79 protein-coding genes and 1 pseudogene (1 of these 80 cut by a window edge) are annotated in these 89,314 nt (G+C 74.9%); 58 read left to right on the forward strand and 22 right to left on the reverse strand.

What is annotated here, in order from left to right:
- The 7 genes from K353_RS19970 to K353_RS20010 all read left to right on the forward strand — a co-directional run.
- Nucleotides 1-794 carry the end of an ABC-F family ATP-binding cassette domain-containing protein gene (locus K353_RS19970; protein ID WP_111554927.1) on the forward strand. 865 nt of this gene lie to the left of the window's left edge, so the window shows 794 of its 1,659 coding nt (coding positions 866-1,659); the start codon falls outside the window, past its left edge; it ends in the stop codon at nucleotides 792-794.
- Nucleotides 795-1,031: 237 nt separating this feature from the next.
- A complete protein-coding gene (gene rplM / locus K353_RS19975) occupies nucleotides 1,032-1,475 on the forward strand; it encodes a 50S ribosomal protein L13 (RefSeq protein ID WP_014136251.1) in 444 nt (147 codons plus the stop codon).
- Between the two features lie 47 nt (nucleotides 1,476-1,522).
- Nucleotides 1,523-2,029, forward strand: a complete 507-nt coding sequence (gene rpsI / locus K353_RS19980) for a 30S ribosomal protein S9 (RefSeq protein WP_033213973.1) — start codon at nucleotides 1,523-1,525, stop codon at nucleotides 2,027-2,029.
- Nucleotides 2,030-2,165: 136 nt separating this feature from the next.
- Nucleotides 2,166-3,530: a phosphoglucosamine mutase gene (gene glmM / locus K353_RS19985; RefSeq protein ID WP_111554928.1), complete on the forward strand. Its 1,365-nt coding sequence runs from the start codon at nucleotides 2,166-2,168 to the stop codon at nucleotides 3,528-3,530.
- A gap of 126 nt (nucleotides 3,531-3,656) precedes the next feature.
- Nucleotides 3,657-4,736 carry a hypothetical protein gene (locus K353_RS34430; RefSeq protein WP_158585437.1) on the forward strand — a complete coding sequence of 360 codons (1,080 nt, stop codon included), beginning with the start codon at nucleotides 3,657-3,659 and terminating at the stop codon, nucleotides 4,734-4,736.
- Entirely contained in the window at nucleotides 4,726-5,928 is a 1,203-nt protein-coding gene (locus K353_RS20005) for a glycoside hydrolase family 26 protein (RefSeq protein WP_111554931.1), read from the forward strand. Before K353_RS34430 ends, K353_RS20005 begins: the two co-directional genes overlap by 11 nt.
- A 124-nt stretch (nucleotides 5,929-6,052) precedes the next feature.
- Nucleotides 6,053-8,212, forward strand: coding sequence for an acyltransferase family protein (locus K353_RS20010; protein ID WP_158585438.1), 2,160 nt, complete (start codon nucleotides 6,053-6,055; stop codon nucleotides 8,210-8,212).
- Between the two features lie 63 nt (nucleotides 8,213-8,275).
- On the opposite strand, the gene K353_RS20015 is transcribed toward K353_RS20010, so the two are convergent.
- The 3 genes from K353_RS20015 to coaA all read right to left on the reverse strand — a co-directional run bounded on the left by K353_RS20015 (nucleotide 8,276) and on the right by coaA (nucleotide 11,898).
- Nucleotides 8,276-9,439 (reverse strand): glycoside hydrolase family 26 protein, encoded by a 1,164-nt coding sequence (locus K353_RS20015; RefSeq protein ID WP_146616518.1) that lies wholly within the window; start codon nucleotides 9,437-9,439, stop codon nucleotides 8,276-8,278.
- A complete protein-coding gene (locus K353_RS20020) occupies nucleotides 9,432-10,751 on the reverse strand; it encodes a glycosyltransferase family 2 protein (protein WP_111554934.1) in 1,320 nt (439 codons plus the stop codon). The genes K353_RS20015 and K353_RS20020 overlap by 8 nt, the downstream gene beginning before the upstream one ends.
- Before the next feature lie 154 nt (nucleotides 10,752-10,905).
- Nucleotides 10,906-11,898 carry a type I pantothenate kinase gene (gene coaA, locus K353_RS20025; protein ID WP_111554935.1) on the reverse strand — a complete coding sequence of 331 codons (993 nt, stop codon included), beginning with the start codon at nucleotides 11,896-11,898 and terminating at the stop codon, nucleotides 10,906-10,908.
- 177 nt (nucleotides 11,899-12,075) lie between these two features.
- On the opposite strand from coaA, the gene glmS reads away from it, so the two are divergent.
- The 7 genes from glmS to K353_RS34890 all read left to right on the forward strand — a co-directional run bounded on the left by glmS (nucleotide 12,076) and on the right by K353_RS34890 (nucleotide 19,303).
- On the forward strand, nucleotides 12,076-13,932 hold the full coding sequence (gene glmS, locus K353_RS20030; protein WP_111554996.1) for a glutamine--fructose-6-phosphate transaminase (isomerizing): 1,857 nt from the start codon (nucleotides 12,076-12,078) through the stop codon (nucleotides 13,930-13,932).
- A 61-nt stretch (nucleotides 13,933-13,993) separates the two neighbouring features.
- Complete coding sequence (locus K353_RS20035) at nucleotides 13,994-14,362, forward strand: holo-ACP synthase (protein ID WP_111554936.1); 369 nt, start codon at nucleotides 13,994-13,996, stop codon at nucleotides 14,360-14,362.
- Between the two features lie 167 nt (nucleotides 14,363-14,529).
- A complete protein-coding gene (locus K353_RS20040; protein ID WP_111554937.1) occupies nucleotides 14,530-16,035 on the forward strand; it encodes an NAD(P)H-hydrate dehydratase in 1,506 nt (501 codons plus the stop codon).
- Nucleotides 16,036-16,072: 37 nt separating this feature from the next.
- Complete coding sequence (gene alr, locus K353_RS20045) at nucleotides 16,073-17,257, forward strand: alanine racemase (RefSeq protein WP_111554938.1); 1,185 nt, start codon at nucleotides 16,073-16,075, stop codon at nucleotides 17,255-17,257.
- Between the two features lie 3 nt (nucleotides 17,258-17,260).
- Nucleotides 17,261-18,421 carry an alpha/beta fold hydrolase gene (locus tag K353_RS20050; protein WP_111554939.1) on the forward strand — a complete coding sequence of 387 codons (1,161 nt, stop codon included), beginning with the start codon at nucleotides 17,261-17,263 and terminating at the stop codon, nucleotides 18,419-18,421.
- Nucleotides 18,422-18,482: 61 nt separating this feature from the next.
- The gene (gene tsaE / locus K353_RS20055) at nucleotides 18,483-18,992 is read left to right on the forward strand and encodes a tRNA (adenosine(37)-N6)-threonylcarbamoyltransferase complex ATPase subunit type 1 TsaE (RefSeq protein ID WP_111554940.1); all 510 of its coding nucleotides are present in this window, start codon (nucleotides 18,483-18,485) and stop codon (nucleotides 18,990-18,992) included.
- A gap of 104 nt (nucleotides 18,993-19,096) precedes the next feature.
- A complete protein-coding gene (locus tag K353_RS34890) occupies nucleotides 19,097-19,303 on the forward strand; it encodes a hypothetical protein (protein WP_199528176.1) in 207 nt (68 codons plus the stop codon).
- 15 nt (nucleotides 19,304-19,318) lie between these two features.
- On the opposite strand, the gene K353_RS20065 is transcribed toward K353_RS34890, so the two are convergent.
- Complete coding sequence (locus K353_RS20065) at nucleotides 19,319-19,885, reverse strand: L,D-transpeptidase (RefSeq protein ID WP_111554941.1); 567 nt, start codon at nucleotides 19,883-19,885, stop codon at nucleotides 19,319-19,321.
- Between the two features lie 147 nt (nucleotides 19,886-20,032).
- Here K353_RS20065 and tsaB point away from each other — a divergent pair, with 147 nt between their 5' ends.
- The 5 genes from tsaB to K353_RS20090 all read left to right on the forward strand — a co-directional run bounded on the left by tsaB (nucleotide 20,033) and on the right by K353_RS20090 (nucleotide 23,523).
- Nucleotides 20,033-20,680 (forward strand): tRNA (adenosine(37)-N6)-threonylcarbamoyltransferase complex dimerization subunit type 1 TsaB, encoded by a 648-nt coding sequence (tsaB, locus tag K353_RS20070; protein ID WP_111554942.1) that lies wholly within the window; start codon nucleotides 20,033-20,035, stop codon nucleotides 20,678-20,680.
- Between the two features lie 54 nt (nucleotides 20,681-20,734).
- Entirely contained in the window at nucleotides 20,735-21,223 is a 489-nt protein-coding gene (rimI, locus tag K353_RS20075) for a ribosomal protein S18-alanine N-acetyltransferase (protein ID WP_111554943.1), read from the forward strand.
- Nucleotides 21,216-22,301: a tRNA (adenosine(37)-N6)-threonylcarbamoyltransferase complex transferase subunit TsaD gene (gene tsaD / locus K353_RS20080; protein WP_111554944.1), complete on the forward strand. Its 1,086-nt coding sequence runs from the start codon at nucleotides 21,216-21,218 to the stop codon at nucleotides 22,299-22,301. The genes rimI and tsaD overlap by 8 nt, the downstream gene beginning before the upstream one ends.
- 11 nt (nucleotides 22,302-22,312) lie before the next feature.
- Entirely contained in the window at nucleotides 22,313-22,558 is a 246-nt protein-coding gene (locus K353_RS20085; protein WP_370447626.1) for a hypothetical protein, read from the forward strand.
- Nucleotides 22,559-22,626: 68 nt separating this feature from the next.
- The gene (locus K353_RS20090; protein WP_111554946.1) at nucleotides 22,627-23,523 is read left to right on the forward strand and encodes a polysaccharide deacetylase family protein; all 897 of its coding nucleotides are present in this window, start codon (nucleotides 22,627-22,629) and stop codon (nucleotides 23,521-23,523) included.
- Here the strand turns inward: K353_RS20090 and K353_RS20095 are convergent.
- Both K353_RS20095 and K353_RS20100 read right to left on the reverse strand, forming a co-directional pair.
- Nucleotides 23,499-24,677, reverse strand: a complete 1,179-nt coding sequence (locus tag K353_RS20095; protein ID WP_111554947.1) for a methyltransferase domain-containing protein — start codon at nucleotides 24,675-24,677, stop codon at nucleotides 23,499-23,501. The two genes, K353_RS20090 and K353_RS20095, sit on opposite strands and share 25 nt — an antisense overlap.
- Before the next feature lie 22 nt (nucleotides 24,678-24,699).
- Nucleotides 24,700-25,014 carry a hypothetical protein gene (locus tag K353_RS20100; protein WP_111554948.1) on the reverse strand — a complete coding sequence of 105 codons (315 nt, stop codon included), beginning with the start codon at nucleotides 25,012-25,014 and terminating at the stop codon, nucleotides 24,700-24,702.
- 258 nt (nucleotides 25,015-25,272) lie between these two features.
- Here K353_RS20100 and groES point away from each other — a divergent pair, with 258 nt between their 5' ends.
- The 3 genes from groES to K353_RS20115 all read left to right on the forward strand — a co-directional run bounded on the left by groES (nucleotide 25,273) and on the right by K353_RS20115 (nucleotide 28,491).
- Nucleotides 25,273-25,578, forward strand: a complete 306-nt coding sequence (groES, locus tag K353_RS20105) for a co-chaperone GroES (protein WP_014136232.1) — start codon at nucleotides 25,273-25,275, stop codon at nucleotides 25,576-25,578.
- A 114-nt stretch (nucleotides 25,579-25,692) separates the two neighbouring features.
- Nucleotides 25,693-27,327, forward strand: a complete 1,635-nt coding sequence (gene groL / locus K353_RS20110) for a chaperonin GroEL (protein ID WP_111554949.1) — start codon at nucleotides 25,693-25,695, stop codon at nucleotides 27,325-27,327.
- 162 nt (nucleotides 27,328-27,489) lie between these two features.
- Nucleotides 27,490-28,491: a LysR family transcriptional regulator gene (locus K353_RS20115; RefSeq protein ID WP_111554950.1), complete on the forward strand. Its 1,002-nt coding sequence runs from the start codon at nucleotides 27,490-27,492 to the stop codon at nucleotides 28,489-28,491.
- A gap of 155 nt (nucleotides 28,492-28,646) precedes the next feature.
- Here the strand turns inward: K353_RS20115 and K353_RS20120 are convergent, their stop codons facing one another.
- The gene (locus K353_RS20120) at nucleotides 28,647-28,973 is read right to left on the reverse strand and encodes a WhiB family transcriptional regulator (protein WP_111554951.1); all 327 of its coding nucleotides are present in this window, start codon (nucleotides 28,971-28,973) and stop codon (nucleotides 28,647-28,649) included.
- A gap of 535 nt (nucleotides 28,974-29,508) precedes the next feature.
- On the opposite strand from K353_RS20120, the gene K353_RS20125 reads away from it, so the two are divergent.
- From K353_RS20125 to K353_RS37235, 12 genes are all read left to right on the forward strand, one after another.
- Nucleotides 29,509-30,120, forward strand: coding sequence for a response regulator transcription factor (locus tag K353_RS20125; protein WP_014136228.1), 612 nt, complete (start codon nucleotides 29,509-29,511; stop codon nucleotides 30,118-30,120).
- A 195-nt stretch (nucleotides 30,121-30,315) separates the two neighbouring features.
- Nucleotides 30,316-31,038: an RNA polymerase sigma factor ShbA gene (gene shbA, locus K353_RS20130; protein WP_111554952.1), complete on the forward strand. Its 723-nt coding sequence runs from the start codon at nucleotides 30,316-30,318 to the stop codon at nucleotides 31,036-31,038.
- Nucleotides 31,039-31,369: 331 nt separating this feature from the next.
- Complete coding sequence (gene guaB, locus K353_RS20135) at nucleotides 31,370-32,872, forward strand: IMP dehydrogenase (protein ID WP_111554953.1); 1,503 nt, start codon at nucleotides 31,370-31,372, stop codon at nucleotides 32,870-32,872.
- A 166-nt stretch (nucleotides 32,873-33,038) separates the two neighbouring features.
- Nucleotides 33,039-34,157, forward strand: a complete 1,119-nt coding sequence (locus K353_RS20140; RefSeq protein ID WP_111554954.1) for a GuaB3 family IMP dehydrogenase-related protein — start codon at nucleotides 33,039-33,041, stop codon at nucleotides 34,155-34,157.
- A 253-nt stretch (nucleotides 34,158-34,410) separates the two neighbouring features.
- Nucleotides 34,411-36,129, forward strand: a complete 1,719-nt coding sequence (locus K353_RS20145) for a serine/threonine-protein kinase (RefSeq protein ID WP_111554955.1) — start codon at nucleotides 34,411-34,413, stop codon at nucleotides 36,127-36,129.
- 203 nt (nucleotides 36,130-36,332) lie between these two features.
- Nucleotides 36,333-37,412: a protein kinase gene (locus K353_RS20150; protein WP_111554956.1), complete on the forward strand. Its 1,080-nt coding sequence runs from the start codon at nucleotides 36,333-36,335 to the stop codon at nucleotides 37,410-37,412.
- A 157-nt stretch (nucleotides 37,413-37,569) separates the two neighbouring features.
- Nucleotides 37,570-39,204 carry a serine/threonine-protein kinase gene (locus tag K353_RS20155; protein WP_233533694.1) on the forward strand — a complete coding sequence of 545 codons (1,635 nt, stop codon included), beginning with the start codon at nucleotides 37,570-37,572 and terminating at the stop codon, nucleotides 39,202-39,204.
- Between the two features lie 74 nt (nucleotides 39,205-39,278).
- Entirely contained in the window at nucleotides 39,279-40,886 is a 1,608-nt protein-coding gene (locus K353_RS20160) for a succinic semialdehyde dehydrogenase (protein WP_111554957.1), read from the forward strand.
- A gap of 21 nt (nucleotides 40,887-40,907) precedes the next feature.
- On the forward strand, nucleotides 40,908-42,668 hold the full coding sequence (locus K353_RS20165) for a GMC oxidoreductase (RefSeq protein ID WP_111554958.1): 1,761 nt from the start codon (nucleotides 40,908-40,910) through the stop codon (nucleotides 42,666-42,668).
- 64 nt (nucleotides 42,669-42,732) lie between these two features.
- Complete coding sequence (locus tag K353_RS20170) at nucleotides 42,733-44,334, forward strand: hypothetical protein (RefSeq protein ID WP_111554959.1); 1,602 nt, start codon at nucleotides 42,733-42,735, stop codon at nucleotides 44,332-44,334.
- Nucleotides 44,335-45,128: 794 nt separating this feature from the next.
- Nucleotides 45,129-46,715 (forward strand): glutamine-hydrolyzing GMP synthase, encoded by a 1,587-nt coding sequence (guaA, locus tag K353_RS20175; protein ID WP_100837873.1) that lies wholly within the window; start codon nucleotides 45,129-45,131, stop codon nucleotides 46,713-46,715.
- Nucleotides 46,716-46,854: 139 nt separating this feature from the next.
- A complete protein-coding gene (locus K353_RS37235) occupies nucleotides 46,855-47,844 on the forward strand; it encodes a Rieske 2Fe-2S domain-containing protein (protein ID WP_158585439.1) in 990 nt (329 codons plus the stop codon).
- Between the two features lie 7 nt (nucleotides 47,845-47,851).
- Here the strand turns inward: K353_RS37235 and K353_RS20185 are convergent, their stop codons facing one another.
- Entirely contained in the window at nucleotides 47,852-48,079 is a 228-nt protein-coding gene (locus tag K353_RS20185) for a hypothetical protein (protein ID WP_100837874.1), read from the reverse strand.
- Nucleotides 48,079-49,626, reverse strand: coding sequence for a PspC domain-containing protein (locus K353_RS36900; RefSeq protein WP_111554960.1), 1,548 nt, complete (start codon nucleotides 49,624-49,626; stop codon nucleotides 48,079-48,081). The genes K353_RS20185 and K353_RS36900 overlap by 1 nt, the downstream gene beginning before the upstream one ends.
- Before the next feature lie 134 nt (nucleotides 49,627-49,760).
- Here K353_RS36900 and K353_RS20195 point away from each other — a divergent pair, with 134 nt between their 5' ends.
- The 6 genes from K353_RS20195 (at nucleotide 49,761) to K353_RS20220 (ending at nucleotide 58,361) form a co-directional block, all read left to right on the forward strand.
- A complete protein-coding gene (locus K353_RS20195) occupies nucleotides 49,761-51,158 on the forward strand; it encodes an ATP-binding protein (protein WP_111554961.1) in 1,398 nt (465 codons plus the stop codon).
- Nucleotides 51,151-51,828 (forward strand): response regulator transcription factor, encoded by a 678-nt coding sequence (locus K353_RS20200; RefSeq protein WP_111554962.1) that lies wholly within the window; start codon nucleotides 51,151-51,153, stop codon nucleotides 51,826-51,828. The genes K353_RS20195 and K353_RS20200 overlap by 8 nt, the downstream gene beginning before the upstream one ends.
- A gap of 190 nt (nucleotides 51,829-52,018) precedes the next feature.
- Nucleotides 52,019-53,602, forward strand: a complete 1,584-nt coding sequence (locus K353_RS20205) for a glycosyltransferase family 39 protein (protein WP_158585440.1) — start codon at nucleotides 52,019-52,021, stop codon at nucleotides 53,600-53,602.
- Nucleotides 53,603-53,767: 165 nt separating this feature from the next.
- A complete protein-coding gene (locus tag K353_RS20210; RefSeq protein WP_233533695.1) occupies nucleotides 53,768-54,985 on the forward strand; it encodes a hypothetical protein in 1,218 nt (405 codons plus the stop codon).
- A gap of 164 nt (nucleotides 54,986-55,149) precedes the next feature.
- Nucleotides 55,150-57,789, forward strand: coding sequence for a DNA helicase PcrA (gene pcrA / locus K353_RS20215; RefSeq protein WP_111554964.1), 2,640 nt, complete (start codon nucleotides 55,150-55,152; stop codon nucleotides 57,787-57,789).
- A 167-nt stretch (nucleotides 57,790-57,956) separates the two neighbouring features.
- Complete coding sequence (locus K353_RS20220) at nucleotides 57,957-58,361, forward strand: cobalamin B12-binding domain-containing protein (RefSeq protein WP_100837881.1); 405 nt, start codon at nucleotides 57,957-57,959, stop codon at nucleotides 58,359-58,361.
- 126 nt (nucleotides 58,362-58,487) lie between these two features.
- Here K353_RS20220 and K353_RS20225 read toward each other — a convergent pair whose 3' ends face one another.
- The 4 genes from K353_RS20225 to K353_RS20235 form a co-directional block, all read right to left on the reverse strand.
- On the reverse strand, nucleotides 58,488-60,050 hold the full coding sequence (locus tag K353_RS20225) for a DUF5691 domain-containing protein (RefSeq protein ID WP_111554965.1): 1,563 nt from the start codon (nucleotides 60,048-60,050) through the stop codon (nucleotides 58,488-58,490).
- The gene (locus K353_RS36580; RefSeq protein WP_255410744.1) at nucleotides 60,047-60,181 is read right to left on the reverse strand and encodes a hypothetical protein; all 135 of its coding nucleotides are present in this window, start codon (nucleotides 60,179-60,181) and stop codon (nucleotides 60,047-60,049) included. The genes K353_RS20225 and K353_RS36580 overlap by 4 nt, the downstream gene beginning before the upstream one ends.
- A gap of 236 nt (nucleotides 60,182-60,417) precedes the next feature.
- Nucleotides 60,418-61,740, reverse strand: a complete 1,323-nt coding sequence (locus tag K353_RS20230) for an SWIM zinc finger family protein (protein ID WP_111554966.1) — start codon at nucleotides 61,738-61,740, stop codon at nucleotides 60,418-60,420.
- Between the two features lie 41 nt (nucleotides 61,741-61,781).
- The gene (locus tag K353_RS20235) at nucleotides 61,782-62,135 is read right to left on the reverse strand and encodes a MerR family transcriptional regulator (protein WP_111554967.1); all 354 of its coding nucleotides are present in this window, start codon (nucleotides 62,133-62,135) and stop codon (nucleotides 61,782-61,784) included.
- Between the two features lie 51 nt (nucleotides 62,136-62,186).
- Between K353_RS20235 and K353_RS20240 the strand changes: the two are divergent.
- The 6 genes and pseudogenes from K353_RS20240 to sucD all read left to right on the forward strand — a co-directional run.
- Nucleotides 62,187-62,612, forward strand: a pseudogene (locus K353_RS20240) (hypothetical protein); the annotation flags it as partial.
- 152 nt (nucleotides 62,613-62,764) lie between these two features.
- Nucleotides 62,765-63,862 carry an AAA family ATPase gene (locus tag K353_RS20245; protein ID WP_111554968.1) on the forward strand — a complete coding sequence of 366 codons (1,098 nt, stop codon included), beginning with the start codon at nucleotides 62,765-62,767 and terminating at the stop codon, nucleotides 63,860-63,862.
- Nucleotides 63,859-66,282: a DUF5682 family protein gene (locus tag K353_RS20250; protein WP_111554969.1), complete on the forward strand. Its 2,424-nt coding sequence runs from the start codon at nucleotides 63,859-63,861 to the stop codon at nucleotides 66,280-66,282. Before K353_RS20245 ends, K353_RS20250 begins: the two co-directional genes overlap by 4 nt.
- 139 nt (nucleotides 66,283-66,421) lie before the next feature.
- Complete coding sequence (locus K353_RS20255) at nucleotides 66,422-67,555, forward strand: VWA domain-containing protein (RefSeq protein ID WP_111554970.1); 1,134 nt, start codon at nucleotides 66,422-66,424, stop codon at nucleotides 67,553-67,555.
- Nucleotides 67,556-67,899: 344 nt separating this feature from the next.
- Nucleotides 67,900-69,072 (forward strand): ADP-forming succinate--CoA ligase subunit beta, encoded by a 1,173-nt coding sequence (gene sucC, locus K353_RS20260; RefSeq protein WP_111554971.1) that lies wholly within the window; start codon nucleotides 67,900-67,902, stop codon nucleotides 69,070-69,072.
- A gap of 18 nt (nucleotides 69,073-69,090) precedes the next feature.
- Entirely contained in the window at nucleotides 69,091-69,981 is an 891-nt protein-coding gene (sucD, locus tag K353_RS20265; protein ID WP_100837890.1) for a succinate--CoA ligase subunit alpha, read from the forward strand.
- A 101-nt stretch (nucleotides 69,982-70,082) separates the two neighbouring features.
- On the opposite strand, the gene K353_RS36905 is transcribed toward sucD, so the two are convergent.
- The gene (locus K353_RS36905; protein WP_158585441.1) at nucleotides 70,083-71,657 is read right to left on the reverse strand and encodes a LuxR C-terminal-related transcriptional regulator; all 1,575 of its coding nucleotides are present in this window, start codon (nucleotides 71,655-71,657) and stop codon (nucleotides 70,083-70,085) included.
- Between the two features lie 126 nt (nucleotides 71,658-71,783).
- On the opposite strand from K353_RS36905, the gene K353_RS20275 reads away from it, so the two are divergent.
- Complete coding sequence (locus K353_RS20275) at nucleotides 71,784-73,064, forward strand: DUF6350 family protein (protein ID WP_111554973.1); 1,281 nt, start codon at nucleotides 71,784-71,786, stop codon at nucleotides 73,062-73,064.
- Nucleotides 73,065-73,139: 75 nt separating this feature from the next.
- On the opposite strand, the gene K353_RS20280 is transcribed toward K353_RS20275, so the two are convergent.
- Both K353_RS20280 and K353_RS20285 read right to left on the reverse strand, forming a co-directional pair.
- The gene (locus tag K353_RS20280; RefSeq protein ID WP_111554974.1) at nucleotides 73,140-73,880 is read right to left on the reverse strand and encodes an ABC transporter permease; all 741 of its coding nucleotides are present in this window, start codon (nucleotides 73,878-73,880) and stop codon (nucleotides 73,140-73,142) included.
- Complete coding sequence (locus tag K353_RS20285; RefSeq protein ID WP_111554975.1) at nucleotides 73,877-74,791, reverse strand: ATP-binding cassette domain-containing protein; 915 nt, start codon at nucleotides 74,789-74,791, stop codon at nucleotides 73,877-73,879. The genes K353_RS20280 and K353_RS20285 overlap by 4 nt, the downstream gene beginning before the upstream one ends.
- Before the next feature lie 71 nt (nucleotides 74,792-74,862).
- Here K353_RS20285 and K353_RS20290 point away from each other — a divergent pair, with 71 nt between their 5' ends.
- The 4 genes from K353_RS20290 to K353_RS20305 all read left to right on the forward strand — a co-directional run bounded on the left by K353_RS20290 (nucleotide 74,863) and on the right by K353_RS20305 (nucleotide 78,750).
- Nucleotides 74,863-76,020 carry a bifunctional 2-polyprenyl-6-hydroxyphenol methylase/3-demethylubiquinol 3-O-methyltransferase UbiG gene (locus K353_RS20290; protein ID WP_111554976.1) on the forward strand — a complete coding sequence of 386 codons (1,158 nt, stop codon included), beginning with the start codon at nucleotides 74,863-74,865 and terminating at the stop codon, nucleotides 76,018-76,020.
- A 249-nt stretch (nucleotides 76,021-76,269) separates the two neighbouring features.
- Nucleotides 76,270-76,800 (forward strand): EF-hand domain-containing protein, encoded by a 531-nt coding sequence (locus K353_RS20295; protein ID WP_111554977.1) that lies wholly within the window; start codon nucleotides 76,270-76,272, stop codon nucleotides 76,798-76,800.
- Between the two features lie 118 nt (nucleotides 76,801-76,918).
- Nucleotides 76,919-78,064, forward strand: a complete 1,146-nt coding sequence (locus K353_RS20300; protein ID WP_111554999.1) for a histidine kinase — start codon at nucleotides 76,919-76,921, stop codon at nucleotides 78,062-78,064.
- Nucleotides 78,061-78,750 carry a response regulator transcription factor gene (locus K353_RS20305; RefSeq protein ID WP_199528177.1) on the forward strand — a complete coding sequence of 230 codons (690 nt, stop codon included), beginning with the start codon at nucleotides 78,061-78,063 and terminating at the stop codon, nucleotides 78,748-78,750. Before K353_RS20300 ends, K353_RS20305 begins: the two co-directional genes overlap by 4 nt.
- On the opposite strand, the gene K353_RS20310 is transcribed toward K353_RS20305, so the two are convergent.
- The 3 genes from K353_RS20310 to K353_RS20320 are packed head-to-tail and all read right to left on the reverse strand — an operon-like array spanning nucleotide 78,707 to nucleotide 79,678.
- Nucleotides 78,707-79,036: a hypothetical protein gene (locus tag K353_RS20310; protein ID WP_146616520.1), complete on the reverse strand. Its 330-nt coding sequence runs from the start codon at nucleotides 79,034-79,036 to the stop codon at nucleotides 78,707-78,709. The genes K353_RS20305 and K353_RS20310 overlap by 44 nt on opposite strands.
- Nucleotides 79,033-79,374 carry a hypothetical protein gene (locus K353_RS20315; protein ID WP_233533697.1) on the reverse strand — a complete coding sequence of 114 codons (342 nt, stop codon included), beginning with the start codon at nucleotides 79,372-79,374 and terminating at the stop codon, nucleotides 79,033-79,035. The genes K353_RS20310 and K353_RS20315 overlap by 4 nt, the downstream gene beginning before the upstream one ends.
- Nucleotides 79,375-79,396: 22 nt before the next feature.
- On the reverse strand, nucleotides 79,397-79,678 hold the full coding sequence (locus K353_RS20320; protein WP_233533698.1) for a hypothetical protein: 282 nt from the start codon (nucleotides 79,676-79,678) through the stop codon (nucleotides 79,397-79,399).
- 106 nt (nucleotides 79,679-79,784) lie between these two features.
- Here K353_RS20320 and K353_RS20325 point away from each other — a divergent pair, with 106 nt between their 5' ends.
- A complete protein-coding gene (locus tag K353_RS20325) occupies nucleotides 79,785-80,831 on the forward strand; it encodes a Scr1 family TA system antitoxin-like transcriptional regulator (RefSeq protein WP_111554980.1) in 1,047 nt (348 codons plus the stop codon).
- Nucleotides 80,832-80,892: 61 nt separating this feature from the next.
- Here the strand turns inward: K353_RS20325 and K353_RS20330 are convergent, their stop codons facing one another.
- Entirely contained in the window at nucleotides 80,893-81,498 is a 606-nt protein-coding gene (locus K353_RS20330; RefSeq protein ID WP_111554981.1) for a hypothetical protein, read from the reverse strand.
- A gap of 353 nt (nucleotides 81,499-81,851) precedes the next feature.
- Between K353_RS20330 and purN the strand changes: the two genes are divergently transcribed.
- Together purN and purH are read left to right on the forward strand one after the other, a co-directional pair.
- Complete coding sequence (gene purN / locus K353_RS20335) at nucleotides 81,852-82,511, forward strand: phosphoribosylglycinamide formyltransferase (RefSeq protein WP_233533699.1); 660 nt, start codon at nucleotides 81,852-81,854, stop codon at nucleotides 82,509-82,511.
- On the forward strand, nucleotides 82,508-84,091 hold the full coding sequence (purH, locus tag K353_RS20340; RefSeq protein ID WP_111554982.1) for a bifunctional phosphoribosylaminoimidazolecarboxamide formyltransferase/IMP cyclohydrolase: 1,584 nt from the start codon (nucleotides 82,508-82,510) through the stop codon (nucleotides 84,089-84,091). The genes purN and purH overlap by 4 nt, the downstream gene beginning before the upstream one ends.
- 71 nt (nucleotides 84,092-84,162) lie before the next feature.
- Here purH and K353_RS20345 read toward each other — a convergent pair whose 3' ends face one another.
- A complete protein-coding gene (locus K353_RS20345; RefSeq protein WP_111554983.1) occupies nucleotides 84,163-84,921 on the reverse strand; it encodes an RDD family protein in 759 nt (252 codons plus the stop codon).
- 137 nt (nucleotides 84,922-85,058) lie between these two features.
- The gene (locus tag K353_RS20350; protein WP_199528178.1) at nucleotides 85,059-85,565 is read right to left on the reverse strand and encodes a DUF2752 domain-containing protein; all 507 of its coding nucleotides are present in this window, start codon (nucleotides 85,563-85,565) and stop codon (nucleotides 85,059-85,061) included.
- Between the two features lie 361 nt (nucleotides 85,566-85,926).
- On the opposite strand from K353_RS20350, the gene K353_RS20355 reads away from it, so the two are divergent.
- The 4 genes from K353_RS20355 to K353_RS20370 form a co-directional block, all read left to right on the forward strand.
- A complete protein-coding gene (locus K353_RS20355; protein WP_111554984.1) occupies nucleotides 85,927-86,781 on the forward strand; it encodes a bifunctional methylenetetrahydrofolate dehydrogenase/methenyltetrahydrofolate cyclohydrolase in 855 nt (284 codons plus the stop codon).
- A gap of 5 nt (nucleotides 86,782-86,786) precedes the next feature.
- On the forward strand, nucleotides 86,787-87,200 hold the full coding sequence (locus tag K353_RS20360) for a DUF3017 domain-containing protein (protein ID WP_199528179.1): 414 nt from the start codon (nucleotides 86,787-86,789) through the stop codon (nucleotides 87,198-87,200).
- A 199-nt stretch (nucleotides 87,201-87,399) separates the two neighbouring features.
- Nucleotides 87,400-88,392, forward strand: coding sequence for a malate dehydrogenase (locus K353_RS20365; protein ID WP_111554985.1), 993 nt, complete (start codon nucleotides 87,400-87,402; stop codon nucleotides 88,390-88,392).
- A 480-nt stretch (nucleotides 88,393-88,872) separates the two neighbouring features.
- Nucleotides 88,873-89,314 (forward strand): hypothetical protein (locus tag K353_RS20370; RefSeq protein ID WP_146616521.1); only part of this gene is annotated, 442 nt, incomplete at its 3' end.

Consider the following 89,314-nt stretch of genomic DNA (forward strand, 5'->3'; position numbering starts at 1 on the left):
AGAAGCTGGTGGTCAACCTGCGGCAGGCGGCCTCGGTCAGCCACGCCCTGGCGACCCGCTACGCCGCCGCGCAGACCCGGCTGAAGAAGTTCGAGGAGGCCGGCCGGCCGGAGGAGCCGCCGCGCGAGCAGTCGATCACCATGCGGCTCAAGGGCGGCCGCACCGGCGTGCGGGCGTTCACCATGGCGGGCCTGGAGCTGTCCGGCCTGATGAAGCCGTTCGACCTGGAGGTCTACTACGGCGAGCGGGTCGCGGTGCTGGGCTCCAACGGCTCCGGCAAGTCGCACTTCCTGCGGCTGCTGGCCGGTGACGCCACGGTGGAGCACGGCGGCAGCTGGAAGCTCGGCGCCCGGGTCGTCCCCGGCCACTTCCGGCAGACCCACGCGCACCCGGAGCTGCTCGGCCGGACGGTGCGCTCGATCGTCGAGGAGGAGCACGCGCTCTCCCGCGGGGCGGCGATGTCCGCGCTGCGCCGCTACGAGCTGGACCGGCAGGAGGAGCAGAAGTTCGAGTCGCTCTCCGGCGGCCAGCAGGCCCGGCTGATGATCCTCAAGCTGGAGCTGTCCGGCTCGACCGCGCTGCTGCTCGACGAGCCGACCGACAACCTGGACCTGGAGAGCGCCGAGGCGCTCCAGCAGGGCCTGGAGGCGTTCGAGGGCACCGTGCTCTGCGTCACCCACGACCGCTGGTTCGCCCGCAGCTTCGACCGCTTCCTGGTGTTCGGCTCGGACGGCCGGGTCTACGAGTCCCCGGAGCCGGTCTGGGACGAGGCCCGGGTGGTCCGGGACCGCTGATCCGCGGCTCCGGAACCCGCGCTGCCGGGCCGGTTTGGAATCCACCCCACCGGCCCGGTATCGTTGGCCGCTGTTGTGCGTATTGGCTCGCTCTATCTCACGTGAGAGGTCGGTACGCCGGAGACGACAGGCCGAACTCCAGCGGCTGCCCGAATTGCGTCCGGGCGGATCGGCTGGAGGCCCCGGGCCTCGGTGCTCCTGTCAGGACCCACTCACTGAAAAGCGAAGGCTACGACCGTGCGTACGTACAGCCCCAAGCCCGGCGACGTCCAGCGTCAGTGGCACGTCATCGACGCGACCGACGTCGTGCTCGGCCGCCTGGCCTCCCAGGCCGCCAACCTCCTGCGGGGCAAGCACAAGGCGATCTACGCGCCGCACGTTGACACCGGTGACTTCGTCATCATCATCAACGCCGACAAGGTGCACCTCTCGGGCAACAAGAAGACCCAGAAGCTGGCCTACCGCCACAGCGGCTTCCCGGGCGGCCTCCGCTCGGTCCGCTACGACGACCTGCTCGCGAACAACCCGGAGAAGGCCGTCGAGAAGGCCATCAAGGGCATGGTTCCGAAGAACAGCCTGGGCCGTCAGATGCTCTCGAAGCTGAAGGTCTACTCGGGCGACCAGCACCCGCACGCTGCGCAGCAGCCGGTGCCGTTCGAGATCACCCAGGTCGCGCAGTAATTCCGGCCACCCGCACCCCGACTGACGTAGAAGAGCTGAGGAACACCGTGGCCGAGACTGCCATCGAGAGCACCCTCGAGGTCGACTTCGACGACGAGAACGTCGACGAGTACACCACCGAGACCGAGTACACCACCGAGTCGCTGGCCGGCCGCTTCGGCGAGGCCGTCCCCGGCGCCGGCCTCGGCCGCCGCAAGGAGGCGATCGCCCGCGTGCGCATCGTCCCCGGCACCGGCCAGTGGAAGATCAACGGTCGCACCCTGGAGAACTACTTCCCCAACAAGGTGCACCAGCAGACCGTGAACGAGCCCTTCAAGCTCCTCGAGCTGGACGGCCGTTACGACGTCATCGCCCGCATCGCCGGCGGCGGCGTCTCCGGTCAGGCCTACGCGCTGCGCCTCGGCGTGGCCCGTGCGCTGAACGAGGCGGACGTGGACAACAACCGCGGCCCGCTCAAGAAGGCCGGCTTCCTGACCCGCGACTCGCGCGCCGTCGAGCGCAAGAAGGCCGGTCTGAAGAAGGCCCGCAAGGCGCCGCAGTACAGCAAGCGCTAATCGCACCCTTCATGCGATCCTCGCCCCGGAGCACTCCCGTGCTCCGGGGCGTTGTGCCTCCCGGACCGGTGCGGAGTCCGCGGGGGCGGCACCACCCGAGCCAAGCACAGGCGCGACAGGACGGACGAACGCGAACATGACACGACTCTTCGGTACCGACGGAGTGCGCGGGGTGGCCAACGAGGGCCTCACCGCGGAACTGGCCCTGGGCCTGTCGGTGGCCGCCGCCCACGTGCTCGGCGACGCCGGCGCGTTCGAGGGCCACCGGCCGGTGGCCGTGGTCGGCCGGGACCCGCGGGCGTCCGGAGAGTTCCTGGAGGCCGCCGTGATCGCCGGCCTGGCCAGCGCCGGCGTCGACGTGCTGCGGGTCGGCGTGCTGCCCACCCCCGCGGTCGCCTACCTGACCGGCGCGCTCGGCGCCGACTTCGGCGTGATGCTCTCCGCCAGCCACAACGCGATGCCCGACAACGGCATCAAGTTCCTCGCCCGCGGCGGCCACAAGCTGGACGACGCGATCGAGGACGCGATCGAGGAGCACTACCGCCGCTACGGCGTCGGCGACGAGACCTGGCACCGCCCGACCGGCGCCGCGGTGGGCCGGGTCCGCCAGTACAACGAGGGCTTCGACCGGTACGTGGCCCACCTGGTCGCGGTGCTGCCCAACCGGCTCGACGGCGTCAAGGTCGTCATCGACGGCGCGCACGGCGCGGCCGCCCGGGTCGCCCCCGAGGCGTTCGCCCGGGCCGGCGCCGAGGTGGTGCACACCCTGGGCACCGAGCCGACCGGCCTGAACATCAACGACGGCGTCGGCTCCACCCACCTGGACAAGCTGCGCGCCGCCATGAAGGAGCACAGGGCCGACCTGGGCATCGCCCTGGACGGCGACGCCGACCGCTGCCTGGCCGCCGACGCCGACGGCAACGAGGTCGACGGCGACCAGATCATCGCCGTCCTCGCGGTCGCCATGAAGGAGGCCGGCACGCTGCGCCGCAACACCGCGGTCGCCACCGTGATGTCCAACCTGGGCTTCAAGCTGGCGATGGAGCGCGAGGGCATCGAACTGGTGCAGACCGCGGTCGGCGACCGGTACGTGCTGGAGGAGATGAAGCAGCACGGCTACGCGCTCGGCGGCGAGCAGTCCGGGCACGTCATCCTGCTCGACCACGCCACCACCGGCGACGGCACCCTGACCGGCCTGATGCTGGGCGCCCGGCTGGCCGCCACCAAGCAGCCGATGGCCGACCTGGCCGCGGTGATGACCCGGCTGCCGCAGGTCCTGATCAACGTCAAGGGCGTGGACAAGAACCGGGTCGAGTCCTGCGCCGAGCTCCAGGCCGCGGTCGCCGCCGCCGAGGCCGAACTCGGCGCCACCGGCCGGGTGCTGCTGCGCAAGTCCGGCACCGAGCCGCTGGTGCGGGTGATGGTCGAGGCGGTCGGCCACGAGCAGGCCCAGGACGTCTGCCAGCGCCTCGCCGACGCGGTCCGGCTGCACCTGGGCTGAACGGCCGCCGGTCGCGGCTTTGGTGACGGAACGACAACGCTTTACCCGTGCTTCGGACAGGCTGTCGAGGCACGGAGCACTACCGATAGCATTCGGGACTGTGATCGAAGCGTGGAGGGGGCGTTGATGTCCGAGGACCAGCCGCAGCCGCCGGCGTCGGGACCGGGAGTCCCGCCGCAGCCGGGCCCGCCGCAGCCCGCGTACGGCTACCCGCAGCAGGGGCCGCCGCCGGCACCGGGGCAGGGAGCTCCGCCGCAGCCCGCGTACGGCTATCCGCAGCAGGGGCCGCCGGCCGCCGGCTACCAGCCGCCACAGCAGCAGCAGCCCTACGGCCCGGGGTACCCGCCGCCGCCCGGGCAGCAGCAGCCCTACCAGGGCCGGTACGGCGCCACCACGTTCCGGGGCGACGCGGAGTCGCCCGACTGGTCGGCGCTGGCGAGCCAGCACGAGGAGGAGCGGCGCCGGCGCAAGCGCAACCTGGTGGCGCTCAGCACGCTGGGCGCGCTGCTGCTGATCGGCGGCATCGTCACCGCGGCGATGCTGCTCACGCCGAAGGACAAGCCGGCGGACCCGGTGGCCGGCCCTTCGACGAGTGCGTCCGCGAAGGCCTCGGCGAGCGCGTCCGCGTCGCCCAAGGCCTCGGACTCGTCGTCCGCCGCGCCCGCGCCGAAGTCCGCGGAGGAGGCGCTGAGCCGGGCCTCCACCGACAAGGCGCCGGTGTCGCTCGACGCGCTGTTCCCGAACGCCACCCTGACCGTCGACGGGCAGACGCTGCAGAAGGTGGCGACCGAGCACGGCGACCAGTGCGGCGCGGGCACCGTCAACGGTCTGGGCGTGGTGCTGGAGAAGGAGAACTGCCGGGACATCTACCTGGCCACCTACCTCTCCGACAAGGCCGCGGTGACCGTCGGTGTCGTGGTGTTCGACTCCAAGACCCAGGCCGACCGGGCCCAGTCCAAGGTCGTCGGCAACATCAAGCCGCTGCGTTCCGCGCAGACCCCGCGGTTCTGCCCGGACCTGGCCCAGTGCGCGTTCTCCAACAAGGCGTTCGGCCGGTACATCGTGTTCACCACGGCGGGCAACGCCGACACGACCCCGGTGACCGACGGGAACCCGGCGACCAAGCAGGCCGCGGCGGGGGTGTCCAAGCAGGCGGTGGACGACCTGCAGGCCCGCGGTCAGGCCGCCCTGTCGAATGCGGGTTAAGCGGTTCCGGATCCCGCGTCCGCAGCCGCTCCGGCAGTGGCCGGAGCGGCTGCGGGCGCTCCCGGCCGCCCGGCTGTGGCCGCAGCGGCTGCGGGCGCTCCCGGCCGCCCGGCTGTGGCGGAGCTGCCCGCCGTTGGCGCTGGCGGGGCTGGCGATCGTCCTCGTCCTGGGGTGCACCGCGCTGCTGCTGGACGACGGCGCGCCGAACCAGGCGGCCGCGCAGACCGGACCGCCCACCGCCCCGGCGCCCACCGTGCCCGGGGGCACCGTTCCGGCCGAGCCGCCGGAGGAGCCCGGCACCGTCGCCCGGCGGGAGCAGCTGATGAGCCCCCCGGGCGTGCTGTTCGGCATCGCCACGCCGAGCGCGCCGTCCGCGGAGGAGGCCGCGGACATGGCGCAGGCGGCCGGGGTGCGGTCGACGGTCCAGGAGTACTTCCTGAAGTGGAACCAGGACTTCGACCGGAAGGCGTTCGACGCGTCGTACCGGCTCGGCGGGGTGCCGCTGCTCACCTGGGAGCCGTGGTCGGGCGGCGACAAGGCCGTCGACCAGCCGGAGTTCGCGCTGGCGAGGATCGCCGCGGGGGCGCACGACGACTACGTGCGGCGCTTCGCCCAGGACGTGAAGAAGGCCGGCCGGCCGGTGGTGCTGCGCTTCGCGCACGAGATGAACGAGCCCTGGTACACCTGGTCGGAGGAGCGCAACGGCAACCGGCGTGGTGACTACGTCGCGGCCTGGCGGCACATCCACGACGTGTTCGAGCAGCAGGGCGTGACCAACGCCGTCTGGTTCTGGTGCCCGGACCTGCAGAGCCCCGGGAAGTCCCCGCTGTCCCGCTACTACCCGGGCGACGACTACGTGGACTGGATCGGGACGGAGGCGTACAGCACGGAAGGGGAGACCACGGCCGAGCAACTGCTGGGCGCCACCTACCGGGAGTTGACCGCGCTGTCGGACAAGCCGCTGTTCATCGGCGAGGCCGGGGTGCGGCCCTCGGACGTCAAGGCCGCGCTGATCCGGGACCTCTTCTCCTGGCTCTCGGCGCACCCGCGGGTCATCGGGTTCGTCTGGTTCCAGTTCTCCGACGCGGACGGCTCCCGTTACGACTGGCGGTTCACCACCTCGCCGGCGGCGCAGCGCGCCTTCCGGGAGGGCCTGTCGTCACTGCTGCTGGTCCCGGCACCGATGCGTTGACGGCCCGCACACGCATCGTGCACGCCGCACCCATATGATCTGGACCCAGTCAGTGACAGGGGAGTGCTTTCGGCGGCTCGGCGAACTGCTTCGCGCGAGGACCGGGGGCAGAGGAAGAGAGCTCATGAGCAGTTACCAGCAGCCCGTCCACGGGGACCTCGCGACCGAGGTCCGGGTGGGACCGCGGGCCGGCGGGGGCGGGTCGGCGCTTCCGAGCGGCGGCCGGAGAGGGGCCCGGCGCAAGGAGCACGGCGGGAAGTCGTTCCGCCCGGACATCGAAGGCCTGCGGGCGGTGGCGGTCCTGCTGGTCCTCGCCTTCCACGCCGCGCCGAAGTACGTGTCCGGCGGCTTCGTCGGAGTCGACGTCTTCTTCGTCATCTCCGGATTCCTCATCACCTCGCTGCTGGTGCACGAGATAGCCAGGACCGGTCGGCTCTCGCTGGCCGGGTTCTACGCCCGCCGGGCGAAACGGCTCCTGCCCGCCGCCTGCCTCACCCTGCTCGCCGCAGCGGCGCTCACCTACCTCTGCCTGCCGGTCACCCAGCGCTCCACCTTCGGCGGCGACATCGTGGCCGCGGCGGCCTACTTCGTCAACTGGCGGCTGGCCGACCGCTCCGTCGACTACCTGGCCGCGGACATCCTGCCCTCGCCCGTCCAGCACTTCTGGTCGCTCGCGGTGGAGGAGCAGTTCTACCTGATCTGGCCGGTGCTCATCGTGCTGGCGCTCTGGCTCGCCCCGAAGGTCCGCTGGTCGCTGAGCCGGATGCTGGGCGTGGTCATCGCGCTGGTGGCCGGTGCCTCGCTGGCCTACTCGGTGGTCCACACCGCGCTGTCCCCGGAGGCGGCGTTCTTCGTTACCCCGACCCGGCTGTGGGAACTGGCCGTCGGCGCGATCATCGCCCTGGCCGCGCCGCACCTGGCGGTGTTCGGACGGGGCGCCGGCGCGGCGTTCGCCACGGTCGGCCTGCTGATGATCCTGGGCGGCGGGTACTTCCTCGACGGCACCTTCGCCTGGCCCGGGTCCTGGGCGCTGCTGCCCACCCTGGGGGCCGCCGCCGTGCTGGCCGGCGGGATCAACGGCCCGTCCGGTGCCGGGAGCCTGCTCGCCCTCCGGCCGCTGGTGTGGATCGGCGGCATCAGCTACTCGCTCTACCTGTGGCACTGGCCGCTGCTGGTCGCCGCCCAGGCCGAGTGGGGGGACGGGACGAAGGTCAGTGCCCTCGCCGTGCTGGTGTCCGTCGTCCCGGCCTGGCTGTCGCACAAGCTAGTCGAGAACCCGATCCGGTTCTCCGCCGCCCTGGCCAGGCCGTTCAAGGCGGTCTGGGCGGTGGGCCTGCCGTTCACCGCGCTCGCCGTCGCCTGCGGCCTGCTGCTCACCACCCTCTCCTCGGGCGCCGAGGACGGCGGCCCGGTGGCCGGCGCCGCCGCGCTGACCGGGATGAGCGCCCAGCAGCAGGCCGACCTGTGGAAGGTCAACAGCTCACCCACCGTCAAACCCGATCCGCTGAACGCGCTGGCGGACGTGCCGGAGGCCTACGGCAAGGGCTGCCAGGCCAACCAGGACACCACCAACGTGTCCAGCTGCGACTTCGGCGACACCACCGCCTCCACCGTGGTCGTGATGGCGGGCGACTCGAAGATGCTGCAGTGGCAGCCGGCCCTCGACACCATCGGCAAGGCGCACGGCATCCACGTCGTCACGGTGACCAAGTCGACCTGCGCCTTCGCGGACACCACCGCGGTGCTGAACGACAAGCCCTACAAGAGCTGCGTCGAGTGGAACCGCAAGGCGATGGCCAAGATCCTCGCACTGCACCCGGCCCTCGTGCTCACCTCGCAGAATGCCGCCGTGGCGCTGCCCGACGCCTCGGCGAGCGGGCCCGGCGACGTGCCGCCGATGCGCGGCGGCATGGAGCGCACCTGGACCCAGCTGCAGAAGGCGGGCATCCCGGTGACGGTCGTGCTGAACAACGTCAACGGCGTGCCCTCGCCGGTCTACGAGTGCGTCGCCAACCACCGGTCCAAGCTGTCCGCGTGCTCCTTCGACTCGCCGGACTACCGGACCGCGGACCTCCAGACCGACCTGGCCAAGGCGCTCGGCGCGGGCGTCATCGACCTCAACCCGATGATCTGCCCGGGCGGGCACTGCCCCGCGGTGATCGGCTCGGCGCTGATCTACCGCGACGGCTCGCACGTCACCGCGACCTACGTGAAGACCCTGGCGCCGGCCCTCCAGGAGCAGCTGGAGCGGGAGTTCGCCCGCAACAGGATCGCCTGGAAGTAGCGGGCGGAACGCGGACGGGCCCGGAGGCGATCCGCCTCCGGGCCCGTCCGCGTTCCCGGCGGGTCAGCCGGAGAGTCCTCTGGCCAGTTTGACCGAGGCGATGCCGTCCGCGAAGGCGCGCAGGGCCTCGGGGGTCTCGTCGAAGCGCCAGTCCGCCTTGGCGCCGTGGTCGGTGTCGCGTTCGAACCAGACGAAGCCGATCACGTCGGGCTGCTGGTTGAGCCAGTCGAAGAAGTCCGAGACCCACTGCGCCTTGAGGGCGGTGGACGGTTCGCGGCCGGTCTCGGTGATCAGGATCGGCTTCGCGGTGATGCCGCGCAGGACGGTCAGGGTCGGGCCGAAGGTTTCGTCGGCCGTCTGCTCCCCCTTGGTGCCGTAGCCGGTCACGCCGACCCAGTCCACGTAGGCGTCACCGGGGTACAGCGGTGGCAGGGCCACCTTCGGCAACGGGCGGGTGATGTTGGGGCTCCATATCCAGATCACGTTCGCCGCGCCGGCCTGCGCGAACACGTCGTGGACGTGCTGCCAGGCCTGCACGTACTGGCCCGCCTGGTTGCCGTTCTGGCTCTCCGACCACGGGTACCAGACGCCGTTCATCTCGTGCGCGAAGCGGATCGCCACCGGCCACTTCTGGGCGGCGACGGCCTGGGCGAAGCGCCGGATGTAGTCGTCGTGCTGCCCGCCGATGATGGTGGACAGCGCGTACTTCGGCTGGTCGGTGTGGCCGGCCTCCTCGCCCTCCCAGGGCTCCCAGGAGAGCACGGGCAGGGTGCCGTGCTCGTAGGCCTGGGCGACCGCCTTCGGGTCGAACTCGGCGTTCCAGCGCACGAAGTACTCGGTCATGGTGGGCCGGGTGCCGCTCTTGTCGGCGAGCGAGTCCAACTCGGCGGAGGACCAGGGGGCTTCGGCGGTCGCCACCCCGAAGTACTTGCCGTCGGGGTTGGCGAACACCGACTTGTCGGGTACCGGCGGAGGCTGCGGGTGCACCAGCTGCTGTATGCCGGGGGCGTCCGCCGGGTGCCCGAGGCCGGCGTACCGGGGGCCCATGCCGTCCAGCCGCAGTGCCGCCATGACGCCCCAGCAGAGGGCGCTCAGCAGCACGACGTTGACGACCATCCAGACCCGCAGCCGGATGCCGCTGCCGCGCGACCACCAGTGCATCTTCTTGCGCCGCCGGGGGACGGCGGCCTCCCGGGCCGCGCTCTGCGCGGCTGTCGTCTCAGACACTCATCATCACCGATCCGACCAGCATGGCGCTGCCCAGCAGGTAGGGGATGACCACTTTGGCGCTGCGGACGCGCTCACCCGCGAAGCTGTCCTCGCGGGTGCCCCAGGACGCGTTGTGGCCCATCCGGAAGAAGCCCAGCAGCCGGACCGGCAGCAGGATGAAGGTGTTGATCACCATGAAGACCGGCAGGAAGACCAAGTCCTGGATCCGGTAGGCGAAGTGACGGCCGAACCGGATGCAGAGCGACAGCAGCGACATCACCGCGGCGAGCACCAGGATGGTGGCGACGGCCCGCCAGTGCACCGCGGGCAGCGGCAGCTCCATGTACAGGCTGGGCCCCGTCCGGTGCCACAGGGCCTCGCCCCAGGAGGCGAAGGAGCCGAGCAGCACGAACGGCACCAGGATGTCGACCAGGTAGAACAGCGCCAGCATCCGGGCCCGGCGCAGCATCCACGGCAGCATCCGCAGGGTGTTGTACTGCGAGCCGCGGGCCCAGCGGTACTGCTGCTTGGCGAGCTTGCCCAGCCGCAGCGGGGCGTCCGTGTACACCAGGGAGGTGGACTGGTACACCGTGCGGTAGCCCTGCTTGAGGGCGTAGTTGGTCAGCGTGCGGTCGTCGCTGACCTCCAGGAAGACCCCGAGGAACTTCTCCGACAGGAAGTCGTCCATGCACTCCAGCAGGATCTTCCGGCGGAACGCGATGGTCCGGCCCGGCAGGCAGCCGACGGTGCCGAGCACGCTCATCGCCGGCAGCGAGTACTGGCAGCGCACGCTCTCCAGCCAGTCCGCCCAGCGGGTGAGCACGGACCGGCCGGGCTCCAGGATGCGCTGACGGGTCGTCACCCCGCCGACGTCCTCGTCGCGGAACGGCTTGACCAGCTCCGGCAGGGTGGTGGGGGTCCAGACGGTGTCGGAGTCGACCAGCACCGCGATGTCACCGGTGCAGGCCTCCAGGCCGACCTTCAGGGCGTTGCGCTTGCCCGGCGTCCGGGTCCACAGCCAGTACACGCCGAGCTGGTCGCAGACCTGCTCCAGGACTTCGTTGCGCCTGCCGTTGATGACCACGACCATCTCGGTGGGCTGCTGGTCGATGATCCGGTCCAGCACCGAGTAGAAGAGGTCCGGCGGTTCGTCGACCACCGGGATGATCACGGAGGTGGTCACCTCGTAGGGCCGCTTCCAGGGGCGGTAGCGGCGGGCCAGGCCGAGCCTGACGAACCACAGGGCCCACACGCCGGTCATGAAGACGGCGAAGGGGTAGACGGTGCCGACAGTCCACCACTGGCGGAGCTGGAGCAGGAAAGCGAGCATGGCCCCCGAAACCGTCCCGACTTGGCTGTGTGCTTAGGCCGTCCTGATGATAGACGCTCGGCCAAGGGCTAAAACGCTGCAATAGCGGGCATACGCGCCCCCCTGGTGAGGAGGGCCGTGCCAATCGGGACCAAGCCGTAATGTCGAAGGGGCGTCAGAGCTTGCGCAGCAGCGCCCGGCGGACCTTGTGGTCCGGTCCCTTCTGGAGCACCAGGGTGGCCCGGCCGCGGGTGGGCAGGACGTTCTCCAGCAGGTTGGGCTTGTTGATGGTCCGCCAGACCTGGCGGCCGTAGTCCATCGCCTCCTCCTCGGGCACCTCGGTGAAGCGCCGGAAGTAGGAGTTCGGGTCCTGGAAGGCGGTCTGCCGCAGCTTGCGGAAGCGGTCCAGGTACCAGGCCTCGATGTCGTCGGTGCGGGCGTCGACGTAGATCGAGAAGTCGAAGTAGTCGGCGACGGCCATCCTGGTCCGGCCGTCGGTGCCGGGCAGGGCCGGCTGGAGCACGTTCAGGCCCTCGACGATCAGGATGTCGGGGCGCTCCACCACCAGCCGCTCGCCCGGCACGATGTCGTACACCAGGTGGGAGTAGACCGGCGCGGTGACCCGGTCCTTGCCGGCCTTCACGTCGGCGACGAAGCGCATCAGCGCCCGCCGGTCGTACGACTCGGGGAAGCCCTTGCGGGCCATCAGGCCGCGCCGGCGCAGCTCCGCGTTGGGCAGCAGGAAGCCGTCGGTGGTGACCAGCTCGACCCGGGGGTGCTCGGGCCAGCGGGCCAGCAGCGCCTGGAGCAGGCGGGCGGTGGTGGACTTGCCGACCGCGACGGAGCCGGCCACGCCGATGATGAACGGGGTGCGCACCCGTTCGGTGTCGGGCGTGTCCAGGAAGCTCCCGATGGCGCCGCGCAGCTCGTGGGTGGCGTGCACGTAGAGGTTGAGCAGCCGGGACAGCGGCAGGTAGACGTCCCGGACCTCGTCGAGGTCCAGGGCGGTGCCGAGTCCGCGCAGGCGCTCGACCTCCTCGGCGGTCAGCGGCAGGGGGGTGCGCTCGCGCAGCGCGCTCCACTCGGCGCGGTCCAGATCCACGTACGGGGAGGGAGTGGGCGCGGGCGGCGCACCCTTCGTACAGAGTTCGGTCAGCACGGTGTCCATTGTGGGCCGTGTCCGGGTCGACGGGTGTTGTGGTGTCGGTCACCCGGCGCGGCTGCCCCGTGCGGCCACCCCGTGCGGCCGCCCCGTGCGACGACCCCGCGCGGTCACCCGGTGTGGTCACCCGGTGTGGTCATCCGACGCACCGGGGGCCGAACGTCCGCACTTATGCTGGCGCACATGTGCGGAATTGTTGGATATACCGGGCCTCAGGAGGCCCTCGACGTAGTGATCGCAGGTCTGCGGAGGCTGGAGTACCGGGGCTACGACTCGGCCGGCGTCGCGGTGCAGACCGCAGGAGCCGACGGGCAGTGGCTCCTGTCCACCGACAAGCGGGCCGGAAAGCTCGTCAACCTCGAGAAGTCGCTGGCCGAAACCCCTCTCCCGGCCGGCACCACGGGCATCGGACACACCCGGTGGGCCACCCACGGCGGCCCCACCGACGCCAACGCCCACCCCCACCTGGACGACCACCGCAAGGTCGCGGTGGTCCACAACGGCATCATCGAGAACTTCGCCCGGCTGCGCGCCGACCTCACCGACCGGGGCCACACCCTCCGCTCCGAGACCGACACCGAGGTCGTCGCGCACCTGCTCGCCGAGGCCTACGACGGCGACCTGGCCGAGGCCATGCGGGCCGTCTGCCGCCAGCTCGACGGCGCCTTCACCCTGGTCGCGGTGCACGCGGACGCCCCCGGCACGGTGGTCGGCGCCCGCCGCAACTCGCCGCTGGTGGTCGGCGTCGGCGACGGCGAGAACTTCCTCGCCTCGGACGTCGCCGCGTTCATCGCGCACACCCGCGAGGCGATCGAGCTCGGCCAGGACCAGGTCGTCGAGCTGCGCCCCGAGGGCGTCACGGTGACCAACTTCGACGGCACCCCCGCCGAGGTCCGCGAGTACCACGTGGACTGGGACGCCTCGGCCGCCGAGAAGGGCGGCTACGACTACTTCATGCTCAAGGAGATCGCCGAGCAGCCGAAGGCCGTCTCCGACACCCTGCTCGGCCGGATCGGCACCGACGGCCGGCTCACCCTCGACGAGCTGCGCATCCCCGACCAGGTGCTGCGCGAGGTCGACAAGGTGGTGATCGTCGCCTGCGGCACCGCGTTCCACGCCGGCATGATCGCCAAGTACGCGATCGAGCACTGGACCCGGGTCCCCTGCGAGGTCGAGGTCGCCAGCGAGTTCCGCTACCGCGACCCGATCATGGACGACCGCACCCTGGTGATCGCCATCTCGCAGTCCGGCGAGACCATGGACACCCTGATGGCGCTGCGGCACGCCCGCGAGCAGGGCGCCAAGGTGCTGGCGATCTGCAACACCAACGGCTCGACCATCCCGCGCGAGTCCGACGCGGTGCTGTACACCCACGCCGGCCCCGAGGTCGCGGTCGCCTCCACCAAGGCGTTCCTGACCCAGCTGGTCGCCTGCTACCTGGTCGCCCTCTACCTGGGCCAGGTGCGCGGCACCAAGTGGGGCGACGAGATCTCCTCCGTCATCCGCGAGCTCGGCGACGCCCCCCGGCAGGTCGAGCAGGTGCTCGGCACCATGGAGCCCGTCCGGGCGCTGGCCCGCTCGCTGGCCGGCGCCCGCTCGGTGCTCTTCCTCGGCCGGCACGTCGGCTACCCGGTGGCCCTGGAGGGCGCGCTCAAGCTCAAGGAGCTCGCCTACATGCACGCCGAGGGCTTCGCGGCCGGCGAGCTCAAGCACGGCCCGATCGCCCTGATCGAGGAGGGCCTGCCGGTGGTCGTGGTGGTGCCCTCGCCGCGCGGCCGCTCGATCCTGCACGACAAGATCGTCTCCAACATCCAGGAGATCCGGGCCCGCGGCGCGCGCACCATCGTGATCGCCGAGGAGGGCGACGAGGCCGTCGTCCCCTACGCCGACCACCTGATCCGCATCCCGGTCACCCCGACCCTGCTCCAGCCCCTGGTCTCCACCGTCCCGCTCCAGGTCTTCGCCTGCGAGCTGGCCACCGCCAAGGGCCACGAGGTCGACCAGCCGCGCAACCTGGCCAAGTCCGTCACGGTCGAGTAGCGCGCGTATCGTCCATGCCGGTGCGGAGCGCTCCGCACCGGCACGGACGAGGGAGCGGGACGTGATCATCGGGGTCGGCATCGACGTGGCGGACATCGGGCGGTTCGGGGAGTCCCTGGAACGCACCCCCGGGCTGGCCGAACGCCTCTTCACCCCCGCCGAACTGACCCTCCCCTCCGGACAGCGCCGCGGCACGGCCTCGCTGGCGGCCCGGTTCGCCGCGAAGGAGGCCGTCGCCAAGGCGCTCGGCGCCCCGCCCGGCCTGCGCTGGGAGGACGCCGAGGTCCGGGTCGAGGCGTCCGGCCGCCCGCTGCTGCACGTCACCGGCACCGTCGAGGCCCGGGCCGCCGCGCTCGGCGTGACCTCCTGGCACCTCTCCCTCAGCCACGACGCGGGCGTCGCCTCGGCGGTCGTCATCGCCGAGGGCTGAGGACGCCGGAGCCGGGGAAGGAGCGGCAGGCCGCCATCAGGGGGCAGGGTGGGAACGGCGGGCCCCGCACCGGGCCCCCCGACCCCTCCCGGGCCGTTCGCCGGGAACCGCCGGGAACGCCGAGAACTGCTGAGAACCGCCGGGAACCGCCGAGCAGGGGAGCTGCCATGCGCCACGCCCACACCGTCGAGCAGGTCCGCTCCGCCGAGGCCGCCCGGACGGCCGGACTGCCGGAGGGCGCCCTGATGCAGCGGGCCGCGGCCGGGCTGGCCGCGGTCTGCGCGGAGCTGCTGCCCCGGGTGTACGCGAGCCGGGTGCTGGTGCTGGCCGGCTCCGGGGACAACGGCGGCGACGCGCTGTACGCGGGCGCCCGGCTGGCCCGCCGGGGCGCCCGGGTGGAGGCGCTGCTGCTCGACCCGGCCAAGGCGCACGCCGGGGGGCTGGCCGCCCTGCTGGCGGCCGGCGGCCGGACCACCGCGGACCCGGACGCGTTCACCCGGGCCGACCTGGTGCTGGACGGCGTCGTCGGCATCGGCGGCCGCGGCCCGCTGCGCCCGGCCGCCGCCCCGTTCGCCGCGCTGCCGCGCCGCGGCCGGGTGGTCGCCGTGGACGTCCCCTCCGGCGTCGACCCGGACAGCGGCGAGGTCGCCGGGCCCGCGCTCCGCGCCGACGTCACGGTCTGCTTCGGCACCCACAAGCCCGGCCTCCTGATCGATCCCGGCGCCCGGTACGCGGGCGTCGTCCACCTGGTCGACCTCGGGCTCGACCTGCCGCCCGCCCCCGTCGAGTCGCTCCAGCACGCCGACGCGGCCGCGCTGCTGCCCGCCCCCGGCGCGGAGAGCGACAAGTACCGGCGCGGCGTGGTCGGCGTCGCCGCCGGGTCCGCCCGCTACCCGGGCGCGGCCGTGCTGGCCGTCACCGGGGCGCTGTACGGCGGGGCCGGCGCGGTCCGCTACACCGGGCACGCGGCGGCGGAGGTGGTCCGCCGCCACCCCGAGACGCTCGTCACCGAGGACGGCCCGGCCCGCGCCGGGCGGGTGCAGAGCTGGGTGGTCGGCCCGGGCGGCGGCCAGGACGCGGAGCGCGCGCTGCGCGAGGCCCTGGACACCGAGGTGCCCGTCCTGGTCGACGCCGACGCGCTCACCGAACTCGCCCGGCTCGGCCCATCCGTCCTGGCCGGCCGCCCCGCGCCCGTCCTGCTCACCCCGCACGCCGGGGAGGCCGCCCGGCTGCTCGCGGGCGTCGACGAGTCCGCCGACGCCGAGCAGGTCGCCGCCGGCCGGCTCCGGGCGGCCCGGCTGCTCGCCGCCCGCTACCGGGCGACCGTGCTGCTCAAGGGCTCCACCACGGTGGTCGCCGACCCGGACGGCCGGGCCCGGGTCAACTCCACCGGCACCGGCTGGCTCGGCACCGCCGGCAGCGGCGACGTCCTCTCCGGCCTGACCGGCTCGCTGCTCGCCACCGGGCTCGCCCCGCTGGACGCCGGGTCCGCCGCCGCCTACCTGCACGGCCTGGCCGGCCGCCGCGCGGCGGGCCCCGGCGCCCCGATCACCGCCGTCGACCTCGCCGACGCCCTGCACCCGGCCTGGGCCTCCCTCGTCGGGCAGCCCGCGGACGAGGAGCCCCGGCGGGCCCCGGCCGCGCCCCGGACCCGCCGTCGCCCGGGCCCCTGACGGGGCTTTCCGCCGCGGTCTGGGAGACTGATACGCGATGACGACTGCGAACACCGCCGGGACGCCCGCGCTGACCCAGGGGGCGCGGGCCGAGGCGACCATCGACCTGGCCGCGCTGCGCGACAACCTGGCCGCGCTGCGCGCCCGCACGGCCGGGCCCGAGCTGATGGCCGTGGTCAAGGCGGACGCCTACGGCCACGGCGCGCTGCGGTGCGCCCGGGAGGCGGTCGCGGCCGGCGCGGGCTGGCTGGGCACCGCCACCCCGGAGGAGGCGCTCGCGCTGCGGGCCGCCGGGATCGGCCCCGAGCGGGCCCGCATCCTGTGCTGGCTGTGGACGCCGGGCGGCCCGTGGGCGCGGGCGCTGCGCGAGTCGGTGGACGTCTCGGTGAGCGGTCAGTGGGCGCTGGACGAGCTGCTGGCGGCCGTCCGGGAGACCGGCGTCCCGGCCCGGGTGCACCTGAAGGCCGACACCGGGCTGGGCCGCAACGGCTGCCAGCCGCGCGACTGGCCGGACCTGGTGGAGAACGCGGTGAAGGCGCAGGCCGAGGGCCTGCTGCGGGTGGTCGGCGTCTGGTCGCACTTCGCGGCGGCCGACGAGCCCGGCCACCCCTCGATCCAGGCCCAGCTCGACCTGTTCGCCCAGGTCCTGGCGTTCGCCGAGCGGGCCGGCGTCGACCCCGAGGTGCGGCACATCGCCAACTCCCCGGCGACGCTGCTGCTGCCGCAGTCGCACTACGACCTGGTCCGGCCGGGCCTGGCCATGTACGGCCTGTCGCCCGTCCCGCAGGTCGGCGGGCCCGCCGACTTCGGCCTGCGGCCGGTGATGTCGCTGTCGGCCCGGCTCGCGCTGGTCAAGCACGTGCCCGGCGGCCACGGCGTCTCGTACGGGCACCACTACACGACGCCGGGCCCGACCACGCTCGGCCTGGTCCCGCTCGGCTACGGGGACGGCGTGCCGCGGCACGCCAGCAACACCGGGCCGGTGCAGATCGGCGCCACCCGCTACCGGGTGGCCGGGCGGGTGGCGATGGACCAGTTCGTCGTCGACCTCGGCGGGGACACCCCGGAGACCGGCGCGGAGGTCCTGCTCTTCGGGGCCGGCGACCGGGGCGAGCCGACCGCCGAGGACTGGGCGGTGGCCTGCGACACCATCGCGTACGAGATCATCACCCGGATCGGGGGCCGGGTCGCCCGACGCTACGTCGGCGGACTGCGGGGGTGAGCGGTGGCTGAGGAGTCCTCTTCCGGCGGGGTGTCCCGGGCCGGGCTGATCGGCATATCGCTGGGCGTGCTGGCCGCCGGGGCCGCCGCCGGGGTGGCCGTGGAGCGGCTGACGGTCGGGCGGGCGATGCGCCGGCGGGCCCGCGAGGAGCTCGACGCGGCGGCCGCCTTCGGCTCGCTGCGCGGCACCGCCACCACCGTGCCCGCCGCCGACGGCACCGGGCTGTACGTCGAGGTCGACGAGGTCCCGGCGGGCGGCGGTCCGACCGTGGTGTTCTGCCACGGCTACTGCCTCAACCAGGACGGCTGGCACTTCCAGCGGGCCGCGCTGCGCGGCGCGCTGCGCACCGTGTTCTGGGACCAGCGCAGCCACGGCCGCTCCGAGCGCTCCCGCTCGTACGCGGGCGGCGAACCGGCCTCGATCGACCAGCTCGGCGCGGACCTGGAGGCGGTGCTGGACGCGGTCGTCCCCGAGGGGCCGATCGTGCTGGTCGGGCACTCGATGGGCGGCATGACCGTGATGGCGCTGGCCGACCGGCGCCCCGAGCTGTTCGGCCCGGGCGGCCGGGTGGCCGGCGTCGCGCTGATCGGCACCCTGGCGGGCGACTGGGACGCGGTGCCGCTGGGCCTGCCCGCGGTCGGCGCCAAGGTGGTCAAGCGGGTCGTGCCCGGGGTGATACGGCTGCTGGGCCGCCAGGTCGAGCTGGTCGAGGCCACCCGGCGCTGGGGCGCCGACCTGGCCGCGGTCTTCTACCGGCGGTTCTCGTTCGGGAGCCGGGACGTCGACCCGGCGGTCGCCCGGTTCGCCGAGCAGCTGCTGGACGCCACCCCCATCGACGTGGTCGCCGAGTTCTACCCGACCTTCTCCGCGCACGACAAGCGCGCCGCGCTGGCCGCCCTGGACGGGGACGGCCTGCCCGTCCTGGTGCTGGCCGGCACCAGGGACCTGCTGACCCCGCCCGAGTACTCGGAGGCGATCGCCGCCGCGCTGCCCGGCGCCCGGCTGGTGCTGGTGCCGGACGCCGGGCACCTGGTGATGCTGGAAGCCCCCGGCACCGTCGACCGGGAGCTGGCCGCGCTGCTGGAGCGGGCCGCCGACCGGGCCGGGGCGGGCCCGCTGCCGGCGGCGCTGCGGGAACTGGCCCGGGAGCGGCCGGAGGGCTGAGCGGTGGGCGCCGCGCGGTGTGGCACCTTAGGGGTGGCCGCATCGATCGAAGAAGGACGCCATGGGTTCGCAGACCACTCTGACCGTCGACACCGCGGAGCGGATGACCGGCCTCGGCCGGCGGCTCGCCGCGCTCCTGCGCCCCGGCGACCTGGTCCTGCTGTCGGGGGAGCTGGGCGCGGGCAAGACCACGCTGACCCGCGGCCTGGGCGAGGGCCTGGGCGTGCGCGGCGCGGTCACCTCGCCGACCTTCGTGATCGCCCGGGTGCACCCCTCGCTGACCGGCGGCCCCGCGCTCGTGCACGTGGACGCGTACCGGCTGGGCGGCGGCCTGGACGAGATGGAGGACCTCGACCTGGACGTGTCGCTGCCCGAGTCGGTGGTCGTCGTCGAGTGGGGCGAGGGCAAGGTCGAGCGGCTGTCCGAGGACCGGCTGGAGGTCCGGATCGAGCGGACCCTGGGCGGCGAGGCGGCGGACGCGCTGGGGGAGTCGGACGGACGGCGGGTCACCCTGACCGGGCTGGGCGGCCGCTGGGACGCCGCGGACCTCACCGGTCTGGGTGAGAACTGAACCGGGTTTCCGACAGCGCGTCGGGAACGGTTGCGGCGCACCGCGCGGGCGTGATGGGATGGCGTCAGCAGGTTAGGTATGCCTAACTAGGGAGGCGCCCCGTGGTGAGCACACCCCCCAGGACCACCGAGGACCGTTCCGCCGCCCCGGCCGCCGTGCCGGAGCGCACCGCCGGGGCCCCGGCCGCTCCGGCGGCCGGAGCCGCCGCCGTCGGGGCGCCGGCCGCCGCGCCGGTGCCGATGCGCGCCCTGCTGGCGGCCTGCCGGGCCGCCGAGGCCGTCTCCACCCCGCCGGAGCGCCGCGCCGCCTGACCGGGCCGCGGCCGGTCAGGCGACCACGACCACCCGGGTGCCGTTCGGCGCGAAGTCCCACAGCGCCTGGCCGTCCGCCCGGGACGCCCGGATGCCGCCGGTCCTGGTCCCCGGGTCCACCGACGGGGCCGGCGCCCTCTCGTCCACCAGCGCGCTGAACCCGAACACCGTGCCGGACTGCTGGGCGAACCGCACCACGTGCTCGATCTGCCGCCCGTCCGTGCCGGTGCCCGAAGCGGTGCGGCTGGTGACGGTGTAGGTGCCCGCCGCGGGCAGCGTGTTGCCCGGCACCACCTTGAACGCGGCCACCACCGGCTCCGGCTTCTTCGGGTCGACCAGCCAGACCTGCTGCGCCTGCAGCGCGAGCACCACCCGCGGGCCCGAACCGGACTCGGCGGGCAGCGGCGGCACGCTCGGCCGGGCGCTCTCCGGGGCGGCGGCCGACGGGGCGGCGCTCGACGCGGACGGCGCCGCGACCGCGCGCGAGGCCGCGCCGTTCGCCTGGAAGGCCAGCAGCCCGATCACCGCCACGGCCCCCAGGGTCAGCCCGCCGACCACCGCACCAGGACCCAGCTTCGCCACGTCAGCTCCTCAACGCTCCGCGTCTCACCTTCGGGAAGGCCCATCGTGCCAGGTGCGGCGGGCGGTTCCGGGCTCCTGGCGATCGTGTGTTCCCGACCGGTCCGGGGCGGTGCGGGCCCGGGCGCCGAACCCTCTAACCTTGGACCCGTGCTCCTCCTCGCCTTCGACACCGCCACCCCCGCCGTCACCGCCGCCGTCCACGACGGCGAGCGGGTGCTCGCCGAGTCCTACGAGGTCGACGCCCGCCGGCACGGCGAGCTGCTGCTGCCCACCGTCGCGGCCGTGCTGCGCGCCGCCGGCGCGGACAAGCGCGACCTGACCCACCTGGCGGTGGGCGTCGGCCCCGGCCCGTACACCGGCCTGCGGGTCGGCCTGGTCACCGCCGCCGCCCTCGGCGACGCGCTCGGCCTGCCCGTCCACGGCGTCTGCACCCTCGACGCGATCGCCCACCAGGCGCGCGCCGAGGGCCTGGCGGGGCCGTTCGCGGTGGCCACCGACGCCCGGCGCAAGGAGGTCTACTGGGCCTCCTACGACGCCGACGGCGCCCGGGTGGGCGGCCCCGCGGTGGACCGCCCGGCCGAGATCGACCCCGGCCCGCGGACGGTCGGCGCGGGCGCCCTGCTGTACGCGCTGCCCGCGGCAAGCGGCCCCGAGCACGTCTCGGCGGGCGCGCTGGCCGACTTCGCGGTCCGCGAGCTGGCCGCCGGCCGGGAGCTGCTGCCGAACGCGCCGCTGTACCTCCGGCGCCCGGACGCCCAGGTCCCCGCCGGGTACAAGGCGGTGCTTCCGGCGTGAGGCGGGCTCCTGGCTCAGCGGTCGGCCGGCGTGGCTAGGTACGCGCTGCGGCCGATGCGGTGGTGGGACATCGAGCCCGTCATGGTGCTGGAGCACCGGCTGTTCCCCGAGGACGCCTGGTCGCGCGGGATGTACTGGTCGGAGCTGGCGGAGGCGTTCCCCGGCGGGAGCCGGCACTACGTGGTGGCCGTCGACGGCGGCGGCGCGCCGGTCGGCTACGCCGGGCTGATGGCGGTCGGCCCGGACAGCGACGTGCAGACCATCGCGGTGGACTCCGAGCACCAGGGGGCGGGGCTCGGGGCGCTGCTGCTGACGGAGCTGGTCGAGGAGTCGGTCCGGCGCGGCTGCGCCGAACTGCTGCTGGAGGTGCGGGTGGACAACCTGCGCGCGCAGCGGCTGTACGAGCGGTTCGGGTTCGAGCCGGTCGGCATCCGGCGGGGCTACTACCAGCCGGCCAACGTGGACGCACTGGTGATGCGTCTGGACCACCTGGCAAGCGACGCAAGTGAAGCAAGCGATCTGAAGGATCATCACAATGGCTGACGAACCCCTCGTCCTCGGCATCGAGACCTCCTGCGACGAGACCGGCGTCGGCATCGTCCGCGGCACCACCCTGCTGGCCGACGCGGTCGCCTCCAGCGTCAACGACCACGCCCGGTACGGCGGCGTCGTCCCGGAGATCGCCAGCCGGGCGCACCTGGAGGCGATGGTGCCGACCATCCGGCGGGCGCTGGACACCGCCGGGGTGAAGGCGAGCGACCTGGACGGCATCGCCGTCACCGCCGGGCCGGGCCTGGCGGGCGCGCTGCTGGTCGGCGTGAGCGCGGCCAAGGCGTACGCGTGGGCGCTGGACAAGCCGCTGTACGGCGTCAACCACCTGGCCTCGCACATCTGCGTGGACCAGCTGGAGCACGGCCGGCTGCCGGAGCCGACGATGGCGCTGCTGGTCTCCGGCGGGCACTCCTCGCTGCTGCTCAGCGGCGACATCACCGCCGACGTGCGGCCGCTGGGCGCGACCATCGACGACGCGGCCGGCGAGGCGTTCGACAAGGTGGCGCGGGTGCTCGGGCTGGGCTTCCCGGGCGGGCCGGTGGTGGACCGGATGGCCCGGGAGGGCGACGGCGCGGCGATCGCCTTCCCGCGCGGGCTGAACAACGCGGGCGACCCCGCGTACGACTTCTCGTTCTCCGGGCTGAAGACCGCCGTGGCGCGCTGGGTGGAGGCCCGGCGGCGGGCCGGTGAGCCGGTGCCGGTGGCGGACGTCGCGGCGTCCTTCCAGGAGGCGGTGACCGACGTGCTGACCCGCAAGGCGGTCCGGGCCTGCAAGGACAACGACGTCGACCACCTGATGATCGGCGGCGGCGTGGCCGCCAACTCCCGGCTGCGCGAGATGGCGCAGCAGCGCTGCGACCGGGCGGGCATCGTGCTGCGGGTGCCGCGGCCGGGCCTGTGCACCGACAACGGCGCGATGGTGGCGGCGCTCGGCGCCGAGATGGTGCGGCGCAACCGCACCCCGTCCTCCCTCGACCTGTCGGCGGACTCCTCGCTGCCGGTCACCGAGACGCACGTGCCGGGCGAGCACGGCGGCTTCCACGCGCACGCGCACGAGGCCCTGAAGTGACCCTGGCGGCCATGTGGGAGGCCCGGGCGGCGGCCGGCCGGGGGGCCGAACTGCACGCCTGGGCCCGGGAGTCCGCGCTGCCCGCGGTGCGCGGCGCGGCCGGCCTGGAGCGGGTCGAGCTGTTCACCGCGCCGGGCGAGCGGGTGCTGCTCATCGCGCTGTGGACGGGCGAGCCGCGGCCGGTGCCGGAACCGCCCGCGCACCTGCTGGCCCGCCCGGTGCACCGCTGGACCTTCACCCGCACGGACGCGGGGTAGCAACCGGGCAGCCAAATCCGATCGTCCTATGATCGACAGGCGTGTCGAGGACGAGCGGGGGGCCACCGGTGAAGCAGCGGGTACGGGTCGGGTACGGGGCGGGCGCCCTCGCGGTGCTGCTGGCGGCGAGCGGGTGCGGCAGCGGCTCCGGGGCGGCCGACCGGTCCCCCGTCCCGGCCGCGCCGGTCGCCACCAGCGGCACACCGGCACCCTCCGGCACCGGCACCGGCACCCCGTCGGCCCCCGCGCAGGACGCGGTGCCCGAGGCCGCCTGGGCCAAGTGGGGCCTCAAGCCGCTGCCCAAGGCGCCCGCGCCGCCCGCCGACCGGCCGGTCAAGCTCACCCGGTCCGGCCAGGTGCCGGTGTTCAGCGAAGTCCCGACCACCGACAAGGTCGTCTTCATCACCCTCGACGACGGGGCCGAGAAGGACCCGAAGTTCGTCGAGATGCTCACCGAACTCAAGGTCCCGGTCACAATGTTCCTGACCGAGGACATCGTCAAGAACGACTACGCCTACTTCAAACCGCTCCAGGCGCTCGGCAACAGCATCCAGAACCACACCGTCAGCCACCCGGTGATGAGCAAGCTCGGCCCCGCCCAGCAGAAGGCTCAGGTCTGCGACGACCAGGCCGCCCTCACCGAGCAGTACGGCACCGCCCCCTACCTGTTCCGCCCGCCCTACGGCGACGGCGCGAACACCGCCGCCCTGAACACCGCCGTCCAGGAGTGCGGGCCGCGCGCCGTCGTGCTCTGGCGGGAGTCCATGCAGATCCACGACATGCAGTACCAGGCCGCCGACAAGAAGCTCCGCAGCGGCGACATCATCCTGGCCCACTTCCGCGGCCCGTCCGAGCTCAAGGGCGAGACCATGACCGGGATGTTCGGCGAGCTGCTCGCCCGGATCCAGGAGCAGGGCTTCGCGGTCGCCCGCCTCGACGACTACCTGGCCCGGCCCACCGGCTGACCCAGCATCATCACCGGCCCGGCCGCCGTCCGGGCCACGATCACCGTCACCGCGTTCGGCCCGGCCGGTCTCACCTGCCGCCGCAGCTCCTCCGGCACCACCGACGCCCCGCGCTTCTTGACCACCACGGTGCCGATCCGGCGCTCCCGCACCAGCGCCCGCAACCGCTTGACCTGGAACGGCAGCACGTCGGTCAGCTCGTACGCCTGCGCGTACGGCGTCGGGCGCAGCTCGTCCGAGGTGACGTACGCGATCATCGGGTCGATCAGCCGGCCGCCCGTCAGCTCCGCCACCTCCGCGACCATCCGGCCCCGGATCACCGCCCCGTCCGGCTCGTACAGGTAGCGCCCCACCGGGCCCACCGGCGGGTCCGGCAGCGCGCCGCCGGACAGCGAGTGCGGGCCCGGCAGCAGCGTCGCCCGGTACGGCTCGGCGGCGGCCGTGCCGAACCACAGCACCGCCTCCTTCACCTCGCCGCGGTCCGACACCCACTCCGCCTCGGCGCCCGCCGGCACCAGCTCGTGCGGGATGCCCGGCGCCACCTTCAGCGCGCCGAACGGGGCGCCGCGGGCCGCCTCCACCGCCCAGGACAGCGGCGGCGCGTACGCCTCCGGGTCGAACACCCGGCCCTTCGAGGTGCGCCGCGCCGGGTCGGTGAACACCGCGTCGAAGCCCGCGGTGCCGACGTCCGCGACGTCCGCGCGGCGCACCTCGACCAGCTCCGCCACGCCCAGCGCCGCCGCGTTCGCCCGCGCCACCTCGCAGGTCAGCTCGTCCCGGTCCACCGCCAGCACCGCGATCCCGGCCCGGGCCAGCGCGATCGCGTCCCCGCCGATCCCGCAGCACAGGTCGGCCAGCCGCCGCACCCCCAGCGCCGCGAACCGCCCCGCCCGCCACTCGGCGACCGACCGCCTGGTCGCCTGCTCCACCCCGTGCTGGGTGAAGTACATCGACGCGGCGTCCGCCCCGAACTTCGCCTCCGCCCGCTGCCGCAGCCGGGCCTGCTCGAACGCCGCCCGCACCAGCTCCGCCGGGTACTCCCGCCGCAGCCTGGTCGCCAGCGCCAGCTCCCCGGCCGCCGTGAACCCCCGCAACTCGGCCAGCAGCGCCTGCCCCTGCTCGGTCAGCAGCGCCCGGAACGACTCGATCTCCACCGCACCATTGTCGCGGCTCCGCTCAGCGCGCCAGCACCGCGAGCACGGCCGCCGCCAGCGCGGGCCCGGCCAGCCCCACCGCCAGCGGCGCGATCCGGTAGCCCCGCCGCGCCGTCGCCACCGTCGAGACCACCGGCACCGCGAGCCCCAGCACCGTCACCGTGCCGCACAGCAGCACCGCCAGGCCCGCCCCGCCCCCGCGCTCCGAGGCCCCGGCCAGCGCGAACACCAGCACCATGACCGCGTAGGGCACCGCGCACAGCAGCGGCACGGCCAGCGCCAGCAGCCACACCGCGTGGAACGCGTCCCGCCCCGCGGACCGGCTCTTCTTCGCCATGTCCCCATCGTGGCAAGGGAATTCGCCCGCCGCCTGAGTACCCGTACTCGGAACCGGCCGGGTCGAACGGAAACTCGGGCCCGACTCCGTTGGCACTCTGGTTGACTGAGTGCTAACCGCGTCCTAAGGTCGTTCCTGGCACTCCCCCCAGGGAGAGTGCTAACGCGATGAAGCGTGTCCGACCCCCGCGACGGCGGCCGCGCGCAATCGCCACCTACCTGTTAGACAACCCCGTAATCTCCGAAGGGGAGCTCGGACGTGACCACCAGCAGCAAGGTTGCCATCAAGCCGCTCGAGGACCGCATCGTGGTCCAGCCGCTCGACGCCGAGACCACCACCGCCTCCGGCCTGGTGATCCCGGACACCGCCAAGGAGAAGCCCCAGGAGGGCGTCGTCCTGGCCGTCGGCCCGGGCCGCTTCGAGGACGGTCAGCGTCTGCCGCTCGACGTCGCCGTCGGTGACATCGTCCTGTACTCGAAGTACGGCGGCACCGAGGTGAAGTACCAGGGCGAGGAGTACCTCGTCCTCTCGGCCCGCGACGTCCTCGCGATCATCGAGAAGTAAAGACGTCCGACCAGTAGACGTCCCAGCCCGCCCCGGATCCGTGTCGCACTGACAGGGGCCCGGGGCGCGGTTGTTGCTCCACGTACGCAGACCTACCCCTGAGGAAACGGGATCATGGCGAAGACCCTGCAGTTCGACGAGGACGCCCGCCGCTCGCTGGAGCGCGGCGTCAACAAGCTGGCCGACACCGTCAAGGTGACCATCGGCCCCAAGGGCCGCAACGTCGTCATCGACAAGAAGTTCGGCGCCCCCACCATCACCAACGACGGTGTGACCATCGCCCGCGAGGTCGAGCTCGACGACCCGTACGAGAACCTCGGCGCGCAGCTGGTCAAGGAGGTCGCCACCAAGACCAACGACGTCGCGGGCGACGGCACCACCACCGCCACCGTGCTCGCCCAGGCCCTGGTCAACGAGGGCCTGCGCAACGTCGCCGCCGGCGCCGGCCCGGCCGCCCTGAAGAAGGGCATCGACAAGGCCGTCGCCGCCGTCTCCGAGCACCTGCTCTCGGTGGCCCGCGAGATCGAGGGCAAGGACGACATCGCCGCCGTCGCCTCCCTCTCCGCCCAGGACACCCAGGTCGGCGAGCTGATCGCCGAGGCGATCGACAAGGTCGGCAAGGACGGTGTGATCACCGTCGAGGAGTCCAACACCTTCGGCGTCGAGCTCGAGTTCACCGAGGGCATGCAGTTCGACAAGGGCTACCTGTCCCCGTACTTCGTCACCGACGCGGAGCGCCAGGAAGCCGTCCTGGAGGACCCGTACGTCCTGATCAACCAGGGCAAGATCTCCTCCATCCAGGAGCTCCTGCCGCTGCTGGAGAAGGTCCTGCAGGCCGGCGGCTCCCGCCCGCTGCTGATCATCGCCGAGGACGTCGACGGCGAGGCCCTCTCCACCCTGGTGGTCAACAAGATCCGCGGCACCTTCAACGCGGTCGCGGTCAAGGCCCCCGGCTTCGGCGACCGCCGCAAGGCCATCCTCGGCGACATCGCCACCCTCACCGGCGGCCAGGTCGTCTCCGAGGAGGTCGGCCTCAAGCTCGACCAGGTCGGCCTGGAGGTGCTCGGCAGCGCCCGCCGGATCACCGTCACCAAGGACGAGACCATCGTCGTCGACGGCGCCGGCGACTCCGCCGAGGTCGCGGGCCGGGTCGCCCAGATCAAGGCCGAGATCGCCAACACCGACTCCGACTGGGACCGCGAGAAGCTCCAGGAGCGCCTCGCCAAGCTGGCCGGCGGCGTCTGCGTGATCAAGGTCGGCGCGGCCACCGAGGTCGAGCTCAAGGAGCGCAAGCACCGCCTGGAGGACGCCATCTCCGCGACCCGCGCCGCGGTCGAGGAGGGCATCGTGGCCGGCGGTGGCGCCTCGCTGGTGCACGCCGCGAAGGTCCTGGAGGACGGCCTCGGCCTGACCGGCGACGAGGCCACCGGTGTCGCCGTGGTCCGCAAGGCGCTCGCCGAGCCGCTGCGCTGGATCGCCCAGAACGCCGGCCTGGAGGGCTACGTCATCACCTCCAAGGTCGCCGACCTGGAGCCCGGCCAGGGCTACAACGCCGCCACCGGCGAGTACGGCGACCTGGTCAAGGCCGGCGTCATCGACCCGGTCAAGGTCACCCGCTCCGCCCTGGAGAACGCCGCCTCCATCGCCTCCCTGCTGCTCACCACCGAGACCCTCGTGGTGGAGAAGAAGGAAGAGGAAGAGGCCGCCGGCCACGGCCACTCGCACGGCGGCCACGGCCACAGCCACTGAGGCACCGCGCGCCGGCCGCCAGGGCGGCGCGGCGAGAGCAGGGGCGCGAGGAACCGCGCGACCGGCCCCGCACCCCCGTGGTGCGCGGCCCGGAGCGCCGGGGCCCCGCGCCCCTGCTCTCGCGTTCCCGGCGCACTTCGCGCCTCCCCTACAGTTGACGGCGTGATCGAAGCCCGCCACCTCCGCGTCCTGCACGCCGTCGCCCGGACCGGGTCGTTCTCCGCCGCCGCGCGGGAGCTGGGGTGCACGCAGCCCGCGGTGAGCCAGCAGATGAAGGCGCTGGAGAAGGCGGTGGACACCCCGCTGGTGGTGCGGTCCGGGCGGGAGATGCAGCTGAGCGAGGCCGGGCGGGTGCTGCTGCGGCACGCGGACGGCATCCTCGCGGGGCTCTCGGCCGCCGAGGAGGAGGTCGCGGCGATCGCCGGGCTGCGGGCGGGGCGGGTGCGGCTGGTCTCGTTCCCGACGGCCAGTTCGACCCTGGTGCCGCGGTCGGTGGCGCAGGTGCGGACGGCCCACCCGGGGGTGCGGGTCTCGCTGGTGGAGGCGGAGCCGACCCAGGCGCTGGCGATGCTGCGCGGCGGCGAGTGCGAGGTCGCGCTGGCCTTCCGCTACCCGGACTCGCAGGGCGGGCTGAGCCTGCCGTCCCCGCACGCGACGCTGCGCGAGGCGCGGGCCGAGGCGGCGCTGGAGGCGGCGGCGACGGCGGCCGCGAACGACTGGTCCGAGCTGGTGGTGCGCCCGCTGCTGGACGATCCGCTGGTGGGCCTCGTCCCGGCGGGCCACCCGCTGGCGGGCCGGGGCGAGGGCGACCCGGTGGACCTGGCGGAGCTGGCGGCCGAGCAGTGGATCGCGGGCTGCCTGCAGTGCCGGGGCCACCTGGTGGAGCTGTGCGCGGACGCGGGCTTCGCGCCGGCCATCGAGTTCGCCACGGACGACTACCCGGCGGTGGTGGGCCTGGTCGGCGCGGGCCTGGGGGTGGCGGTGCTGCCGGGGCTGGCGCTGGAGTCGGTGCGGCACCCGGGGGCGGCGGCCGTGCCGGTGAGGGTGGCCTCGGGCGAGCCGGCCCGGCGCGAGGTGGTGGCGCTGACCCTGCCGGACCTGGCGGAGGTCCCGGCGGTGGCGCTGATGCTGGACCAGCTCGCGGCGTCGGCCGCGGCCCGCTGAGCGCGGCGCCGACCGGGGACGGGCGGGCGACGCGTCCGGGTGGCGCGGCCGGGGACGCGGGCCGCGGCGGCGGGGACGGCCGCTGCGGTGCGGGGGACCGGCACGGGGACCGGCGACGGACCAGGACCGGCGGGAGCGGCCGGACTGGTGGCGGATCAGCGGCGGATGGTCTGCGGCATCGCCAGCGGGACCTCGGCCAGCCGGTTGCGGGAGCGGCCGAGCAGCTCCTCGCGTTCGTCCTCGGTCATGCCGCCCCAGACCCCGTAGGGCTCGCGGACGGCGAGGGCGTGTGCCGCGCACTTGACGCGCACCGGGCAGCGCATGCAGACCTCCTTGGCGCTCGTCTCGCGGGAGGTCCGGGCCGCGCCGCGTTCGCCCTCGGGGTGGAAGAACAGTGAGCTGTCGACGCCGCGGCAGGCGGCGGAGAGCTGCCAGTCCCAGAGGTCTGCGTTGGGGCCTGGGAGGCGGGAGAAATCTGCCATGGCTCATTCCCTTCATGGCTCGGGACCCGGCGGCCGGCCGCGACTGTCGCGGCGAGGCGGCACCGGGCCGGTACGGACACCTGGAAATATGACTTACGCCCACTACACCGACAAGTCACCCACAGTCCGACGAATCCGTCAATGACCTGACAGAAGCTATAAAAACGGACAAAAGGGGCAAGAGGTTTGAACCCGCATGCTGCACCGATCGGGTGTCCCACCGGGCGCGGACCGCCTCCGGAGGGCGCGCGCGGCGCGGGCACCGCGCGCGAGCTGCACAAAAGTGCGGCGTGTGCACCGCGAGGTGGCTCTTGTGTGATGGGTTGGCCACGTACAGTGGTGGAGATGGACGTGAAGCCGTAACTCATTCGAGTGACGGTCGTTGGATGTGCGGAGGCGGTCAGAGGACGCAGGACATCGGGACCGGTCGCGCAGCGAGGCGATCGGAACGGGTGCGTCCCGGGGCCGTGTCGGAGAGGTTCGTACCAGCCAGGAGGCTCAACGTGACGCGGATCTGCTGCGGAGGACGACGGTCATGACATCCGTACTCGTCTGCGACGATTCCCCGCTCGCCCGGGAGGCGCTTCGCCGCGCGGTGGCGACCGTGCCCGGCGTGGACCGGGTGACCACTGCGACGAACGGTGAGGAGGTCCTCCGCCGCTGGGTGGCCGACCGTTCCGATCTCGTTCTGATGGACGTCCGGATGCCCGGCCTCGGCGGGGTGGAGACGGTCCGCCGGCTGCTGTCGGCCGACCCGGGCGCCCGGATCATCATGCTCACCGTCGCCGAGGACCTGGACGGCGTGGCCCTCGCGGTCGCCGCCGGGGCCCGCGGCTACCTGCACAAGGACGCCTCGCGCGCCGAGCTGCGGGCCACCGTCACCCAGGCGCTGGCCGACCCGACCTGGCGCCTGGCGCCGCGCCGGCTCCGCAGCCCGGACATGGGCGCCGCGCCGACCCTGACGGCCCGTGAGATCCAGGTGCTGGAGGGGATGAGCCACGGCCGTTCCAACGCCGAGATCGGCCGCGAGCTGTTCCTGTCCGAGGACACCGTGAAGACGCACGCCAGGCGGCTGTTCAAGAAGTTGGGCGCCTCGGACCGCGCGCACGCGGTGGCGCTGGGCTTCCGTTGGGGCCTGGTCCGCTGAGCGGACGCGCGAACCGCGCTCGCTCGGACGTGTGACGTTGTGGTCCCGAGGCTGCACCATGGAGGAGTGGAGCACCTCGGGGACCAGCGGACAGGCAGGGGAGGCGGCACGGTGCACGCGGCGACGGATAACGTTCCGATGCACAAGTCCGGACGCGGTGCCGCGTTTTCCGGCCCGACCAGGCACCATGGACCGATGCGTGACGACGAGGAGGCCGCCGGGCCCGACCCGGTGCAGCCCGCCCCCGGGGGTGCGGCTGCCGATCCGTCGTCGGCACCGGGCGGTCCGGTGACCGGATCCGACGGCCCGTCGGGAGCGGCGGCCCGCCCGCCCGTGCTCGGCGCGGGGGCGTCGCCCGAGGTGGCCGAACTGGTCGCGGCGGCGGTCCGCGGCGACGGCCCCGCGATCGAGGCGCTGCTCGGCTACGTGCTCCCGCTGGCGCTGCGCTACTGCCGCGGCCGGCTGGTCCGGCTGCCCGGCGGGGCCCGGCACCACGTGGACGACGTGGCCCAGGAGGTGTGCGTCGCGGTGCTCTGCGCGCTGCCCCGCTACCGGGACACCGGGCGCCCGTTCGAGGCCTTCGTGTATGGGATCGCCGCGCACAAGATCGCCGATCTCCAGCGGGCCGCGATGCGCGGGCCCGGCTCGACGGTAATCCCGCCGGACGACCTGCCGGAGACGCCGGACGAGTCGCTCGGCCCGGAGGAGCGGGCGCTGCTCTCCAGCGACGCCGCGTGGATCAAGGAGCTGCTGTCCTACCTGCCGGCCCGCCAGCGCGAGCTGGTGCTGCTGCGGGTGGCGGACGGGCTGTCGGCGGAGGAGACCGGCGAGCTGCTCGGGATGTCGCCGGGCGCGGTGCGGGTGGCCCAGCACCGGGCGCTGTCCCGGCTGCGGGCGCTGGCGGAGGAGAGCGGCTGAACCCCGGCCGGTCCTTCCGGTCTCCCCGGCCCGTCGGCCGGTCTCCCGTCCGGCTTGCCGTCCGGTCTCCCGTCCGGCGTGCCGTCCGTGCTGCTGGACGCGCGTGGACCGCGCGGAATGAAGCGCGGCCGGGCGGGCGTTGTCAAGAGGGCGCGACGACCCACCCCGCGTCACCAGTACCATGGGGTATCGGCGCCTGGTCGGGTCGCCAAAGTTTCTCCGGTGCGCGCGGGGTCCCGTTGGAGGTTCCTCCGAAGCGCCGGGCGTCTTGGCGGCCGGTGACAGCCGGGCGCCCGTGCGCAGAACGACGGCCCGCCACGGAAGGTTCCCCATGTCTTACAACGCCGCCGGCGTACCCGAGAAGTTCGCGATGCTCGGACTCACGTACGACGACGTCCTGCTGCTGCCCGGGGCCTCCGAGGTGCTGCCCAACCAGGTGGACACCTCCTCGCGGATCTCCCGGAACGTGCGGGTCAACATCCCGCTGCTGTCCGCGGCGATGGACAAGGTCACCGAGTCCCGGATGGCGATCGCGATGGCCCGCCAGGGCGGCGTCGGCGTCCTGCACCGCAACCTCTCGATCGAGGACCAGGTCAACCAGGTCGACCTGGTGAAGCGGTCCGAGTCCGGCATGGTCACCGACCCGATCACGGTCGGCCCGGAGGCGACGCTGGCCGAGGCGGACGCGCTGTGCGCCCGGTTCCGGATCTCCGGCGTGCCGGTGGCCACGGCCGAGGGCAAGCTACTGGGCATCGTCACCAACCGCGACATGGCCTTCGAGACCGACCGCAGCCGCAAGGTCGCCGACATCATGACGCCGATGCCGCTGATCACCGGCAAGGTCGGCATCTCCGGCGAGGACGCGGTCGCGCTGCTGCGCCGCCACAAGATCGAGAAGCTGCCGCTGGTCGACGACGAGGGCCGGATCAAGGGCCTGATCACCGTCAAGGACTTCGTCAAGGCCGAGAAGTACCCGAACGCCGCCAAGGACGCCGAGGGCCGGCTGCTGGTGGGCGCCGCCGTCGGCGCCTCCGCCGAGGCCTTCGACCGCGCCCAGGCGCTGGTCGGCGCGGGCGTGGACTTCCTGGTCGTCGACACCTCGCACGGGCACTCGCACAATGCGCTGTCCTGGATCTCCAAGATCAAGTCCGCCGTGCCGGTGGACGTGGTCGGCGGCAACGTCGCCACCCGGGACGGCGCGCAGGCGCTGCTGGACGCCGGCGTGGACGGCGTGAAGGTCGGCGTCGGCCCCGGCTCGATCTGCACCACCCGCGTGGTCGCCGGCGTCGGCGTCCCGCAGGTCACCGCGATCTACGAGGCCGCGCAGGCCTGCCAGGACGCGGGCGTCCCGATCATCGGCGACGGCGGCCTCCAGTACTCCGGCGACATCGGCAAGGCGCTGTGCGCCGGCGCCGACACCGTGATGCTCGGCTCGCTGCTGGCCGGCTGCGAGGAGTCGCCCGGCGAGCTGCTCTTCATCAACGGCAAGCAGTTCAAGTCGTACCGCGGCATGGGCTCGCTGGGCGCGATGCAGACCCGCGGCCAGGCGAAGTCCTTCTCCAAGGACCGCTACTTCCAGGCCGAGGTCTCCTCGGACGAGAAGCTGATCGCCGAGGGCATCGAGGGCCAGGTGCCCTACCGCGGCCCGCTCTCCGCGGTGCTGTTCCAGCTGACCGGCGGCCTGCGGCAGACCATGGGGTACGTGGGCGCGGCGAGCATCGAGGAGATGCAGACCAAGGGCCGGTTCGTCCGGATCACCTCGGCGGGCCTCAAGGAGAGCCACCCGCACGACATCCAGATGACCGTCGAGGCGCCGAACTACAACGCGCGCTGAGGCCACCGGAACCGCCCGGCCGCGGAACCGACCGCCGGCCGGGCGGTTCCGTGCCGTCCGGGCCCGGGCGCGCCCCTGGCGGGGCAGGTGGGGGCGCGTGCGGGATACTTGGGGGCGTGGCCGGGGGGACCCGGTCGGGAGATGGAAAGCAGCAGAAGGGCTCGAAGTGACTGAGATCGAGATCGGGCGAGGCAAGCGCGGCCGCCGGGCGTACTCCTTCGACGACATCGCCGTCGTCCCCAGCCGCCGTACGCGTGACCCGAAGGAGGTCTCGATCGCTTGGCAGATCGACGCCTACCGTTTCGAACTGCCGTTCCTGGCCGCGCCGATGGACAGCGTGGTGTCGCCGGAGCAGGCGATCGCGATCGGGCAGCTGGGCGGCCTGGGCGTGCTGAACCTGGAGGGGCTGTGGACGCGGTACGAGGACCCGCGCCCGCTGCTGGCGGAGATCGCCTCGATCACCGACGAGGCGGCGGCGACCCGGCGCCTGCAGGAGGTGTACGCGGAGCCGATCAAGGCCGAGCTGATCAAGGAGCGGATCAAGGAGGTCCGTGACTCGGGCGTGGTGACCGCCGCGGCGCTCTCGCCGCAGCGCACCGCCGAGTTCTCCAAGGCCGTGGTGGACGCCGGGGTCGACGTGTTCGTGATCCGCGGCACCACGGTGTCGGCCGAGCACGTCTCGGGCGCGGCCGAGCCGCTCAACCTCAAGCAGTTCATCTACGAGCTGGACGTGCCGGTGATCGTCGGCGGCTGCGCCACCTACACCGCCGCGCTGCACCTGATGCGGACCGGCGCGGCCGGCGTGCTGGTCGGCTTCGGCGGCGGCGCCGCGCACACCACCCGGGGCGTGCTGGGCATCCAGGTGCCGATGGCCACCGCCGTCGCCGACGTCGCGGCCGCCCGCCGCGACTACATGGACGAGTCCGGCGGCCGGTACGTGCACGTGATCGCGGACGGCGGCGTCGGCTACAGCGGCGACATCCCCAAGGCCGTGGCCTGCGGCGCGGACGCGGTGATGATCGGCGCCGCGCTGGCCCGCGCCACCGACGCCCCCGGCCGGGGCCACCACTGGGGCATGGAGGCCGTCCACGAGGAGCTGCCGCGCGGCAAGCGGGTGCACCTGGGCACCGTCGGCACCACCGAGCAGATCCTGACCGGTCCGTCGCACACCCCCGACGGCACCATGAACCTGTTCGGCGCGCTGCGCCGGGCGATGGCCACCACCGGCTACACCGAGCTCAAGGAGTTCCAGCGGGTCGAGGTCACGGTCAACCCCGCCCGGTGACACCCCGCTGACGGCCCGTCAGCAGATCGGAGGGCCCCCGCCGCAACCGGCGGGGGCCCTCCGCCGTCCTCCCACCACGGGCGGGCTGGGACGGTCGCCGGGGCCGGGCGCGGGGGCGGGTGGCCGGGCCGGGGCCGGACAGGGGATGATGGGGGCTCCGGCCTGCGACCGCCGCCCTCGGCGGTCCGACACGCCGTCAGGTCACGGCCGGGGTACCCGCCGAGGGCCGCGACACCATGGGGAGAGCGCACCGATGACGCAGCCGCAGGAACCGACCGGCCGACTGCTGGCGGACCGCTACCGGCTCGGCGAGGTGCTCGGGCGCGGCGGCATGGGCACCGTCTGGCGGGCCGAGGACGAGATGCTGGGCCGGATCGTCGCGGTCAAGGAACTCCGGATGACCGGCACCGTCGACGAGATCGAGAAGCACCGGCTGGTCGTCCGCACCCTGCGCGAGGCCAAGGCCACCGCCCGGATCCGGCACACCTCGGCCGTCACCGTCTTCGACGTGGTCGAGGAGGACGACCGGCCGTGGATCGTGATGGAACTCGTCGCCGGCCGCTCGCTGGCCGACGTGGTCGCCGAGGACGGCCCGATCGCCCCCGAACGGGCCGCGAGGATCGCGCTCGACCTGCTCGGGGTGCTGGGCGCCGCGCACCGCCAGGGCATCCTGCACCGGGACGTGAAGCCGTCCAACGTGCTGATCGGCGAGGACGGGCGCACCGTGCTCACCGACTTCGGCATCGCCAGCGTCGAGGGCGACACCTCCATCACCTCCACCGGCATGCTGGTCGGCGCCCCCTCCTACATCGCCCCCGAGCGGGCCCGCGGCAAGCTGCCCGGACCGCCCTCCGACCTGTGGTCGCTGGGCGGCACGCTGTACGCGATGGTCGAGGGCGTCCCGCCGTACGACCGGGGCGACGCGCTGGCCACCCTCACCGCCGTGATGACCGAGCCGCTGCCCGAGCCGCGCAACGCCGGGCCGCTGCGGGGCGTCATCGAGGGGCTGCTGGAGAAGGACCCGGCCCGGCGGATGGACGCCGACACCGCCCGGCCGCTGCTCGAACTGATCGCCGCCGGGAAGCCGCTGCCCGAGGCCGAGACGGTGGCCGTCCCGGCGCCCTCGGCCCCGGAGCCGTCCGCGGCCGCCGCTGCGCCCCCGGCCGGGGCCGGTCCGGCGGCGACGGCGACGGCGACGGCGACGGAACCGCTCCGGACGGACGGGGCGCCGCCCGCGGGCGGGCCGTTCGGCTCGCGGCGGCGGGCGCTGCTGGCCGGGGCGGCGGTGGTCGCCGCGCTCGCGCTGATCGCGGCGCTGGTGGTGTTCTGGCCCCGGGGCGACGGAGACGGCGGGAAGAACGGCGCCGCCGCCTCCGCCGCGGACGGGACCGCGGCGTCCGCGAGCCCGTCGGCGTCCGCCGGCCCGTCGGCGCCGGCGGCCCCGTCGGCCTCCGCGCAGGCCGCGGACCCGGGCTCCGCGCCGCCCGCCGCGGAGCCGTCGCCGCTGCCGTCGGCCGGGCAGATACCCGCCGGCTACCGGGTGTACAAGGACCCGTCCGGGTTCAGCATCGCGCTGCCCGACTGGATGGCCGACCAGGGGCCGGACTACCGGGCCACCAGCCGCCGCTTCGAGGGCCGCGGGCTGCGGCTGGTCGTCGACTGGCAGAGCCCCGCCGGGGCGAGCGCGCTGAAGGACTGGCAGGAGTCCGACCGCAACGCGAAGATGGCCGACTACCGCCGGGTCAGGGTGGAGGCCGTCGCCTACCGGGACTGGGCCAACGCCGCCGACTGGGAGTGGACGTACACCGGCAAGTCCGGCACCCTGCTGCACTCGCTCAACCGGGGCTTCGTCACCGGCGGCGGCAAGTACGGCTACGCGATCTACTGGACCATGCCCGAGGAGGACTGGTCGGCCCCGGACGGCTCGCTGGCCCGGCGGATCTCCTTCGAGAGCTTCCAGCCCGCGCCGTAGCCGGCGCGGCGGCGCGCGGCGCGCCCGGCGGGGGCCGGGTGTTCCGGGCGGGCCGGGGCCGCGGCGGGGGCGGCTCCGGGCGGGCTGACCGGGGGCGCGGCGGTGCGGGGGCGGCTCCCGGCGGGGGCGGAAAGCGCGCACCGGGCGGTGGCGGAGGCGGAGGGGAGCCGTACGCTGGCGGGACGACGGCGTGAGGAACAGACATGCGAGCGGCACCGGGGCAACTGGTGGCCGGGCGGTACCGGGTGACGGACCGTCCGGAGGGTGAGGTCGGTGTTCCGGCGGTGGACGTCCACGGCGGGTCGCGGGTGCGCCTGTTCGGGCTGGAGCTGCCCGAACTGCTGGTGCCGGGGCACCCGGCGGGGGCGCCCGCCCCGTCGTACGGGCCGCGGCTGACCGCCCGGGTCGCGCAGGTCGCGGCGGCGGCGACGGCGCACCCGAGGCTGCTGCGGGGGCTCGCGGCGGGCCCCGAGGACGAGGTGCTGTGGATCGCCGAGGAGGCGGTGCCCGGGGTGCCGCTGGAGCGGCTGGCGGGCAACGGCCCGGTCTCGCCGTACCGGGTGGCCGAGATCGGCGCGGACCTGGCGGGCGCGCTGCGGTCCGTGCACGAGGCCGGGCTGACGCACGGGAACCTGACGCTGCGCACGGTGCTGGTCTGCGAGGACGGCGCGGCGATGCTGGGCGGGCTGCTGCTGGGCGCCGCCGAGGAGGAGCTGTGCGCGGCGCTGGGCGGCGAGGTGCCGCGCCGGGTGTACGAGACCCGGGCGCTGATGGTCGGACCGCTCGCCGAGCGCTGGGCGATCGACGCGGGCGCCCCCGCCGACACCTGGGCGCTGGGCGTGCTGCTGTACCGGCTGCTGACCGGCCACGGCCCGTACCCGGAGGACGACCTGCCGACGCTGCTGGCGGCCGTCCGGGACGGGCGGCACCACCCGGCGGACGGGTGCGGGCCGCTGCGGCCGCTGGTCGAGCGGCTGCTGCGGCCGGACGCCGCGCTCCGGCCGGACGCGGCGGCCGTGCAGCGGGAGTTGCGCGAGCTGCTGTCGTTCGCGCCCGAACCGGGCCGGGACGGCCCGCCCGACCCGCTGCTGCCGGTGCCCCGGCCGGAGGCCGGTCCGCTGGTGCCGCACCCGCGCGGGCGGCGCCCGGCGCGGCCGACGGACCGTCAGGTCCCGGCCCGTCCGCCGCGGGTGCCGCCGAAGCTGCTCGGGCCGCTGGTGCTGGGCGGCGTGCTGGTGCTGCTGTGCGCGGCGGTCGCGGTGATCGTCGCGGTCGCGGGCTGAGAGCGGGCGGTCACGGTGCGGTTCCGAGCCCGGGCCGCGATTCCCGGGGCGCGCCGGGCAGCCTAGGCTTGCCTTCGAACCGCCGGTGCTGAACCGGCACACGGTCTGCCAGGACCCCGTCCGACCGGCGGTGGGGGGAAGCGAAGGGGGGACGGTCATGGGCGCACAGGACCAGTCGACGGGCCGTCTGCTGGCCGGGCGTTACGCGCTCGGCGAGCGTCTGGGGCGCGGCGGGATGGGGACCGTCTGGCGCGCCAGGGACGAGATGCTGGACCGGGAGGTGGCCGTCAAGGAGCTGACGGTCAGCCACCTCTCGGAGGAGGACCTGGAGATCCTCCAGTCCCGGATGAAGCGCGAGGCCCGGGCCGCCGCCCGGATCAAGCACCCGGGCGTGATCACCATCCACGACGTGCTGGAGCAGGACGGCCGGCCGTGGATCGTCATGGAGCTGGTGGACGGCCGCGCGCTGTCCGACGTGATCAGCCAGGACGGCGCCCTGACGCCCCGGGAGGCCGCCACCGTCGGCCTCCAGGTGCTGGCCGCCCTGCACCGCGGCCACCAGCTGGGGGTGCTGCACCGCGACGTCAAGCCCGCCAACGTGCTGCTGGAGCACGGCACCGGGCGGGCCGTGCTGCTCGACTTCGGCATCGCCAAGTTCGAGGGCGCGATGGACATCACCCGCCCCGGCGACCTGGTCGGCTCGCCCGACTACCTGGCCCCGGAGCGCGCCCAGGGCCAGCGCCCCGGCCCGGCCTCCGACCTGTGGGCGCTGGGCGCGACGCTGTACCACGCGGTGGAGGGCGAGTCGCCGTTCCGCCGGGACAACCCGCTCAGCACGCTCACCGCGGTGGTCGACGAGCCGCTGCCCGAACCGCGCCGGGCCGCCGGGCTCGGGCCGGTGCTGGCCGCGCTGATGGCCAAGGACCCGGCCGAGCGGCCCGGTGCCGACGAGATCGGCCGGATGCTGCGCGAGGTCGCCGACGGGCACACCGTCAGCCTCCGGGTCCCCGACCAGCCCGGGGCGCCGCGGCTGCCCACCCAGGTGGTCCCGGTCGTCGACCGGACCGCCCCCGACCCGGCGGACGGGGCGTCCGGGGCGGGCACCGAGCCGGGCCGGACCGCGGCCCGGCCGCCCGCCGCCCCGGCCCCGGCCCCCGCCCCGGCGCCCCGGCGGCGCGGGCGGGCGCTGCTGTGGACGCTGGTCGGCGTGCTGCTGCTGGCCGGGGCCGGCGGCGGCGCGTACTACGTCCACCGGCACCGGCAGGGGACGGTCGCGGCGCCCGACCCGACCCCGTCCGGCGACAGCCCGCTGACCGGCGAGAGCCCGCTGCCCAGCGGCGCGCCCGCGCCCCCCGGGTACGTCTGGAAGGACGACCCGGCCGGGTTCCGCTTCCTGCTGCCCACCAACGGGACCTGGGAGCGCAGCGAGCACGACGGCGGGCAGATCTACTACACGCCCGACAACCAGGAGCACTTCCTGCTGTTCGCGGTGTCGGTCGGCCAGGCCCTCGCCCCGGAGGACCACTTCCTGGAGATGGAGGACTCGCTCGCCAAGAGCCTCAAGGACTACCAGCGCACCACCCTCGACACCGTCAAGATCAAGGGCCAGGAGGCGGCGGTGTGGGAGTTCGCCTTCGGCGCGAAGGACGCCCGCCGGCACGCCAAGGAGGTCGAGTTCCGGCGCGCGGACGGGACGGCGTTCATGGTGTACGTGTCGGGGCCGGAGAAGGACTGGCGCGACAGCCTGCGGCAGTTCACCACCGTGCTGAACAACTTCACGCCGACCATCTGACCGGAATCCGACCCGCCGCCTTTTGGTGTTACCGGCGGGTACACAAGACGGGTTCCAGGGCCTAGGCTGCCCGCATGACGCAGAGCACGATCCAGGGCCGGCGCAACCCCGCGGCGAAGGGGGCGGCGCGCGGCGTCGCCTCGGCGGTGCCGGCCGCGCTGGTGGCGCGGCTGGCCAAGGGCGTGACGGCGTCCGGCGGGACGACCGCCGAGACGCTCGCGCCGCTGACCGGCGAGGCGCTGGCCGCGCTGCCGGTCTCCTCGGAGGCGGACGTCGAGCGGGCGTTCGACCAGGCCCGGCGGGCCCAGCCCGCCTGGGCCGCGCTGCCGGTGCGGCACCGGGCGGGCGTCCTGCTCCGCTTCCACGACCTGCTGCTCAAGCGGCAGGACGAGGTGCTGGACCTCGTCCAGGCGGAGACCGGCAAGGCCCGGCTGCACGCCTTCGAGGAGGTGATGGCCGTCGCCTCGGCGGCCCGGCACTACGGCCGCGCCGCCCGCTCCTACCTGCGCGACCGCCGCCGCGGCGGCGCCGTGCCCGGCCTGACCAGCGCCGTGGAGGCCCGCCGCCCCAAGGGCGTGGTCGGCCAGATCTCGCCGTGGAACTACCCGCTGGAGCTGTCGGTCGGCGACGCGCTGCCCGCCCTGGTCGCCGGCAACGCGGTGGTCAACAAGCCGGACACCCAGACCGCGCTGACCGCCCTGTGGGCCCGCGAGCTGTTCGTCGAGGCCGGACTGCCCCCGCAGGTCTGGCAGATCGTGCTCGGCGACGGCCCCGTGGTCGGCCCGCAGGTGGTCGAGCGCGCCGACTACGTCGCCTTCACCGGCTCCACCCGCACCGGCCGCGACGTCGCCCGGCGGGCCGCCGAACGCCTGGTCGGCGCCTCGCTGGAACTCGGCGGCAAGAACGCCATGCTGGTGCTCGCCGACGCCGACCTGGACCGGGCCGCCGCCGGCGCCGTCCGGGCCTGCTTCTCCTCGGCCGGACAGCTGTGCATCTCCATCGAACGGCTCTTCGTGCACCGCTCGGTCGCCGACGCCTTCCTGGCGAAGTTCGCCGAGCGGACCGCCGCGCTGCGCCTGGGCGGCGGCCTCGCCTACGGCGCCGACATGGGCTCGCTGGTCTCCGCCCGCCAGCTGGAGACCGTCACCCGGCACGTCGAGGAGGCCGTCGAGGCCGGCGCGACGGTGCTGGCCGGCGGGCAGGCCCGGCCCGACCTGGGCCCGCTGTTCTACGAGCCCACCATCCTGGACGGCGTCACCCCCGACATGGCGGTCTGCGCCGAGGAGACCTTCGGCCCGGTCGTCTCGGTCTACCGCTTCGACACCGAGGACGAGGCCGTGGCCGCCGCCAACGCGACCCCCTACGGCCTCAACTCCAGCGTCTGGACCAGGGACACCGGCCGCGGCCGCCGGGTCGCCGCCCGGCTGCGCACCGGCACCGTCAACGTCAACGAGGCGTACGCCGCCGCGTACGGCTCGGTGGCCTCCCCGATGGGCGGCATGGGCGACTCCGGGCTGGGCCGGCGGCACGGCGCCGAGGGCATCCTGCGCTACACCGAGGCGCAGACCGTCGCCGTGCAGCGGCTGCTGCCGATCGGCCCGTCGCTCGGCATGGACGACCGGAAGTTCGCCGAGTTCTTCACCACCGGCCTGAAGGTCATGAAGGCCTTCCGGCTCAAGTAGCGACCCGAGGAGGGGGCGGCAGTGTCGTACGACTACGACGTCGTGGTGGTCGGTTCGGGCTTCGGCGGTTCGGTCGCGGCCCTGCGGCTGACCGAGAAGGGCTACCGGGTCGCCGTCCTGGAGGCCGGGCGCAGGTTCCGCCGCGAGGAGCTGCCCAGCACCTCCTGGAACCTGCGCGACTACCTGTGGGCACCCGCCCTCGGCCGCTACGGCATCCAGCGCATCCACCTGCTGCGCAACGTGCTGATCCTGGCCGGGGCGGGCGTCGGCGGCGGCTCGCTGAACTACGCCAACACCCTGTACGTCCCGCCGAAGGCGTTCTTCGAGGACCGGCAGTGGCGGCACATCACCGACTGGCAGGCCGAGCTCGCCCCGTTCTACGACCAGGCGCAGCGGATGCTCGGCGTCCGGCTCAACCCGACGATGACCCCCTCCGACGTGCACCTGAAGGCCGCCGCCGAGGCGATGGGCTGCGGCGACACCTTCCACCTGGCGCCCGTCGGGGTGTTCTTCGGCGACGGGCAGGACGGCACCGGCGAGGCCGAGGCCGCCCCCGGCGGCGAGGTCGACGACCCGTACTTCGGCGGCGCCGGGCCCCGGCGCCGGGCCTGCACCGAGTGCGGGGAGTGCATGACCGGCTGCCGGCACGGCGCCAAGAACACCCTCACCGAGAACTACCTGTACCTGGCCGAACGGGCCGGCGCCGAGATCCTGCCGATGACCACCGTCCGGCGGCTGCGCCCGCACGGCGAGGGCTACGCGGTCGACGTGCTGCCCACCGACGCCCGCACCCGGCGGGCCCGGAAGGCCGGGGCGCGCACCGTCACCGCCGAGCGGGTCGTGGTCGCGGCCGGCACCTACGGCACCCAGACCCTGCTGCACCGGATGCGCGAGAGCGGCCTGCTGCCCGGGATCTCCGCCCGGCTCGGCCACCTCACCCGCACCAACTCCGAGGCCCTGGTGGGCGCGCAGACCTCCACCCGGCGCTACGGGGAGCGCCCCGACTTCACCCGCGGCGTGGCCATCACCTCCTCGGTGCACCCCGACGCCAACACCCACATCGAGCCGGTCCGCTACGGGCGGGGCTCCAACGCGATGGGCGCGCTCTCCATCCAGCAGGTCAGCGGCGCCGGGCGCGGGCCGCGCTGGCTGCGCTACCTCGGCGCCGCCGCCCGGCACCCGTGGATCTTCGCCCAGTCGATGAACCAGCACCGCTGGTCGGAGAAGACCATCATCGGCCTGGTCATGCAGTCCCTGGACAACTCGCTGACGGTCTCCCTGAAGAACGGGAAGCTCACCTCCCGGCAGGGCCACGGCGCCCCCAACCCGAGCTGGATCCCGGCCGCCGAGGAGGGCGCCCGGGCACTGGCCGCCTCCATCAACGGCTTCCCCGGCTCCACCGCCGGCGAGATCTTCGACATCCCGCTGACCGCGCACTTCCTCGGCGGCTGCCCGATCGGCGACAGCGCCGGCACCGGCGTCGTCGACCCCTACCACCGGCTGTACGGGCACCCCGGGATCAGCGTGGTCGACGGCTCCGCGGTCTCCGCCAACCTGGGCGTCAACCCCTCGCTGACCATCACCGCGCAGGCCGAGCGCGCCATGTCGATGTGGCCCAACCGCGGCGAGGCCGACCCGCGCCCCGAGCCGGGCGCCGCCTACCGCCCCGTCCCGGCGGTCGAACCGCGCCGACCCGCCGTCCCGGCCGGGGCGTTCGGCGCGCTGCGCCTGCCGCTGCTGCCCGTCCCGGAGGTGCCCGCCCGGGCCCCGCAAGGAGATTGACATCCCTTTACCCACGGTGGGATAAACGGGCCCTCGACGTACGAACCGCCCGGGGGGACCCACCATGCCCATCTGCCTGTCCTGCGGCGCGGCCTCGGTCGGCGCCGCGGCGACCTGCGCCAACTGCGGGGGGCAGCTCGCCGCGCCCGCGATCGGCGAGGTCGTCGAGGACACCGGCACCGGCCCGGCCGGCCCCTCCCCGTGGGGCGCCGGACGGGTGCACCACGGCCGGGACCTGCCGCTGCCCTCCCGCGGCTGGCTCACCGCCGGCCGGGTGCTGCTCGCGCCGACCGGGCTGCTGGTGCTGGCCGCCGTGATCGGCGCGGGCAGCGGGGACGGCGACGGCTCGCCGCTGTTCGAGGACTCCTGGTCGGCCGAGGGCTTCCAGGCCTGGCTGGCCCTGGTCCTCACCGCGTTCGGCGCGCCGGTGCGGCTGGTCATGAGCGCCGCCGGCCCGCGGGCCGGCGGCCCGGCGTCCAGCCTCTCCAGCTCCAGCCACCTGGTGATGTACCTGGTCACGCTGGGGTGGCTGCTGGCGCTCTGGCTCGGCCTGCGGGTCTCCGCCCGGGCCCGCCGCCGGGACGGCGCCGCCGAGCCGACCGGGTCCGCCGCCGGGCTCCAGGCGCTGCGCACCGGCGTGCTGTCCGCGCTCGTCGCGCTGCTGCTGGGCTGGCTGGCCGGGTACGACACGGACGCCGCCGCCACCCCGTCGCTGCGGATCGAGACCGGACCGGAGCTGCTGCCGCTCACCGCGTCCGCGGGCCTGGCCGCGGCCGTCCTGGTGCTGGCCGTGGACGGCGCGGCGGCGCTGCGGGCCGAGGCCGCCCGGCGCCGCCGGCTGGGCAGCCTGCTCCTCGCCTGGCAGCACGCCTTCCGGGTGCTGGGCGGCCTGCTGGCGCTGCTCACCGCGGTCGCCCTGGTGGCGCAGCTGGTCTCCGACGACGTGTTCCCGGACAGCGCCTCGCTGGGGCTGGTCACCAACAACGGCCTGCTGCTGTTCGGCGTCGGCGGTGGCGCGACCCTGCTGACGGCCGACCCCTCCGGGCCCGGCCACCGGGCGATGTCGCTGTTCGACCTGGACGGCCACGGCGGCGGCTGGTGGTGCGCGGTGCTCCTGCCGCTGGCCGCCGCGCTGGCGCTCGGCTGGTCCGCGCACCGGGGCCGGCTGGCCCCGCGCGACCGGGCCGTGCTGGCGGGCCTGTACGCGGTGCTCACCGGCGCGCTGCTGCTCGGCACCTCGATCTGGAGCACCCTGGGCGGGAAGCGCGACGAGGTCGCCGGGACCGTCCTCGACAGCCGGGACACCCTCGGCTGGTCGCTGCTCTCGGTGCTGGTCTCCGCCCTCGCCTGGGGCGCGGTCGGCGCGCTGCTGGTGCCCGCGGTGCTCGACGCGGTGCGCCGCACCCCCGCGCCGCTCGTCCCGGCCCCGCCGCGCCCGGCGGCCGGACCGGCCGTGCCGCCGGTGCCCGCCGGGTCGCCGGTGCCGCCGGTGCTTCCCGCGCAGGCGGGTGCCGACCGGTTCGGTGCGGTGCCGCACGGCTCGGTCGAGCTGATCTCCGACGAGCGGCCGGCCCCCGCCGCGCCCGTCCCCGCGCCCACCGCCGCCGGGTCCGACCCGGGAGCCGACCCGCACGCCGCGTACCGGCGCCCGGACACCGCCCGCTGAGCCCGGGAACCGGGAACCGGGAACCGGGCCCCTGGGCCCGGACCCGCGCCCGGCCCCGGACAGGCCAAAGGGCCCCGCGGGGGAACGGGGCCCTTTGTCGCAGCACTCGGCGTCAGGGCCGCGCCGGTGCTGGGTCGACGGCGCCGGGGGAGGAGCGCCGTCTCGGAAGGATGGTCACGGACACGCGCCGGGGCCGGATGGGCCTCACGGAGCGTGAGAGGAGGGCCGCCCGGAGGACGGGCTCTCCACGGCCGGGGGTGTATGGTGAGCCCCCCGCCTCTCAGCAATCGTCGTGGACGAGTGCCTTGCCGTGCAACCGATTCGACGTAACTGGCGGGGTGGACGGAACAGGACACGGCGCCCGGCGGCACCGGGCCCGACCGTCCGGAGTGATCACTGTGCGTGAGGAGTGCTTGCGGGGCGTACCGGGGCGTACGCCGGGGCGGGCGGCTGACTGAGGTGTGGCGGCCGGCACCGGTACCGGCCGCCACACCCCGGGTCCGCCCGGTCGCGGACGGGTTCGCTGTCCCCTGCTGACCCGACCGCGGCACCGGGGCGCGGTCCCACGGCGGGCCCGTGCCCGCCACGCGCACCCGGTGGACCGGAGATGATCCACGCGTGGTTCCGCCGCACGGTGCCGCCCGCACCTGGAGGGCGCCGACGTCTCGTGCGGTCTCCCGGTGCAACGATTCGCCCGCCCGCCCGGTCACGGGCGGCGGCGCGGGCAGTCGGGTGAAAGCGTCCCGGTAGACTCGGTGGTGACACCCCCTTGTACCGCCGCCGGAAGGCCGTCTGTGTCCGCTGATTCCCCCGTCCAGTCCGCACCCGAGAACGACACCGTCCTGGTCGTCGACTTCGGTGCCCAGTACGCCCAGCTCATCGCCCGTCGGGTGCGTGAGGCGCGGGTCTACAGCGAGATCGTGCCGAGCACCATGCCGGTCGCCGAGATGCTCGCCAGGAACCCCAAGGCGATCATCCTCTCCGGCGGTCCGTCGTCGGTCTACGAGGAGGGTGCCCCGCAGCTCGACCGCGCGCTCTTCGAGGCCGGGGTGCCGGTCTTCGGCATGTGCTACGGCTTCCAGCTGATGGCCAAGACGCTCGGCGGCACCGTCGACAACAGCGGCGCCCGCGAGTACGGCCGCACCCCGCTGACCGTCTCCCGCCCCGGCTCCACGCTGTTCGAGGGCACCCCCGCGCAGCAGTCGGTGTGGATGTCGCACGGCGACGCCTGCTCGGCCGCGCCCGAGGGCTTCACCGTCACCGCCTCCACCGACGTGGTGCCGGTCGCCGCCTTCGAGAACGACGACCTCAAGCTGTACGGCGTGCAGTACCACCCCGAGGTGATGCACTCCGAGCACGGCCAGCAGGTGCTGGAGCACTTCCTGTACCGCGGCGCGGGCATCGCCCCGAACTGGACCACCACCAACGTGGTCGAGGAGCAGGTCGCGCTGATCCGCGAGCAGGTCGGCGACAGGCGCGCCATCTGCGGCCTGTCCGGCGGCGTGGACTCCGCGGTCGCCGCCGCCCTGGTGCAGCGCGCCATCGGCGACCGGCTGACCTGCGTGTACGTCGACCACGGCCTGATGCGCAAGGGCGAGACCGAGCAGGTCGAGAAGGACTTCGTCGCGGCCACCGGCGTCAAGCTGGTCGTGGTCGACGCCGAGGAGCGCTTCCTGACCGCGCTGGCGGGCGTCTCCGACCCCGAGCAGAAGCGCAAGATCATCGGCCGCGAGTTCATCCGGGTCTTCGAGCAGGCCCAGGCCGACATCGTCGCCGACGAGGGCCCGGCCGTGGAGTTCCTGGTCCAGGGCACCCTGTACCCGGACGTGGTGGAGTCCGGCGGCGGCACCGGCACCGCCAACATCAAGTCCCACCACAACGTCGGCGGCCTCCCCGAGGACCTCGAGTTCCAGCTCGTCGAGCCGCTGCGCAAGCTGTTCAAGGACGAGGTCCGGATGGTCGGCCAGGAGCTCGGCCTGCCCGCCGAGATCGTCCAGCGCCAGCCGTTCCCCGGCCCCGGCCTGGGCATCCGGATCGTCGGCGAGGTCACCCGGGAGCGCCTGGACCTGCTCCGCGACGCCGACGCCATCGCCCGCGAGGAGCTGACCCTGGCCGGCCTGGACGCCCGGATCTGGCAGTGCCCGGTCGTCCTGCTGGCCGACGTCCGCTCGGTCGGCGTCCAGGGCGACGGCCGCACCTACGGCCACCCGATCGTGCTGCGCCCGGTCTCCTCCGAGGACGCCATGACCGCCGACTGGTCGCGCCTGCCCTACGAGGTGCTGGCGAAGATCTCCACCCGGATCACCAACGAGGTCAAGGACGTGAACCGGGTCGTCCTGGACGTCACCTCCAAGCCGCCGGGCACCATCGAGTGGGAGTGATCCCACCGGCAACCGTGTGACCGCGCCGCCGCTCCCCGCGCCAGGGGAGTGGCGGCGCGGCCGTCCGCGGGGGGCAGCGGGCACAATCGGACCCGATCCTGTCGGCGGACGGCAGGCGGCGAGCGAGAGGGCGGCGGCGATGGCGACCGGGACGGGCGGCACGGCGGGCACCAGGATCACCGAGTGGAAGGCACGGGGCTCGCGCTTCGCGCTGCTGCCGCTGCGGCTGTTCCTGGGGGTGACCTTCGTCTACGCGGCCTTCGACAAGCTCTCCGACGCGCACTACCTGGCCGGCGCCGGCGACCCGGCCTCCTTCTACGCCCAGACCCGGGCGGCGCAGGGGAGCAGCCCGATCGGCTGGGCGCTGGACCCCGCGCTGCACGCGCCGACCCTGTTCGGCCTGCTGATCGCCTTCGGCGAGCTGGCCGTCGGCCTGGGCACCCTGTTCGGCCTGTGGGGCCGGGTCGCCGCGCTCGGCGGCGCGCTGCTCTCCGCCACGCTCTGGCTGACCGTCAGCTTCCACACCACCCCCTACTACCTGGGCAACGACCTGGCCTACCTGCTGGCCTGGACGCCGCTGCTGCTGGCCGGCACCCCCCACCTGTCGGTCGACGGCTACCTGGCCGACCGGGCCGCCCGCGACCGGGCCCGCGGCCTCGCCGAGGACGCGGTGCGCCGCCGCGCCCTGCTGGACGGCGGCATCGCGGCCGTCGCGCTCGGCGGCGCCGGGCTGCTCTCCGGCTCGCTCACCGCCGGCTTCGGCCGGGACGAGACCCCCGCCGCGGCGAGCTCCGGCGCCACCAGCCCCGTCCCGCAGGCCGGGCCCGCGGTGCCCGCCGCGCAGGTCCCGGTCGGCGGCTCCGCCACCGTCAAGGACCCGGCCAGCGGCGACGCCGTCTACATCGTCCAGCCCGCCGCCGGGCGGTACGCCGGCCTGTCCTCGGTGTGCACCCACTCCGGCTGCACGGTCAACCCGCCCAAGGACGGCAAGCTGTACTGCCCCTGCCACGGCTCCACCTTCGACGCCGCCACCGGCGCGGTGATCACCGGCCCGGCCGTGAAGCCGCTGCCCGGGTACGCCGTCACCAGGAACGGCGACCGGCTGGAGCTGGGCCCGCAGCAGTCCTGACGCGGAACTAGTCCAGGGTGTGGTCGTCGTCGCGGGCGCCGCCCCGGCCGTGCCGGGAGGCGGCCACCAGGGCGCCGGCCAGGCCGCCCGCGCCGAGCACGATGCACGCCAGCGGCAGCACGAAGCGGCCGTTCACCTCGCGCCCGTTCAGCGAGGCCACCAGGTAGAGCACCGCCAGCGCGGTGAACAGCCCGCCCGCGACCAGCGCGTACAGGTCGAACCGGTGCTTCCTCATCACCGCACCACCTCGATGTCGCCGGCGCCCACCGTCACCGTCAGCTCCAGTGCCCCCTTGGACGGCTGTCCGTCCGGGACCTCGATCACCACGTCCTCGTGGGTGAACGGGCCGGCGAAGCCCTGCCCGTCCGGCAGCCGGACGTCCCCCACGCCGTCGCGCAGCTTCAGCCGCAGCTCCACCCCGGCGGGCACGGTCACCCGGGCGCTGCCCGCGCCGACCCGCAGCTCGGTGGCGAGGGTGCCGCCCCCGGGGTCGAGCGCCGACAGGTCGAGCCGGGCGTGGCCGGCCCCCAGGGTGTAGCGCGCGGGCAGGTCGGCCGCGGTGGCCGTCCAGGCGCGGTCGCCGGTGGAGTCCGCGACCGTCGCCGAGGTGCCGGCCGCGAGGACCAGGCCCGCGGTCAGCAGCAGCGACAGGAAGGTCAGCCCGCGGGTGCGCCCCCAGCGGGCGCTGAGCAGCATGGCCAGGCCCAGCGGCAGCAGCGCCACCGCCAGCACCGTCGACCAGCGGTGCGCGCCGTGGTCGTCGGCCGCCACCGCCCAGGACGCGCCGACCGCCACCAGCACCGCCGACGCCCCCAGCACCGGGGTGCCGCGCTCGGCCCGGCGGCGGGCCCGCCACTCGCGGTGCGCCCGGTGCCGCTCCCCCGCCTGCCGGTGCGCCTCGTGGCGCCGGTCGGCCCGCTCCGCGAAGTCGGCCGTCCGGCGGTCCGCCCCGTCCCGGTGCGCGTCCTCGCGCGGCTCCTTGCGCAGCGGGTCGCCCTCCGGGAGGTCGGTGCGCTGCCACCACGGCCGGGCGGGCGCCCCGTACGGCGGGGCGGCCCCGCCGTACGGGTCGCGCTCCGGGTGCCGCGGGTCCCACAGGTAGCCGGACGGGCCGACCGGCGGGGTGTCCCCGTACTCCGCGCCGCCGCCCGCCCCGTGGCGCTCCGCGTGCCGGGCCCGGAGCCGCTCCTGGAGCTCCGCGCCGCGGACCTTCCACTCGGCCCGCAGGTCCCGGCCGACCGATTCGCTCCAGGTCTTCCAGTCGGCGAACGGGCCGGAGTCCTCCAGCCGGTCCCGCGGGCCGGTGCCCCCGGCCGGGGCCGGGCCGTCGCCGCCGCCCTCGAAGCGCCGCCGCCGCTCCGGGTCGTAGCGCAGCGCCAGGAAGACCAGCGCGGCGACCAGCAGCAGCGGGAAGAGCTGGCCGCCGTCGCCCATCGAGGAGAAGAACACCCCGGTGCCGATCACCGTCACCAGCACCGCGCCCACCGACTGGCCGTCGACCCGGCCGGTCAGCACCCGCTGCAGCTCGGTGCGGCCGCCCTCGCCGTCCGCGGCCTCCCGCGGCACCACCAGCCAGGCCAGGCCGTACAGGAACAGCCCGAGTCCGCCGGTCAGGCCGAGCACCGCGATCACCACCCGGAACACCACCGGGTCGATGTCCAGGTAGCGGCCGAGGCCGCCGCACACCCCCGCCACCACCCGGTGCCGGGAGGAGCGGGTGAGTGCGGGCCGGCCCTCGGCGGGGGCGGCCGGCGGTTCCTCCGGGATCTGGTCGTCCGTCATGTCCCCATCCTCCCGGGCCGCCGGGCCCCGCCCAACCGTCCGGGGCCCGGGGCCGACCCTGAACTGTCCCTGAGGGCCGCCTAGGGGCCGGACCCTGATGCGCCGCCGTACCGGCACCTGCCACCATCGGTGCCGTGGCCGTACCCGAGACCAGAAGCCCCGAGCCCGCGCCGACCGATCCGCCGGCCGGCCCGCCGCCCTACCGGCGGCTGTACCGCAGCCCGCACGGCCGGATCCTCGGCGGCGTCTGCCAGGGCCTGGCGGTCCACCTCGGCGTGCCCGTCACCTGGGTGCGGCTGGCGTTCATCGTGCTGTTCTTCTCCGAGGGCATCGGCGCCCTGCTGTACGCCGCGTTCTGGGTGGTGGTGCCGCTGGGCATCAACCAGGCCGCCCCCGGCGCCGACCGTCCGGCCCGCCGCCCCGGCGACGGCGCCCCCGGCCGCCTGGGCCGGCTGCGCGAACTGCTGGAGCGCACCTTCCACGGCGACGACCTGCACGGCGCGGACGCCGCCGCGGACCCCGCGGACGCCACCGCGCCCGCGGTCGGGGGCCGCGGCCGGGCCGGCAGCCTGGGCCAGCTGTTCGCGCTGGTCGCCCTGGTGATCGGCGTGATGGCGCTGCTGTCCGCGCTCGGCGTCCAGACCGCCAAGCCGTACGTGTGGCCGCTGCTCGCGGTCGGCATCGGCGTCGCCCTGGTGTGGCGGCAGGCCGACGACTCGCGCTGGCAGAGCTGGTTCGGCCTGGAGCCGGGCAGCCGCAAGGGCGCCTACCTGCGGGTGCTGGCCGGGGTGGTGCTGGTGGTGGCCGGCATCATCGGCTACTTCGTCACCCAGGGCGTGGACTCGCCGGTCGCCCTGGTCGTCGAGTCCTCGCTGGCCGTGGTGGCCGGCGTGCTGGTGCTCGGCGGCCCGTCCATGCTGCGGATGTGGCAGGACCTCGGCGCCGAGCGCACCGCCCGCATCCGGGCCCAGGAGCGGGCCGAGATCGCCGCGCACGTCCACGACTCGGTGCTGCACACCCTGACCCTGATCCAGCGCCGGGCCGAGGACCCCAAGGAGGTGCTGCGGCTGGCCCGAGCCCAGGAGCGCGAACTGCGCCTGTGGCTGTACCGCCCGGAGGCCGCCGCCGAGGCCGCCCCCGACACCCTGGCCGAGCACCTGCGCGAGATCGTCGCCGAGGTCGAGGACCGGCACGGCGTCCCCCTGGAGCTGGTCTGCGTCGGCGACTGCCCGATGGACGAGCGGGTCGCCTCGCAGATGCAGGCCGCCAGGGAAGCCATGGTGAACGCCGCCAAGTACGGTGGCGGTGGACCAGTCCAGGTCTACGCGGAGGTGGAGGGGAGGACGGTGTCGGTGTTCGTCCGCGACCACGGCCCCGGCTTCGACCCCGACGACCTCCCCGAGGACCGCATGGGCGTACGCGAATCGATCATCGGCCGGATGCGGCGCAACGGGGGCACCGCGCGGGTGCGGCCCGCGCCGGACGGCGGGACCGAGGTCGAGCTGGAGATGGAGAGGGCGGCAGATGACTGACGCAGCGTCAGGGGCGGCGGCCGGGAGGCGGGCCCGGGTGGTCCTGGTCGACGACCACCGGATGTTCCGCACCGGGGTGCGCGCCGAGATCGGGCGCACCGACGAGACCGGCATCGACGTGGTCGGCGAGGCCGACGACGTGGAGTCCGCGGTCCGGGTGGTCGCCGAGACCCGGCCCGACGTGGTGCTGCTGGACGTCCACCTGCCCGGCGGCGGCGGCGTCGAGGTGCTGCGCCGCTCGGCCGGCGTCGAGGGGGTGCGCTTCCTCGCGCTGTCCGTCTCGGACGCCGCCGAGGACGTGATCGGGGTGATCCGCGGCGGCGCCCGCGGCTACGTCACCAAGACCATCACCGGCACCGACCTGGTCAACGCGGTCTTCCGGATCGCCGACGGCGACGCGGTGTTCTCGCCCCGGCTGGCCGGCTTCGTGCTCGACGCGTTCGCCGCCACCGACACCCCGCCGGTCGACGAGGACCTCGACCGGCTCACCCAGCGCGAGCGCGAGGTGCTGCGGCTGATCGCCCGCGGCTACGCGTACAAGGAGATCGCCAAGCAGCTGTTCATCTCGGTCAAGACGGTGGAGAGCCACGTCTCCGCGGTGCTGCGCAAGCTCCAGCTCTCCAACCGGCACGAACTGACCCGCTGGGCCACGGCCCGCCGCCTGGTCTGACCCCGTCCGGGCGGCCCGCCCCCGCGGCCGGGCCGCCCGCCGGAGCGGTGGTGCCGCCGTGCCCGGTCAGGTGACGATGTGTTTGGATAGGGCCCGTGCCGACCCTCCGCTCGTGTCGCCCCCGGGTGCGACGACCGCGTCCCGTCACCTCCCCGGCCCGCCCGGCCGGACACCGCCCCGGGCGCGCCGCATGAGCGTCGGCGCGGTCCCCGGCCCCGCGTCCGGCCCGGACACCGCCGAGGCCCCGCAGGCCCCGCCGCGGCCCGCCCGGTGGAACGCCCGGTGGGGCACCGGGTGGAGCGCACCGGCCTGGACCCGCCGCCTGCTGTGGGTGTGGCCCGCCGCGCTGACCCTGGCGGCCTGCCTGTACGGGGCCGGCGGCCCGCTGCTCTGGGACGACGAGCTGGCCACCTGGAACGCGGCGAGCCGCTCGCCGCACGAGATCTTCCACCTGCTGGACCACCTGGACGCCGTGATCGGCGCCTACTACCTGCTGATCCACTTCTGGACCGAGCTGGTCGGGCACTCGGTCGTCGCGCTCCGGACGCCCTCCGCGCTGGCGATGGCCGGTGCCGCCGCCTTCGTCACCCTGATCGGCCGCAAGCTCTTCACGCCCGCCGCCGGACTGGTCGCGGGCACCCTGTTCGCGCTGGTCCCCTCGGTGTCCCGGTACGGGCAGGAGGTCCGCGGCTACGCCTTCGTGGTGTTCTTCGCCGCGCTGGCCACCCTGCTGCTGCTGCGCGCCCTGGACCGGCCGTCCGCCCTGCGCTGGGTGCCGTACGCGCTCGCGCTGGCCGGTGCCGGGCTGTTCCACATCATCGCGCTGGTCCTGATCGTCCCGCACGCCCTGGTCGCGGCCGGGCGCTGGTGGACCGGGCGGGCGCGCGGCGTGCTGGTCGGCTTCCCGCTCGCCGCGCTCGGCGCCGTGCTGCCGCTGCTCCCGCTGGTCGTCCTCGGCCGGCACCAGGTGGACCGGCAGCTCAGCTGGCTGGCCAAGCCCACCATCCCGTACGTCGCCCAGACCATGTGGCGCAGCCTGTACGGCTCGGCCTGGGTCAGCCTGCTGGTGCTGGCCTGCGCGGCCCTGCCGCTGGCCTGGCCGCGCGGCCGCCGCCCGGCGGTGGAGACCGGCCTGGTCGCGGCGCTGCCGATCCCGCTGCTCTGGTTCGCCTCGCAGGGGCACACCTCGTACTTCCTCGACCGCTACCTGCTCTTCACGCTGCCCGCCTGGGCCGTGCTGGCCGGCGCTGGCCTGGCCGCGCTGCGCCCCCGGGTGCTCGTCGCGGCCGGCCTGGCCGCCGTCCTGGTGCTCGGCGCGCACGACCAGCGGGTGGTGCGCCAGCGCTACTCGCACACCGGCTGGGACGCCGCGGCCGCCGCGAAGGTCATCGCCGACGGCTACCGGCCCGGCGACGCCGTCGCGCCGCAGCGCTACGGGAACGCGGTCTTCACGGCCGTGCCCGTCGCGCTGGAGCTCTACCTGCCGGAGCGGGTCCGGCTCGACGACGTCTTCGTGGCGAGGAGCGCGGTCGAACTGGGCGAGCTCTACCCGCAGCTGTGCGGCGACCCGGCGGCCTGCCTCGGGGACGTCCGGCGGGTCTGGGTGGTCACCGTGGTCGACGACCGCGCACTCGCCCCCGACGGCACCCCCGTCGTGCACGACGACCCGTTCGAGGGCTTCGACCCCGGCCAGGCCGAGGCGCTGCGGGCCGCCTTCCCGAAGAGCACCGTCACCCACCGGCACGGCGTGCTGGTCACCCTGATGGAGCGCTGACCCCGCCGCCCGCCGGGCCCCGCCGCCGCCCGGGCCCCCGCCGCCGCCCGGGCCCCCGCCCCGGCGAGCCTGCGCGGCCCGCCGCACCCCGCTGCATAGCGTGGGCGCCGTGCCAGCCGCCCCCCGAGACCGCGCCCGCCCGGCGCCCGCCGGAGGGGACGGGCCGTGGCCCGCGTCCTGACCCGGGCCGCCCCCGACGCGCCCGTCCGGGCCCGGCCGCGCCGGCCGGCCCCCCGGCCCGCCGTCCGGGCCGCCCTGCTCGGCTACCTCGCCGTCCGGGCGGTCGGCGTGCTGGTGCTGGTCCACCAGGGCGGGGCCGCCGGGGCCGCGCACCGGCTGAGCGGCATGTGGGACGCCCGCTGGTACCGGCAGATCGCCCTACACGGCTACGCGGGTACCGCGCCCGTCCACGGCCCGCACGGCCTCTACGAGCCGTACGCGTTCTTCCCCGCCTACCCGCTGCTGGTGCGGGCCGCCGCGCTGCTGCTGCCGCTCGGCGCGGCGGCGCTCGCGGTGGCCTGGGCGGCGTCGCTGGCCGCGGCCTGGGGGATCTTCGCGGTCGCCGCCCGGCTGTACGGGGACCGGGCCGGGGTGGTCGCCGCCGCGCTGTGGGGCGTCCTGCCGTCCGCGGTGGTGGAGGGCGCCGCGTACTCGGAGGCGCTGTTCACCGCCTTCGCCGCCTGGGCCGTGCACGCGGCGCTGCGCCGCCGGTGGGTGGCGGCCGGGCTGCTGTGCGCCGCCGCCGGGCTGACCCGCCCCACCGGGCTGGCGCTCGCCCTGGCGGTCGGCGCCGCCGCGCTGCTGGAGCTCGCGCCGCGCCGGGCCGGCCCGGGCGGGCCGGGGGCGGGCCCGGCCGGGGCGGTGCCGGTCCGCCGGGTCGATCCGCGGGCGCTGGCCGGGGCGCTGCTGGCGCCGCTGGGCTGCGTGGGCTTCATCTCCTGGGTCGGGTGGCGCAAGGGCCGCTGGGACGGCTACTCCCGGGTCCAGGACGCCTGGCAGACCCGGTTCGACTTCGGCCGCTCCACCCTGGTCGCGCTCCGCCGCCTGCTGGCCGCCCCCGAGCCGGTCTGGCTGGCCGACGTGGTCGCCGCGGGCACCCTGCTGGCGGCCGTGGTGCTGCTGGTGCTCTCGGCGCTGCGCCGCCAGCCGCCGGTGCTGCTGCTGTACAGCGCGGCGGTGCTGGCCCTGGCGCTCGGCGACGCCGCCTACTTCTCCTCCCGGGCGCGCTTCCTGCTGCCCGCCTTCGGGCTGCTGCTCCCGCTCGCCACCGCGCTGGCCCGCACCCGCGGCCGGGCGGTGCCGGCCGTGCTGCTCGGCGCGGCGGCGCTGGTCTCCGCCGCGTACGGGGGCCACGCGGTCTTCGTCCACCCGGACGCCCCGTGAGCACCCCCGTGGTGTCCCCGGTCGCCCGTAGGCGCCCCCGGTCGCTTCCGTGGTGCCCCGTGGTGTGCCGGGCGGCCCCAACCCGCCGCGCCGGTGCGGGTGTTCGGGCCCGCGCGGCGGGAGCGGGCGGGGATGTCGGCGGCGGGCCATAGACTCGAAGGGCCATGAGTAGCCTCTTCGATGACCTCCCGCTCCCCGGCTTCGAGCGTCCCGCCGTCGGGTCGAGCCCCCGCCCCGCAGCCCCGCAGTGGTCGGAGGAGGAGGCCCCGCCGCCCGCCGACGAACCGTACGACGACGTCCCGTACGACGACGTCCCGTACGACCCGGGGTACGGCGAGGGCGGCCCCCCCGAGGAGGACATCCCGGACGGGCTGTTCGCCACCGACCACGCCGCCGAGGCCGAGCGCGACGCCTGGCACCGCAACGGCGCCGCCCGCACCGTCGTCGACCCGGCGCAGCTGCTGGAGGGCATGAACGACCCGCAGCGCGAGGCCGTGCTGCACGCCGGCTCGCCGCTGCTGATCGTGGCCGGCGCCGGCTCCGGCAAGACCCGGGTGCTCACCCACCGGATCGCCCACCTGCTGGCCGCGCGCGGCGTGCAGCCCGGCGAGATCCTGGCGATCACCTTCACCAACAAGGCCGCCGGCGAGATGCGCGAGCGGGTCGAGGCGCTGGTCGGCCCGCGCGCCAAGGCGATGTGGGTCTCCACCTTCCACAGCGCGTGCGTGCGCATCCTGCGCCGCGAGGCCAAGCAGCTGGGCATGAACTCCAGCTTCTCGATCTACGACTCGGCGGACTCCCAGCGCCTGATGTCCCTGGTCTGCCGGGACCTCGACCTCGACCCCAAGCAGTTCCCGCCGAAGTCCTTCACCGCCAAGGTCAGCAACCTCAAGAACGAGCTGATCGACGAGGAGACGTACGCCGACCAGGCGGCCAACCCGATGGAGAAGAAGCTCGCCGAGGCGTACTTCCTCTACCAGCGGCGGCTGCGCGAGGCCAACGCCCTCGACTTCGACGACATCATCATGACCACCGTGCACCTGCTCCAGGCGTTCCCCGACGTCGCCGAGCACTACCGGCGCCGGTTCCGGCACATCCTGGTCGACGAGTACCAGGACACCAACCACGCCCAGTACACGCTGGTGCGCGAGCTCTCCGGCGGCTCCGCCACCCACGCCCCCCGGATGACCGCGGACGGCGACTTCGTCAACCCGGCCGAGGCCCACCTCGCCCAGGTCCCGCCCGCCGAGCTGTGCGTCGTCGGCGACGCCGACCAGTCGATCTACGCCTTCCGCGGCGCGACCATCCGCAACATCCTCCAGTTCGAGGAGGACTACCCGAACGCGACGACGATCCTGCTGGAGCAGAACTACCGCTCCACCCAGACCATCCTCACCGCCGCCAACTCGGTCATCGAACGCAACACCAACCGCCGCAAGAAGAACCTCTGGACGGCCGGCGACCAGGGCGAGCAGGTCGTCGGCTACGTCGCCGACGACGAGCACGGCGAGGCCCAGTTCATCGCCGAGGAGATCGACCGCCTCACCGACGCCGGCGACGCCCGCCCCGGCGACGTGGCGATCTTCTACCGCACCAACGCCCAGTCCCGGGTCTTCGAGGAGGTGTTCATCCGGGTCGGCCTGCCCTACAAGGTGGTCGGCGGCGTGCGCTTCTACGAGCGCAAGGAGGTCAAGGACGTCCTGGCCTACCTGCGGGTGCTCTCCAACCCCGAGGACACCGTCCCGCTGCGCCGCATCCTGAACGTCCCCAAGCGCGGCATCGGCGAGCGCGCCGAGGCGATGATCGACGCGCTCGCCTCCCGGGAGCGGATCTCCTTCGCCGCCGCGCTGCGCCGGGTCGACGAGGCGTACGGCATGGCGGCGCGCTCCGCCAACGCGGTGAAGAAGTTCAACGAGCTGCTGGCCGGCCTGCGCCAGGTGGTCGAGTCCGGGGCCGGGCCGGCCGCCGTGCTGGAGGCCGTCCTGGAGGAGACCGGGTACCTCGCCGAACTCCAGTCCTCCACCGACCCGCAGGACGAGACCCGGGTGGAGAACCTCCAGGAGCTCGCCGCGGTCGCCCTCGAGTACGAGAAGGACCCGGGGGAGCGCCCCGAGGGCGACGAGGGGCCGCCGGTCGGCTCGCTCGCCGACTTCCTGGAGCGGGTCGCGCTGGTCGCCGACTCCGACCAGATCCCGGACGAGGAGGACGGGGCCGGGGTGATCACCATGATGACCCTGCACACCGCCAAGGGCCTGGAGTTCCCGGTCGTCTTCCTCACCGGCATGGAGGACGGGATCTTCCCGCACATGCGGGCCCTCAACCAGGCCAAGGAACTGGAGGAGGAGCGCCGCCTCGCCTACGTCGGCCTCACCCGGGCCCGGCAGCGGCTCTACCTGACCCGCTCGGTGCTGCGCAGCGCCTGGGGGCAGCCCTCCTACAACCCGGCCTCGCGCTTCCTGGAGGAGATCCCGGAGAAGCTGATCCAGTGGAAGCGCACCGGCGCGGCCACGGCGCCGCCCTCGCGCGGCTACTCCTCCGCCGGCTCCTCGGGCGCGGGCTCCGCGCGCGGCTCCGGCTCCTCGGCCGCCGCGCCGAAGGCCGGCTGGGGCAGGTCCGCGCGGACGGTCACCGACCGGGAGGTGGTGGCGCTCGCCGTCGGCGACCGGGTCAGCCACGACAGCTTCGGCCTGGGCACCGTCGTCGCCACCCAGGGCGTCGGCGACAAGGCCCGCGCCACGGTCGACTTCGGCTCCGCCGGGCGCAAGGAACTGCTCCTGCGCTACGCCCCCGTCGAGAAGCTCTGAGCGGGGTCGGCCCCGCACGCTGTGATTTTGCCCTCCTCTCGGCAGGCGGGGAAGGACGGCGGCCCCGCCGGGCCGCTACCCTCCCCTCAGAATCTGTTAGAAGTGGTTAACACCGAGCCCGCGACCAGGCCGGCCGGGTGGTGGACAACGTGGTCCAGGAGGCAGTCATGGTGGTGTCGGGGCCGATCCGAGTCGTGGTGGCCAAGCCCGGGCTCGACGGGCACGACCGGGGAGCCAAGGTCATCGCGCGGGCCCTGCGCGACGCCGGCATGGAGGTCATCTACACCGGCCTCCACCAGACCCCCGAGCAGATCGTCGACACGGCGATCCAGGAGGACGCGGACGGCATCGGCCTGTCCATCCTCTCCGGCGCGCACATGACCCTCTGCGCCAAGGTGATCGCCCTGCTCAAGGAGCGCGACGCCGCCGACATCAAGGTCTTCTGCGGCGGGATCATCCCCGACGCGGACATCACCGAGCTCAAGGCGCTCGGCGTCGCCGACATCTTCACCCCGGGCACCCCCACCCAGGACGTGGTCAGCTGGGTGGAGTCCAACCTGCGCTCCGCGTAGGCCCGGTCCGGATGATCCGGCGTCGCGCGCCCGGCAAGACCGGCCGGAGCGGGCCCAGCCGGAGCGGGCACACCGGGGGCCGGGAGCGCGTGCCGCTCCCGGCCTCCGGTGCGTCAGCCGCCGGGCCTACTCCAGCTCGGCCAGCATCGCCTGGCGGAAGCGCAGGGTGCCGGCGAGCCGGGTGAAGGTGTCGGCCCAGGCGGTGTCGGGGGAGGTGTCGGCGACCAGCGCCTCCACGGCGGGGGCGGTCTCGGGGGCGAGGGCGCGCTCGGTCATGCCCAGGACGCCGCTGTGGCTCCACGGGTAGGAGCCGAGTTCGGCGGCCCGCTTGAGCGCGGCGACGACCGCGGTGGAGAGCGGGGGCGTCCACGGGGTGGCGCAGGCGCCGAGGAGCTGGAAGGCGTCGCCGAGCCCGTGGGTCTGGACGAACGCGGCCGTCCAGGCGGCGCGTTCGGCGGGCGGGAGGACGGCCAGCAGCTTGGCGGGGGCGCCCGGCGCGCGGGTGTCGCGGCCGGGGCGGGGCGGGGCGCCGAGCAGGGCGCGGGCCCAGGCGGCGTCCTGCTGGCGGACGGCGGCCCGGGCCCACGCCTCGCGCAGGTCCTCGGCCCACTCGGCGCCGCCGCCGTCGGGGGAGTCGGCGGTGGGCAGGGCGAGCAGCTGCTCGGGGGAGCGGCCGGTCCCGTCCGTCCACAGGGCCAGCGGCGCCCCCGCGACGACCTCGCCGAACCACCAGGCGCGCTCGCCGCGCCCGGTCGGGGACTTCACGGGTATGCCGTCGCGCTGCATGGCGGCGTCGCAGGCGGTGGGCGGGGTGACGTGCAGCCGGTCGCCGTCGTCGCGGACCGCCGCCCGGGCCCGGGCGGCCATCCGGGCGGCCAGCGCGGAGCCGGGGAGGGTGGAGAGCAGCTCCGCGGCGGTGGCCCGGACGTTCTTGGAGCGGTCGGAGAGCGCGGCCTCCAGGAACTCCTCGTCGGCGGCGGACAGGCCGTCCTGGAGGGAGTCCAGGAACAGCACCCGGTCCTCGGCGCGCTCGGTGCCCCAGGTGGAGGCGAGCAGGGCGAGCCCGGCGGCCGGGTCGGTGCGGCGCAGCCGGGTGAGGTGGGTGACGCGCTCCGCGAACAGCCCTTCCTGCCACAGGAGTTCGCCGGGCTGGTCGAGGGCGTCCTGGTCGCCGGCGGTGCGGGTGACGTACTTCCAGTCGGGGTTGTGCGGGGCGAGCCAGCGGCCGAGCGGGCCGGCCAGCGTGACGGCGTCGGAGCGGAGTTCGGAGCGGGCCCGGGCGGTGTCCAGCAGGGCCGGGACGAGGGCGGGCGGCAGCCGGTAGCCGCGGGCGCGGGCGGCGGCCAGCCACTGCGGGAGGAGTTCGGCGAGGTTGGCGGTGGTGCCGTGGCCGCTGCGGGTGCCGAGCAGCACGGCCAGCCGGCGGGCGGCGGCCTCGGGCAGCGCGGGCCGGGGGTCGGCCGGGGCGGGCGCGGGGGGCTCGACGGCGGGGGCGGGCAGCGCGCCGGCCCGGCGGCGGACGGCGGCGACGGCGGCCAGGTCGAGCAGCGCGCCCGCCGGGTCGGCGCGGTCCACGGCGGCGGCCAGCGGGGTGCGGGCCTCGGGCAGCGGGCGGCGGTCGGTGCCGAGCAGGGCGGCGCTCTCCAGCTCGGCCCAGTCGTCGGTGGTGGCGGGGGCGGACGCGGTCATGCCCGGTCTCCGTTCGGCCGGCGGGTGGTGGTGCGGTGGCGGCGGCCCCAGCCGCTGGCGAGGGCGGCGCGGCGGGCGGCGTGGTGCAGGGCGATGCGTCGGACGGCGGTGCGCTGCCGGATGCGGGTCATGGTTTCCTCCGGTCGACGGTGCGTCAGGGGGCGCCGGGGAGCGTCCCGTTCCGTCTGGTGGTGCGAGGGGCGGGGCGGCGGACTGGTGCGCGGGGCGGGGCACGGGCGGACGGCGGTGCGGGAACGGCGCGGCGGTGCGCGGGCGGACGGCGGTGCGCGGGCGGGACATGGGCGTGGACGTGGGCGCGGGCGGACCCGGCGGGGGCCGGGCCGCGGCGCGGGCCGGGCGGGAGCGGTCAGCCGAGCGGGACCGGCCGGTGGTCGGCGTCCCAGGCGGTGACCGGGGCGAAGCCGTGGTGGCCGCACTCGCCGAACAGGGTGACGGGGTGGCCGGCGGAGACCGCGGCCAGCCGCCACAGGGCCGGTTCGGGCAGCGCGCCGCGGCGCACCGGCAGGGTGTGGACGCCGTCGGTGAGCCGCCAGCCGTCCGGGGTGCGGACCGGGACCACGTCGGTCAGGACGGCCGGCCAGCTGTCCAGCCACGGGTCCTCGGCGACGGCCGCGCCGTACTCGGCGAGCGCCCCGGCGAGGGAGAGCCCGGCGGGCGCGGCGGCCGGGGCGGGCTCGGGGCCGCCGTGGCGGGTGCCGAGGACGGCCCGCAGCGGGCGGGCTCCCGGGTGGTAGGCCAGGTCGGCCTCCAGCACTCGGCCGGTGGGCAGCGCCAGGTCGGGGGCCTGGCCGGGGCGGCCGAAGGCGAGCAGCAGGGCGGGCCGGCCGGTCTTCGCGCCGCGCAGCCACACCCGGCGGGTGGTCAGCCGGTCGTCGGCGGTGTCCCGGCTGCCCAGAACGTGCCAGCGGTCCCGGACGGTCGGCCCGGCGAGCAGCTCGGCGGTGTCGGTGGTGAAGCCGACCCGGGCCCGGACGGTCGCCGCGAGCGGCTCCGGCAGGGTGTCGATCCGGCCGTAGGCGCCGGCCAGCAGGTGCAGCATCGCGTACTCCTCCAGCAGTTCGTCCGACGGGGCCTCGGCCAGCGTCCGGACCCTGGACGCCAGGCCGGGCGCCTGGGCGTCGACCATCCGCGCGGCGACCTCCTCCCAGGCACCGGCCGGCGGCGGGTCGGCCAGGCCGCGGCGGACGCCGTCGGCCAGCCGCAGCCGCAGCTCGCGGGCGCCGCCCGCGACCCGGGCCGACCGCCTCCCGGCCCGCCGGCGGGCGGCCTCCGGGTCCGCCTCGGCGGCCTTGGCGGCCTTGGCCTGCTGCTTGGCGGCCCGGTCGGCGGCGGCCTGGCCGCGGCCGTTCAGCCACTCCTCGACCCAGTCCGGCGGGGCGGCCCCGTCGGCGACCGCCTCCGGGCCGGCGGCCCAGAGCAGGAGCAGCCCGAGGGCGTGCTTGCACGGGAACTTCCGGCTCGGGCAACTGCACTTGTACGCCGGCGTCCCGAGCTCCACCGCCGTCCGGTAGGGCGTGCTGCCGCTGCCCTTGCACAGGCCCCACAGCGCGCCCCGCCCGGTGCCGGTGGCCGACCACGGGGCGGGCCCGGAGAGCTTGCCCGCGGCCTTCAGGGAGGCCGGGTCGGGCGCCAGCGAAAGGACGTGTTCGGTGCTCCAGCGTTCCTCCATGCCGATGACGCTAGGAGGCGGCACTGACAGTCGAGGGGCCGTCAGGCCGGGGCCAGCGGGCAGCCGGTGCCGACCCGCCCGGCGAGGTCCGCGCGCAGCGCCGCGAGCTCCGCGGTGCGGGCGTCGATCAGCGCGATCTTCTCCCGGAACAGCTCGGACAGCCGCTCGGCGGCGTCCGGCGCGGCGCTCAACTCGACGCCGGTGCGGGCGATCTCGGCCAGCGAGAAGCCCAGCGCCTGCGCGGTGCGGACGTAGCGCAGCCAGGGCACCGACTCGGGCGGGAAGTCGCGGTAGCCGTTGGGCAGCCGGTGGGCGACCAGCAGCCCGGTGCGCTCGTAGAAGCGCAGGGCGTCCCGGCTCAGCCCGGACCGTTCGGCGAGTTCCCCGATCCGCATGACCCCGCTCCCGTCGGCGACTTGACCCTGGACAGTACTCCACCGTCCAGCATGGGCCCGTCCCCATACGAGACGGCACAGGAGCCCGACATGACGCCCCGCTACGCCCGCCTGGTCCGCGCCAGCGCCTGGTACGACCTGCTGGTCACCGCCCCGTTCGCCACCCCCTGGACGTACGCCCTCGCGCACCGGGCGCTGTCCGCGGTCTCCGGCGCGCTCGGGCTGGGCCGACTGCCGCCGCCGGAGCCGATGCAGACGCTGTTCGCCGACCTGATGGGGTCGGTGGTGCTGGTCTGGGCGCTGCTGCGGCTGCTGCGCCCGCGGCCGGAGCACGGGCTGTTCGACGGCGCGGCCCGGGTGCTGTTCGCCTGCTGGCAGGGCTGGGCGCTGGGGCAGGGCGCGACCGGGCTGCTGTGGGGCTTCCTGGTGGTGGAGGCGGCGTTCGGCGTGGCCCAGCTGTGGCCCTGGCGGCGGTCCGGCCGGTGGCGGTCCGGTTGTCAGTGGCGGGGGGCAGAGTGGAACTCGCACGGGGCGAACGGGAGTTCTTCCGCCCAGGTCAGCGCCGTGCGGTCGATTCCCCGCGCCCTTCCCGCGCAGTGTCCTGACGTCCCGTGAGATCGGAGCAGTCGATGACCACCGAGACGACCAGCGAGGTCCTGCGGCAGCACGCCGAGGACGCGTTCGCCGAGGAGCTGGCCGCCCTCGCCCGGCACGACGACCGGACCAGGCCGGAGCGCTGGCGGCTCTCGCCGTGGGCGGTCGCCACCTACCTGCTGGGCGGCGAGCTCGCCGACGGCACGGTGATCACGCCGAAGTACATCGGCCCGCGCCGGGTGGTCGAGGTCGCCGTGACGACGCTGGCCACCGACCGGGCGCTGCTGCTGCTCGGCGTGCCCGGCACCGCCAAGACCTGGGTCTCCGAGCACCTCGCCGCCGCGATCTCCGGCGACTCCACGCTGCTCGTCCAGGGCACCGCCGGCACCCCCGAGGAGGCCGTCCGCTACGGCTGGAACTACGCCCAGCTCCTCGCCCACGGCCCGAGCGAGGACGCGCTCGTCCCGTCCCCGCTGATGCGCGCGATGCGCGACGGGCGGATCGCCCGGGTCGAGGAGCTGACCCGCATCCCGGCCGACGTGCAGGACAGCCTGATCACCATCCTGTCCGAGAAGACCCTCCCCGTACCGGAGTTGGGCTCCGAGGTGCAGGCGGTGCGCGGCTTCAACGTGATCGCCACCGCCAACGACCGCGACCGCGGCGTCAACGAGCTGTCCTCCGCGCTGCGCCGCCGCTTCAACACCGTGGTGCTGCCGCTGCCCGCCACCCTGGAGGAGGAGGTGGAGATCGTCACCCGCCGGGTCGGCCAGCTCGGCCGCTCGCTCGACCTGCCCGAACTGCCGGGCGGCGCGGCGGAGATCCGCCGGGTGGTCACCGTCTTCCGCGAGCTGCGCTCCGGCCTGACGGCCGACGGCCGGACGAAGGTGAAGACCCCCAGCGGCACGCTCTCCACCGCCGAGGCGATCTCGGTGGTCACCAACGGCCTCGCGCTGGCCGCCCACTTCGGCGACGGCGTGCTGCGCGCGGGCGACGTCGCGGACGGCATCGTCGGCGCGGTGGTCCGCGACCCGGTCGCCGACCGGCAGGTGTGGCGCGAGTACGTGGAGGGCGTGGTCCGCGACCGCGACGGCTGGAAGGACTTCTACCGGGCCGCCCGGGAGGTCTCGGCGTGAACGCCCAGGTGACGCTGCTCGGGGTGCGCCACCACGGCCCCGGCTCGGCCCGCGCGGTGGCCGCCGCGCTGGCCGCCCTGCGGCCCGACGCGGTGCTGATCGAGGGCCCGCCGGAGGCCGACGAGCTGGTCGCGGCCGCCGCCGAGAAGGAGATGGTGCCGCCGGTCGCGCTGCTCGCCCACGTCGCCGACGACCCGGCGCGGGCCGCGTTCTGGCCGTTCGCCGCGTTCTCGCCCGAGTGGGTGGCGCTGCGGTACGCGCTGGACGCCGGGGTGCCGGTCCGGTTCATCGACCTGCCCGCCGCGCAGAGCCTCGCGCTCGGCCCGCGCGGCGCCGACGACGAGGCGACGGGCCCGTTCGGCGACGGCGACGCCGACCGTGACGGCGTCAGCGACGGCGACGGCGACGAAACCGTTACCGGGAACGGCGACACCTCCGGCGGTGACGGCGCGTCAGGGGAGGGGGAGGGGGCGGAGTCGGGAGTGCCGGGGGGCACTTCCCGGCCCGCGCCCGTCGACCCGATCGCCGAACTCGCCGCCGCCGCCGGCCACCCCGACCCGGAGTCCTGGTGGGAGGACGCGGTCGAGCACCGCACCCCCGACGGCGACCCGCTGGCCCCGTTCGCCGCCCTCGCCGAGGCGATGGCCGCCCTGCGCGAGCACCACCCGGCCGAACGGCGCGACCTGGTCCGCGAGGCCGCCATGCGCCAGCAGCTCCGGGCCGCCCGCCGGGCCGGGCACCGGCGCATCGCGGTGGTCTGCGGCGCCTGGCACGTCCCCGCGCTCGCCACGCTGCCGACCGTCGCGCACGACCGGGCGCTGCTCGCCGAACTCCCCAGGAAGCTCAAGGCCGAGCTGACCTGGGTGCCGTGGACGCACCGCCGGCTGTCCCAGCACACCGGCTACGGAGCGGGCATCGACTCGCCCGGCTGGTACCACCACCTGTTCACCGCCCCCGAACAGCCGGTCGCCCGCTGGATGGCCAGGGTCGCCGAACTGCTCCGGGCCGAGGACCACCCGGTCTCCTCCGCGCACGTCATCGAGGCGATCCGGCTCGCCGAGACGCTCGCCGCGGTGCGCGGCCGCCCGCTGCCCGGCCTCACCGAGACCCTGGACGCGGTGCGCGCCGTGATGTGCGACGGCTCGGACGTCGCGCTCGCCCTGGTCCGCGAGCGCCTGGTGGTCGGCGACGCGCTCGGCGAGGTCCCCGACGGGGTGCCCGCCGTCCCGCTCCAGCGCGACCTGACCCGCCTCCAGCGCACCCTGCGGCTCAAGCCCGAGGCCGCCGCCCGCGACCTCGTCCTCGACCTGCGCAAGGACCTCGACGTCGAGCGCTCCCGGCTGCTGCACCGGCTGCGGCTGCTCGGCCTGCACTGGGGCCGCCCGTCCCGGGACGGCGTCCACTCGACCGGCACCTTCCGGGAGACCTGGCAGCTGTGCTGGGAGCCCGAGTTCTCGGTCCGCCTGGTCGAGGCCGGCCAGTGGGGCACCACCGTGCGCTCCGCCGCCACCCACAAGGCGGTCGCCGACGCCGCGACGGCCGAGCTCACCGCCCTCACCGCGCTCGCCGAACAGTGCCTGCTGGCCGACCTGCCGGACGCGCTGCCCGAGGTGATGCGGCTGCTCGCCGACCGCGCCGCGCTCGACACCGACGCCGGGCACCTCGCCGCCGCGCTCCCCGCCCTGGTGCGCACCCTGCGCTACGGCGACGTCCGCGCCACCGACACCAGCGCCCTCACCGCCGTCGCCCACGGCCTCGCCGAACGGCTCAGCCTCGCCCTGCCCGCCGCCTGCACCGGCCTCGACGCGGACGGCGCCACCGCCCGCCGCGCCGAACTCGACGCCGTCCACCAGGCGATCGCCCTGCTCGGCGGCGACACCGCCGGACGCTGGGCCGCCACCCTGGCCGCGCTCGCCGCCCGCGAACCGCACGGCGGCCCCGCCACCGGCGTCCCCGGCCTGCTGCGCGGCCGCGCCGTGCGGCTGCTGCTGGACGACGGCCGGCTCGACGCGGAGGAGGCCGGGCGGCGGCTCGGCCTGGTCCTCTCCACCGCCTCCGACCCGGCCGACGCCGGCGGCTGGGTCGAGGGCTTCGTCTCCGGCGGCGGCGCGCTGCTGCTGCACGACCCGACACTGCTCGGCCTGCTCGACACCTGGCTGTGCGGGGTCTCCCCGGACGCCTTCACCGACCTGCTGCCGGTGCTGCGCCGGACCTTCTCCTCGCTGGAGACGGGCGTGCGCCACACCATCGGCTCCCGGGTCGCGGCCGGCCCGCTCACGGCTCCCGCGGCGGGCTCCGCCCCGGACGCCCCGCTCGACGAGGAGCGCGCCGAGGCGGCCACGGAGGTGCTGGCGCTGCTGCTGGGCGTGCGCGTGCCGCCGCCGCGCATCCCCCGGCAGGTGGACCGCCGCGCGGGGTGAGACGGTCCGCGGGACGTGCTGCGGCGCTGCCCCGACCTTCCCGCTCCCCCTTCCCCCTTCCCCCTTCGCCCTTCCCCTTCCGCTTCGCGCAGTTCCCCGCGCCCCCCGACGGGGCGCGGGGGTTAAGGAGTGAATGCACATGACCGACCGTCAGGACGACGAGCGGATGCGGCGCTGGCGGCTGGTGCTGGGCGGCGACGCGGACGGCACCGGGGTGCGGCTGACCGGGCGGGACGCGGCGATGGACGGGGCGCTGGGGGCGCTGTACCGGGAGGACGGGAAGCGGTCGGCGGGGCTCGGCGGGTCGGCGCCGAAGGTGGCGCGCTGGCTGGGCGACATCCGGGAGTACTTCCCGACCAGCGTGGTGCGGCTGATGCAGCAGGACGCGATCTCCCGGCTCGGCCTGGACCGGCTGCTGCTGGAGCCGGAGATGCTGGCCGCCGTCGAGCCGGACGTGCACCTGGTGGGGACGCTGCTGTCGCTCAAGCACGCGCTGCCGGAGACCACCCGGGAGACCGCCCGGCTGGTGGTCGGCAAGGTGGTCGCCGAGCTGGAGCGCCGGCTCGCCGACAGGACGCGGTCGACGGTCGGCGGCGCGCTGGACCGCAGCGCCCGGGTGAACCGCCCCCGGCACCGGGACATCGACTGGGACCGCACCATCCGGGCCAACCTGTCGAAGTACCTGCCGGAGTACCGCACGGTCGTCCCGGAGCGGCTGGTCGGCTACGCCCGGGCGCAGCGGGCGGTGAAGAAGGACGTGATCCTCTGCATCGACCAGTCCGGTTCGATGGCGCCGTCGGTGGTGCACTCGGCGGTGTTCGGCGCGGTGCTGGCGTCGATGCCGAGCCTGGACACCCGGCTGGTGGTGTTCGACACCTCGGTGGTCGACCTGACCGAGCAGCTGAGCGACCCGGTGGACGTGCTGTTCGCGACCCAGCTGGGCGGCGGCACCGACATCAACCGGGCGCTGGCCTACTGCCAGTCGAAGATCAGCCGGCCGTCGGAGACGGTCGTGGTGCTGATCAGCGACCTGTACGAGGGCGGCATCCGGGACGAGATGCTGAAGCGGGTCGCCGCGATGAAGGCGTCGGGGGTGCAGTTCATCGCGCTGCTGGCGCTGTCCGACGAGGGCGCCCCGGCCTACGACCACGCGCACGCGCAGGCGCTGGCCGCGCTGGGCGCCCCGGCGTTCGCCTGCACGCCGGACGCGTTCCCGGACATCATGGCGGCGGCGATCGAGAAGCGTCCGCTGCCGGTGCCCGACCGGGGGTGAGCGGCCTCCCCGCGGGCCGGTCCAGGGGTGCGGCACCCACCCGTCCGGGTGAAGCGGTGGTGGGCCCCGCCATGGCGCGCCCCCGCCGCTGAGCGGCCCGGTCCGGGCCTGCTGTGACGGTTCTCACCAAGGCGGACCCGGCCCCGGGCGAAACAGGCCGGTCGTCCGGGGATAACCTGCCATGCGGACGTGACGCGCGTGTTGATTGACGATGCGCCCGGCAACTGCGTGGGCCGCAAGGCCGTACATCTGCGTACCCGCTCAGTGTCGACGACCCGCAGCGAAGATCCTGCCGTGGCACGCTCGTAGAGACACATTCCGCGACCACGAACAAGGACAAACACGTGGACCTGTTCGAGTACCAGGCGAGGGACCTCTTCGCCAAGCACGGTGTACCCGTGCTTGACGGCGATGTCATCGAGACCGCCGCAGACGCTGCCGCCATCGCGGAGCGCTTCGGCGGCCGAGCCGTCGTCAAGGCTCAGGTGAAGGTGGGCGGCCGAGGCAAGGCCGGTGGCGTGAAGCTCGCGTCCGACCCGCAGGACGCCGTTGCCAAGGCCGAGGCGATCCTCGGCATGGACATCAAGGGCCACACCGTTCACAAGGTGATGCTGGCCCAGACCGCGGACATCAAGGAGGAGTACTACGTCTCCTTCCTGCTCGACCGCACCAACCGCACCTTCCTGGCCATGGCCAGCGTCGAGGGCGGCGTGGAGATCGAGGTCGTCGCCGAGGAGAACCCCGACGCGCTGGCCAAGATCCCGGTCGACGCGAACGAGGGCGTGACCGCGGAGAAGGCCGCCGAGATCGTCGCCGCGGCGAAGTTCCCGGCCGAGATCGCCGACCAGGTCGCCGACGTCCTGCAGAAGCTCTGGGTCGTCTTCATCAAGGAGGACGCCCTCCTGGTCGAGGTCAACCCGCTGATCAAGTCCGGCGAGGGCAAGATCATCGCCCTGGACGGCAAGGTCTCCCTGGACGAGAACGCCGAGTTCCGCCAGCCCGGGCACGAGGCGCTCGAGGACAAGGCCGCCGCCAACCCGCTGGAGGCGGCGGCGAAGGCCAAGGGCCTGAACTACGTCAAGCTCGACGGCCAGGTCGGCATCATCGGCAACGGCGCGGGCCTCGTCATGAGCACCCTGGACGTCGTCGCGTACGCCGGTGAGAACCACGGCGGCGTGAAGCCGGCCAACTTCCTCGACATCGGCGGCGGCGCGTCCGCCGAGGTGATGGCGAACGGCCTGGAGATCATCCTGGGCGACACCGACGTCAAGTCGGTCTTCGTCAACGTCTTCGGCGGCATCACCGCCTGCGACGCGGTCGCCAACGGCATCGTGCAGGCCCTCGCGCTCCTGGAGAGCAAGGGCGAGGCCGTCACCAAGCCGCTCGTCGTCCGCCTGGACGGCAACAACGCGGAGCTCGGCCGCCAGATCCTGACCGACGCCAACCACCCGCTGGTGCAGCAGGTGGACACCATGGACGGCGCCGCTGACCGCGCCGCCGAGCTGGCCAACAAGTAAGGAAGGGGACTTCACACCATGGCTATCTTCCTTACCAAGGACAGCAAGGTCATCGTCCAGGGTATGACCGGCTCCGAGGGCATGAAGCACACCCGCCGCATGCTCGCCTCCGGCACCCAGATCGTCGGCGGCGTGAACCCGCGCAAGGCCGGCACCACCGTGGACGTGGACGGCACCGAGGTGCCCGTGTTCGGCACCGTGGCCGAGGCGATCGAGAAGACCGGTGCCGACGTCACCGTCATCTTCGTCCCGCCGGCGTTCACCAAGTCCGCCGTGGTCGAGGCGATCGACGCCGAGATCCCGCTCGCCGTGGTCATCACCGAGGGCGTGCCGGTGCACGACACCGCCTCGTTCTGGGCCCACGCCGGCGCCAAGGGCAACAAGACCCGCATCATCGGCCCGAACTGCCCCGGCCTGATCAGCCCCGGACAGTCCAACGCGGGCATCATCCCGGCCGACATCACCGGCCCGGGCAAGATCGGTCTGGTGTCGAAGTCCGGCACCCTGACCTACCAGCTGATGTACGAGCTCCGTGACATCGGCTTCTCCTCCGCGGTGGGCATCGGTGGCGACCCGGTCATCGGCACCACCCACATCGACGCCCTCAAGGCGTTCCAGGAGGACCCGGAGACCGAGCTCATCGTCATGATCGGTGAGATCGGCGGCGACGCCGAGGAGCGGGCCGCGGCCTACATCGCCGAGCACGTCACCAAGCCGGTCGTTGGCTACGTCGCGGGCTTCACCGCGCCCGAGGGCAAGACCATGGGCCACGCCGGCGCCATCGTCTCCGGCTCCTCCGGCACCGCCCAGGCGAAGAAGGAGGCCCTGGAGGCCGCCGGCGTCAAGGTCGGCAAGACGCCGTCCGAGACCGCCCGCCTGGCCCGCGAGCTGATCGCCGCCGCGCAGTAGCAGCAGGCAGCGGGCCGCACGCACCGCCAGTACGCCGCAGGCGCCGCCCACCGTTCCGACGGTGGGCGGCGCCTGCGGCGTTCGCGGGGCGGGGCGGCGGATCAGGCCGGGTGCGGGACGCAGCGCCCCGCCGGGCCGCCGCACGGGCCCGCCAGCGGCGGCGGCAGCGGATGGTGCTCCGGCGCGGGCGGGGCGAACAGCGGGCGGTGGGCCGCGAACGGGCCGGGCGGCGGCGCATCCGGGGCCGGCAGGCCCGCGCCGGCCGGGGCCAGCGGCGGCGGCAGCGCACCCGCCGGGCCCACCAGGCGGGCCGGCACCCCCGGCGTCGGCCCGCACCACGGCGTCCGCAGGCCCGGCGCGCGGTCCGGGGCCGCCGGACCGGCGCTGCCCGAACCGGCCGACGTGCAGGCCGTCTCCCGCGGCGGCTCCGGGCGCGCCAGCTCCGACGGGCCCACCCCCAGCAGGGTCGCCACCATCGTCGCGCCCACCGCGACCGTCAGCGCCACCGCCGCGCCCGTCACCAGACCGGTGTGCAGCCGGCTGTCCGCCACCAGCAGCGCGGCGGACGGCAGCCGCGGGCCCGGGCAGCCGTGCACCGCCGCCCGGTGCAGCAGCTCGGCCAGCCGCTCCGCGAACTCCGGGTCCTCCGGGTCCGCGCCGACCAGCGCCGGCACCTCCCGGGCCAGCGCGGCCCGCGCCGAACGGACCCGGTCCCCGGCCGCCGCCGTGCTCGACTCCACCTCCAGCGCGACCCGCTCCACCGGCAGGCCCAGCGCGTCGTGCAGTACCAGCGCCCGCCGCCGCGGACGCGACAGCCGCAGCAGCGCCTTCACCAGCGCCCGGTCACGGGGGGTCAGCTTCTGCGGCGGCTCGGGCGGCTCCGCCCCGCCGTCCGCCCCGCCCGCCCCGTCGACCGCGATCCGCCGCCGCGGCCACCGCAGCAGGTGCGCCCGCCGCGGGCCGCCCCGGTGCCACGGCGACAGCGCCAGGTCGAACGCCGCCCCGCGCACCCACCCCTCCGGGTCCGGCCCCGCCGCCACCTCCGCCCACCGGCGGGCGGCCGCGCCCAGCGCCAGGTGCGCGCAGTGCACGGCGCGGTGGCGGTGGCCGGTCAGCAGGAAGGTCTGCTGGACCAGCCGGGTGTGGACCAGGGCGGCGAACTCCTCGAAGGAGGCCGGGCGGGGGTCTTCGGCGGCGGGAGCGGCGGCGGGGGCGGGGGTGGGAGCGGGGGCGCTCGCGGGTGCCTCCGGCTGCGGGGGGCCGACGAACTCGGCGGGCGCGGGCGCGGGCGCGGGATCGGTCGGGTCCGGTTCCGGAGCCGGTGCCTGCGGCGTCCCCGGCGCCTGCGTCGTCCCCGGCGTCCCCGGCGTCCCCGGCGTCCCCGGCGTCCCCGGCGTCTGCGGTGCCTGCGGGGTCAGGGTGGCGAGCAGGGCGAGCGCCTCCTCGCGGTCGCGGACGCCGAGCTTGCGGATCGCCCGGTTGAGGTGGTGGCGGGCGGTGGCGGGGGCGACGCCCAGCTGCCGGGCCATCGTGCGCAGGTCGTCGCCGGCGGTCAGCCGGGCCAGGGCCTGGGCCTCGCGCGGGGCGAGGCGGCGCAGCAGGAGTTCGACGTCCTCGCGGGCCCGGGGCGAGGTTCCGGTGGTCGGCTCGGGCTCGGCGGTCGAGGGCGAGGTCACCGGTCTCCTCCGTGGCATCCGGGGCAGGGCCGTGCCGGAAAAAGGCACATGTACTGATAATCCGGGACACGGCGAAGGTTCGCCCGTTGACACCCCTCAACGGGTGGTCTTGGCAGCATGAGGGCCATGACGCAGCTGATGGGCCGTCCGATCCTGGGCCTGCCGAGCGACTTGGACAGCCGTTCCACCCTCACCGACCTGCTCACCGGCGTCCGCACCGCGCTGCTCACCCTCTCCGTGGTCGCCGTCCCGGTGTTCGGCCTGTGGGTGCTGGCCCCCTACGGCGACGACACGGCGCAGGACGCGGGCCGGGCCGCGTGCGGACTCTGGCTGCTCGGCCACGGCGCGCCCCTCGGCCGCGGCCCCCGGGCCGTCCCGGTGACCGTCGCGCCGCTGCTGCTCACCGCCGTCACCGCGCTGCTGCTCTCCCGGGCCGGACGCCGCCAGGCCCGGCGCGCCCGGGGGCGCGGATGGGCCCGCTGGCGCTCCCCGCTCGCGGTGTACGCCGGATACCTGCTGGTCGCGGCCTTCGCCGTCGCCCAGTGCGCCGACCCGCAGGCCCTGCTGCGCTCCCGGGCGGTCGCCGACCTCGCCGCCGTCGCCCTGCTCGCCGCCGCCGCGCTCGGCCACGGCCTGTGGTCCGGGCTGGGCCGCCCCGCCGCGCTGCCCCGGCTCCCGCTGCCGCCCGCGTTCTGGCCGGACGGCGCCGGGGCGGCCGTCGGACGCGCGCTGGCCGGCTGGCTGCTCGCGCTCACCGCCGGGGGCGGGGTCCTGTTCGCCGTCGCCGTCCTGCTCGGCTCCGCCGGACCGGACGCGCAGCGGCTCGGCGGCGGGGCGGCCGACTGGCTCGGCCTGCTGCTGGCCTGCCTGCTGCTGGTCCCCAACGGGCTGGTCTGGTCCGCGAGTTACGCCCTCGGGGTCGGCTTCGAGGTCGGCGCCGGCAGCCACGCCGGACCGTTCGGCACCCGGCTCGGCCCCACCCCCGACTTCCCGCTGCTCACCCTGCTCCCCACCGACCGAGGCCCCGGCTGGCACCTGCTCGCCGGCCTCGCCCCTTTCGCCGCCGCGACCGCCGCCGCCCTGCTGCTCGGCCGCGCCGCCACCCGCTGGACCCCCGCCCAGACCGCGACCACCGCCACCGCGACCGCCCTCGCCGCCACCCCGCCCGGCCTGCTCGCCGCCCACCTCGGCGGTGGCGCGCTCGGCCCCGGTCGGATGTCCGAACTCGGCCCGGTGCCCTGGCAGTTCGCCCTCGCCCAGACCGGCTGGCTGCTCGCCGTCACCCTCCCGGGAGCGCTGCTGTGGCGCTGGTGGCTCGTCCGCGATCGGGACGGCGGCGACGGCGCGGGGCCGGTGGTCCGGGCCCGGGTCGGCGCGTACCGCCTGGTGTGCCGCCTCGCCGCGTGACCGGGCGGGCGACCACCGCCGTCCGCACGGCGGGGCGGCCCGCTCGCCCGCTCGCCCGCTCGCCCGTCCGCCTCCTCACGCGTCCTTGCGCCGCAGGCTGCGCAGTCCGCCCAGGGCCGCCGCCGCGGTCCAGGCGGTCATCAGGAGCAGGCCGGTGGTGTGGCCGTAGTGGACGCCGGGGGTGTCGGCGAGGCGGAGGGCGTACTGGCCGGCTCGGTCGGGGAGGAACTGGGCGGCTTCGCGGAGGCCCGGGACGGCGGCCAGGGCGGTGGTGCCGAGGAAGACCGCGGGGGTGAGCAGGCCGAGGGCCGCGGTCTGGTTGCGCAGCACGGTGGTGAGCGCCAGGCACAGGACGAGCAGCAGCGGGTGGTAGAGCACCCCCGCGGCGAGGGCCCGGGCGGTGCCGGGGGCGGTGAGGTCCAGGCCCACGGTGGCGGCGGTGGCGGCCAGTTGGCCGCCGACGGTGGCCAGGCCGACGGCCAGGCCCAGGGCGGTGCCGAGCAGCAGCTTGGCGCGGTAGAACCGCAGCCGGTCCGGGACGGCGGCGAGCGAGGTGGAGAGCGTCCCGGAGGCGTACTCCTGGCCGATCAGCAGGACGCCCAGGCAGGCGACCGCGACCTGGCCGAAGTTCAGCCCGTAGTACAGGCCCTCCATCGGGTCGTCCCGCAGCGAGTCGTCGGAGTGCCCGTACGCGGCCTGGACGGCCGCGGTGATCCCGGCGCCGAGCACCACCGCGAGGAGCGGGGCCGCCCACAGCGAGCGCAGGGTGGCGAACTTCGCCCATTCGGCGCGCAGCGGGTACGTGCGGGCGCTCATGCCGTCACCGCCCGGTACTCGACGGCGTCCGCGGTCATCCGCAGGAAGGCCTCCTCCAGGGAGTCGTGGGTGACGGACAGTTCGACCAGGGCCACCCGGTGCTCGGCGGCCAGCGCGCCCAGCCGCCCGGGGTCGGCGTCGGGGACGTCGAACGCCCCGCCGTCGCCGGGCACCGGCACCGCGTCCGGGTGGGCGGCGGCCAGCAGCGCGGCCAGGGCGGCCGGGTCGACGGCCCGGACCCGGACCCGGCGGCGGCCGTGGCGCTCCAGGAACCCGGCGGTGGAGGTGTCCGCGAGCAGCCGGCCCCGGCCGATCACCACCAGGTGGTCGGCGGTCACCGCCATCTCGGCCATCAGGTGGGAGGAGACCAGCACCGCCCGGCCCTCGCCCGCGAGCCGGCGCAGCAGCTCCCGGATCCACCGGGTGCCCTCCGCGTCCAGGCCGTTCACCGGCTCGTCCAGCAGCAGCGCCGCCGGGTCGCCGAGCAGGGCCGCCGCGACGCCCAGGCGCTGGCGCATGCCCAGCGAGAAGGTCCTGATCCGGCGGCCGGCGACCTCGGCCAGGCCCACCAGGGCCAGCACCTCGCCGATCCGCCGGGACGGCAGGGCGTGCGAGGCGGCGATCCACCGCAGGTGCCCGGCGGCGGTGCGGCCCGGGTGCAGGGCCTGCGCGTCGAGCAGCGCCCCCACCCGGCGCAGCGGGCGCTCCAGCGCGGCGTACGGCCGTCCGTCCACCAGTGCCGTCCCGGCGGTCGGCCGGTCCAGCCCCAGCACCATCCGCAGCGTGGTCGACTTGCCCGCCCCGTTCGGGCCCAGGAACCCGGTCACCCGCCCCGGCTCGACCCGGAACGCGAGGCCGTCGACCACCCGCCGCCCGTCGTACGCCTTGGTCAGGTCGTGGATCTCGATCACGGCAACTCCCTTCGTCCGGTTGCTGATCCGAGTCAACCGCCCGGCCCGGGGCCACCGGATCCCGCCCGCGAGTGGTCCTCCTCCCTCCTGCGGGGGAGGACCCCGCCGGGGACCGCGGTGCCCGGGGTGTTTCGGACGCGTGCGCGGAAGGATCTCGTTCGAGTGGAAGGAGGAAACGTTTCCGCTCCGCGCGGATTTCCGCCGATACGATTCCGCCGGGCGGCCGCGGAAAAGGCGTTCCGGCCATTCCCGCGCCCGGACAGCTCCACCGGGAACCGGAACGGGAACGCTTCCGACGTCCGACCCGGGGCTGGTCGACGGCCGAATCGCAGCCTGCTTCCGGCCGACCCGCGACCGATCCGCCACCGACGCACGGCCGCCGGTCCCGCCGGAATCCGCGGCCCCTCCGAAGGGAACCCGCCATCACGACCACGCGCGACGCCGAACGCTACGGGGACGACCTCTTCGCGGCCTCCCGCAGCGACGAGCGCGAACGGCTGGAGGGGCTGGCCGACGCCTTCGACCCGGCCAGTCGGCAGGACCTGCTCGCGCTGGGGCTCGACGCCCGGTGGACCTGCCTGGACGCCGGAGCGGGCGCGGGCACCCTGAGTGGCTGGCTGGCGTCCGTCGCCGGGTCCGCCGCGCAGGTCACGGCCGTCGACCGCGACACCCGCTTCCTCGACCACCTCGCGGACGCCGGGGTGCGGGTCGTCCGGGCCGACCTCACCGATCCGGCCTTCGACCCGGGCCGGTTCGACCTCGTGCACGCCCGGTTCCTGCTGATGCACCTCAGGGAGCGGGAGGAGGTGCTGCGCCGCCTGGCCTCCTGGCTCAAGCCCGGCGGACTGCTGGTGGTCTCCGACTCCCTCGCGGTCGGCGGCGAGACCTCGCCGCACGAGGCGTACCGGCGCACGGTCGCCGCCTACTGGCGGATGCTCGCCGAGACGATCGGCAGCGACCGGCACTGCGCCGCGCAGTACCCCCGGATGCTGGCGGGGCTCGGCCTGCGGGACGTCGGCCTGCGCCTGCACGCGCCGCTGGCCGGCCACCATGCCGGGTTCACCCGCTTCCTGGCCCTGTCGCTGGGGCAGAGCCGGGACCGGCTGCTGGCGGCCGGGCTGCCCGCGGACGTCCACCGGGAGGCGCTCCGGCACCTGGCGGACCCGTCGTCCCGGGAGCTGTTCTTCGCCATGGCCACCTGCTGGGGCCGCGCCCCGGCCGCCCCGTAGCGGGCCGGACCGCCGCCCGCGTCCCGTTCCGCCGGGGAACCCGCCGGGGCCGCCAGTCCCGCCGGGGAGGATTCCGCCCCATTTTCCGCTCATCCCACGATTTCACTCCTGCGCATGGAAAACCGGCGATCCGGCCGGATTCCGGACGGGCCGGACCGAGAATCTGTTCCGAAGCCGGGAGAGGCCGTTCCCGGAATTCCGACCGGGTCGGGGGATTTCCCGGCCCGGTCCCCTGCGAAGGAGAGAACCATGCGGGACGAAGCCATCCGGCGGGCTGCGCTGATCTTCAAGCTGTTCGACGCGAACGGGAACGGAGTCCTCGACCCCCAGGACTTCGAGCTGCTCACCGAGCGGGTCCTGGCCGTCGCCGCCGACTCGCGGCCGGAGGCCAGGGAGGCGCTGACCGCCAGCATGCGCCGCTGGTGGAAGGTGCTGGAGGACGGGCTGGACGCCAACGGGGACGGCGTGATCAGCCCGGAGGAGTTCGAGGCGTCCGTGCTCTCCCCCGAGCTGTTCGGCGCGACCGCGCACGACTTCGCCGAGGCGCTCGCCGGGCTCGGCGACCCGGACGGCGACGGCCTGATCGAGCGGTCCCGCTTCGTCGACCTGATGACCGCCTGGGGCTTCGAACTGCCGAACATCCACTCGCTGTTCGAGGCGTTCGGCCCGGACGCCGCGGACCGGATCACCGTGACCGCCTGGGCCGACGGCATCCGCGACTACTACACCCCGAGCCTGGCCGGCATCCCCGGGGACCACCTGGTCGCCGTCCCGGCCTGACCCGCCGCCCCGCGCCCGCCCGGCCCCGCCGAGGGACCGGGCGGGCGCGACGGGGCAGGATGGAGCGGTGTTCGCCCCGCTGCTGCGCTCCGTGACCTACACCCGCTGGCTGCACCTGATGATCGGGATGGTGTTCGCCGGGGTGGTGCTGCTGGTGTACCCGGGGACGGAGGGGGTGTCGACCGGGCGGACGGTGCTGTGCGGGGTCGCGCTGGACGTGCCGCTGCTGTGCCTGGCCGCGCTGGTGCCGGGGATGCGGCGCGGGGAGGGGGTGCAGGCGCGGCTGCTGCTGGGGCCCGCGCGGGAGGAGGAGATCGGGGTCGCGCCGTCGGCGGGGTGGGCGGACCGGGGGCGGACGGCGCTCTGGCTGGTGGCCCGGGTGGGGCTGGGGGTGGCGGTCGGGGCGGTGACGGTGGTGGTGGCCCGGGTGGCGGCGCGCGAGCCGCTGCTGGCGCTGCCGGCGGGGTTCGCCCTGCTCTGGCTGGTGGTGCTCGCCGGACGGCTGCAACTCATGTTCGCGGTACGGCTGTTGGGACCATCGGGGGCGGAGCGGCTGGCGGCGGCCGAGGCCCGGGCGGAGCGGCTGCTGGAGCGCAACCGGCTGGCCCGCGAGCTGCACGACTCGATCGGGCACGCGCTGACGGTGACGGTGGTGCAGGCGGGCGCGGCCCGCGAGGTGGCCGATCCGGCCTTCCGGCAACGGGCGTTGGAGGCGATCGAGACCACCGGGCGGCGGGCGCTGGACGACCTGGAGCGGATGCTGGTGCTGCTGCGCGAGACCCCGGACGCGGTGGCCGCCGAACAGCCGGGCCTGGACCGCGTCCCCGAGCTGTTCGCCGCCGCCCGGGCGGCCGGCAGCCCCGTCGACGCCGAACTCGATGTCCGGGCGGCCGAGGTGCCCGGGGTGCTGTCCCGGGAGGCGTACCGGATCGTCCAGGAGGGCGTCACCAACGCGCTGCGGCACGCCCCGGGCGCGCCGATCCGGGTGCGCGGCGCGGTGGCGGGCGGGGTGCTGGAGCTGTCCTGCCGCAACGCCCTGACCGGGAGGGGCAGTTCGCGCCGGGGCGGCGGCAAGGGCCTGCGCGGGGTGCGGGAACGGGCGGTACTGCTCGGCGGCGAGTGCGAGGCCGGCCCGGAGCCGGCCGGACCGGCGGAGGCCGACCCGGAGACGACCGGCCCGGACGGCGGCGGCCCGGACGGCGGCGGTCCGGACGGGGCGGGCTGGCTGCTGCGGGTGCGGCTGCCGCTACGGTTGGGCCGGTGACGGTGATCAAGGTGCTGCTGGTCGACGACGAGGAGCTGATCCGGTTCGGCCTGCGCGCCGTCCTGGACGCCCAACCGGACCTGGAGGTGGTCGGCGAGGCCGCCGACGGCGCCGAGGCGCTCGCCCTGGTCCGCACCCTGCGCCCGGACGTGGTGCTGATGGACGTGCGGATGCCCGGCCTGGACGGCCTGGCCGCGACCCGGGCTGTCCTGCGCGGCGCCGACCGCCCGCCGAAGATCCTGGTGGTGACCACCTTCGAGGCCGACGACTACGTGTACGAGGCGCTGCGCGCGGGCGCCGACGGCTTCCTGCTCAAGCGCTCCCGCCCGGCGGAGGTGGTGCAGGCGGTGCGCCTGGTCGCGGCGGGGGAGTCGCTGCTGTTCCCGGCGTCGATCCGGCGGCTCGCCGCCGCCCGGGCCGGACGAGAGGCCGCGGACGGCGGCGCGGTGGCCCGGGCCGGGCTGACCGGCCGCGAGGGCGAGGTGCTGCGGCTGATGGCGCGCGGCCTGTCCAACGCCGAGATCGGCGCGCGGCTGCACCTGGGCGTGCAGACCGTCAAGACGCACGTCAGCGGCGTGCTCGGCAAGCTCGGCGCCCGGGACCGCACCCAGGCGGTGATCGCCGCCTACGAGTCGGGCTTCGTCACTCCGGCGACGGAGGACGAGGAGCCGACCGGCCGGAACTGACCGGCCCGGGGCGCCGGGAGCCCGGCGGATCGGGCGGCAGCGGCCTCGGGTCGGCGCACAGCAGGCGGTCCCCGAGCAGGTGGTCGCAGCGGCCCTGCTTGATGGCGTGGCGCAGATCGGCCCACTCGTCGGGGCTGAAGAACAGCACCCTGCGCCGGTCGGTGGCCCGGGCGAGGGCCACCCCGCGGGGGGACTCCGCCAGCACCACCCCGTCCAGGTCGTCGCTGACCGCGTGCCAGTCCAGCCCGGGGTGACCGTCCGGGTAGTACTCCACCGGGTGCATCATCCCGCCTCCCCCGCCTGCGGCTGCGGCTGCGGCTGCGGGTCGACCTCGGCCCACAGGTGCTCCCACCGCTCGTTCTTGCTATGCCCGAACCTGTCGCCCGCGCCGAGCACCCTGAGCACCGCCGCCACCAGGGCGGAGTCCTGGGGCTCGGTGATCCGGGTGGTGATCCGGACACCCCCGTCACCGGTGGGCCGGACCAGCGGCTGACGCCCGGTCAGCCGGTGCAGCGCGCCGCCGATCCAGCGCGCCCGCTCGGCGCTGCCGCCCGCCGGTACGGGCCGCGCGTCGGCGGTGGCGGGCGGTCCGCCCACGTCCGACGGGTCGGCTTGTCGTGGCAAGGCCATTCCTTCTCCCTCCGTGTCAGGGCCCGGTCGGCCCGAGCAAGGAACCCCCGGCCGGCACGGGACCGAGACCGTCCGGGTGGACGGGCACCTCCGTCCCGCCGCGGACCGGCCGCACCCACCGGAGGCCGCACCACTCGCCCATGTAGCGGACGACCTCCCCGGACTTCCGGTCCAGCACCAACTCCCCGACCGAAGCGGGACGGTAGGGCTCGACCGGTGGGGCGGGGGCGGCGTCCGGCGGCACCACCTCGGCGAGCGACCACGTCTCGGGTCCCCGGGGTTCGCTGTGCTCGCTCACGCTGTGCTCCGATCATTCGCCGTTCCGTCACCAGCATCGGCAGCGGCGGCTACGATCGGAAGTGTTTCTAATCAACACTTGACTGAGTTGAACTGGGGGAACGCCAGTGCGGATCAACGAACTTGACCCGTCGTCATCGCCACTGGCGGCGTTCGGCTGGCAACTCCGTGAACGGCGACGACGAGAACGGCTCACCCAGGAGGGCCTGGGGGTGCTGGTCGGTTACACGGGCGCCTACGTCTCGCTGATCGAGAACGGAAAGCGCCGCCCGCCCGTTGAGTTCGTCCGCGCGGTGGACCGGGCACTGGGAGCGGCGGGGGCGCTGGAGGGCGCGTGGTGGATGCTCGGCCACACCGCTTTTCGAGGAGGGTTCCCCGAGTATGTCGGCCTTGAGTCGGTGGCCCGTCGCATTCACGCGTGGGACATGGGGCTTCCGCCGGGGATCGCCCAGACCGAAGAGTTCGCGCGTGCGCTGCAAGCCGGTTATGTACAGCGTGGATCGGTCACACCGGAGCAGGCCGAAGAGCGGATCGGTGTGCTGCTCGGAAGGCAGGCTCCCCTGCACCTGCCGGACCCGCCGGAGCTGCACATGGTGCTCGACGAGAGCTGCATCCGTACGGTGGTCGGATCGCCCGGGGTGACCGCGCGCCAACTGGCTTGGCTGGCCGAGCTGTCCACGCGCCCCAATGTGGTCCTCCAGATCATGCCGTTCGCCGGTGGTGCGAGGCGGCCGTTCACTCACCTGACCATTCTTCTGACCATGGCCGACGGCACATTGGTGGGATACACCGAGACGCATCAACGGGGTTATGTAGAACAGGAAAGCGAGATCGTGGCGGGGTGGATGCGCGAGTATCATCGCCTGCAGATCGAAGCACTTTCCCCGGCTGACTCCCTCGTGCTGGTCGGCAAGGCTCGGAAGGATCTCTGCAATATGGTCCCCGTTGACCCGGCCAACGCCGGTTGGTTCAAATCCAGTTACTCGGATGGCGCCGGTGCGTGCGTCGAGATCAGCACGGCCTACGCGCAGTCCCACGGCGTGGTGCTGGTCCGCGACAGCAAGGACCGTGCCGGCTCGTACCTCACCCTCCCGGCCACCGCCTGGGGCGCCTTCGCCGGGGCGGCCGGCAGCGGCGTCTTCGGCGCGGTCTGACCGGGCGGCGGCAGGTGAGCCCCCGGCGTGGTGCCGGGGGCTCTGCTGTGTGCGGGGCGGGCTACTGGTCGGAGACTTCGGACAGGTTGCTCAGCCAGGTCGGGACGTCGTACTCCTGGGCGCAGCTGCGCGCGGCCTCCTGGGTGGCGGAGTCGGCCCGGCAGTCCAGGTAGTCGTGGTAGGCGAACTGGATGGTGAACGCGCCCAGCGAGACCAGCAGGGCGAGGCCGCCGGTGAGCAGGGCGCCGAGCGCGGCGGGGACCTGCGGGCGGACCGGGCGCGGGGCGAACGGGTCGTCGACCGGTTCGGCGGGGGTGCGCAGGACGGTGACGGCGTACCAGACGGCCAGCAGGGAGAGCGGGAAGCCCACCCAGTAGAGGCCGAACAGCACGGTGAGCAGCGCGGCGAAGCCCGACAGCAGCGCGTTGCGGGCGGCGCGGTGCGTGGGGTCGGCCGGGTCGAGCTTCGGCGGGGCGGGCTGCTGCTGGCCGGGGTCGGGGCGTTGGCCCCACGGCGGGGGCTGGGGGCGGTCCTCGTCGGGCCGCCCGTCGGATCGCTGCCCGGACGCGGGCGGCCGCGGGGTGCGGGGACGCCAGGGCTGGTCGGGCGCGCCGGGCGGAGGGGGCGCGAAGGGGTTGCGCTCGCCGCTGTCCTCGCCGCTGCTCATGGTGTCGGCCGTTTCTGCTCGTCGGGTGGCCGCCCGTCGGTGGGGGAGTGGGCGGTCGGTCAATGATCCCCCAGCCGGTTCCCGGCCGTACGGCACCCTGCCGGGTCGGGGTCCGGGCGGGTGGGAGATCCGCGTCTCAACTACGCGCGTAGCGTTGCCGGGCGGTGACAGGTGGCCTCCCACCAGCCGTTATCGTGGTGACGGTCGGCAGCTTCCCAAGGTTCCTCGGGCACCCGCAGCGCCGCGGCCCCCGGTGGTCCGCCGCCGGCTCCCGACCTGCCGCCGCCCGTAGTGGCCCCACCGAGGGTGGACGTACCAGCGGGCGGCACCCGACACGTACGGAGAATCGCGCCGTGGCTGCCGCTGACGCCCAAGTGTTCCCGCCCCGTACCCCCGGACCGGCCCGGCTGGTGGTGCTGGTCTCCGGCTCCGGCACCAACCTCCAGGCGCTGATCGACGCCGCCGCCGACCCCGCGTACGGCGCCGAGATCGTCGCGGTGGGCGCCGACCGCGACGGCATCGCGGGCACCGAGCGGGCCGGGAGGGCCGGCATCCCGGTCTTCACCGAGCGGATCAAGGACCACGCCGACCGGGCCGCCTGGGACGCCGCGCTGACCGCCGCCGTCGCCTCGTACGCCCCCGACCTGGTGGTCACCGCCGGGTTCATGAAGATCCTCGGCCCCGCGTTCGTCGCCGCCTTCGCCGGGCGCACCGTCAACACCCACCCCGCGCTGCTGCCCGCCTTCCCTGGCGCGCACGGCGTCCCCGACGCGCTGGCGTACGGGGTCAAGGTCACCGGCTGCACCGTGCACCTGGTGGACGCCGGGGTGGACACCGGGCCGATCATCGCCCAGGGCGTGGTGGAGGTCGAGGACGCCGACCACGCCGACGGCGGCGAGGCGCTGCACGAGCGCATCAAGACTGTCGAGCGCAAGCTGCTCGTCGAGGTCGTGGGCCGGCTGGCCCGCGAAGGACACCGCATCGAAGACCGAAAGGTATGGATTCCGGCATGAGCGCCGCTTCCTCCGCCAACACGCCCGTCTCCGAGAACGTGCGCCCGATCCGGCGCGCGCTGATCAGCGTCTACGACAAGACCGGGCTGGAGGAGCTGGCCCGGGGGCTGCACGCCGCCGGGGTCGCCATCGTCTCCACCGGCTCCACCGCCGGGAAGATCGCCGCCGCGGGCGTCCCGGTCACCGAGGTCTCCGAGCTGACCGGCTTCCCCGAGTGCCTGGACGGCCGGGTCAAGACCCTGCACCCGCGGGTGCACGCCGGCGTGCTGGCCGACCTGCGCCTGGAGTCGCACCGCGCGCAGCTCGCCGAGCTGGGCGTCGAGCCGTTCGACCTGGTCGTGGTGAACCTGTACCCGTTCACCGCCACCGTCGCCTCCGGCGCCACCCCCGACGAGTGCGTCGAGCAGATCGACATCGGCGGCCCGTCCATGGTCCGCGCCGCCGCGAAGAACCACCCCTCGGTGGCCGTCGTGGTCGACCCGGCCCGCTACCCGGACGTGCTGACCGCCGTGCAGGGCGGCGGCTTCGACCTGCTGACCCGCAAGCGCCTGGCGGGTGCCGCGTTCGCGCACACCGCCGCGTACGACGTCGCCGTGGCGGGCTGGTTCGAGGAGTCGGGCTACACCGAGTCCGAGGCCGCGTTCCCGGCCTTCCTCGGCAGCACCTGGGAGCTGGGCGACGTCCTGCGCTACGGCGAGAACCCGCACCAGCAGGCCGCGCTCTACACCGATGGGACGGGCGGCCTCGCGGGCGCCGAGCAGCTGCACGGCAAGGCGATGTCCTACAACAACTACGTGGACACCGACGCCGCCCGCCGCGCCGCGTACGACCACGAGGGCCCGGCCGTCGCCGTCATCAAGCACGCCAACCCGTGCGGCATCGGCACCGGCGCGGACGTCGCCGAGGCGCACCGCAAGGCGCACGCCTGCGACCCGGTCTCCGCGTACGGCGGCGTGATCGCCGTCAACCGCCCGGTCTCGGTCGAGCTGGCCGAGCAGATCGCCCCGATCTTCACCGAGGTCGTCGTCGCGCCCGGCTACGAGGACGGCGCCCTGGAGGTGCTGACCAAGAAGAAGAACCTCCGGGTGCTGCGCGCCCCCGACGCCCCGACCGACGCCCTGGAGTCCCGCCGGATCTCCGGCGGCCTGCTGCTCCAGCAGGTCGACCGGGTCGACGCGGCCGGCGACGACCCGGCGACCTGGACGCTGGCCACCGGCGCGGCGCTGTCCGCCGAGGAGCTGGCCGAGCTGTCCTTCGCCTGGCGGGCCTGCCGGGCCGTCAAGTCCAACGCGATCCTGCTCGCCAAGGACGGCGCCTCGGTCGGCGTCGGCATGGGCCAGGTCAACCGGGTCGACTCCTGCAAGCTCGCCGTCGAGCGGGCCGGCGAGCGGGCCGCGGGCGCGTACGCCGCCTCCGACGCGTTCTTCCCGTTCGCCGACGGCCTGGAGATCCTGCTCGCCGCGGGCGTCAAGGCCGTGGTGCAGCCCGGCGGTTCGATCCGCGACGAGGAGGTGGTCGCCGCCGCCGAGAAGGCCGGCGTGACCATGTACCTCACCGGCACCCGGCACTTCTTCCACTGAGCCGCGGGTGACGCCGAGGGCCCCGCACTCCGGACTCGGAGTACGGGGCCCTCGGGCTTCGCGCGGTGCGGCTACTTCTTGATCACCAGGGTGCCGGCCGCACGGTCGTGCCAGCCCTGCAGCTTCCCGGAGTTGTCGAAGAACGGCGACAGGAAGACCAGCAGCGCGCCGATGTAGCAGACCAGGGCGCCCACCATCGGGATGATGAAGCGGATGAAGCCGCCGCCCACGCCGGGGTGCTGGCCGTCGTTCTCCCGGACCACCCGCAGGCCCAGCGCCATCTTGCCGATGGTGGCGCCCGCCAGGCCGACCAGCAGCCACTCGTACAGCAGGCCGAACACGGCGATCACGGCGATCAGGCCGAACATCGCCACGACGACGTTGGTGCCGGCCTGCGTGTTGCTGTTCACGCAGTCGTCCCAAGCGGTGCTCGGGTAGTCGTAGCCCGAGCAGTCCGTGCTGGTCTTGTCGGCCAGGCCGACCATCCCGGCCACGCCCGCGAACATCGCGATGCTGACGATCACACCGGTGACCAGGCCGTCCAGCAGCCGGGCCAGGAAGCGCTGGCCCATGGTGGCGAGCTTCACCGTGCCCAGGTTCGCGATGTTGATGTAGCCGTTGTTGGCCTGGATCGTGCCGGGCTGCGGCGGGTAGCCGTAGCTCGCCTGCGGCGGGACCTGCTGCGGGTAGCCGTACGGCTGCTGCGGCTGCCCCTGCGGGTAGCCGTAGCCGGGCTGCTGCTGCGGGGCCTGCGGCGCCTGCGGGTAGCCGTAGCCGGGCGGCGGGGGCTGCTGGCCGTACGGGTTGTTCGGGTCGGGCGGGTAACTCAACGGTGCCTCCGGGCAGGAAGGGGTGTGGACGGAACAGGGAAAACCTGGGGACGGGCGGGCAGGGACACCGACCGCCGGGCAGCGTAGCGGAGCGTGCGGACAGGACGCCGGGCAACGGTCATGGACGGCCCGCCCGTTCAGGGCCGGAACGGACCGAGCCGGGCCAACTCCCAGGCCCAGGCCGGTAACAGGGCACCGGCCAGCAGCAGGTTGCGGCCCGCGTACGACAACCCGCGCCACCATCGGCCCGGGCCCAGCGGCCAGGCCACCAGCAGCACGGCGGCCAGCGCCGTCACCGGGTTCGCCAGCAGCGCGGCGCCCCAACGGCCGTGGCCCGCCTCGACGAACACCGTGGTGCTGCCGCACAGCGGGCACGGGACGCCGGTCAGCAGGCGCAGCGGGCACAGCACCCCCGGGTCGTGCGCGTCGTGCGCCACGGCCACCGCGACGGCCGCCCCGGCGACCACCGCCGCCCGCAGCAGCACCCGCAGCGCCGCGCCCGTGCCGCTACCGGCCGCCCGGCGGCGCGGGGCCGGGACGCCCGGGGCCGCCGCGGCCGGGACCGGGTCGCACGGGGCCGGACTGCACGGGGCCGGGCCGGGCGGTACCAGGTGGGCCGGGGCCGGTGCCCCGGGGGCGCTCACGGCCGCGCGGGGGCGCGAACGGGCAGGGCGGCAGCCGTGCCGCGGACGCCGCACGGCCCCGGCAAGTACGGTTCGCTCACTGTCGTTCTTCCCCCGGATTCTCGTCCCCCGCCGGCGACGGCCCGTCACCGGGACCCGACGCGGCAGGCATGGCCCGGCCATCGTCGTCCGTACCGCGCCGCGCTGTCCAGCCACCAGCCGGAACCCGGACCGGACCGTGGCCCAACCGCAACGGGCCCGGTACGCTCCGTGGCCGCCGCGGCGGCGCTCGGTGGCCGGCGCGGGCACCGCCGGTCTTGCGGCCGGTCCGACGGGCGGTCCGGCGGCACGCCCGCCGCCGCCGATCCGCGAGAATGGGGGCATGACTGCCCAGATTCTCGATGGCAAGGCCACCGCGGCCGCGATCAAGTCCGAACTCGCCGTCCGCGTGGCGGCCCTCAAGGAGCGGGGCATCGTCCCCGGCCTCGGCACCGTCCTGGTCGGCGACGACCCGGGCAGCCGGTGGTACGTCAACGGCAAGCACCGGGACTGCGCGGAGATCGGCATCGCCTCCATCCAGCGCGAACTGCCCGCCACCGCCACCCAGGAGGACGTCGAGAACGTCGTCCGGGAGCTCAACGCCGACCCGACCTGCACCGGCTACATCGTCCAACTGCCGCTCCCCAAGGGCCTGGACCAGAACCGCGTGCTCGAACTCATGGACCCCGACAAGGACGCCGACGGCCTGCACCCGACCTCGCTCGGCCGCCTCGTCCTCGGCATCGACGGCCCGCTGCCCTGCACCCCGCTCGGCATCGTCGAACTGCTCCGCCGCCACGGCGTGGCCCTCGACGGCGCCGAGGTCGTGGTGGTCGGCCGCGGCATCACCGTCGGCCGCTCCATCGGCCTGCTGCTCACCCGCCGCAGCGAGAACGCCACCGTGACGCTCTGCCACACCGGCACCCGCGACCTCGCCGTGCACCTGCGCAACGCCGACGTCATCGTCGCCGCGGCCGGCGTCCCGCACCTGGTCAAGCCCGAGGACGTCAAGCCCGGCGCCGCGATCCTCGACGTCGGCGTCTCCCGCAGCGAGGGCAAGATCGTCGGCGACGTGCACCCCGGTGCCGCCGAGGTGGCCGGCTGGATCTCCCCCAACCCCGGCGGCGTCGGCCCGATGACCCGCGCCATGCTCCTCAACAACATCGTCGAGGCGGCCGAGCGCCGCGCCGGCGCCTGACACCGGTGCCCGGCGCCACGCGGCGAGGCCGCCGCCGTCCCCCCGCCACCACCGAGGGCACCCTGCCACCGGAGGGCTCCGCGACCGCGCTCGACCGCCGCCACACCCTCCCGCTGCGGCAGTGGCCGATCACGCTGCTGCTCGCCGTGGCGGCCCTCGGCCTGCTCACCACCTGGGCCGGCCACTTCCGGCTCGGACTGCTCCTGGTCGGCGCGGCGCCGCTGCTCGGCGCGCTGCTCCGGCTCGGGCTGCCCGACGTCGGCATGCTCGCCGTCCGCAGCCGGTTCACCGACGTCACCCTGATGTTCCTGTTCGGCGGCGCGATCGTCCTGCTCACGCTGGTCGCCCAGCCCGACCCGTGGCTGCGGGTGCCGGTGCTGGAGAACATCGGCCGGCTGATCGGGCACCCGCTGCGGTGACCGCCGCGCGGGACCGGGGGCGCGGCGCGGTCCGGCGGCCCCGGTCCCGCACCGGCGCACCGGCCGGCCCCGTGCCCCGGTCGGTGCCGTCAGCGGCCTTGCGATAGCCTTGCCCAGGTCTCTCGATATCGAGAGATCATCCTCGGCTCCAGCGCGCCGGTGTGCCTGGGGCACCTGGCGATCGCAGGAGAAGGCTGAAATGACTCGCACCCCCGTCAACGTCACCGTCACCGGAGCCGCCGGCCAGATCGGCTACGCGCTGCTCTTCCGCATCGCCTCCGGTCACCTGCTGGGTGCCGACGTCCCGGTGAACCTGCGGCTGCTGGAGATCCCGCAGGGCGTGAAGGCGGCGGAGGGCGTCGCCATGGAGCTGGACGACTGCGCCTTCCCGCTGCTGCGCGACATCACCATCACCGACCAGGCGAACGTCGCGTTCGACGGCGCCAACGTCGCCCTGCTGGTCGGCGCCCGTCCGCGCACCGCGGGCATGGAGCGCGGCGACCTGCTCTCGGCCAACGGCGGCATCTTCGGCCCGCAGGGCAAGGCGATCAACGACAACGCCGCGGACGACATCAAGGTCCTGGTGGTCGGCAACCCGGCCAACACCAACGCCCTGATCGCCCAGCGCAACGCCCCGGACGTCCCGGCCGAGCGCTTCACCGCGATGACCCGCCTGGACCACAACCGCGCCGTCGCCCAGCTGGCGAAGAAGGCCGGCGTCACCGTCGAGGACGTCAAGAAGGTCACCATCTGGGGCAACCACTCGGCCACCCAGTACCCGGACCTGTTCCACGCCGAGATCGCCGGCAAGGCCGCCTTCGACGCCGTCGGCGCCGACCAGGAGTGGGTCGAGAACTTCTTCATCCCGAAGGTCGCCAAGCGCGGCGCCGAGATCATCGAGGTCCGCGGCGCCTCCTCGGCCGCCTCGGCCGCGAACGCCGCCATCGACCACGTGCACACCTGGGTCAACGGCACCCCGGCCGGCGACTGGACCTCGATGGGCATCGTCTCCGACGGCTCCTACGGCGTGCCGGAGGGCCTGATCTCCTCCTTCCCGGTCACCACCTCGAACGGCACGTTCGAGATCGTCCAGGGCCTGGACCTCTCCGAGTTCGACCGCAAGCGGATCGACGCCTCGGTCGGCGAGCTCGCCGAGGAGCGCGACGCCGTCCAGGAGCTCGGCCTCATCTGAGCGTTCACCAACCGCGCTCGCTGACCGACGTCGAAGGGCCGGGACCCGCATGCGGGTCCCGGCCCTTCGACGTCGGTCAGCGAGCGCGGTGAATAGTTATCTGACGTTCCGGCACAAGGTAAAAATACCTTAAAATTAATTCCCCACTGCTTCGCCCACTGATGACTTGATGGGGGGATAGCTGACATAGTCGCCGTTGGTCTGGTGAATATGCCAGGGGAGCGTGCCGAATGCTCGGCCCATCAAGGAGTCTTCGCATACATGTTCAGTTCGGATCTGATGCGTTCCGCTAGGGAGCGGTCAGGTACTTTGTCGTTCTCATCTGGATTGAGAGGATTGGGGGCGATATGCGCCGCAGCACTAGTTGTTTCGCTGGCCACGGCCCCGGCTTTCGCGGCACCGGCCGGGGCGAGCCGTCCCGGTGCGCCGGGGGCGGCGGCCGTCAGGGGGGTAAAGTCCCTGGGTACGAAGAAGATCGAGGTGTCGGGGGACGCGCAGCGGGTGTTCTCGCCGAAGGCGACGGCATGGCCGAAGGCGGCATCGGGCCGGGCGGCGCTGCCCGGCTCCGGTGGGAAGGCCGAGGCGGACGGCACTCCGGTGTGGGTGGAGTCGGCGAAGGGTTCGTCGGCGTCCGCGGTGGACGTGAAGGTGCTGGACCATGCGAAGAGCGCCCAACTGGGCGTCTCGGGTGTGGTGTTCACGGTCGACGGCGGTGACGTGCGCGGGAAGGCGCGGGTCGGTGTCGACTACTCGTCGTTCGCGGAGGCGCTGGGCGGCAACTACGCCTCGCGGCTGCACCTGGTGTCGCTGCCGGCGTGTGCGCTGACGACGCCTGAGGTGGCGGCGTGCCGGGTGCAGACGCCGCTGGTGACGGATCGTGATGCAGTGGGGAAGAACATCTCGGCCGAGGTCGACCTGAGTG

This window comes from Kitasatospora sp. SolWspMP-SS2h (genome assembly GCF_003259315.1).
Taxonomy (GTDB): domain Bacteria; phylum Actinomycetota; class Actinomycetes; order Streptomycetales; family Streptomycetaceae; genus Kitasatospora; species Kitasatospora fiedleri.

What these genes read in the sequence shown, in the direction of transcription:
- glmM (WP_111554928.1), top strand. Translation starts at nt 2,166, where the DNA reads ATGACACGACTCTTCGGTACCGACGGAGTGCGCGGGGTGGCCAACGAG.
- K353_RS34430 (WP_158585437.1), top strand. Translation starts at nt 3,657, where the DNA reads ATGTCCGAGGACCAGCCGCAGCCGCCGGCGTCGGGACCGGGAGTCCCG.
- K353_RS20005 (WP_111554931.1), top strand. Translation starts at nt 4,726, where the DNA reads ATGCGGGTTAAGCGGTTCCGGATCCCGCGTCCGCAGCCGCTCCGGCAG.
- K353_RS20010 (WP_158585438.1), top strand. Translation starts at nt 6,053, where the DNA reads ATGAGCAGTTACCAGCAGCCCGTCCACGGGGACCTCGCGACCGAGGTC.
- K353_RS20020 (WP_111554934.1), bottom strand. Translation starts at nt 10,751, where the DNA reads ATGCTCGCTTTCCTGCTCCAGCTCCGCCAGTGGTGGACTGTCGGCACC.
- coaA (WP_111554935.1), bottom strand. Translation starts at nt 11,898, where the DNA reads ATGGACACCGTGCTGACCGAACTCTGTACGAAGGGTGCGCCGCCCGCG.
- glmS (WP_111554996.1), top strand. Translation starts at nt 12,076, where the DNA reads ATGTGCGGAATTGTTGGATATACCGGGCCTCAGGAGGCCCTCGACGTA.
- K353_RS20040 (WP_111554937.1), top strand. Translation starts at nt 14,530, where the DNA reads ATGCGCCACGCCCACACCGTCGAGCAGGTCCGCTCCGCCGAGGCCGCC.
- alr (WP_111554938.1), top strand. Translation starts at nt 16,073, where the DNA reads ATGACGACTGCGAACACCGCCGGGACGCCCGCGCTGACCCAGGGGGCG.
- tsaE (WP_111554940.1), top strand. Translation starts at nt 18,483, where the DNA reads ATGGGTTCGCAGACCACTCTGACCGTCGACACCGCGGAGCGGATGACC.
- rimI (WP_111554943.1), top strand. Translation starts at nt 20,735, where the DNA reads ATGCGGTGGTGGGACATCGAGCCCGTCATGGTGCTGGAGCACCGGCTG.
- tsaD (WP_111554944.1), top strand. Translation starts at nt 21,216, where the DNA reads ATGGCTGACGAACCCCTCGTCCTCGGCATCGAGACCTCCTGCGACGAG.
- K353_RS20085 (WP_370447626.1), top strand. Translation starts at nt 22,313, where the DNA reads ATGTGGGAGGCCCGGGCGGCGGCCGGCCGGGGGGCCGAACTGCACGCC.
- K353_RS20100 (WP_111554948.1), bottom strand. Translation starts at nt 25,014, where the DNA reads ATGGCGAAGAAGAGCCGGTCCGCGGGGCGGGACGCGTTCCACGCGGTG.
- groL (WP_111554949.1), top strand. Translation starts at nt 25,693, where the DNA reads ATGGCGAAGACCCTGCAGTTCGACGAGGACGCCCGCCGCTCGCTGGAG.
- K353_RS20120 (WP_111554951.1), bottom strand. Translation starts at nt 28,973, where the DNA reads ATGGCAGATTTCTCCCGCCTCCCAGGCCCCAACGCAGACCTCTGGGAC.
- K353_RS20125 (WP_014136228.1), top strand. Translation starts at nt 29,509, where the DNA reads ATGACATCCGTACTCGTCTGCGACGATTCCCCGCTCGCCCGGGAGGCG.
- shbA (WP_111554952.1), top strand. Translation starts at nt 30,316, where the DNA reads ATGCGTGACGACGAGGAGGCCGCCGGGCCCGACCCGGTGCAGCCCGCC.
- guaB (WP_111554953.1), top strand. Translation starts at nt 31,370, where the DNA reads ATGTCTTACAACGCCGCCGGCGTACCCGAGAAGTTCGCGATGCTCGGA.
- K353_RS20145 (WP_111554955.1), top strand. Translation starts at nt 34,411, where the DNA reads ATGACGCAGCCGCAGGAACCGACCGGCCGACTGCTGGCGGACCGCTAC.
- K353_RS20150 (WP_111554956.1), top strand. Translation starts at nt 36,333, where the DNA reads ATGCGAGCGGCACCGGGGCAACTGGTGGCCGGGCGGTACCGGGTGACG.
- K353_RS20155 (WP_233533694.1), top strand. Translation starts at nt 37,570, where the DNA reads ATGGGCGCACAGGACCAGTCGACGGGCCGTCTGCTGGCCGGGCGTTAC.
- K353_RS20160 (WP_111554957.1), top strand. Translation starts at nt 39,279, where the DNA reads ATGACGCAGAGCACGATCCAGGGCCGGCGCAACCCCGCGGCGAAGGGG.
- K353_RS20170 (WP_111554959.1), top strand. Translation starts at nt 42,733, where the DNA reads ATGCCCATCTGCCTGTCCTGCGGCGCGGCCTCGGTCGGCGCCGCGGCG.
- K353_RS37235 (WP_158585439.1), top strand. Translation starts at nt 46,855, where the DNA reads ATGGCGACCGGGACGGGCGGCACGGCGGGCACCAGGATCACCGAGTGG.
- K353_RS20185 (WP_100837874.1), bottom strand. Translation starts at nt 48,079, where the DNA reads ATGAGGAAGCACCGGTTCGACCTGTACGCGCTGGTCGCGGGCGGGCTG.
- K353_RS36900 (WP_111554960.1), bottom strand. Translation starts at nt 49,626, where the DNA reads ATGACGGACGACCAGATCCCGGAGGAACCGCCGGCCGCCCCCGCCGAG.
- K353_RS20200 (WP_111554962.1), top strand. Translation starts at nt 51,151, where the DNA reads ATGACTGACGCAGCGTCAGGGGCGGCGGCCGGGAGGCGGGCCCGGGTG.
- K353_RS20205 (WP_158585440.1), top strand. Translation starts at nt 52,019, where the DNA reads ATGAGCGTCGGCGCGGTCCCCGGCCCCGCGTCCGGCCCGGACACCGCC.
- pcrA (WP_111554964.1), top strand. Translation starts at nt 55,150, where the DNA reads ATGAGTAGCCTCTTCGATGACCTCCCGCTCCCCGGCTTCGAGCGTCCC.
- K353_RS20220 (WP_100837881.1), top strand. Translation starts at nt 57,957, where the DNA reads ATGGTGGTGTCGGGGCCGATCCGAGTCGTGGTGGCCAAGCCCGGGCTC.
- K353_RS20225 (WP_111554965.1), bottom strand. Translation starts at nt 60,050, where the DNA reads ATGACCGCGTCCGCCCCCGCCACCACCGACGACTGGGCCGAGCTGGAG.
- K353_RS36580 (WP_255410744.1), bottom strand. Translation starts at nt 60,181, where the DNA reads ATGACCCGCATCCGGCAGCGCACCGCCGTCCGACGCATCGCCCTGCAC.
- K353_RS20230 (WP_111554966.1), bottom strand. Translation starts at nt 61,740, where the DNA reads ATGGAGGAACGCTGGAGCACCGAACACGTCCTTTCGCTGGCGCCCGAC.
- K353_RS20235 (WP_111554967.1), bottom strand. Translation starts at nt 62,135, where the DNA reads ATGCGGATCGGGGAACTCGCCGAACGGTCCGGGCTGAGCCGGGACGCC.
- K353_RS20245 (WP_111554968.1), top strand. Translation starts at nt 62,765, where the DNA reads ATGACCACCGAGACGACCAGCGAGGTCCTGCGGCAGCACGCCGAGGAC.
- K353_RS20255 (WP_111554970.1), top strand. Translation starts at nt 66,422, where the DNA reads ATGACCGACCGTCAGGACGACGAGCGGATGCGGCGCTGGCGGCTGGTG.
- sucD (WP_100837890.1), top strand. Translation starts at nt 69,091, where the DNA reads ATGGCTATCTTCCTTACCAAGGACAGCAAGGTCATCGTCCAGGGTATG.
- K353_RS20275 (WP_111554973.1), top strand. Translation starts at nt 71,784, where the DNA reads ATGACGCAGCTGATGGGCCGTCCGATCCTGGGCCTGCCGAGCGACTTG.
- K353_RS20280 (WP_111554974.1), bottom strand. Translation starts at nt 73,880, where the DNA reads ATGAGCGCCCGCACGTACCCGCTGCGCGCCGAATGGGCGAAGTTCGCC.
- K353_RS20295 (WP_111554977.1), top strand. Translation starts at nt 76,270, where the DNA reads ATGCGGGACGAAGCCATCCGGCGGGCTGCGCTGATCTTCAAGCTGTTC.
- K353_RS20300 (WP_111554999.1), top strand. Translation starts at nt 76,919, where the DNA reads ATGATCGGGATGGTGTTCGCCGGGGTGGTGCTGCTGGTGTACCCGGGG.
- K353_RS20310 (WP_146616520.1), bottom strand. Translation starts at nt 79,036, where the DNA reads ATGATGCACCCGGTGGAGTACTACCCGGACGGTCACCCCGGGCTGGAC.
- K353_RS20330 (WP_111554981.1), bottom strand. Translation starts at nt 81,498, where the DNA reads ATGAGCAGCGGCGAGGACAGCGGCGAGCGCAACCCCTTCGCGCCCCCT.
- purH (WP_111554982.1), top strand. Translation starts at nt 82,508, where the DNA reads ATGAGCGCCGCTTCCTCCGCCAACACGCCCGTCTCCGAGAACGTGCGC.
- K353_RS20355 (WP_111554984.1), top strand. Translation starts at nt 85,927, where the DNA reads ATGACTGCCCAGATTCTCGATGGCAAGGCCACCGCGGCCGCGATCAAG.
- K353_RS20365 (WP_111554985.1), top strand. Translation starts at nt 87,400, where the DNA reads ATGACTCGCACCCCCGTCAACGTCACCGTCACCGGAGCCGCCGGCCAG.